Source organism: Streptomyces tauricus (assembly GCF_014650955.1).
Taxonomy (GTDB): Bacteria; Actinomycetota; Actinomycetes; order Streptomycetales; family Streptomycetaceae; genus Streptomyces; species Streptomyces tauricus.
Genome location: NZ_BMVY01000002.1, coordinates 1 through 115,343 on the forward strand (window position 1 = coordinate 1; position 115,343 = coordinate 115,343).

At 71.1% G+C, this 115,343-nt stretch carries 95 protein-coding genes and 1 pseudogene (1 of these 96 running past the window's edge); 34 read left to right on the forward strand and 62 right to left on the reverse strand.

The annotated features are described in order from the left end of the window. Together IE278_RS04720 and IE278_RS04725 are read right to left on the reverse strand one after the other, a co-directional pair. The coding region (locus IE278_RS04720) for a TerD family protein (RefSeq protein WP_189769132.1) at positions 1–589 on the reverse strand (589 nt) is incomplete at its 3' end. Positions 590–739: 150 nt separating this feature from the next. Next, complete coding sequence (locus IE278_RS04725) at positions 740–1,336, reverse strand: M48 metallopeptidase family protein (RefSeq protein WP_189769134.1); 597 nt, start codon at positions 1,334–1,336, stop codon at positions 740–742. A 224-nt stretch (positions 1,337–1,560) separates the two neighbouring features. Here IE278_RS04725 and IE278_RS04730 point away from each other — a divergent pair, with 224 nt between their 5' ends. Continuing rightward, on the forward strand, positions 1,561–2,754 hold the full coding sequence (locus IE278_RS04730) for a TOMM precursor leader peptide-binding protein (RefSeq protein ID WP_189769136.1): 1,194 nt from the start codon (positions 1,561–1,563) through the stop codon (positions 2,752–2,754). Then, positions 2,747–4,150 carry an ABC1 kinase family protein gene (locus IE278_RS04735; protein ID WP_189769138.1) on the forward strand — a complete coding sequence of 468 codons (1,404 nt, stop codon included), beginning with the start codon at positions 2,747–2,749 and terminating at the stop codon, positions 4,148–4,150. The genes IE278_RS04730 and IE278_RS04735 overlap by 8 nt, the downstream gene beginning before the upstream one ends. Before the next feature lie 124 nt (positions 4,151–4,274). Here IE278_RS04735 and IE278_RS04740 read toward each other — a convergent pair whose 3' ends face one another. The 4 genes from IE278_RS04740 to IE278_RS04755 all read right to left on the reverse strand — a co-directional run bounded on the left by IE278_RS04740 (position 4,275) and on the right by IE278_RS04755 (position 7,850). Further along, on the reverse strand, positions 4,275–4,598 hold the full coding sequence (locus tag IE278_RS04740) for a putative WhiB-interacting protein (protein WP_189769140.1): 324 nt from the start codon (positions 4,596–4,598) through the stop codon (positions 4,275–4,277). Then, the gene (locus tag IE278_RS04745; protein ID WP_107020143.1) at positions 4,595–4,963 is read right to left on the reverse strand and encodes a WhiB family transcriptional regulator; all 369 of its coding nucleotides are present in this window, start codon (positions 4,961–4,963) and stop codon (positions 4,595–4,597) included. Before IE278_RS04745 ends, IE278_RS04740 begins: the two co-directional genes overlap by 4 nt. 175 nt (positions 4,964–5,138) lie before the next feature. After that, positions 5,139–5,453: a hypothetical protein gene (locus tag IE278_RS04750; RefSeq protein ID WP_189769143.1), complete on the reverse strand. Its 315-nt coding sequence runs from the start codon at positions 5,451–5,453 to the stop codon at positions 5,139–5,141. A 162-nt stretch (positions 5,454–5,615) separates the two neighbouring features. After that, a complete protein-coding gene (locus tag IE278_RS04755) occupies positions 5,616–7,850 on the reverse strand; it encodes an ATP-dependent DNA helicase UvrD2 (RefSeq protein WP_189769145.1) in 2,235 nt (744 codons plus the stop codon). 175 nt (positions 7,851–8,025) lie between these two features. Between IE278_RS04755 and IE278_RS04760 the strand changes: the two genes are divergently transcribed. Beyond that, positions 8,026–8,268, forward strand: coding sequence for a mycoredoxin (locus IE278_RS04760; RefSeq protein ID WP_107020145.1), 243 nt, complete (start codon positions 8,026–8,028; stop codon positions 8,266–8,268). A gap of 31 nt (positions 8,269–8,299) precedes the next feature. On the opposite strand, the gene nudC is transcribed toward IE278_RS04760, so the two are convergent. The 5 genes from nudC to IE278_RS04785 form a co-directional block, all read right to left on the reverse strand. Then, on the reverse strand, positions 8,300–9,247 hold the full coding sequence (gene nudC / locus IE278_RS04765) for an NAD(+) diphosphatase (protein WP_189769147.1): 948 nt from the start codon (positions 9,245–9,247) through the stop codon (positions 8,300–8,302). 94 nt (positions 9,248–9,341) lie between these two features. Continuing rightward, the gene (locus IE278_RS04770) at positions 9,342–10,745 is read right to left on the reverse strand and encodes a dipeptidase (protein WP_189769149.1); all 1,404 of its coding nucleotides are present in this window, start codon (positions 10,743–10,745) and stop codon (positions 9,342–9,344) included. A gap of 10 nt (positions 10,746–10,755) precedes the next feature. After that, positions 10,756–14,343, reverse strand: coding sequence for an ATP-dependent helicase (locus IE278_RS04775; protein ID WP_189769151.1), 3,588 nt, complete (start codon positions 14,341–14,343; stop codon positions 10,756–10,758). A 197-nt stretch (positions 14,344–14,540) separates the two neighbouring features. Beyond that, positions 14,541–18,068 carry an ATP-dependent helicase gene (locus IE278_RS04780; protein ID WP_189769153.1) on the reverse strand — a complete coding sequence of 1,176 codons (3,528 nt, stop codon included), beginning with the start codon at positions 18,066–18,068 and terminating at the stop codon, positions 14,541–14,543. A gap of 266 nt (positions 18,069–18,334) precedes the next feature. Next, a complete protein-coding gene (locus IE278_RS04785) occupies positions 18,335–18,739 on the reverse strand; it encodes an MGMT family protein (protein ID WP_281403106.1) in 405 nt (134 codons plus the stop codon). Between the two features lie 284 nt (positions 18,740–19,023). Between IE278_RS04785 and IE278_RS04790 the strand changes: the two genes are divergently transcribed. The 3 genes from IE278_RS04790 to IE278_RS04800 all read left to right on the forward strand — a co-directional run bounded on the left by IE278_RS04790 (position 19,024) and on the right by IE278_RS04800 (position 25,148). Next, positions 19,024–21,771, forward strand: a complete 2,748-nt coding sequence (locus IE278_RS04790; RefSeq protein WP_373311900.1) for a lysylphosphatidylglycerol synthase transmembrane domain-containing protein — start codon at positions 19,024–19,026, stop codon at positions 21,769–21,771. A gap of 138 nt (positions 21,772–21,909) precedes the next feature. Further along, positions 21,910–23,460, forward strand: a complete 1,551-nt coding sequence (locus IE278_RS04795) for an alpha/beta hydrolase (RefSeq protein WP_189769159.1) — start codon at positions 21,910–21,912, stop codon at positions 23,458–23,460. Positions 23,461–23,588: 128 nt separating this feature from the next. Further along, positions 23,589–25,148: an alpha/beta hydrolase gene (locus tag IE278_RS04800; protein WP_189769160.1), complete on the forward strand. Its 1,560-nt coding sequence runs from the start codon at positions 23,589–23,591 to the stop codon at positions 25,146–25,148. 89 nt (positions 25,149–25,237) lie between these two features. On the opposite strand, the gene moeZ is transcribed toward IE278_RS04800, so the two are convergent. The 12 genes from moeZ to IE278_RS04855 form a co-directional block, all read right to left on the reverse strand. Then, positions 25,238–26,416 carry an adenylyltransferase/sulfurtransferase MoeZ gene (gene moeZ / locus IE278_RS04805; RefSeq protein WP_189769161.1) on the reverse strand — a complete coding sequence of 393 codons (1,179 nt, stop codon included), beginning with the start codon at positions 26,414–26,416 and terminating at the stop codon, positions 25,238–25,240. 63 nt (positions 26,417–26,479) lie between these two features. Further along, entirely contained in the window at positions 26,480–27,229 is a 750-nt protein-coding gene (locus IE278_RS04810) for a spherulation-specific family 4 protein (protein WP_189769162.1), read from the reverse strand. Continuing rightward, positions 27,217–28,176: an NAD-dependent epimerase/dehydratase family protein gene (locus IE278_RS04815; RefSeq protein ID WP_189769163.1), complete on the reverse strand. Its 960-nt coding sequence runs from the start codon at positions 28,174–28,176 to the stop codon at positions 27,217–27,219. The genes IE278_RS04810 and IE278_RS04815 overlap by 13 nt, the downstream gene beginning before the upstream one ends. 177 nt (positions 28,177–28,353) lie before the next feature. After that, complete coding sequence (locus IE278_RS04820; RefSeq protein WP_246570054.1) at positions 28,354–29,523, reverse strand: hypothetical protein; 1,170 nt, start codon at positions 29,521–29,523, stop codon at positions 28,354–28,356. A gap of 497 nt (positions 29,524–30,020) precedes the next feature. Further along, positions 30,021–31,799, reverse strand: a complete 1,779-nt coding sequence (locus IE278_RS04825) for a DUF3492 domain-containing protein (RefSeq protein WP_246569950.1) — start codon at positions 31,797–31,799, stop codon at positions 30,021–30,023. 190 nt (positions 31,800–31,989) lie between these two features. After that, entirely contained in the window at positions 31,990–33,798 is a 1,809-nt protein-coding gene (locus tag IE278_RS04830; RefSeq protein WP_189769166.1) for a dipeptide ABC transporter ATP-binding protein, read from the reverse strand. Next, positions 33,795–34,823 carry an ABC transporter permease gene (locus IE278_RS04835; RefSeq protein WP_246569954.1) on the reverse strand — a complete coding sequence of 343 codons (1,029 nt, stop codon included), beginning with the start codon at positions 34,821–34,823 and terminating at the stop codon, positions 33,795–33,797. Before IE278_RS04835 ends, IE278_RS04830 begins: the two co-directional genes overlap by 4 nt. Further along, positions 34,820–35,956, reverse strand: a complete 1,137-nt coding sequence (locus IE278_RS04840; RefSeq protein WP_246569957.1) for an ABC transporter permease — start codon at positions 35,954–35,956, stop codon at positions 34,820–34,822. Before IE278_RS04840 ends, IE278_RS04835 begins: the two co-directional genes overlap by 4 nt. A gap of 4 nt (positions 35,957–35,960) precedes the next feature. Next, entirely contained in the window at positions 35,961–37,685 is a 1,725-nt protein-coding gene (locus IE278_RS04845) for an ABC transporter substrate-binding protein (RefSeq protein ID WP_189769168.1), read from the reverse strand. A 206-nt stretch (positions 37,686–37,891) separates the two neighbouring features. After that, complete coding sequence (locus tag IE278_RS43155) at positions 37,892–37,984, reverse strand: Ms4533A family Cys-rich leader peptide (protein ID WP_318658070.1); 93 nt, start codon at positions 37,982–37,984, stop codon at positions 37,892–37,894. A 101-nt stretch (positions 37,985–38,085) separates the two neighbouring features. Continuing rightward, a complete protein-coding gene (locus IE278_RS04850; RefSeq protein ID WP_373311901.1) occupies positions 38,086–39,351 on the reverse strand; it encodes a DUF3152 domain-containing protein in 1,266 nt (421 codons plus the stop codon). 527 nt (positions 39,352–39,878) lie between these two features. Then, positions 39,879–40,868 (reverse strand): alpha/beta fold hydrolase, encoded by a 990-nt coding sequence (locus tag IE278_RS04855; protein WP_189769172.1) that lies wholly within the window; start codon positions 40,866–40,868, stop codon positions 39,879–39,881. 170 nt (positions 40,869–41,038) lie between these two features. Between IE278_RS04855 and IE278_RS04860 the strand changes: the two genes are divergently transcribed. From IE278_RS04860 to IE278_RS04875, 4 genes are all read left to right on the forward strand, one after another. Then, entirely contained in the window at positions 41,039–41,263 is a 225-nt protein-coding gene (locus tag IE278_RS04860) for a hypothetical protein (protein WP_189769174.1), read from the forward strand. A gap of 217 nt (positions 41,264–41,480) precedes the next feature. Next, positions 41,481–42,122, forward strand: a complete 642-nt coding sequence (locus IE278_RS04865) for a TetR/AcrR family transcriptional regulator (RefSeq protein WP_189769176.1) — start codon at positions 41,481–41,483, stop codon at positions 42,120–42,122. 165 nt (positions 42,123–42,287) lie between these two features. Further along, positions 42,288–42,515, forward strand: a complete 228-nt coding sequence (locus IE278_RS04870; protein ID WP_055610545.1) for a DUF3107 domain-containing protein — start codon at positions 42,288–42,290, stop codon at positions 42,513–42,515. Between the two features lie 210 nt (positions 42,516–42,725). Next, positions 42,726–42,998, forward strand: coding sequence for a hypothetical protein (locus IE278_RS04875; protein WP_189769178.1), 273 nt, complete (start codon positions 42,726–42,728; stop codon positions 42,996–42,998). 426 nt (positions 42,999–43,424) lie between these two features. Here IE278_RS04875 and IE278_RS04880 read toward each other — a convergent pair whose 3' ends face one another. Next, positions 43,425–44,162, reverse strand: coding sequence for a ferritin-like fold-containing protein (locus tag IE278_RS04880; RefSeq protein ID WP_189769179.1), 738 nt, complete (start codon positions 44,160–44,162; stop codon positions 43,425–43,427). A 479-nt stretch (positions 44,163–44,641) separates the two neighbouring features. Between IE278_RS04880 and IE278_RS04885 the strand changes: the two genes are divergently transcribed. Beyond that, positions 44,642–47,218 (forward strand): DEAD/DEAH box helicase, encoded by a 2,577-nt coding sequence (locus IE278_RS04885; RefSeq protein WP_246569960.1) that lies wholly within the window; start codon positions 44,642–44,644, stop codon positions 47,216–47,218. 128 nt (positions 47,219–47,346) lie between these two features. After that, complete coding sequence (locus tag IE278_RS04890; RefSeq protein WP_189769181.1) at positions 47,347–48,216, forward strand: alpha/beta fold hydrolase; 870 nt, start codon at positions 47,347–47,349, stop codon at positions 48,214–48,216. A 119-nt stretch (positions 48,217–48,335) separates the two neighbouring features. On the opposite strand, the gene IE278_RS04895 is transcribed toward IE278_RS04890, so the two are convergent. Then, positions 48,336–49,250, reverse strand: a complete 915-nt coding sequence (locus IE278_RS04895) for an NYN domain-containing protein (RefSeq protein ID WP_189769183.1) — start codon at positions 49,248–49,250, stop codon at positions 48,336–48,338. Positions 49,251–49,461: 211 nt separating this feature from the next. Here IE278_RS04895 and IE278_RS04900 point away from each other — a divergent pair, with 211 nt between their 5' ends. Further along, complete coding sequence (locus IE278_RS04900; protein ID WP_007384531.1) at positions 49,462–49,614, forward strand: DUF8834 family protein; 153 nt, start codon at positions 49,462–49,464, stop codon at positions 49,612–49,614. Between the two features lie 99 nt (positions 49,615–49,713). On the opposite strand, the gene IE278_RS04905 is transcribed toward IE278_RS04900, so the two are convergent. From IE278_RS04905 to IE278_RS04915, 3 genes are all read right to left on the reverse strand, one after another. Then, entirely contained in the window at positions 49,714–50,319 is a 606-nt protein-coding gene (locus IE278_RS04905; protein WP_189769185.1) for a MarC family protein, read from the reverse strand. Between the two features lie 287 nt (positions 50,320–50,606). After that, positions 50,607–51,473: a PHP domain-containing protein gene (locus tag IE278_RS04910; protein ID WP_189769187.1), complete on the reverse strand. Its 867-nt coding sequence runs from the start codon at positions 51,471–51,473 to the stop codon at positions 50,607–50,609. Positions 51,474–51,711: 238 nt separating this feature from the next. Further along, entirely contained in the window at positions 51,712–52,353 is a 642-nt protein-coding gene (locus tag IE278_RS04915) for a DUF6758 family protein (protein WP_189769189.1), read from the reverse strand. A 185-nt stretch (positions 52,354–52,538) separates the two neighbouring features. Between IE278_RS04915 and IE278_RS04920 the strand changes: the two genes are divergently transcribed. After that, on the forward strand, positions 52,539–53,792 hold the full coding sequence (locus tag IE278_RS04920; protein WP_189769191.1) for an MFS transporter: 1,254 nt from the start codon (positions 52,539–52,541) through the stop codon (positions 53,790–53,792). Positions 53,793–53,895: 103 nt separating this feature from the next. On the opposite strand, the gene IE278_RS04925 is transcribed toward IE278_RS04920, so the two are convergent. Next, a complete protein-coding gene (locus IE278_RS04925) occupies positions 53,896–54,504 on the reverse strand; it encodes a suppressor of fused domain protein (protein WP_189769193.1) in 609 nt (202 codons plus the stop codon). A 524-nt stretch (positions 54,505–55,028) separates the two neighbouring features. Here IE278_RS04925 and IE278_RS04930 point away from each other — a divergent pair. Then, on the forward strand, positions 55,029–56,138 hold the full coding sequence (locus IE278_RS04930; protein WP_189769195.1) for a magnesium and cobalt transport protein CorA: 1,110 nt from the start codon (positions 55,029–55,031) through the stop codon (positions 56,136–56,138). A gap of 34 nt (positions 56,139–56,172) precedes the next feature. Next, positions 56,173–56,715 carry a hypothetical protein gene (locus tag IE278_RS04935; RefSeq protein ID WP_189769196.1) on the forward strand — a complete coding sequence of 181 codons (543 nt, stop codon included), beginning with the start codon at positions 56,173–56,175 and terminating at the stop codon, positions 56,713–56,715. Between the two features lie 259 nt (positions 56,716–56,974). On the opposite strand, the gene IE278_RS04940 is transcribed toward IE278_RS04935, so the two are convergent. Further along, complete coding sequence (locus tag IE278_RS04940) at positions 56,975–57,733, reverse strand: hypothetical protein (protein ID WP_189769198.1); 759 nt, start codon at positions 57,731–57,733, stop codon at positions 56,975–56,977. 201 nt (positions 57,734–57,934) lie between these two features. Here IE278_RS04940 and IE278_RS04945 point away from each other — a divergent pair, with 201 nt between their 5' ends. Genes IE278_RS04945 through IE278_RS04955 form a run of 3 tightly spaced genes read left to right on the forward strand, consistent with a single transcriptional unit; the run spans position 57,935 to position 61,207 of the window. Beyond that, complete coding sequence (locus tag IE278_RS04945) at positions 57,935–59,407, forward strand: magnesium transporter MgtE N-terminal domain-containing protein (RefSeq protein ID WP_246569963.1); 1,473 nt, start codon at positions 57,935–57,937, stop codon at positions 59,405–59,407. Next, on the forward strand, positions 59,397–60,029 hold the full coding sequence (locus IE278_RS04950; protein ID WP_189769201.1) for a DUF1003 domain-containing protein: 633 nt from the start codon (positions 59,397–59,399) through the stop codon (positions 60,027–60,029). The genes IE278_RS04945 and IE278_RS04950 overlap by 11 nt, the downstream gene beginning before the upstream one ends. Before the next feature lie 44 nt (positions 60,030–60,073). Continuing rightward, the gene (locus IE278_RS04955; protein WP_189769203.1) at positions 60,074–61,207 is read left to right on the forward strand and encodes an Mrp/NBP35 family ATP-binding protein; all 1,134 of its coding nucleotides are present in this window, start codon (positions 60,074–60,076) and stop codon (positions 61,205–61,207) included. 467 nt (positions 61,208–61,674) lie between these two features. Here the strand turns inward: IE278_RS04955 and IE278_RS04960 are convergent, their stop codons facing one another. The 5 genes from IE278_RS04960 to sigE all read right to left on the reverse strand — a co-directional run bounded on the left by IE278_RS04960 (position 61,675) and on the right by sigE (position 67,246). Then, positions 61,675–62,331, reverse strand: a complete 657-nt coding sequence (locus tag IE278_RS04960; protein ID WP_189769205.1) for a hypothetical protein — start codon at positions 62,329–62,331, stop codon at positions 61,675–61,677. Between the two features lie 292 nt (positions 62,332–62,623). Further along, positions 62,624–63,100 carry a sec-independent translocase gene (locus tag IE278_RS04965; RefSeq protein ID WP_189769207.1) on the reverse strand — a complete coding sequence of 159 codons (477 nt, stop codon included), beginning with the start codon at positions 63,098–63,100 and terminating at the stop codon, positions 62,624–62,626. Positions 63,101–63,406: 306 nt separating this feature from the next. Continuing rightward, the gene (locus IE278_RS04970; protein ID WP_189769209.1) at positions 63,407–65,434 is read right to left on the reverse strand and encodes a S1C family serine protease; all 2,028 of its coding nucleotides are present in this window, start codon (positions 65,432–65,434) and stop codon (positions 63,407–63,409) included. Positions 65,435–65,573: 139 nt separating this feature from the next. Continuing rightward, a complete protein-coding gene (locus IE278_RS04975; RefSeq protein ID WP_189769211.1) occupies positions 65,574–66,548 on the reverse strand; it encodes an anti-sigma factor family protein in 975 nt (324 codons plus the stop codon). Further along, the gene (gene sigE, locus IE278_RS04980; RefSeq protein ID WP_373311902.1) at positions 66,545–67,246 is read right to left on the reverse strand and encodes an RNA polymerase sigma factor SigE; all 702 of its coding nucleotides are present in this window, start codon (positions 67,244–67,246) and stop codon (positions 66,545–66,547) included. The genes IE278_RS04975 and sigE overlap by 4 nt, the downstream gene beginning before the upstream one ends. Positions 67,247–67,473: 227 nt before the next feature. Here sigE and IE278_RS04985 point away from each other — a divergent pair, with 227 nt between their 5' ends. Next, a complete protein-coding gene (locus IE278_RS04985) occupies positions 67,474–68,172 on the forward strand; it encodes an O-methyltransferase (RefSeq protein ID WP_281403130.1) in 699 nt (232 codons plus the stop codon). A gap of 156 nt (positions 68,173–68,328) precedes the next feature. Here IE278_RS04985 and IE278_RS04990 read toward each other — a convergent pair whose 3' ends face one another. After that, positions 68,329–68,496, reverse strand: a complete 168-nt coding sequence (locus IE278_RS04990) for a DUF3117 domain-containing protein (RefSeq protein WP_003966491.1) — start codon at positions 68,494–68,496, stop codon at positions 68,329–68,331. Between the two features lie 361 nt (positions 68,497–68,857). On the opposite strand from IE278_RS04990, the gene chcB reads away from it, so the two are divergent. After that, complete coding sequence (gene chcB / locus IE278_RS04995; RefSeq protein ID WP_189769215.1) at positions 68,858–69,664, forward strand: 2-cyclohexenylcarbonyl CoA isomerase; 807 nt, start codon at positions 68,858–68,860, stop codon at positions 69,662–69,664. A 38-nt stretch (positions 69,665–69,702) separates the two neighbouring features. Here the strand turns inward: chcB and IE278_RS05000 are convergent, their stop codons facing one another. Further along, positions 69,703–70,377 carry a DNA-3-methyladenine glycosylase I gene (locus IE278_RS05000; RefSeq protein ID WP_189769217.1) on the reverse strand — a complete coding sequence of 225 codons (675 nt, stop codon included), beginning with the start codon at positions 70,375–70,377 and terminating at the stop codon, positions 69,703–69,705. Continuing rightward, positions 70,374–70,748, reverse strand: a complete 375-nt coding sequence (locus tag IE278_RS05005) for a DivIVA domain-containing protein (protein ID WP_189769818.1) — start codon at positions 70,746–70,748, stop codon at positions 70,374–70,376. Before IE278_RS05005 ends, IE278_RS05000 begins: the two co-directional genes overlap by 4 nt. Before the next feature lie 138 nt (positions 70,749–70,886). Between IE278_RS05005 and folP the strand changes: the two genes are divergently transcribed. Further along, entirely contained in the window at positions 70,887–71,747 is an 861-nt protein-coding gene (gene folP, locus IE278_RS05010; protein ID WP_189769219.1) for a dihydropteroate synthase, read from the forward strand. Between the two features lie 167 nt (positions 71,748–71,914). Here folP and IE278_RS05015 read toward each other — a convergent pair whose 3' ends face one another. Both IE278_RS05015 and dapE read right to left on the reverse strand, forming a co-directional pair. Continuing rightward, the gene (locus IE278_RS05015) at positions 71,915–72,673 is read right to left on the reverse strand and encodes an LOG family protein (RefSeq protein ID WP_189769221.1); all 759 of its coding nucleotides are present in this window, start codon (positions 72,671–72,673) and stop codon (positions 71,915–71,917) included. Between the two features lie 87 nt (positions 72,674–72,760). Further along, on the reverse strand, positions 72,761–73,840 hold the full coding sequence (gene dapE / locus IE278_RS05020) for a succinyl-diaminopimelate desuccinylase (RefSeq protein ID WP_189769223.1): 1,080 nt from the start codon (positions 73,838–73,840) through the stop codon (positions 72,761–72,763). Between the two features lie 114 nt (positions 73,841–73,954). Here dapE and IE278_RS05025 point away from each other — a divergent pair, with 114 nt between their 5' ends. Beyond that, positions 73,955–74,971, forward strand: a complete 1,017-nt coding sequence (locus tag IE278_RS05025) for a VldE C-terminal domain-containing protein (RefSeq protein WP_189769226.1) — start codon at positions 73,955–73,957, stop codon at positions 74,969–74,971. Between the two features lie 361 nt (positions 74,972–75,332). Next, positions 75,333–75,770: an ATP-binding protein gene (locus IE278_RS05030; protein ID WP_189769228.1), complete on the forward strand. Its 438-nt coding sequence runs from the start codon at positions 75,333–75,335 to the stop codon at positions 75,768–75,770. A gap of 438 nt (positions 75,771–76,208) precedes the next feature. Here the strand turns inward: IE278_RS05030 and IE278_RS05035 are convergent, their stop codons facing one another. Next, positions 76,209–77,315: a bifunctional succinyldiaminopimelate transaminase/glutamate-prephenate aminotransferase gene (locus IE278_RS05035; RefSeq protein ID WP_189769230.1), complete on the reverse strand. Its 1,107-nt coding sequence runs from the start codon at positions 77,313–77,315 to the stop codon at positions 76,209–76,211. Between the two features lie 129 nt (positions 77,316–77,444). Further along, entirely contained in the window at positions 77,445–77,765 is a 321-nt protein-coding gene (gene fdxA, locus IE278_RS05040; protein WP_019058397.1) for a ferredoxin, read from the reverse strand. Between the two features lie 141 nt (positions 77,766–77,906). Here fdxA and IE278_RS05045 point away from each other — a divergent pair, with 141 nt between their 5' ends. Together IE278_RS05045 and IE278_RS05050 are read left to right on the forward strand one after the other, a co-directional pair. Further along, on the forward strand, positions 77,907–78,932 hold the full coding sequence (locus tag IE278_RS05045; protein ID WP_189769231.1) for a GNAT family N-acetyltransferase: 1,026 nt from the start codon (positions 77,907–77,909) through the stop codon (positions 78,930–78,932). Between the two features lie 236 nt (positions 78,933–79,168). After that, entirely contained in the window at positions 79,169–80,020 is an 852-nt protein-coding gene (locus tag IE278_RS05050; RefSeq protein ID WP_189769232.1) for a transglutaminase family protein, read from the forward strand. A gap of 14 nt (positions 80,021–80,034) precedes the next feature. Here the strand turns inward: IE278_RS05050 and IE278_RS05055 are convergent, their stop codons facing one another. The 5 genes from IE278_RS05055 to IE278_RS05075 form a co-directional block, all read right to left on the reverse strand. Further along, the gene (locus IE278_RS05055) at positions 80,035–80,886 is read right to left on the reverse strand and encodes a substrate-binding domain-containing protein (RefSeq protein ID WP_189769233.1); all 852 of its coding nucleotides are present in this window, start codon (positions 80,884–80,886) and stop codon (positions 80,035–80,037) included. A 113-nt stretch (positions 80,887–80,999) separates the two neighbouring features. Continuing rightward, entirely contained in the window at positions 81,000–83,420 is a 2,421-nt protein-coding gene (locus tag IE278_RS05060) for a hypothetical protein (RefSeq protein WP_189769234.1), read from the reverse strand. A gap of 166 nt (positions 83,421–83,586) precedes the next feature. Further along, the gene (locus IE278_RS05065) at positions 83,587–83,979 is read right to left on the reverse strand and encodes a DUF6113 family protein (RefSeq protein WP_189769819.1); all 393 of its coding nucleotides are present in this window, start codon (positions 83,977–83,979) and stop codon (positions 83,587–83,589) included. A 59-nt stretch (positions 83,980–84,038) separates the two neighbouring features. Then, positions 84,039–85,001 carry an N-acetyl-1-D-myo-inositol-2-amino-2-deoxy-alpha-D-glucopyranoside deacetylase gene (gene mshB / locus IE278_RS05070; RefSeq protein WP_189769235.1) on the reverse strand — a complete coding sequence of 321 codons (963 nt, stop codon included), beginning with the start codon at positions 84,999–85,001 and terminating at the stop codon, positions 84,039–84,041. Positions 85,002–85,031: 30 nt separating this feature from the next. Beyond that, positions 85,032–85,226 (reverse strand): hypothetical protein, encoded by a 195-nt coding sequence (locus IE278_RS05075; RefSeq protein WP_107020199.1) that lies wholly within the window; start codon positions 85,224–85,226, stop codon positions 85,032–85,034. 183 nt (positions 85,227–85,409) lie between these two features. Between IE278_RS05075 and IE278_RS05080 the strand changes: the two genes are divergently transcribed. Then, positions 85,410–87,566 carry a S9 family peptidase gene (locus IE278_RS05080; RefSeq protein ID WP_189769236.1) on the forward strand — a complete coding sequence of 719 codons (2,157 nt, stop codon included), beginning with the start codon at positions 85,410–85,412 and terminating at the stop codon, positions 87,564–87,566. A gap of 37 nt (positions 87,567–87,603) precedes the next feature. On the opposite strand, the gene IE278_RS05085 is transcribed toward IE278_RS05080, so the two are convergent. Then, positions 87,604–88,209 carry a TetR/AcrR family transcriptional regulator gene (locus IE278_RS05085; protein ID WP_189769238.1) on the reverse strand — a complete coding sequence of 202 codons (606 nt, stop codon included), beginning with the start codon at positions 88,207–88,209 and terminating at the stop codon, positions 87,604–87,606. A gap of 177 nt (positions 88,210–88,386) precedes the next feature. Between IE278_RS05085 and IE278_RS05090 the strand changes: the two genes are divergently transcribed. The 3 genes from IE278_RS05090 (at position 88,387) to IE278_RS05100 (ending at position 92,735) form a co-directional block, all read left to right on the forward strand. Continuing rightward, positions 88,387–89,568, forward strand: coding sequence for a sensor histidine kinase (locus tag IE278_RS05090; protein WP_189769239.1), 1,182 nt, complete (start codon positions 88,387–88,389; stop codon positions 89,566–89,568). Continuing rightward, on the forward strand, positions 89,565–90,248 hold the full coding sequence (locus tag IE278_RS05095) for a response regulator (RefSeq protein WP_189769240.1): 684 nt from the start codon (positions 89,565–89,567) through the stop codon (positions 90,246–90,248). The genes IE278_RS05090 and IE278_RS05095 overlap by 4 nt, the downstream gene beginning before the upstream one ends. A gap of 234 nt (positions 90,249–90,482) precedes the next feature. Then, a complete protein-coding gene (locus IE278_RS05100; protein ID WP_189769241.1) occupies positions 90,483–92,735 on the forward strand; it encodes an MMPL family transporter in 2,253 nt (750 codons plus the stop codon). Positions 92,736–93,098: 363 nt separating this feature from the next. Here the strand turns inward: IE278_RS05100 and IE278_RS05105 are convergent, their stop codons facing one another. From IE278_RS05105 to IE278_RS05135, 7 genes and pseudogenes are all read right to left on the reverse strand, one after another. Beyond that, a complete protein-coding gene (locus IE278_RS05105; RefSeq protein ID WP_189769242.1) occupies positions 93,099–94,241 on the reverse strand; it encodes an ABC transporter ATP-binding protein in 1,143 nt (380 codons plus the stop codon). Next, positions 94,234–95,217: an ABC transporter ATP-binding protein gene (locus IE278_RS05110; RefSeq protein ID WP_189769243.1), complete on the reverse strand. Its 984-nt coding sequence runs from the start codon at positions 95,215–95,217 to the stop codon at positions 94,234–94,236. Before IE278_RS05110 ends, IE278_RS05105 begins: the two co-directional genes overlap by 8 nt. A 5-nt stretch (positions 95,218–95,222) precedes the next feature. Then, positions 95,223–96,224, reverse strand: coding sequence for an ABC transporter permease (locus IE278_RS05115; RefSeq protein ID WP_246570058.1), 1,002 nt, complete (start codon positions 96,222–96,224; stop codon positions 95,223–95,225). A 49-nt stretch (positions 96,225–96,273) separates the two neighbouring features. Next, positions 96,274–97,197, reverse strand: coding sequence for an ABC transporter permease (locus tag IE278_RS05120; protein WP_189769246.1), 924 nt, complete (start codon positions 97,195–97,197; stop codon positions 96,274–96,276). Between the two features lie 54 nt (positions 97,198–97,251). Then, the gene (locus IE278_RS05125; protein ID WP_189769248.1) at positions 97,252–98,892 is read right to left on the reverse strand and encodes a peptide ABC transporter substrate-binding protein; all 1,641 of its coding nucleotides are present in this window, start codon (positions 98,890–98,892) and stop codon (positions 97,252–97,254) included. 713 nt (positions 98,893–99,605) lie between these two features. Next, complete coding sequence (locus tag IE278_RS05130; protein ID WP_189769820.1) at positions 99,606–100,070, reverse strand: GNAT family N-acetyltransferase; 465 nt, start codon at positions 100,068–100,070, stop codon at positions 99,606–99,608. Between the two features lie 60 nt (positions 100,071–100,130). Next, positions 100,131–100,514: pseudogene (locus IE278_RS05135) on the reverse strand (VOC family protein); the annotation flags it as partial. A gap of 310 nt (positions 100,515–100,824) precedes the next feature. Between IE278_RS05135 and IE278_RS05140 the strand changes: the two are divergent. Both IE278_RS05140 and IE278_RS05145 read left to right on the forward strand, forming a co-directional pair. Further along, positions 100,825–102,429, forward strand: coding sequence for a PLL family lectin (locus IE278_RS05140; protein ID WP_189769249.1), 1,605 nt, complete (start codon positions 100,825–100,827; stop codon positions 102,427–102,429). 31 nt (positions 102,430–102,460) lie between these two features. Further along, on the forward strand, positions 102,461–103,009 hold the full coding sequence (locus IE278_RS05145) for a hypothetical protein (protein ID WP_189769250.1): 549 nt from the start codon (positions 102,461–102,463) through the stop codon (positions 103,007–103,009). 98 nt (positions 103,010–103,107) lie between these two features. Here IE278_RS05145 and IE278_RS05150 read toward each other — a convergent pair whose 3' ends face one another. The 7 genes from IE278_RS05150 to IE278_RS05180 form a co-directional block, all read right to left on the reverse strand. Further along, positions 103,108–104,220, reverse strand: coding sequence for an ABC transporter ATP-binding protein (locus IE278_RS05150; RefSeq protein ID WP_189769251.1), 1,113 nt, complete (start codon positions 104,218–104,220; stop codon positions 103,108–103,110). 12 nt (positions 104,221–104,232) lie between these two features. Continuing rightward, on the reverse strand, positions 104,233–105,294 hold the full coding sequence (locus IE278_RS05155) for an ABC transporter ATP-binding protein (protein ID WP_189769252.1): 1,062 nt from the start codon (positions 105,292–105,294) through the stop codon (positions 104,233–104,235). 10 nt (positions 105,295–105,304) lie between these two features. Further along, positions 105,305–106,282, reverse strand: coding sequence for an ABC transporter permease (locus IE278_RS05160; RefSeq protein WP_189769253.1), 978 nt, complete (start codon positions 106,280–106,282; stop codon positions 105,305–105,307). Positions 106,283–106,387: 105 nt separating this feature from the next. Beyond that, positions 106,388–108,190 carry an ABC transporter substrate-binding protein gene (locus IE278_RS05165; RefSeq protein ID WP_189769254.1) on the reverse strand — a complete coding sequence of 601 codons (1,803 nt, stop codon included), beginning with the start codon at positions 108,188–108,190 and terminating at the stop codon, positions 106,388–106,390. A 101-nt stretch (positions 108,191–108,291) separates the two neighbouring features. Continuing rightward, a complete protein-coding gene (locus IE278_RS05170; protein ID WP_189769257.1) occupies positions 108,292–109,329 on the reverse strand; it encodes an ABC transporter permease in 1,038 nt (345 codons plus the stop codon). A gap of 438 nt (positions 109,330–109,767) precedes the next feature. After that, a complete protein-coding gene (typA, locus tag IE278_RS05175) occupies positions 109,768–111,675 on the reverse strand; it encodes a translational GTPase TypA (protein ID WP_189769259.1) in 1,908 nt (635 codons plus the stop codon). A 185-nt stretch (positions 111,676–111,860) separates the two neighbouring features. After that, positions 111,861–114,101, reverse strand: coding sequence for an ABC transporter family substrate-binding protein (locus IE278_RS05180; protein WP_189769261.1), 2,241 nt, complete (start codon positions 114,099–114,101; stop codon positions 111,861–111,863). Positions 114,102–114,443: 342 nt separating this feature from the next. Between IE278_RS05180 and IE278_RS05185 the strand changes: the two genes are divergently transcribed. Together IE278_RS05185 and sdhC are read left to right on the forward strand one after the other, a co-directional pair. Beyond that, positions 114,444–114,734 carry an Rv0250c family protein gene (locus IE278_RS05185; protein WP_189769263.1) on the forward strand — a complete coding sequence of 97 codons (291 nt, stop codon included), beginning with the start codon at positions 114,444–114,446 and terminating at the stop codon, positions 114,732–114,734. 18 nt (positions 114,735–114,752) lie between these two features. Next, on the forward strand, positions 114,753–115,343 hold the 5' portion of the coding sequence (sdhC, locus tag IE278_RS05190) for a succinate dehydrogenase subunit SdhC (RefSeq protein WP_490861543.1). Its footprint extends 231 nt past the window's final position; the window shows 591 of its 822 coding nt (coding positions 1–591); it begins with the start codon at positions 114,753–114,755; the stop codon falls past the right edge of the window.

The window sequence follows — 115,343 nt, forward strand, 5'->3', positions numbered from 1 at the left end:
GGGCCGGCGGCGCGAACGACGGGGCGCCGGCCTGCGGCGCGGGCGCGGCGGCCGGCTCCTCCTCGGCGACCTCGCCGCCGAAGTTCTTCAGCAGCGCATCGAGTCCGCCGTCGAAACCCTGACCGACCGCGGCGAACCGCCAGACGTCCTTCAGGTAGAAGTCACCCAGCATCACGGCACGCTCGGTGGTGAACTCGGCGCCGGTGAACGAGTACCGGGCCACCTCCTCACCGCCCGCCACGATGCGGATGTACCCGGGCGCGACCTGGGACATCTGTCCCACACCGTCGATGGTCGCCGTGAACGACAGTCTCTGGATCTGCGGAGGGATCTTGTCGAGGGTGACGCGGAAGGACTCCGTGTCGCCCGCCTGCGCGCCGAGGAGCTGAAGGGACTCCTCGGGGGACTTCGGCTGGTTGAAGAAGATGAAGTACCGGTCGTCCGAAAGCCGTTCCTCGGCGTCCAGACCGAAGCAGCTGATGTCGAAGGTCAGCCCCGGGCCGGTGATCTGCACACCCACGTACAGATCGGTGCCCGCGGTGAGGTCACTGATCCTGGCCTTGTGGCCGCGTTGGAATTCCCTGGCCATGCGTAACGACCGTCCCCCATCCCGAATACAAGTGCGTCGCGTCAGGCTAACGGCAAATTCCGGCCGTGGCGGAAGCCGGTACAGACCCGGTACACAAACCTGCTTCCGGTGGTCCGGGCAGGGGTTCGGCTCCGGTCCGCCGGACGTGCCTCACTCGCCGCGTGCCGCCGGCAGGTGGGGCAGCCGGTCGGCGGCGACCACTCCTTCGAGGTAGCCACGGGCCCGCTCGGTGCGCGGGTAGGCCTCTAGGAGCCGCCAGAAATCGGCTCCGTGGCCCGGTACGAGCAGATGCGCGAGCTCGTGGACGAGGACGTAGTCGACGACGTACTCGGGCATGCCCTGCAGGCGGTGCGAGAGTCGGATACTGCCCTCGGCAGGGGTGCACGAGCCCCAGCGCGTGTTCTGGTTGGTGACCCAGCGCACCGAGGTGGGCCGGGCCCGGCCGTCGAAGTAGAGCTCCGAGAGGCGCGCGGCACGCTCGGACAGCTCCGTGTCGCCGAGCACCCGCTTGTTCTCCTGGGCGGCCAGCTTGTCGAGCATGAAGGTGACCCAGCGCTGCTCCTCCGCCTCGGACATCCGGGCGGGAATGAGCACGACGGTGCGATCGCCCTCACGGTACGCGGAGACCGTTCTGCGCCGGCGCGCGCTCCTGCGGACCTCGATCGCGCTCGCCCCCGAGCCGCTTGGCGGCTGGCTCGTCGTGCTGCGCTGTGGGTTTCCGGCACGGTGCAGTGGGTCGGCGGGCACGCCCCGACGTTACCGGTTACGCATGGTGGAAGTCCCGTCTCCGGTACGCATCGATGCCGAACCGCACCCCACGCGCTTGATTTGTGTGACGAACATCCACCGCCTGTGGACAACTTTCGGCACGGGCCGGGCAATGCGGGCATCCTGGCATTCGACCGGCGGAGCAGGACGAACTCCGCCGGCGCACCGGGACGACAACGGGGACGTACGGGGGGGGTCGCTGCATGCATCCGATGGTGAAGCCCGCGCTGCGGCGCGGCTGGCGGGATCTGAACACCGTGCAGTTCGGGGTGGCGCCCGCGCACGCGATGGTGCTGGGCCCGCTGGACACGGCGACGGGCTCCCTGCTGACCTTGTTCGACGGAACACGCGGGCTGCCTCTGCTGCGTGACGAGGGGCGTCGGATGGGCCTGCCCGACGGCCATGTGGACGGTCTGGTGGAGCGGCTGTCCCGGGCCGGACTGCTGGACGACGCGACGGGTGGCGGTCCGGCCGCCGACGCCCTGCGCGGAAAACCGGCCGTCCTTGACCGGCTCCGGCCCGACGCCGCCTCGCTCTCCCTCGTCGCCCCCGAGCCCGGCGAGGCCATGCGCCGGCTGGCGGCCCGCCACACACTGCGCGTCCAGGTACGGGGCGCGGGCAGAGTCGGGGCCGTCCTGGCCTCGGCGCTGGCGGGCGCGGGGGTGGGCCGGGTCGATGTACAGGACGGCGGCTGCGTCGAGCCCTGGGACGTGGCGCCGGGCGGGTTGCCCGTGGAGTCCGTCGGCGAACGCAGGGACGAGGCCGCACGGCGCGCGGTACGCAGGGCGGCACCCGGCCGGCCGCCCCGTCGAGGAGGCGCCCGGTCCGCTGCCGGGCAGGACGACCCGGGCCTCTCCCTGGTGATCGTCGCGCCCCGCGACGGCCTCGCCGTCCACGCGCCCGACCCGGCGGCCTTCGAGCCATTGATCGACTCCGGTACGCCTCATCTGTTCGCCGGGGTCGTGGAGGGGACGGGCGTCGTCGGCCCGCTGGTCCTGCCCGGGGACACCGCCTGCGCGGGCTGTCTGGACCTCGGCCGCACCGACCGGGACCCGGCCTGGCCCCGCCTTCTCGCCCAGTGGCGCTCCGGGCGGCCCCGCCAGGTCCCGGCGTGCGATCTGACCCTGGCGGCCGCGGTCGCGGGGCTGGCCGCGGGGCACGCGCTGGCCTTCCTGGACGGGGGGCTACCGTCGAGTGCGGGAACCCGCTGGGAGGTCTCGGTACCCGGTTTCGACTGGCACGCCCGCCCGGTGTGGCAGCATCCCGCATGCCCCTGCGGGCCCGGGGAGAAAGGTAAGGGGGAGCAGACCTCGGAAGACGAAGGGCCGCACGAGACAATGGTCGGGCAACAGCCGCACGCGGCACGGCTGTCCGGTACTTGGAGGGCGCATGTCTGATCTTCCCCGGAAGGCGGTCACCCGGACCGCCAAGCTCGCCGCGCTACCGCTCGGCTTCGCCGGGCGGGCCACCTGGGGACTCGGCAAACGGATCGGCGGCAAGTCCGCGGAACTCGTGGGCCGCGAGCTGCAGCAGCGCACGGCCGAGCAGTTGTTCAAGGTGCTCGGCGAGCTCAAGGGCGGCGCCATGAAGTTCGGGCAGGCCATGTCCGTCTTCGAATCGGCTCTCCCCGAGGACATCGCGGGCCCTTATCGCGCGGCGCTCACGAAGCTCCAGGAAGCGGCCCCGCCGATGCCGACGCGCACGGTGCACACCGTGCTGGCCGAGCGGCTCGGCGAGGACTGGCAGGATCTGTTCCTGGAGTTCGAGGACAAGCCCGCCGCGGCCGCCTCGATCGGGCAGGTGCACCGGGCGGTCTGGCACGACGGCCGGCAGGTCGCGGTCAAGGTCCAGTACCCCGGGGCGGGCGAGGCCCTGCTGTCCGATCTGAACCAGCTCAGCCGTTTCGCCCGGCTGCTGGGACCGCTGATTCCGGGCATGGACATCAAGCCGCTCATCGCGGAACTGCGCGACCGGGTGTCCGAGGAGCTCGACTACGGCCTGGAGGCACAGGCACAGCAGGCACACGCGGAGGAGTTCGCGGACGACCCGGATGTGCTGGTGCCGGCGGTGGTCCATCAGCGCGAGCAGGTGCTGGTGACGGAGTGGATCGACGGGACACCGCTGTCCGAGGTGATAACCGACGGCACACCGGAGGAGCGGGACCGAGCCGGTCAGCTCCTCGCGCGCTTCCTCTTCTCGGGCCCCTCCCGCACCGGCCTGCTGCACGCCGACCCGCACCCGGGGAACTTCCGTCTCGTGCCGGCCGACGGTTCCGACGGCTCCGCCGACAGGAGCGGCTGGCGGCTGGGGGTCCTGGACTTCGGCACGGTGGACCGCCTCCCGGACGGACTGCCGTCGACGATCGGCGCGTCTTTGCGCATGACCCTCGACGGCGAGGCGGAGGCCGTCTACGACCTCCTCCGCGAGGAGGGCTTCGTCAAGGAATCCATAGAACTGGACCCGGACGCCGTCCTCGACTACCTGCTCCCCATCATCGAGCCGGCCCAGGTCGACGAGTTCACCTTCAGCCGGGGCTGGATGCGGAGCCAGGCGGCCCGGGTCGCCGACCCCCGCTCCCCCGCACACCAGTTGGGCAAGCAGCTCAATCTGCCCCCGGCGTATCTGCTGATCCACCGGGTGACTCTGAGCACCATCGGTGTGCTGTGCCAGCTGGGAGCGACGGTCCGGCTGCGGCAGGAGCTCGAGGAATGGCTTCCCGGCTTCCTGCCGGACGCGGAGCCGGAACCGGAGCTGGAGCTGGGCGAGGAGGAGGACTCGGCCGCCGGGGCGTGAGGTCTTCCCGCGCGTTCGCGGGGGCGACGCGACGCGGCGGGTGGCACGACGCACCGCGGGGGCCGGTCCGTTCGGACCGACCCCCGCGATCAGCGGTTGTTCGTGTTGCCTCGGCCAGTGGGCCTTACTGCATGACCGCCATGGCCAGGGCGCGGCGGGCACGCAGCGACGCGCGCTCGGCCCGGCGCTGCATACGGCGGGCGACCACCAGGCGCATGGCCCGGCGTTCCCTCTCCGCCTCCTGGATTCGCTCGTGCATATGCGCACGCGCGAGGGCTTCTGGGATGAGTTGCATCTCTCGGGTCCTGTTCTGACGCGAGTCGTTCGCGCCGGTGGCGGTGAAGTCTGGGATCGCGGAGCCGGTGGGCTCGCCGGTGGACGGCTTCATCGGGGCCTGTTTCTTGGGGTCGTGCGTCAGGGGGCGATCGATCGTTCCGGTGATGTTCATGCCGCAACCGGGTTCTTGCGCGGACGGCCACGCGGCCGCTTCCGGGCGACAACGACACCCTGGACGAAGAGCTCGCCGCCCCAGACGCCCCAGGGCTCACGCCGCTCCTTGGCGCCGGCGAGGCAGGCCTCGATCAGCGGGCAGGTGCGGCAGAGGGACTTGGCGTACTCGACATCGGCCGGCGACTCGGCGAAGAAGACCTCCGGGTCGTACGAACGGCAGGGGACGGGCACGCCGAGGTTCTCGATGGCGTCGTCGAGCGCGGTCAGCGCAGTGAGCGGGGTCAAGGTGGAGTCCTCCGTGGAGCCGGGCGGGGTGATCGTTTCGGAAGGCGGTACGGACGGGGCGTGCGCTTCGAGTTGCACGGCTGGTTTTCCTCGTCTGGTCGTGCCGGCCGGGTTGGCCGGTTGGCGGCTGGTACCGGGGTTTTCTCTTGTCCCGAGGCCCCTTCGCTCCGCCGTCCCCGGTCGGGGACAAACAGAAGGGCCGCGGATCCCGGGTGGGGTTCCGCGGCCCTGAAGGCGCCGGCCTGATCGTCGATCAGGCTGGATCACTCCAGGGGTCAGGCCCACGGAAGGCCCACATCGTGTGATGCGTCTGCTTGTTGGCTCCGGCACCGGCCGCCTCAAAGGCATAGGCCTTCGCCTGTGCCTCTACTGCTTCCAGTGCCTTCATCGGTCGCTCATTGCGCTCGCGGACAGGGAGTGTCGCGAGAGACACGGGGGACGCCGGCCGAATGGCAGCGATGCCGGACAGACCGGTGCCCAGGTTCGAGAAGCCGAGCAGGCAGGTGGAGACGACCGAGCGATCGGTCATTTTGGCGGTGCTGGCGGAGCTGGTGGTGATGCTGATCACTGGAATCGCCTCCTCTCGGCGTCTCTGGGACCGGGCGAGCCGGTCCGTCGGTTGTTAAGTACAGCACGAAACCTGGGCCTTCGAGAAGGCCGCCGTTTCCGTGCTCTAGAACTTATGGGGATTGCTGGGGCATGCGCAAACTATTTTCTCGACGATTTTGAATCATTCCTCGTCTTCACCGGTATCAGGCTCCTGACCTGCACAGATGGCGAGTACGTCGGTTCCGTAGCGGTTGAGCTTGCGGGCGCGGACGCCCGGGATGCGGGCCAGCTCAACCGGAGTGGACGGCACCGCTTCCGCGATGGCCATCAGCGTCTTGTCCGTGAAGACGCAGAAATCCGGCTGCCCGCTCCCCTGCGCCTGGACCGCTCGCCAGTCGCGCAGCCGTTCGTAGAGCCCTTCGTCCATGTCGGAGGGGCAGTCCTCGCAGCGCATCAGCTTCATCTCGCCGGCGTCGTTGAGCGTGCGACCGCAGACCCGGCAGCGGGCGGGGGTACGGGTGGTCCGCCGGGGTGCGTCGCCGAGGGCGCCGCCCGCGGCCCCGCGCTCGATGCCGCCGGGCCCGCCGGGGCCGGTCGCGCCTCTGCGGCCGGCAGTGGTGACGGAGCCGGGTCGCAGGCCGTCGAGGAACCGGCTGGGCCGCCGGTTGGGGCGGCCGCCGGGTGAGCGGGACTGCGACCAGGAGACGCTGAGGTGCTGTCTGGCGCGGGTGACACCGACGTAGAGGAGGCGGCGCTCCTCCTCGATCTGTTCGTCGGTCTTGGCGTAGGAGATCGGCATCATGCCCTCGGCGACACCGACCAGGAAGACGACGTCCCACTCCAGGCCCTTCGCGGAGTGGAGGGAGGCGAGGGTGACGCCCTGGACGGTCGGGGCGTGCTGCGCGCCGGCGCGCTCCTCGAGTTCGGCCACGAGGTCGCCGAGGGTGGCGTCGGCCTTGGCGGCGGCGAAGTCCTGGGCGAGGTTGGCGAGGGCAGCGAGGGATTCCCAGCGCTCTCTGACGGCGCCGGATCCCGCCGGTGGCTGATCGGTCCAGCCGTCCCCGGACAGGACGGCTCGTACCTGCGAGGGCAGGTCGGGGGCGTCGTCGAGGAGTGAGTCGTTGCCTCCGAAGCGGGCCGCGCCGCGCAGGGCGTGGACGGCCCGCTTGACCTCGGGGCGTTCGAAGAAGCGCTCGGCTCCGCGCAGCTGGTAGGGCACGGCGACATCGGCGAGGGCCTGCTCGTAGATCTCGGACTGCGAGTTCGTACGGAAGAGGATCGCGATCTCGCTCGCGGGGGTGCCCGAGGCCATGAGGTCGCGGATGCGGCGGGCGGCTCCCTCGGCCTCGGCGGGCTCGTCGGCGTACTCCGCGTAGCCGGGCTCGGGGCCCGCGGCCCGCTGGGAGATCAGCTCCAGCCGGTGGTCGGCGGCACGGCCGCGGGCCTGGGCGAGCAGGCCGTTGGCGAGGTGGACCACCTGGGGGGTCGAGCGGTAGTCGCGGACGAGTTTGACGACGGTGGCGCCGGGGTGGCGGGTGCGGAAGTCGAGGAGGTGGTCGGGGGTCGCGCCGGTGAACGAGTAGATGGTCTGGCTGGCGTCGCCGACGACGCAGAGGCTGTCGCGCTCGCCGAGCCACAGTTCCAGGAGACGTTGCTGAAGAGGGCTGACGTCCTGGTACTCGTCGACCACGAAGTGCTGGTACTGGGCGCGGACCGCTTCCGCGATGTGGTGCTGGTCCTGAAGGATGCCGACGGTCAGCAGCAGGACGTCCTCGAAGTCGATGACACCTCGGCCGCGCTTGACGTCCTCGTACGCGGCATAGAGCTGGGCGATCTCGGCGCGGTCGCGGGGGGCCTCGCGTCCGGCCTTCACGGCCGCCGCGGCGTAGTCGGCGGGGATGGTCTGGGTGACCTTGGACCATTCGATCTCGGCGGTGACGTCACGCAGTTCGCCGCGGTCGAGACGGATCCGGGAGGCGGCCGCGGCGTCGGCGACGAGCTGGATCTTGCGGTCGATGATGCGGGGCAGGCTGCCACCGACCGCTTTCGGCCAGAAGTACTGGAGCTGGCGCAGGGCGGCGGAGTGGAAGGTGCGGGCCTGGACCCCGGAGGCGCCGAGCTGGCGCAGACGGCCGCGCATCTCGCCCGCGGCCCGTGCGGTGAAGGTGACGGCGAGCACGCTGGAGGGCTGGAGGATCCCTGCCCGCACTCCGTAGGCGATGCGGTGGGTGATGGCACGGGTCTTGCCCGTGCCGGCCCCCGCGAGCACGCAGACCGGGCCGTGCAGGGCCGTGGCGACCTCGCGCTGCTCGGGGTCGAGCCCTTCGAGCACCGCGTCGGCCCCGCTCGGCGGTGCCGAGTACTGAGAGCCGTGGGTGCCCTGCGGGAAAAGGGTGGAATGCGATGCTGCTGTCACCCCGCCATGCTGCCAGGTCGGCCGGGACGGATGCGCCGGTTGTCCACAGGGAGCCGCTTGCAGTCGTACTAATACGGCAGGCGGTGCCGGACCGCGCACGGGAATGGCAGCCCGGTCGCGTACGTTCCCCTCACTGCGAACACGCACCTCCCTGCAGCGAAGGAGCACGAGAGACATGCCGGGCACTGTGACGATGTACAGCACCACGTGGTGCGGCTACTGCCGCCGGCTGAAGAGCCAGATGGACCGTGAGGGCATCACGTACGACGAGATCAACATCGAGCACGACCCGGCGTCCGCGGCGTTCGTGGAGAAGGCGAACGGCGGAAACCAGACAGTTCCCACCGTCCTCTTCCCGGACGGTTCGACGCTGACGAACCCTTCGCTGGCTCAGGTGAAGCAGAAGATCGGCGCCTAGGACCTGTCGCCGGTCCCGGGCGGCGGTCGCCTCAGGTGGCCGTTCCGCGCGTCGGCAGGGGCTTGCCGTACCAGAGCTCGATCAGACGGGCCGCAATCGAGATGCCGTACGGAGGCAGGACCTCCCCGGACTCGAAGGCGGCCCGCAGGTCTTCACGGGAGAACCAGCGCGCTTCCTCGATCTCCTCGCCGTCGACGTTGATCTCCGCCGAGGTCGCGCGGGCCATGAAGCCCAGCATGAGGCTGGAGGGGAACGGCCAGGGCTGGCTGGCGATGTACTCGACCTCGCCGACGGTGATGCCGGCCTCCTCGAACACCTCGCGGCGCACCGACTGCTCGATGGACTCGCCGGGCTCGACGAAGCCCGCGAGGGTGGAGAAGCGGCCCTCGGGCCAGTGCACCTGCCGGCCGAGCAGGATGCGGTCCTCGTTGTCCGTCACGGCCATGATCACGGCCGGGTCGGTACGGGGGTAGTGCTCGGCGCCGCAGGCGGGGCAGCGGCGGATGTGACCGGCCGCGGCGATCACCGTGCGCTCACCGCAGCGCGAGCAGAAGCGGTGCAGGCGCTGCCAGTTCTCCAGGGCGACCGCGTGCACCATGAGGCCCGCGTCGCGGGGCGACAGGAGCAGACCGGCCTCGCGCAGACCCGCCGCCCGCGCGGACTGGTCCATGCGGCCGGGCAGGGTGTCCTTCTGGAGGGCGAAGTAGCTCACGCCGTCGTCGTCGGTACCGAGGAAGTAGCGGTGCGCCTCGGTGAGCGGCGCTTCGAAGGACGGCGTCATGACGAGTTCGGTGGTGCCGTCGGGCGCCTCGTCGATGAGGACCTGACCGCCGGAGACCACGAAGGCGCGGGTGGTGGGGTGGCTCCACGCCGCGGCGAGCCAGGCCTCGTCGAGCCGGTGGTGGGCGGCCCGGTCGATGCCGCTCGGCGCGGTGAGCGAGATGGGACGGTCGGCGGTGTGGTCGGTCCAGGTGGTCACGGGTGCTTCCAACTCCCCCGGTGAAACGGTTGGTTCGGCAGGCTGTTCAGCCGGATGTCCGGATGTACGGCAGGACGTGTGCGGCGGCGCTTCTTCAATGTGCATCTCGCCAGTTCTGGGCCAGATCGCCCCACAGGTGGGCGGAGGTCTCGACGCCTTTGAGGAGGAGGTCCAGTTCGACCTTCTCGTTCGGGGCGTGCCAGCCGTCGGACGGGACCGAGATGCCGAGGAACAGCACCGGGGCGGCGAGGACGTCCTGGAGGTCCGCGGCGGGCCCTGAGCCGCCTTCGCGGGTGAAGCGGATCTCCTTCTCGAAGACCCGGCCCATGGCGCGTACGACGGACTGCAGGGCGGGGTGGTCGAGCGGTGTCAGGCACGGGCGCGTGGCGGCGCCGAAGGTGATCTCGTGGCGGATTCCGGCGGGCAGCTGCTCGGCGGCCCAGGTGCGCACGGCCTTCTCGATGTGGTCGGGGTCCTGTCCGGCGACGAGCCGGAAGGAGAGTTTGACCATCGCCGAGGACGGGACGATCGTCTTGTTGCCGGGGCCCTGGTAGCCGCCGCCGATGCCGTTGACCTCGGCGGTCGGGCGGGCCCAGACACGCTCCAGGGTGGTGTGGCCGCTCTCTCCGTGGGTGGCCGCGGACCGGGCGGTGCGCAGCCAGCGCTCCTCGTCGAAGGGCAGCTCGGCGAAGAGTTCCCGCTCACGGTCGGTGAGTTCGGTGATGCCTTCGTAGAAGCCGGGGATCGCCACGCGCGCGTGCTCGTCGTGCAGGGCGGCCACGAGGCGGGCGACGGCGGTGGCCGGATTGGGCACGGCGCCGCCGAAGGAGCCGGAGTGGATGTCCTGGTCGGGCCCGTACAGTTGGATCTCGCACTCGGCGAGGCCGCGCATGCCGGTGCAGACCGTGGGGGTGTCCTCGGACCACATACCGGTGTCGGAGACGATCACGGCGTCGGCGCTCAGCCGGTCCTTGCGGGCTTCGACGAGGTCGCGGAAGTGCGGGGAGCCGGACTCCTCCTCGCCCTCGATCAGCAGCTTGAGGTGGACCGCGGGAGTGGTGCGGCCCGTGGCGGCGAGGTGGGCTCGGACGCCGAGTGTGTGGAAGAACACCTGCCCCTTGTCGTCGGCGGCCCCGCGCGCGTAGAGGCGGTTACCGCGAATGACGGGCTCGAAGGGGTCGGTGTCCCAGCCGTCCTCGCGGGCGGCGGGCTGTACGTCGTGGTGGCCGTAGACGAGCACCGTGGGTGCCTGCGGGTCGTCGGAGGGCCATTCGGCGAAGACAGCGGGTGCGCCGGGGGTCGCCCAGACCTCGCAGGTCGGGAAGCCCGTCTCCCGCAGTTTCGCGGCGAGCCAGTCGGCGCTGCGCCGTACGTCCGCGGCGTGCTCGGGCTGGGCCGAGACGGACGGGATGCGCAGCCATTCGGCGAGGTCGTCGAGGAAGGCTGCGCGGTGCTGCTCGGTGTACGCGCGGACGGCGCTGTCCGGAGTCTTGCTCATGGTCACGAGCCTATCCGTCCACGCGTGCGTGCTGGTCCGGCGGTTCGTCGGGAACCCCTTCGGGTGGTTCTTCCAGGAGGAGGCGCTCCAGCGCGGCCCGGTCCGGCAGGTTCTCGGGGCGCACGATCTCGCCGCTGCGCACGTACAGGAAGGCAGCTCGTACGGATTCCAGGGGGATGCCGTGCTGCTCGGCCCAGGCCAGCCGGTAGACGGCGAGCTGGAGCGGATCGGCGGTGCGGGTGCGGCTGGTCTTCCAGTCGACGATCTCGTACGTCGGCGTCGCTCGCCCGTCTCCGTGCTCGTCGCCCTCTTCTTTGTAGACCGCGTCGATCCGGCCCCGTACGACGCGGCCGGCGATGGCGAGCTGGAAGGGGGCCTCGACCCGGTAGGGCGTGCGGTGCGCGTAGGGGGTGCGTTCGAAGGCGTTCTTGAGGGCTTCCAGGTCGCGTTCGTCGGCGATCTCGGCCTCGCTGCCGGGCAGGTCCTCCGGCTCCAGCATCGGGAGCCGCAGCTCTTCGAAGCGGGCTTCGACCCAGGCGTGGAAGCGGGTGCCCCGGCGGGCGGCGGGCTGGGGCGGGCGCGGCATGGGGCGGGCCAGTTCCTGGGCGAACCCTTCCGGGTCCGCGGCCAGACGCAGCAGCTGGGAGGCGGTCAGGGAGGCCGGCAGGGGGACGTCCGTGACGCTCTCGCGGGCACGCAGGAGTTCCCCGGTGAGGGCATCCAGGTCGCGGTCCCAGGAGGCGATGGTGCGGGCTTCCTCGGGGGTGAGGCGCGTGCTCTCGTCGGGGTGCGGACGGGCGTCCGGGGCGGGACTGGGGTGCGGGACCGTCGGACGGTCGGGGGCCGTGGGACGGTCGGGGGCCGGCGGACGGTCGGACGTCGCCGGGTGATGGGGAGTCGCCGGACGGTTCGGTGTCCACGAGTCCCAGCCGTCCAAGTCTGCGTCCGCGAAATCGGCCTCTTCGTAAGGAGGCTCGTCCTCCTCCGGCGGCGGCCAGTCCGGATCGTCGTAGGGGCCCGGATCGTCGTAGGAACCCGGGTCCTCGTAGGGGCCCGGGTCGTCGGGCGCCGAGGGGTGGGCCGTCTCGTGGGAGTGGCCGGACTCCAGGTGGGCCAGCACCGTCCGTGCGGCCTCGCGCCGGCGGGCCGTCGCCAGGTCGTCCAGCGGGAGCGGCCAGGCGTGGTCGCCGCCGGCCGCCAGCAGCGCGGGGTTCTCCTCGTCCTCCTCCGGTTCGTCCTCCCATGCCTCGATCTCGCCGTGCCCGGCCGCGCAGTGCTCGTACAGGGCGTGCAGGAAGTCGGAGGGGCCGCGGGGCTTCTTCTGGGAGGGGCCCCACCAGTGGCCTGAGCCGAGCAGCAGGGAGCGGGGGCGGGTGAAGGTGACGTAGCCGAGGCGCAGTTCCTCGGTGTGCTGGTGCTCCTTCATGGCCTCGTGGAAGGCCTTCATGCTGCGGGAGTCCCAGGCGTCGATGTCGGGCAGTGTGTCGGCGTCGCCGCGCAGTTCGTGCGGCAGGACCTTGCCCTGGGCGGTCCATTTCTCCCGGCCCTGCCCGCTGGGGAACGTGCCGGTGACGAGTCCCGGGACCACGACGACGTCCCATTCCAGGCCCTTGGACTTGTGCGCGGTGAGCACCTTGACGGTGTTCTCCCCGCCGGGCAGCGCGTTGTCGAGGCCCTTCTCGTACTGGGCCGCGGTGCGCAGGAAGCCGAGGAAGGCCAGCAGGCTCGCCTCGCCCTCGTTCGCGGCGAAGGAGGCGGCGACGTCCAGGAAGTTGGACAGGGTCTCGCGGCGGCGGGCGGCCAGGGCGTGCGGGGACGCGGAGAGCTCCACCTCAAGACCCGTGGTGGCGAGGACCCGGTGCAGGACGTCCATGAGCGGGTCGGAGAGCGAGCGGCGCAGATCGCGCAGTTCGGTGGCGAGCCGCGCGAACCGTACGCGGGCGTCGGCCGAGAACGGCAGCCCGTCGTCGTCCCCCTCACCGCCGAGGGGTGTCTCCAGGAAGGTGTCCAGCGCGTCAGCGAGGGAGATCACCTCGGCCGGGTCGACGCCTTCGACGGCTGCGGCGAGCCGCAGGTCGGGGTCGTCGTCGGCGCCGACGCGCGTGTGGGACACGAGCAGGCGGGCCCGGCGGCCCAGGAGGGCGAGGTCGCGGGGGCCGATACGCCAGCGCGGTCCGGTCAGCAGACGGACCAGTGAGGCGTTGGCGCCGGGGTCCTGGAGGACCTCGCAGACGGCCACCAGGTCGGCCACCTCGGGCAGGTGCAGCAGCCCGGAGAGCCCGACGACCTCCACCGGGACGTCCCGGGCGACGAGCGCGCCCTGGATCTGGGCGAAGTCGGTCGCGGTGCGGCACAGGACGGCGATCTCGCCGGGGGCCTTGCCGGTGCGTACGAGATGGGCGACGGAGTCGGCGAGCCAGTCCATCTCCTCGGCGTGCGTACGCAGCAGGGCGCAGCGCACCATGCCGTCACGCTCGGCGCCGGGGGCGGGGCGAAGCGCCTCCACGCCCGCGTGCATGGCGCGCAGGGGTTCCGCGAGGCCGTTGGCGAGGTCGAGGAGGCGGCCGCCGCTGCGACGGTTCTCGCTGAGCGACTGGCGGGTCGCCGGGCGGCCGTCGGCGTGCGCGAAGTGCTCGGGGAAGTCGTCGAGGTTGGCCACGGAGGCGCCGCGCCAGCCGTAGATGGCCTGGCAGGGGTCTCCCACGGCGGTCACCGGGTGACCCGTGCCGCCGCCGAACAGACCGGCCAGGAGGATGCGCTGGGCCACGGACGTGTCCTGGTACTCGTCGAGGAGGACCACCCGGAACTCGTCCCGCAGGATGCCGCCGACCTCGGCGCGGGTGCGGGCGAGGGTCGCCGAGAGGGCGATCTGGTCGCCGAAGTCGAGGAGGTCGCGCTCGCGCTTGGCCTTCCTGTAGCGGTCCACCAGCTCGGTCAGTTCACGCCGGGCGGCGGCCGTCTCCGGGACCTTGCGCAGGTCGGCGTTGGTGAGTTTGGCGCCCTCCAGGTCGTGCAGCAACCGGGCGTCGTAGGCGCGCAGTTCCTCGGGGCGTACGAGGTGTTCGGCGAGCTCGGAGTCGAGGGTGAGGAGATCGCTGACCAGGTCGGGGAAGGAGCGGGTCAGCGCGGGATAAGGGCCCGGTGCCTCGCGCAGGACGCGGGCCGCGAGCTGGTAGCGCGTGGCGTCGGCGAGGAGGCGCGCGGTGGGTTCGAGTCCGATGCGCAGCCCGTGATCGGTCAAGAGACGGCCGGCGAAGGCGTGGTAGGTGGAGATCACCGGTTCACCCGGCGGGTTGTCCGGGTCGATCACGTCCGGGTCGGTGACCCCGGCCTTGATCAGCGCCTTCCGTACGCGCTCGGCGAGCTCGCCCGCCGCCTTGTTGGTGAACGTCAGGCCGAGGACCTGCTCGGGGGCCACCTGTCCGGTGCCGACCAGCCACACCACACGCGCGGCCATCACCGTGGTCTTGCCGGAGCCGGCTCCGGCCACGATCACCTGCGGGGCGGGCGGGGCGGTGATGCAGGCCGTCTGCTCCGGGGTGAACGGGATACCGAGGAGCTCCTTGAGCTGCTCGGGATCGGAGATACGGGCTGGCACGTCAGAGAGGCTAGTCGCGCCCACTGACAGTCGGTGCCGATTCGGCGGCAGGGTCGAAGGATGCGCAGGTCAGCACACGTGGTGCCGTATGTCACTTCGCATGACTTCGCATCACTTCATACGCGGCGGACACCATTTGTCCAGTATCGCCGTGTATCCGGCGGGGCCTGCGGACGGCTGCCCGGGGCCGGGCCCCATCACTCGACGACGTGCCGTCCCTCGGGGCGGGCGCTGCACGAGGCCCGGAACGCGCAGTGTGTGCAGTGCTGGCCGGTCGTCGGCGTGAACCGTTCGTCGAGGACCTTGCCCGCGGCGGTGGCGAGGAGGTCGCCGACCCACTCCCCCTCCAGCGGCTCCTGGGCCTGCACCTTGGGCAGGGTCTCGCCGCCGTCCTTCTTCGGGGCTCCCTGGCGGAGCTGGACGAGTTCGGCGCCGCCGGGCTCGGGGCGTGCGCCGTCGAAGGCCTCGTCCACGGCGCCCTCGTTGACCGCGAGCTGGTAGACGGCGAGCTGCGGGTGGTGGGCCACGTCGGCTGCGCTCGGTGCCTGCTTGCCGGTCTTGAAGTCGACCACGTAGGCGCGGCCCTCGGCGTCCCGCTCGACGCGGTCCATGGAGCCGCGGATACGGACTTCGTAGGAGCCCGCTTCGAGGGTGACGTCGAAGTCGTGCTCGCTGGCCACGGGAGTGCGTTCGCCGCGGTCCATGACGTGCCACTTCAGGAAGCGTTCGAGCGCCACGCGCGCGTGCTCCTTCTCCTGGGCCGACTTCCAGGGCGCGTCGAAGGCGAGCGCCTCCCACACGGAGTCGAGGCGTTCCATGAGGACGGCCAGGTCGGCGGGCGTGCGGCCGGAGGCGACCTCGTCCGCCAGGACGTGCACCACGTTGCCGAAGCCCTGGGCGGCGGTCGCGGGGGCGTCGGCCTTCACCTCGCGGCCCAGGAACCACTGCAGGGCGCAGGTGTTGGCGAGCTGGTCGAGGGCGCTGCCGGAGAGCACGACGGGGTGGTCGCGGTCGCGCAGCGGCACCTTGCTCTCGGTGGGTTCGTACATGCCCCACCAGCGGTAGGGGTGCGCGGACGGCACCAGGGGGCGGCCGTCCTCGTCGCCGAGCGCGGCGAGTCTGCCCAGGCGACGGGCGGCCGCCTCCCTGAGGGTGGCCGAGACGCGGGGGTCGACCGTGGTGGCCCGCAGTTCCGCGACGAGCGCGGCGACGGACAGGGGGCGGCGGGGGCGGCCCGTTATGTCCTTGGGCTCCGTGCCGAGTTCGGTGAGGAAACGGGAAGGCTGGTCGCCGTCGTCCGCGGGCGCCTTCACGGCGGTGACGACGAGCCGTTCCCGCGCGCGTGTGGCGGCCACGTAGAACAGACGGCGCTCTTCGGAGAGGAGCGCTCCGGGGGTGAGCGGCTCGGCGAGACCGTCACGTCCGATGCGGTCGGCCTCCAGAAGGGAACCGCGACGGCGCAGGTCGGGCCACAGACCCTCCTGGACGCCCGCGACGACGACCAGGCGCCACTCCAGGCCCTTGGAGCGGTGCGCGGTCATCAGACGTACGGCGTCGGGGCGCACGGCCCTTCGGGTGAGCGTGTCGGCGGCGATGTCCTGGGCGTCGACCTCCTCCAGGAAGTTGAGGGCGCCCCGGCCGCCGGTGCGTTCCTCGGCGCGGGCCGCGGTGGCGAACAGCGCGCACACGGCGTCGAGGTCGCGGTCCGCGTTGCGGCCGGCCGCGCCGCCGCGCCGGGCGGCCCGCTCCAGGCGCTGGGGCCAGGGTGTGCCGTCCCACAGCTCCCAGAGCGCCTCCTCGGCCGTGCCGCCCCCCGCCAGGCGCTCGCGTGCCTTGCGCAGGAGGGCGCCCAGGCGCTGGGCCCCGCGCGCGTACGACGGGTCGTGGGCGACCAGCCGCTCCGGCTCGGCCAGGGCCCGCGCCAGCAACTCGTCGGAGGGCGGCGGCACGTGGTTGCCCGCGGCGCGCTCCTCCTCGCGCAGGGCACGGCCCAGCCGGCGCAGGTCGGCGGCGTCCATACCGGCCAGGGGTGACGCGAGGAGGGTGAGCGCGGTCTCGACGTCGAGCCACGGCCTCTCCGGGACGGCCTGCTCCTCCTGGCCGGACCGCTCCTCCTCGCCGGCTCCCGCCTCCTGGCCGGACCCGTCCTGCGAGTCGGCTCCCTCCTGCGAATCGGGTCCCTCCGAAGTCGCCTCGACCGAAGCGGGCTCCCCGGAGAGGGACCCTTCCGAAGTCGCCTCTCCGGAGTAAACCGTCTCGGCGGGAGTGGTCTCGGCAGGGATCCCGGCGGAAAGGGTCGCGGGAGGGATCTCGGGGGAAGGGGTCTCCCCCAGTTCCGCCACGGCCACTGCCTTGAGCGCCGTCAGCAGGGGCGTCACCGCCGGTTCGTGCCGCAGGGGCAGGTCGTCGCCGTCGATGTCGAGGGGCACCCCGGCCGCGGTGAGCGTGCGGCGGATCGTCGGGATGGTGCGGGAGCCGGCGCGCACCAGGACGGCCATGTCCTTCCACGGAACGCCGTCCTCCAGGTGGGCCCGGCGCAGGATGTCCGCGATGTTGTCCAGCTCCGTACCGGCGGTCGGGTACGTGTAGACCTCCACCTGGCCGCCGTCCCGTACGGGGGCCAGCTCACGGTGGGCGCGTACCTTCTCCGCCGGGAGGCGGGTCAGGGGCATGCGCCGGGTCAGCCGCCGGGTGGCCGCCAGCAGGTCCGCGCCCGACCTGCGGGACGTCCTCAGGACCTCGACCGGCGCCGGTGTGCCGTCCACGCGCGGGAAGACGTCCGGGAACTCCAGGATGCCGTTCACGTCGGCGCCCCGGAACGCGTAGATCGACTGGTCGGGGTCGCCGAAGGCCACCAGGGTGCGGCCGCCGCCCGCGAGCGCGTCCAGGAGCCGCAGCTGTGCCGGGTCGGTGTCCTGGTACTCGTCGACGAAGACCGCGTCGTACCGCTCGGCGAGCCGCTCCGCCACGCCCGGTCGCCGGGCGAGCAGCACCGCGCGGTGCACCAGTTCCGCGTAGTCGAGCACGCCCTGCATGTCGAGCACGTCGAGGTACTCGGCGAGGAAGGCGGAGGCGGCCAGCCAGTCGGGCCGGCCGATGCGCCTGGCGAAGGTCTGGAGGGCGTCGGGGCCGAGGCCCAGCTCACGACTGCGGGCGAGGACCGCGCGGACCTCGTCGGCGAAGCCGCGCGTCGTCAGGCACGCGCGCAGTTCGTCCGGCCAGCGCACATGGGCGAGGCCGAGCCGCTCCAGGCCGGGCTGGCCCGCGAGCAGTTCCCGTACCGCCACGTCCTGTTCGGGACCGGAGAGCAGCCGCATCGGTTCCACGAACAGGTCGGTGTCCTGGTGGGCCCGGACCAGGGCGTAGCAGAAGGAGTGGAAGGTCGTCGCCTGGGGCGCGCGGGCCGCTCCTATGCGCAGCGCCATGCGGTCACGCAGTTCCACGGCGGCCTTGCGGCTGAACGTCAGTACCAGGATGCGCTCGGGGTCCGCGCCGCGGGCGATCCGGGCCGCCACGGACTCGACGAGCGTGGTCGTCTTGCCGGTCCCCGGACCTGCGAGAACGAGCAGCGGGCCCGTCTCGTGGTCAACCACCGCCCGCTGGGCTGCGTCCAGCAGAGGGGGAGCCACCCGTACCGGCGGGGTACGCACCAGCCGGTAAGCGCCACGGGTCCCCTGTCGACCCTGGGGGTACGACAGGCGCCTGGTGGAGAAAGAGGAGCTCACGTGGTTCGCCGGTCCTGGTGGGTGTGCTGGGGATTGTCACTGTCGGCGCGGAACGCCGTCGGTGAGGGATCGTGCTCGGGCGACGGGTGGGAGATCGGTGGCGCGAGGCGGGCGGTGGCCGCGGGATGAACGGGACGCGTGCCGTCGACGCTACGCCGGTGGGTGTCGTGGAAGCGGCGCTTCCTCGTGTTCCCTCCCGGCACCGGTGTCCCCCGCATCACGAACGTACGGCATGTCCCGGGCGTGCCCGCGTTCCCCCGTACGGGTCACCCGTCCCTCTCCTGGCGGTGCCGTGCCGGAACCTGTCGGGTGTGACCCTCCGTGCGTTCACCGCCGTCCCACCTGGCCTGTTTCATGTCGATGCGCGGAAGGTGGGTTCCGGAGGCCCTGCTCGCCTCCCTGAGGGGCGTGCCCTCGGCCCGGTAGTGGTCCAGCGCCTCCAGTTCGTGGCCCGGGAGCAGCGCCCCGTCCGCCCGGACGACCCGCCACCACGGAACGGGTCCTCCGTAGAGGGCCATCACACGTCCGACCTGTCGCGGACCGCCCTCCTCCAGCCATTCCGCCACATCTCCGTACGTCATGACGCGCCCGGGCGGAATCTGGTCGGCGACGTCGAGGACTCGCTCCGCGTACTCCGGCAAGGCGTCCGCCGGGAGGCTCTGCTCGCTCATCCGGTCCATCCTGCACCACGCCTCCGACAACGTGACGCGGCGGCGACTGTGCGTATCCCTCGCCCCGGAACAGCGCTTCGGGCAGACTGTGCGCCCCCGCATTGCACCCTGATGCCCCCCTGTGTCGGCGGGGCATGCCACCATCGTGCGGGCGGTTACTGGTGATACGAGACCAAGAAGAGACGATGAAACAGCAGGGTGTGCACCCCGAAGACGCGGAGGGCACCTCTGAGGTTTCGTCGCGCCCGCATTCCGGCGACGATACGGACGAGAGCCTTCCGGAGATGACAGAGGCGTCCGTGACGTCAGAGACGGACGGTGCGTCCGAGACAGGCGTGACGTCCGGGAGGCCGGACACGTCCCAGAAGAAGGACATGCGCAAGGAGAGCGAAGCCGAGGAGACCGACGGCGCGGCCTGCGACGATGCCCCGGCCGAAGCGGTCGAGGGCGACGAACCGCTGCTCCCCGCGCGCGTGCACCGTCCCTCCGATCTGATGCGCCTGCTGGTGGGCGTTCTCGCGATCGCCGTGCTGCTGTCGATCGCCGCGTTCGCGCACGGCACGACGTCGGGGCTGGCGCAGGACATCAACAAGGGCACCGACGAGGCGCCCGACCTGCTGATCAAGATCGCCGGGCTCGCGTCGAGCATCGCGATCCTCCTGGTGCCGGTCGCCTTCGCCATCGAGCGGCTGATCAAGAGGGACGGGCTGCGGATCGCCGACGGTGTACTGGCCGCGGTCCTCGCCCACGGTGTGACGCTCGCCACTGATCTGTGGGTCGCCCAGGCCGCCCCGGACTCCATCCAGAAGGCGCTCACCCAGCCCTCGCCCGGCGACATCCACGCGCTGACCGACCCGGTGCACGGTTACCTCGCGCCCGTCATCGCCTACATGACGGCCGTCGGGATGTCGCGACGGCCGCGCTGGCGTGCGGTCCTGTGGGTCGTGCTGATGCTCGACGCCTTCTCCATGCTGGTCACCGGCTACACGACCCCCTTCTCGATCATCCTCACGGTGCTGATCGGCTGGAGCGTGGCCTACGGGACGCTGTACGCGGTCGGCTCGCCGAACGTACGGCCCACGGGCCGGACCCTGATGGCCGGTCTGCGGCACGTCGGCTTCCACCCGGTGAGCGCGGCGCGGGACGAGACCCCGGAGGCGGCGGACGGCGACCGTGGCCGCCGGTACTTCGTGACGCTCCAGGACGGCGCCCCACTCGACGTCACGGTGGTGGACCGGGAACAGCAGGCACAGGGCTTCTTCTATCGCGTGTGGCGCCGTCTGACCCTGCGCGGGATCACCACGCGCCGCAGCCTCCAGTCGCTGCGTCAGGCCCTGGAACAGGAGGCGCTCCTCGCGTACGCGGCCATCGCGGCCGGGGCCAACGCGCCGAAGCTGATCGCGACCTCCGAGCTGGGTCCGGACGCCGTGATGCTGGTCTACGAGCACATCGGCGGGCGCACCCTCGACGCGCTGCCGGACGAGGACATCACCGACGATCTGCTGCGCGAGACCTGGCACCAGGTGCAGGCGCTGCAGTCGCGGCGCATCGCGCACCGCAGACTGGCCGGTGACGCGATTCTGGTGGATCGTTCCGGCACGGTCATCCTCACGGACCTGCGCAACGGCGAGATCGCGGCCGGTGAGCTGCTGCTGCGCATGGACGTCGCCCAGCTGGTGACCACACTCGGTCTGCGCGTCGGCGCGGAACGCGCGGTGGCCTCGGCCGTCGGCGTGCTCGGCCCGGACGCGGTCGCCGACTGCCTGCCCATGCTGCAGCCCATCGCGCTCACCCGCTCCCACCGCGCGACCTTGCGCAAACTGGCCCGGGAGCGGTCGGAGCGCGAGCGCGAGGCGGTCCTGGAGGCCTCCCGGCAGGCCAAACTGGCCCGCGCCGAGGAGCACGAGGCCACGCCTTCGGAGACCAGGCCCGTCCTGGAGAAGCCCGACAAGAAAACCGTACGTGCGGAGCAGCGGGCCGAGAAGCGGGCGATCGACGAGGCGCTGGACGAGGCGCGCGAGGAGGATCTGCTCACCCAGATCCGGCACCAGGTGCTGCTGATCAGACCGCAGGCACCGGTCGAGCCGGCCCGTCTCGAGCGCATCCGTCCGCGCACGCTGATCAGCTTCATCGCGGGCGCGTTCGGCGCGTACTTCCTGCTGACGCAGCTCACGCACATCGAGTTCGGCACGCTCTTCGACAGCGCCCAGTGGGGCTGGGTCGCCGCGGCGGCGCTCTTCTCGATGCTGAGCTACTTCGCCGCGGCCATGAGTCTGCTGGGCTTCGTGCCCGAGCGGGTGCCGTTCATGCGGGCCGTGGCCGCGCAGGTCGCCGGGTCCTTCGTGAAGATCGTGGCGCCCGCGGCGGTGGGCGGAGTCGCGCTCAACACACGGTTCCTGCAGCGCGCGGGGGTACGGCCGGGGCTCGCGGTGGCGAGCGTCGGCGCGTCGCAGCTGTTCGGGCTCGGCTGTCACATCCTGATGCTGCTGTCGTTCGGCTATCTGACCGGTACCGAGAAGACGCCCTCCTTGTCGCCGTCCCGGACGGTCATCGCGGGTCTGCTGACCGTCGCGGTCCTCGTCCTCGTCGTGACCTCGGTGCCGTTCCTGCGGAAATTCGTCGTCACGCGCGTGCGGTCGCTCTTCGCGGGTGTCATCCCGCGCATGCTGGACGTCCTCCAACGGCCGCAGAAGCTGATCACCGGCATCGGCGGCATGCTCCTGCTGACGGCCTGCTTCGTGATGTGCCTCGACGCGTCGATCCGGGCGTTCGGCAGCGAGGACATGCCTGCGATCAGCATCGCCAGTGTGGCCGTCGTCTTCCTCGCCGGAAACGCGCTCGGCTCCGCGGCGCCCACCCCGGGCGGGGTGGGCGCGGTCGAGGCCACCCTGACGGTCGGTCTGATCGCCGTCGGACTCCCCAAGGAGGTCGCAGCGCCCGCCGTGCTCCTGTACCGCCTTCTCACGCTGTGGCTGCCCGTGCTGCCGGGATGGCTGTTCTTCAACCACCTGACACGCAAGGGCGCGCTCTAGACCGGCTCCAGGACCCGTCCGGCGGTCCGCTGGGCCGCCGGACGGCCGTCGACGATCCGTGGGGGGGCGGAGGCGACGCCCTCACCCGCACGGCCCGCGCCCCGAGCGGCCCGTCCTGAGCAACCTCAGGATGGGTCTATGCCGAACCCCTCCCCGCCGCGTGCCGCCGCCCTGACCGCCACCGCCCTCCTGCTGCTGGCGGCCCTCGCCGGATGCGGCGACGACGGCGGCTCCACGGACGAGGACCTGTCGGCGCAGAAGCTCAGCTGGAAGGACTGCCCGGAACCTTCCGAGTCCGAGGGCGGCGGGGACGCTCCGTCGCCCCTGCCGGACGGCGACACCTGGAAGTGCGCGACTCTGAAGGCACCCCTGGACTGGGACAAGCCCAAGGGGGACACCATCGATCTCGCGCTGATCCGCGCGCAGGCGAGCGGCGCCGAGGACCGGCGCATCGGTTCGCTGCTCTTCAACTTCGGCGGCCCGGGCGGCTCGGGCGTCACCACACTCCCCGCCTTCGGGAAGGACTACGACGAGCTGCGCGCCCGTTACGACCTGGTCAGTTTCGACCCGCGCGGGGTCGGCCGCAGCGCCGGTGTGAAGTGCGAGGACAACGAACAGCTCGACGAGTACTTCCAGCAGGACGGCACCCCGGACGACGACGCCGAGCAACGGACCCTCCTGGACGGCACGAAGGAGTTCAACAAGGCCTGCGAGAAGAACTCCGGGAAGCTCCTCCCCCACGTACGCACCACCGACGCGGCCCGCGACATGGACCTGATGCGCCAGGTCCTCGGCGACGACGAACTGCACTACTTCGGCATCTCGTACGGCACCGAACTGGGCGGCGTGTACGCGCACCTGTTCCCCGAGAAGGTCGGGCGGGCCGTCTTCGACGCGGTCGTGGACCCGACGCAGAACTCCGAACAGGGGTCCCTCGGGCAGGCAAAGGGCTTCCAGTTGGCGCTGGACAACTTCGCCGAGGACTGCGCCTCGAAGGCGGAGGAGTGCCCGCTCGGCGACAGCGCGCAGGACGTGAAGGACCGGATCGCCAAGCTGCTGGCGGACCTGGACGACAAACCGATCCCGGGCATCTTCCCGCGTCAGCTCACCCAGACCGCCGCCACGAGCGGCATCGCGCAGTCCCTGTACTCCAAGGAGTTCTGGGAGTACCTCACCGAAGGGCTCCAGCAGGCGTACGACGGTGACGGCAAGGTCCTGATGCTGCTGTCCGACTCGATGAACGGGCGCAACCAGGACGGCGAGTACAGCAACATCAGCGCCGCCAACGTCTCGATCAACTGCGCGGACGACAAACCGCGTTACACCGCCGCCGACGTGCGGGCGAAGCTCCCCGAGTTCCGCGAGGCGTCCTCCGTCTTCGGCGACTACCTGGCGTGGGGCATGGTCGGCTGCACCGACTGGGCGGTGGCGGGCGACGCCGACCACCCCGATGTGAGCGCGCCCGGTGCGGCCCCGATCCTCGTGGTCGGGAACACCGGCGACCCGGCGACCCCGTACGAGGGCGCCCGGAAGATGGTGGATGCGCTGGGCAAGGGGGTCGGTGTCGAGCTGACGTACAAGGGTCAGGGGCACGGAGCGTACGACAGTGGCAGCAAGTGCGTGCGCGACGCGGTGAACGGCTATCTGCTGAACGGCAGGGTCCCGGCGGCCGGCACGGTCTGCTCCTGAGGAAGACTCACAAAATGGCAGGTCAGAGGGTTATCCACAGGGCTCCGCGGTGCTTGCGGGGATCTGCCTAATATGGCCTGACTGTCATCCGCGACATCCGGCGGACGACGATGCGAGGGGGGAAGTTCATGGCGCGTATCGCACGATGGACGGCACTGGCCGCCGCCGCGTTGCTGGTGGCCGGCTGCAGCGGCTCGTCCGGGGACGACGGAGGGAACGACAAGAACGACGACGCGGGCAGGACGCCGGGCGCGGCGTCCTCCTCCGACGCCATGCCGGGGCTGCCCGCCTCACTCACCTCGCAGAAGCTCGACTGGGGCAGGTGCAAGGCCACCGAGACCGGCCCCGCGCCGGGCGGGGACTGGCGGTGTACGACGCTCAAGGTGCCGCTGGACTGGGCGAAGCCGGCGGGCGAGACCATCGGACTGGCGCTGATCCGCAGCGAGTCGAGCGGATCCTCCGACGACCGCATCGGCTCACTGCTGTTCAACTTCGGCGGGCCCGGCGGCTCGGGCGTCGACTATCTGCCGCCGTACGGGCCGACGTTCGCGAAGCTCCACGAGCGGTACGACCTGGTCAGTTGGGACCCGCGCGGTGTCGCCGCCAGTGAGGGCGTGCGCTGTCGCAGCGACAAGGAGGTCCAGGCGGCCGAGGCGGTCGACACCACACCGGACACCTCCACCGAGGAGACCGCGTTCCTCAAGGACGCCGCGGACTTCGGCAAGGGCTGCGAGGAGTCCGCGGGCAAGCTCCTGGGACATGTCTCGACGACCGACACGGCCCGGGACATGGACCTGATGCGGCATGTCCTCGGCGACCGGAAGATGCACTACTTCGGCATCTCGTACGGCACCGAACTGGGCGGTGTGTACGCCCACTTGTTCCCCAAGAAGGTGGGACGGCTGGTCCTGGACGCGGTCGTCGACCCGAGCGCCGGCACGGTGGGCCACGCGGAGAACCAGGCCAGGGGTTTCCAGCGCGCTCTGGAGGACTATCTCGAATCCGAGGGCCAGGACCCCGAGCAGGGCTCCCAGAAGATCGCGGCCCTGCTCAAGCGGATCGACTCCGCACCGCTGCCGACCACGAGCGGCCGCGATCTGACACAGCAGCTCGCCCTCACCGGCATCGTCTACCCGCTCTACAGCAAGTCGTCCTGGCCGGCCCTCACCAGTGCGCTCGAAGCGGCCGAGGACGGCGACGGTACGGAACTGCTCGCGCAGGCCGACAGCTACAACGACCGTGACGCCTCGGGCCGCTACGGCACGACCACGCATTCCCAACGGGTCATATCGTGCTTGGACGACAAGGAGCGGCCGACGCCCGAGGAGGCGAAGAAGCGGCTCCCCGAGTTCCGGAAGATCTCGCCCGTGTTCGGGGACTCGATGGGCTGGGACACGGCCGGGTGGTGCCACGACTGGCCGGTGGCCGGGCAGTACGAGAATCCGGAGGTGAGCGCGCCCGGCGCGGACCCCGTCCTGGTGGTGGGCAACACCGGCGACCCGGCGACGCCGTACGAGGGTGCGCGCAAGATGGCGGACGAGCTGGGCAAGGGCGTCGGTGTGCAGCTCACCTGGAAGGGCGAGGGACACGGGGCGTACGGGAGCGGGAGCGACTGCGTCGACAGCACGGTCGACGACTACCTGCTGGACGGATCGGTACCGGACGACGGCAAGGTCTGCGGTTCGTAGCGGCCCCGACCGTCCGGGGGACGGGAAAGGGCCCGGCACACGCGGTGCCGAGCCCTTCTCCGAACAGGGTGTGTCCGTACCGGGTGCCTCTAGTAGATCGGCTTCTCCGGCTCGATCTGGTTGACCCAGCCGATCACGCCGCCGCCCACGTGCACGGCGTCCGAGAATCCGGCCGACTTGAGGACCGCGAGGACCTCCGCGCTGCGGACACCCGTCTTGCAGTGCAGGACGATCTTCTTGTCCTGCGGCAGGGTGGCCAGGGCGGTGCCCATGAGGAACTCGTTCTTGGGGATCAGCTTGGCGCCGGGGATCGAGACGATCTCGTACTCGTTGATCTCGCGGACGTCGATGATCTCGATGTTCTCGCCGTCGTCGATCCACTCCTTGAGCTGCTTGGGAGTGATCGTCGAGCCGGCGGCCGCCTCCTGGGCCTCTTCGGAGACGACGCCGCAGAAGGCCTCGTAGTCGATGAGCTCGGTGACGGTGGGGTTCTCGCCGCAGACCGCGCAGTTCGGGTCCTTGCGGACCTTGACCTGGCGGTACTGCATCTCCAGGGCGTCGTAGATCATCAGGCGGCCGAGGAGCGGCTCACCGATGCCCGCGAGGAGCTTGATGGCCTCGTTGACCTGGATGGAGCCGATGGACGCGCACAGCACGCCCAGGACGCCGCCCTCGGCGCAGGAGGGGACCATGCCGGGGGGCGGGGGCTCCGGGTAGAGGCAGCGGTAGCAGGGTCCGTGCTCGGACCAGAAGACGGAGGCCTGTCCGTCGAAGCGGTAGATCGAGCCCCAGACGTACGGCTTGTTGAGCAGCACGCACGCGTCGTTGACCAGGTAGCGGGTCGCGAAGTTGTCCGTGCCGTCGACGATCAGGTCGTACTGGCTGAAGATGTCCATCACGTTCTCGGCTTCGAGCCGCTCTTCGTGCAGGACCACGTTCACATAAGGGTTGATACCGAGCACGCTGTCGCGGGCCGACGCCGCCTTGGAGCGGCCGATGTCCGCCTGGCTGTGGATGATCTGGCGCTGCAGGTTCGACTCGTCGACCTCGTCGAACTCCACGATGCCGAGCGTGCCCACGCCCGCGGCGGCCAGGTACATCAGCGCCGGCGAGCCCAGGCCGCCGGCGCCCACACAGAGCACCTTGGCGTTCTTCAGCCGCTTCTGCCCGTCCATGCCCACGTCGGGGATGATCAGGTGGCGGGAGTACCTGCGGACCTCGTCTACGGTGAGCTCAGCAGCTGGCTCGACCAGGGGTGGCAGCGACACGGGGACTCCGTTGGTCGGTCAATCACTACAGTTGTTCTCCCCGTAACACTGCCACGCCCTTCTTCATTCCGAGACACCCGTTCCGATCCGCGAGACGAGTTCGTCCCAGTAGCCGGGCAGACTCTCCCAGGGGTCGGCCGAACCTCCGCGGTCCGTACGGTCGGTGAAGTAGATCGTCGAGGCCCCCTGCCAGCGGGCGATGCGCAGAGCCTCGTCGAGATGCCCCCGGGGCATGCCGTGGACGAAGTGGCAGAAACGCTCGGGCGGGTATTCGGCGGTCCACTCCGCCACCTGCGACCAGCGGTAGTCGCTCCAGGGCCCGGAGAAGGTCACCAGTTGGTCGGCGGCCTCGGCGTAGCCGGGATACGGATGGGTGCCGTGGCCGAGGACGAGGTGGCCGTCGCCGGTGAGGGCCCGCAGGGTGTCGGCCGTGCGGCGGATCTCCGGGAGCGCTGTCCGCTCCGTGGGACAGCGGTCCAGGAAGAAGCCGTCGACCTGGTACCAGTCGAGATAGCGGTGTGCCTCGGAGACGAGTTCACCGAAGGCGCGTGCGCCGTAGGTCACGTCCAGGTGGCCGAGGACGCGGACGCCCGCGTTGCGCAGGCGTCCGGCGGCTTCCAGACAGTGGGGGTCGGGGCGGGCGCCGGGGCCGTCGGAGACGTTCAGGACCACCCAGTGCAAGGGGGTCCCGGGGCGGGTGAGCCCGCCCCATTCGACCGGCGCGACCAGGGGGTGCGCATAGCCGGGGACACCGAAGCCGATCCTCAGGTCCGTGCTCGCGGTGCCCGTCGGTTGGCTGGTCAGATACGGCATGCGGCCTCCATCCAGATGTCGGCGAGGGATTCCTCGAGGTTGATCCGGGGCCGCCAGCCGAGCCGGTCGCGTGCGGTGCGCACGTCGGCCTGCTGCCAGCTGCCGCAGCCGTCCGGGTAGGGGTACACGGCCGGGGCCGTGTGCTCTGTTTCGGAGCGGGGGTGCCCGATGGATGGCCTGACGGGGCCGGGACCTCCGTCGAGTTCGTGGAGGGCTCCTCCGTAACCGGCGACGCGCGCGAGGACGGAGGCGGCGTCACGCAGACGTACGGCACGACCGGATCCGATGTTGATGACGCCCTGTGCGGCGGAGAGGGAGGCGGCATGGACGGCACGGGCGACGTCGCGTACGTCGATGAAGTCGCGCTGGACACCGAGGCCGGCGAGTTTGAGTTCGCCGTCGCCGGACTGCATGGCGCGGCGCATCGCTTCGGCGAGGCGCCCTAGCGGGGAGCCCGCCGGGGTGCCGGGTCCGCACGGCGAGAACACCCGCAGGACGACGGCGTCCAGGCCGGAGCCGAGGACCAGTTCGGTGGCGGCGAGCTTGCTCACGCCGTAGGGGCCACCGGGGCGGGGGACCGCGTCCTCGGCCGTGGAGGATCCGGGCTGGCTGGGTCCGTACTCCGCGCCGCAGCCGATCTGTACGAGGCGTGCCCCGCACCCGCTGCGGCGCAGTGCCTCACAGACGGTGGCGACAGCGACGGTGTTGTGCCGGGTCAGCTCGCGGGCGCCGCCGCGGGTGGCACCGGCGCAGTTGACGACGACCCCGGGGTGCACCGCGTCCAGGAAGCGGGTGAGCGCCCCCGGGCTGCCGCTGGCGAGGTCGAAGCGTACGTCCGCGTCGTCACCCCGGCCGAGCGCGGTGAGCTGCACGGCCGGGTCGGCGAGGAGACGGTCGGCGACGAAGCGGCCCAGGTAGCCGTTGGCTCCGATCAGCAGCACCCTCATCGGGCGGCTCCCGGGGTGGACTCTCCGATGCGGAGGGTGATCATCTGGCGTTCTCCTTCAGGGTGGTGCCGTGGTTCGTACGGAAGGCCCGCGGTGTCGGCCCCGCGGGAAGGGGTGGGCTCGGCGCGGCGGCCGAGGGAGGGGTGTCCGGCGCGGGGGCCGGGCGTCGACGGCGGCTCACGGCGCGTCTCCGTGTGCCGCGTGGGCGGAGGCCCGGGTGAGGGTCCTGGTCGCGTGGAGCAGCAGGACGAGCGCCGCGGCCCCGCACACGAGAGCCGGGATCGCACCGGCTCCCCAGGCGTCGACCACGGTCTCGACGGGCACGGCCAGTGCCTCGCAGCCGGGGAGGCGGCTTCCGAAGACGCTCACGAGGGCCGCCGCCTCCGCCACGCCCGCGGCCGCGAGCATGACGGCGGGAGCGTGTCTGAATCCGTGCACGGTGAGGAGGCGGGCGAGCAGGAGGAGCGCGCCGAGGGCGCCGGTCCCGGCGTACGCGACGGGCTCGTCCAGTACCGCTCCGCACAGGGCGAGCAGGCCGCCGAGGACGCAGAGGAACAGCGCGAACACCCCCAGGAGCAGGGGTTTCACGGAGGACGCGAACTCCTCCAGGGCGCGGCTGGTGGCGAGACGGCGGCGGGCGCGTACGGCGAAGAGGTGGGCGCACCAGGCCGCCGGGGCGCAGGCCGCGCTCAGGGCCAGGACGGACGAGAGGGCGATCGGCCACGAGCTGTCGGAGCTGCCGGTGGGCGGCCCGTCGGGGCCGCCTTCGATGGCGGCGGCGATCAGGCCGTCGCCGAGGAGGGCGTAGGCGACGAGCCAGTACGTCCACGCGCGCGTGGACGGTGTCGGGGACCACGGCCGCGTGGCGTGCAGGGGGCCGCGGCTGCGGGCCGCGCGTACGGCGAAGGCGACGGCGAGTACGCCGACGACGGTCACCGCGAGGCGCGGCCGGCCCTCGGTGTACCGAACTCCGGTCACGACCGCCGCGCACAGGGCGCCCGGCAGCAGGGTCAGTACGGCCCAGTCGGCGTGCGCCTTGGGGGTGTCGGGTGTCTCGGGCCGCGGTGCGGTGTCTCCGGCGCGGGGTACCCGCGCGTACATCTCCTCCGCGAGGGAGAAGACGTCCCGGTGCCTGAAGTGGGTGGCGGTCCGGTCGGTCACACCGTGCGCCTCCAGGGCCGCCGCGATCTCCAGCGGGTCCACCGCGCGCTCGCACAGCTCCCGGTGGCGGTGCATCAGGGCCTTCACGGGATCGGCGGCGCCGCGGGAGACCGCGGGCGCGCGGTCGTCGACGACCGGCTCGCCGAGCTGATCGCCGGGCTGTTCACGCAGCTCTTCGGCGGCCATGCCCTGAATCGGTCCGGGGGTGACGGCCGTCTCCACCGGACCGGAGATCTGACGGTCCTCGGCCGGAGGGGGAGCCTCCGCCGGGACCGTCACGGCGTCCCACACCAGTCGGGCGTACGTCGCCGTCGAGGATCCCTGCCGCAGTCCCTGCTCGGACTCCGAAAGCCCCGACCAGGACCCCTGCCGCGATCCCGGCTGGGACTCCTGCCGCGTATGCGCAACGCGGGTGCTCTCGTCCGGCCGGGTGGCCGTGTCCTTGGCCCAACTGGGCCGCAGGCCCGCCGATCGCGGTTCGCCCGGGCGTACGTCCGCGATTCTCGACTCGCCCAGCTGTACGTCGACCACGCGGGTCTCGCCGGGCTGGATGTCCACCACCTTGATCTCGCCCACCTCGGCGTTCATGCCCCGCACGTCCCCGAGGTCGCCCAACTGCCCGGTCTCCGTGCCGTCGGTGGCGCCGCCGGTGGTCCGGTTCGCTTGCCCGTTCCGTCGCGCGCTCACCACGCCCCCTCCCCCGCGGGCACCGGCTCGCCCGGAGCGAGTCCCAGTGGGACGCCCCGTACCGGCGGTCCTGCCGCCCAGCCCGGGCCCGGTCTCCCGGCCACCGGCCGCGTCCCCGGTTCGGGCCACCGGCCCGGCACCTGTGCCTCGACGGGTATGGCGAACGGAAGGGGCTCGCCCGATGCGTCGACCACGACCCGTTGGACCGGACAGCGCGAGACGATGTCGAGGTAAATGCTGTGAAATGCCATGATGTTCTGTTCGACGGTGAAGAGTTCGAGGGCCCGGGCGCGGGCCGCGGCGCCGAGGCGCGAGCGGCGCTCCGGGTCGCGCAGCAGGGCGACGCACGCCTCGGCGAGCGCCCGTGGATTACGCGGCGGGACCACGAGCCCCGTACCGCCGATGACCTCGACGACCGCGCCGACGTCCGTGGACACCGTGGCGCGGCCGCAGAACATCGCTTCGACGAGGCTGATGGGGAAGCCCTCGACGACGCTGGACAGGACGACGAGGGCGCCCGCCGCGTATGCCTCGGGGAGGGTCGGTACGTCCGGTCCGCCGATCTCCTCGAAGGAGACCGGGTTGTCGCCGACGGCGTGCACTCCGCGGGCCTCGTCGGGGAAGAGCTGCGCGGCCAGTGCCTTGCAGTGCGCCAGATGGGTCGCGCCCTCCGGCCCGTCGGCGGGCGCGCCGACGACCCGCAGCCGCGCCTTCGGCTCCTCCTTGCGGATCTCCGCGAAGGCGTGCAACAGCGAGACCAGGTCCTTGGCGGGCTCGATGCGCCCGACCCACACCAAGGTGCAGGGATCGGCGCGTTCGGCGCTCTCGCCCACCTCCGAGAAGCGGGACGCCTCCATGCCTGGATAGACGGTACGGATCCTGGCCCGGTCGGCGCCGCAGCGCTCCTGCCAGCGGCGGGCGTGCGTGTTGCCGGGCGTGATGACCGTGGCCTGCCGGTAGGCCTCCGCGGCGAGCCGGCCGTGGAACGCCGCGAGCAGGGCCCGCGCCGGCGCCGACACGGCGTTCCCCCGAAGGTCCTCACGCGGGCCGAGGTAGTGCGCCCGCAGTTGCACTCCGTACTCCGTGACCAGCAGCGGTACGCCCGAGAAGTGGCGGGCGAGCAGTCCCGGCAGGGCCGCGGCGCCGCCGGACGTGGCGTGGCACAGGTCGACCGAGCCGAGCCCGTCGTCGCCGTACCAGTCGAGGGAGAGGGGGCGCAGCGCGCGTTCGACCTGGGCGGCGACGGTGAGCAGGTCCGGCACGCGGGCGGTGCGCGCGGCGCGCAGTGCGCCGGGCGCGCGGCAGGCGCGTTCGAGGGCGCGCACCGCGGACTCGGAGCGGAGGGCGCCGACCAGGCCGCCCTCGTCCCGGGCCAGTTCGGCGAGCCCGTACAGCGCGCTGCCGAAACGGTCCGCCGCACCGGCCGGGGCGCTCTCGACGCGCTCCTCGTTCTCCACGTTCTCCGCGGCGCCGCCGAGGGCGTCGGCCGCGCACAAGGCCGCCGCCAACTCTCCGTAGTACTCGGCGAATCGGCGTCGGGCCCGTCGTCCGTAGGCGACGCCGTCGTCGTTCGCCGTCCAGAGCGGGGCGGTGCGCACCCGGCTCACCTGGGAGGGGAGCTGGATCCAGCCCTCGTCCTCCTGCTGCTCGCTGCGGCTCAGCGCGTAGATGTCGAACTCGTGCTGCTCGAGCCCGCGCACGAGCCGGTCGCACCAGAGCCTGGCCTCACCGCTCACATACGGATAGCCACCCTCCGTAAGCAGTCCTATGCGCACGACCGCACTCCCGATCTCCCGTGTGGGGAGCCGCCGTTGACCCGGCGGCTCGCAGCGGGACGAACGTATGCGGACATGGCGGTGGTGCGATGGACGGTTGTCCATCGCACCACCAAAAGGGGTGAACGGTCGTAACTTTCCCGTGCGGGTCGCGTTCCGTCGCGCTAAGAGATCAACCGAACACGTTTCGTCATACGGCGGCCAGTTGTTGGCGGGCGGCCCGACGGGTCGCGCGGCGGGCGGCCGCGACCGCCGGATCCAGCGCGGGGACGGCGGCGAGCAGCTGCCGCGTGTACGGGTCGCGGGGCGACTCGTAGACCTCGTCGACGGGTCCGTACTCGACGATCCGGCCGCCGCGCATCACCGCCACCTGGTCGCTGACCTGGCGTACTACGGCGAGATCGTGTGCCACGAAGACCAGGGCGAGGCCGAGTTCGCGCCGCAGTTCGCCGAGCAGGGCGACCACCTGGGCCTGGGTGGTGACGTCCAGCGCGGAGACCGGTTCGTCGCACACGATGACCCGCGGGTCGGCTGCCAGGGCCCGCGCGATGCCGACGCGTTGGCGCTGACCTCCGCTGAACTCGTGCGGGTAGCGGTCGTAGTGCGCCCCTTCGAGCCCCACCCGTTCCAACAGCTCCCGTACGCGCTCCCGTATGCCCCCTTCGTCACGCTCACCCCGCGCCCGGAGAGGGTCGGCGATCGACTCGCCCACGCTGCGGCGGGGGTTGAGGGAGGAGACGGGGTCCTGGAAGACCATCTGCACGTCGGGGCGCACGCCGCCGCCGGGGCTGATGTGCCCCGCCGTCGGTTCCAGCAGGCCGACCAGCATGCGGCCCAGCGTCGTCTTGCCGCTGCCGCTCTCGCCCACGATGCCGAGCGTCTCGCCCCGGCGGACCGTGAGCGACACGTCGTCGACGGCGGCGAACGCGCGCTTCCCGCGCCCGAACTCGCGCCGCAGCCCGACGGCTTCCAGCACGACCGCCGCCGACGGCGCCTCCTCCACCGCCGCGCCGGCCGCCACGCCGGATGCCGTCCCAGGCCGCGTGCCGGACGATGCGCCGGACGCCGTCCCGGCCCCGGTACCAGCCGATGCGCCGGATGCCGCGACCGACGCGCCCCCGCCGGAGGCCGTGACCGACGCCGTCCCGCCGACGGCCGCGGGTGGCCCGTCGACCCGTGGACGGGGCATGCCCGGACCGTCCACCCGTGGACGCGGCCCGCCCGGCCCGTCCACCCGTGGCACCGCGTTCAGCAGTTCGCGGGTGTACGGCTGGGCCGGGGTACCCAGGACCGTGGCGACGGGGCCGTGTTCGACCACCCGTCCGTGCCGCATGACCAGGATCTCGTCGACGCTCCCGGCGGCGACGCCCACGTCGTGCGTGACGAGCAGAAGACCCATCCCCGTCTCCTCCCGCAGCGTGTGCAGCAGATCGAGGATCTGGGCCTGGACGGTCACGTCCAGCGCGGTGGTCGGCTCGTCGGCGATCAGCAGATCCGGCTCGCAGGCCAGCGCCATCGCGATCAGGGCACGCTGCCGCATCCCGCCGCTGAACTCGTGCGGGCGCGCACGGGACCGCCGGCCCGCGTCCGGGATCCCGACACGGTCCAGTACCTCGACCGCACGCGCGCGTGCCGCCCGCCGCGACGCCCGCGTGTGCACGCGGTACACCTCGGCGATCTGGTCCCCGATCGCGTAGTACGGGTCGAGGGACGACAGCGGGTCCTGGAAGACCATCGCGGCCCGCGCACCGCGCAACCGCCGCAACTCGTCGTCCGACGCCCGCTGTACGTCGATGCCGGCGACCTCGACCGCGCCGCCGACGTACGCGCCCGTCCCCCGGTGCAGCCCCAGCAGCGCCGAGGCGACCGTGGACTTGCCCGAGCCGGACTCACCGACCAGCGCGAGCGCGGCGCCCCGCTCCAGCCGGAAGGAGAGGCCGTCCACGGCCCGCAGTTCACCGAATCCGACGGTGAGATCAGTGACTTCGACCAGGCTCATGCCAGTACCACCCGTCGGTCGGCCACCGCGTACAGCACGTCCGCGAGGGCGTTGGCGATGACGACGAAGAAGCCCACGACCAGGACCATCCCGACGACCACGGGGAGGTCGACGACATCGACGGCGTGGACCAGTTCCCGTCCGATGCCGGGCAGCCCGAACAGCGTCTCGGTGAGGACCGCGCCGCCGACGGCGGAGCCGACGTTGTTGGCGTTCAGCGCGATGACCGGTGCGAAGGCTCCGCGCAACGCGTGCCGCCCGATGACCGAGCGCTCGCCGACGCCGTACGCGCGGAAGGTCCTGATGTGGTCCTCGGCCAGCGTCTCCAGCATCGACGACCTGGTCAGCCGGGCGAAGGCGGCGGCCTCGATGAGCGCGAGCGAGAGCCAGGGCAGCAGCAGGTTCCACGCCCACTGTTCGGGGTCGTCGGTGAGATTCACGTACTGCGGGAAGGGCAGCAGTTCCAGTTCGCCGCAGACCACGATCATCAGGACCAGGCCGATGACGAAGACGGGCGTGGCCACGCCCACGAGCGTGACGCCGGTCAGCACCCGCTCGGAGAGCCGCCCCCGCCGCCACGCCGAGAGCACACCGGTGCCGACGCCGAGGATCAGCCACATCACCATCGACCCGAACACGAGCGACAGGCTGACCGGCAGCTTGGTGAGGATCAGCTCGGTGACCTGCTGGTCGCTCTGGTACGACAGCCCGAGGCAGGGCGCCGGGCAGTGCTGCACCGCGGTGCCGGTCGAGTAGTCCTGGCCGGCGACGAGCCCTTCAAGGAAGTGCCAGTAGCGCACGTACAGCGGGTCGTCGAGGCGCAGTTGGTCGGCGACCTGCTGGACCTGGGCGGGCGAGCAGCGCGGGCCGCAGGTGATCTGGGCGACGTTGCCGGGGGTGACGTAGAAGACGACGTAGATGATCACCGAGATGGCGAGCAGGGTGACCAGGACGCCGACGGCCCGGCGCAGGACGAACCCCGCGAACCCGTTCCCCGTGGACCCGTTCCCCATGAACCCACTCATGAGGCACCTCCCTGCGCCGCCCCACCGGACTCCCCGGACTCCCCGGACGCTCCGGACGCTCCAGTCACCGAAGCCACAGACGTAGCCGAAACCGCCGACGTAGCCGTAGTAACCGAAGCCGCCGCAGTAACCGAAGCCACCTTCGCCTCCCGCCTCCTCCCCGTCCCCACCCGCAGCCGTGAGGCCGCTCGCGGGTCGAGGGCCGTCCGCACCCCGTCGCCGAGGACGGTCAGCGCGAGGACGGTCACGAAGAGGGCGCCCGCCGGCAGCAGTAGGTACTGCGGTGCGGCCTGGTACCAGACGTCGGCGGCGGTGAGCATCTGCCCCCACGAAGGCGTCGGCGGCTTCATGCCGACGCCGAGGAAGGACAGGGCCGCCTCGACGGTGATGTTCTGCGGGATGAGGATCGCGGCGTACGTGATCACGGGCGCGGCGAGTCCCGGCAGCAGCTCGCGCCGGGCGATCCGCCAGGTGCCCCAGCCGCTGAGCCGCGCGGCGGACACGTAGTCCAGCCCTTTCAGGGTGAGCGTCTGCGCGCGGACGATCTTCGCGATGTTGCCCCAGGCGATCAGCCCGATGACGCCCGCGACCAGGACGGGCCGCGGGAAACTCGACGGCACGATCGCGAGCAGTGCCAACGACATGATCATCAGCGGCATGGCGACGATGATGTCGGTGAACCGGCTCAGCAACTGGTCGACCCAGCGCGTCCCGAGCGCGGCAGCGACACCGACCACCACACCGATGACGATCTGTACGACGGTCGCGGCCAGCGCGACACCCAGCGAGACGCGGGCCCCGTACACGAGGCGGGCGAACAGGTCGCGGCCGGTCTGCGGCTCGACGCCGAGCCAGTGCTCGCCGCTGATGCCTCCGAACGATCCGATGGGCACACCGCCGCGCGCGGAATCGATCAGATCCGGGTGGTACGTGGTCGGATCCTGACCCTCGATCGCGGTGAGCAGTGGTGCTGCGAGGGCGACAAGGACGAGCAGCGCGACGACGCCCGCCGCGACGAGGGCGGCGCGCTGCGCACGCAGCCGCCGCCAGAACTGACGAGCCCCCGAGGCCCCCGGAGGAACGGAGAGGTCCGTTCCTCCGGGGGCCTGGGAGGCGATGAGTACATCGCTCACGGCGCTACTTCACCGAGACCTGCGAGATGTCCAGCACCCCGGTCCAGTCGCTGATCACGATGTTCTTGACGTCCTTGCCGTACAGGCGCTTGTAGACCGGGTGGAACAGCGGCACGGTCAGCGCCTGCTCGCCGATCTTCTTGTCGAGCGCGCCCCAGCGGGTGGCGGCCTCGTCGAGGTCGGTCAGCTTGTTGATCGCGTCGATCTCGGCGTTGACCGACTTGTCGTCGAGGAAGCCGGTGTTGAAGTTGGCGCCGTCCTTCACGATCTGCCGGCCGTCGAAGATCGGGGCGAGGAAGGGACCGCCCGAGGGCCAGTCGGCACCCCAGTGCGCGAGGAAGAAGCCGGGCTCCGTCCTGGCGTTGTGGATCTTGTCGCTGTAGTCGTTGTCCTCCAGGCCCTGGAGCTTGACGGTGATGCCGGCCTTCTTCAGGGCGTCCTGGATGGCGGTGGCTATCTCCGGGCTGGTCTCGAAGTCCTTGGCGTTGGAATGGGTGAGCGTGACGGTCAGGCCCTTGGCGTGCCCGGCCTCCTTCAGCAGTTCCTTCGCCTTGGCCGCGTTGCCGGACTTGCCCGCCGGGAAGTGGTCGTACGGCGTGTAGCCGAAGGACTTCTGGTTCGGCAGGTACGTCGTCGCGGCCTCGGCCAGCGAGGACCCGCCCGCCGCGTTGATCACGGAGGAGCGGTCGACGGCGTACGAGATCGCCTGGCGCACCTTCGGGTCGTCGAACGGCTTCACCTTCGGGTTGAAGGCGATGTAGTTCGTGTAGCCGAAGTGCCCGGTGCCGACCCGCGCGGCCAGCTCCTTGTCACCGCTGACCTTGGCGAGTTCGGCGGGTCCGAGGTTCGTGTCGGTGGTGACGGCGGCGGCGTCCGTGCCCTGGGACGAGGACAGCCGCTGGTTGATGACGGACGAGTCGAGCCCGGAGCGTACGTCGATCTTGTCGGGGTACGCCTTGCGCTCGGCGTCCGTCGACGCGGACCAGTGCGTATTGCGCTCCAGGGTCAGCCGCTCGCCGTCGTTCTCGTTCTCGACGACCTTGTACGGGCCGGACGAGACCGGGTGCTCCTCGTACTTCGTACCGGTGTCCTTGGCCTTCGGGACGGGCGCGAACTGCGTCTGCGTGGCGAGGTACGGGAACTCGCCCTCGGGCTTGTTCAGGCGGAAGACGATGGTCCGCTCGTCGGGCGTCTCGATGGATTCGAGGCCCTTCTTGTCCTTGTAGGGCCCCTGGTAGTCGGCCCCGCCGATCAGCCAGTCCCGCAGGTAGGGCGCGCCGCCGGACAGTTCGGCCGCGAAGGACCGCTCGATGCCGTACTTGATGTCGGCCGAGGTGATCGCGCTGCCGTCCTCGTACGTGAGGCCCTTCTTCAGCGTGTACGTCCACACGGTCGCGTTCTCGCTGGGTCTGCCGGTGTCCGTGGCGAGGTCGGGGACGACCTTGGAACCCTCCGCCCCGTCCTCGCGGTTGCGCGTGGTGAGCGTACGGAAGACGAGCGACGGGACGTTGCCGCCGCCGGAGGTGTAGAGCCGGGCGGGGTCGAAGTCCTGCTGCGGGTTGGAGTTCAGGACCGTGAGGGTGCCGCCCTTGGCCGGCTTCGCGTCGGCGCCGCCGGACGAGGCCTTGGCATCGTTGTCCTCCGGCCCGCAGGCGACGGCACCCGCTGCCACGGCGAGGCTGACGGATACGGCGGCCAGACGGCGCGCTCTGACGGACGAATGACGCATGGGAGGAAACCCCTCGGAGAATTCGGCGAATACCGCACGCGAACAGAGCGCGGTGTGAGGAAGAAATCGCGGAAATCGCCCCGAGGGCACGCCGGCACGAGAGCACGAAGGCACTCCGGAAAGCATCCGGGCACCGTAATTACGGTGCCGGTGCCGGGGGTGCCGGTGAAAAACGAGAGAACGCCGACGCGCGCCGGGGGCGGAGGTCAGCGACAGTGAATGTCGGCCACGCAGAGCGCGGTCACGCCGAACAGCGCCAGCTCAAGGGCTGCGCGTGCGGAGATGTGACGAGGCGACATGCGAGAAAATATGAAGGAACTTTCCCCGCCTGTCAATGTGGGCCGTCCGTCTCCCGGCCGGCCCCGGGCCGCCGTCCCGACCGCCCCCGCGGCGCTCCCGCTCAACTCGACGGGAAGGGCCAGGGGTTGGGCCGGCACTTGATCCCGTCGTGGTCCAGGAACTTGGTCTGCTGCTGCATGACGGGGGCGAGCCCGCCGTCGACACTGCAGCTCACATGCCCGTACCCGAGCCGGTGCCCCACCTCGTGATTGATCAGCATCTGCCGGTACGAGTACATCTTGTCCCCGTACGTCTCGGAGCCCTGGGCCCAGCGATACGCGTTGATCATCACGCGGTCGGTGGCGGCCGAGTCGCAGGAGACGTTGTCCTGGGTGGTGTCGAGACCCGACTTGGCGCACCAGAAAGCGGTGGTGCCGGGACTGGCGAGCGTGATGACGAAGTCGGGCTTTCCGGAGGAAATCCGCTCGAAGGTACGGCCGCCGTCGTGCGCCCAACTCCGCTTGTCGTTCAGGGTTTTCTGCACGGCCTGCGCGAAGAGCTTTCCGTCGAGGCCGAGGGATTTCTCCACGTCGACGCGGTAGGTGAATTTCTGTCCGGCTCCCGGCGCCTTGTCGAAGCCGGGGATCGCGTCGAATTTCCCGCCGCCCTCGAGTGTGGGTGCCAGGGGGTAATTCGCCGCCATCTGCTGGGCGTACGAGAGCGTCACCGCGCGCGGTTTCGTGGAGGGCGCGGGTCGCTTGTCGGTGCGCGACGCGGAGTCCTTGGCCTCCCGGTCGGCGCCGCCGGCCGCCTGTGAGCGCGCGGAGTCGTCCGTGTCACCGCCGGCGACCTGGCCCGCCACGACGACGGCCAGCACGGTGGTGACGGCCGCGGCCGCGATGCCGGTGAAGGTTCGCCCCTTGCCGCCCTTGGTCTTCTCCGGCCGGGTGTCCTCGGTCTCCGGGGTCTCCGGCTCCTGGGACGGCTTCTTGTGCTCGACTTCCTCGTCCCAGTCGGTGACCGGGGCGAAGGGGTCCGCGCGCAGCGCCGCCGCCGCGGGTGTGGCAGCCCGCGGTGCGAACTGGTCGTCGCTGCCGCCGCCCTGGCCGTTCGCCCCGTCCGCGCCGAACGCGTCCACGTAGGCCTGGCGCGGGCCGCCGGCTCCCGCCGCGCCCGGCGCGTACCGCTGCCCGGGGATCGACATTCCTGGCCGGTCGCGCGGCGCTCCCTGGCCCGGCCCGCGCGGCGGCCCTTGCGGGGACGCCTGCGGTACGCCCGCTCCGGCTCCGGAGCCGACTGCGGCCCCGTACCCGGTGGCCGTCCTCGCCGCGCCCCAGCCGCCGCCCGCCTCACGCTGCTCGGGGTGCCCGCCGCGGACACGGGGCATGCCGTGGGCCGGGGTGCCGTCGGCGTTTCGCGGCGCGCCCTGCGCCGGATCACCACCGGCCAACCGCGGAAAGCCATGAGCCGGGGTGCCGTCCGGGAGTCGCGGGAACCCGTGCGCCGGGGTGCCGTCCGGCAGCCGGGGGAATCCATGGGCGGGGGTCCCGTCCTGAAGACGGGGGAACCCGTGAGCGGGCGTCCCGTCGGGAAGCCGCGGGAATCCGTGCCCGGGCGCGCCTCCCTGCCCCTGGCCTGGCATGCCTCCGGGGCCTTGCGGAACCCATCCGTCCGGCAGACGGGGCACCCCCCGAGCGGGTGCCCCGTCCATCGGCGTCATCGGTCCCGCCTGCGAGGTCGGCGAGGTCGGTGTCATCGGCGGTGGCGCGGATCGCGGACCGCCCGGGGGCCGTCGGCGGCCCGCCGCCGCTGCCGTGGTCCCTGTCTCCGGCCGGGCAGCCGGAACGGCGGGAGGGTCGGCGGTATCGCCCTTGGGGGCGGGCCCGCGCCGGCTGTGACGTCCCACGTCCCGCTTCAGCTCCTCGCGCCGGTAGCACCGGTGTCGGTCAACTTGCCTGTGTCCGCGAGGAGTTCGCGGAAGGCCGTGGCCATGGTCTCCGGATACTCCATCATCGCCACATGCCCCGCGTCAGGCAATGTCAGCAACCGCGAGTCCCTGAACGCACGCGCCGCGCGCTGGGCCATACGGTACGAGACGAGCTGATCGCGGCCTCCGTAGACCAGAAGTGTAGGCGCGAGCACCCGCTCGGCCTGGCGCCACAGTCCGTGCTGGCCACCCAGGGTGTACGCGTTCACGATGCCGCGCGCCGAGCGCGCCATGACGTCCCAGAAGTAGGGAAGGGCGAGCCGCCGCTCCATCTCCTCGACCGCGTTGCGGAGCCCTTCGTCCGTCACCATGCCGGGATCCCCGTAACAGAGCGCGGTGACGCCCCGTACGCGCTGCTCGGCGGTCCAGCCCTTGGTGAAACGGGTGAACAGGGCCGCCACACCGGGCAGGGCGAGGAGCGCCGTCGGTACCGCGCTGCGCTGCACCCGCAGTTCCGGGAGCGCCGGTGAGACGAGGGTGAGCGTGCGGACGAGATCAGGCCGTACCGCGGCCACGCGCGTCGAAATGGCGCCGCCCAGCGAGTTCCCGAAGAGGTGCACGGGTCCGCGCTCGGCCGCGTCGAGATAGCGGATGACCGCGCGGGCGTGTCCGGTCACCGAGTAGTCGCCGTCGTCCGGCGGCGGCGAGTCGCCGAAGCCCGGCAGATCGAGGGCCTCGCTGTCCACCAGTCCGTCGAGGAGCGGCATCAGCGCCGACCAGTTCTGCGAGGAACCGCCCAGGCCGTGCACGTACAGGGCGGGCGGCAGTCCCTCCCGGGCCGGCGGCCTCGAACGGACCGTCAGCGTGATCCCGGGGAGCCCGACCGTGCGCAGCCGCTCCCCCGCCGCCACCCGGACGGAACTGACCTTCGGCGCGACGGAGGTGGCCAGCACTGACGGCAGTTCGGTCGAAGACATGCAGCAATGTTACGAGACGATCACGCGCTGGATCGTGTGTTCGCCGTCACAGGAACAGGCCACGGCCCAGCTGATCGCGTAGCGCCCCCCTCCCAGGTCTCATAGGCTTCGTGAACGAGGGCACTCGTACCAGCGCAAGAGCGCACTCGCACCGCTCGGGAAGAGGACATATGACTGTCGACCCCACCGACCCCGAGGCATTTGAGGACACGGACGACACCGGCGCGACCGAGATCGGCGTGGAGGCCCCCGAGGCCGACGCCGCCGAGCAGCAGGCGGACCTCGCCCCCCGGCGGGACGATCCGCTGACCGACGCGGACCCGGACAGCGCCAGCGAGGGAGACCTCGCCGAACAGGCCAGAGTCGTGGAACTCGACGAGGACGACTATCGGTGAACCGGCCCCGGGCGGTCCCGACGACCGCCCGGACCGCCGTTCCCGGGCACGTACCGGGAACCCCATGGGCCCGCCATGACCCCCTATGGCGCGATCTGCACGGTTTCACCGGCGTCCGGTCAGTGAAATTCTCCGCTCGCACCGCGCACACCACGGTTACCGAAAAGTACGATGGCCGCGCGGCGCTCACCGCATGTGGACGATTTTGGGAGGCGGCGTGACAGCCATCGAGCAGACAGAGGCGGCACGCCCGCGGGGCACACGCCTGCCGCGCCGTGCCCGACGCAACCAGCTCCTCGGCGCCGCCCAGGAAGTGTTCGTTGCTCAGGGATATCACTCGGCCGCGATGGACGACATCGCCGAACGCGCGGGCGTCAGCAAGCCGGTGCTCTACCAGCACTTCCCCGGCAAGCTCGACCTCTACCTTGCCCTGCTTGACCAGCACTGCGAGTCACTGCTGCACGCCGTACGGACCGCGCTGGCGTCCACCTCGGACAACAGCCTGCGCGTCCGGGCCACCATGGACGCCTATTTCGCGTACGTGGAGGACGAGGGCGGCGCCTTCCGGCTGGTCTTCGAGTCGGACCTGACGAACGAGCCCGCGGTGCGCGAGCGGGTCGACAAGGTCACGTTCGAGTGCGCCGAGGCGATCTGCGAGGTCATCGCGGAGGACACCGGTCTGTCGAAGGCCGAGTCCATGCTGCTCGCCTCGGGCCTGGGCGGACTCGCCCAGGTGGTGGCCCGCTCCTGGCTGCACAGCGACCGCAGCGTGCCGCGCGAGCAGGCGGTGCAGCTGCTGACCTCGCTGGCGTGGCGGGGCATCGCGGGTTTCCCCCTGCACGGCAGCGAGCACCACTGACCGCGGCCGGCCTCGGCGCGTCGGCGCCGACCGCCACTTTGTTCCCACCAGGTGTTCGCTCCTGGCGTTCTCGGGCGGAGCGTGTACGTCCCCTCACCGGGCTAATGTGTGCTGCGTACGGCGCGGAGACACGCGCACATCAGTGACCGTCGGAGGGACATAGCCGTGGAGGTCAAGATCGGCGTGCAGCACGCGCCCCGCGAGATCGTTCTGGAGAGCGGTCAGACCCCGGAAGAGGTCGAGCGCGCGGTGTCCGAGGCGCTGGCAGGCAAGTCGCAGCTGCTCAGCCTCGTGGACGACCACGGCCGCAAGGTCCTGGTACCGGCGGACCGCCTCGCCTACGTGGAGCTCGGCGAGCCGACGACCCGCAAGGTGGGCTTCAGCGCCCTTTAGGGCGTAGGACGCTGTAGAGAAAACGGAAGAGGGGTCCGGAGGCCGATGGCCTCCGGGCCCCTTTTCCATGCCGTGTTCCGGTCCGCGCGCGATGTCCGCGCTTCACAGACGGAGCACAACTCATCCACACGGGAGGGTTGCATTCCGCAGGTCACGGGTAAGACGGGCTACGACCGAAGTGCACACAGCCGTGCGGAAGGGACCCCCCTCATGTTCTTGGAAGCGCTCGGCTCGGCCATCCTCGGTCTGGCACTGGCCTGGGCGGCGGCTCATCGCCTGCCGCACCGCCTGCCGGTCCGCAGGCTCGTCCTCCCGACGGGCGCCGCGGGCGGCCTCTTCGGAGCCTTTCTGACCCACACCGCGCTGGGCGCCGTCGGCTTCCTGCCGGTGATGCTGGGCGCGGCAGCCGTGGCCGCGGCCTCCATCTCGCTCCTCCTACGCCCCGCGGGAAGACTCCACCGCCACCACTCGGCAACGGTATGACCCCAGACGACTGACCCCCGAAAAGGCCCCGTACGGGGCCTTTTCGGGGTCGCGAGAAACGCCACACCAAGCCCCCACAGCCGACGGGCGGCTTCTAGGGGCGCGGGGAACGGCGCACCCAGCCCCCACGGCCCGCAGCCGAACAACAGGGCGCTTTCAGGGCAGCCCCGACGGCCCCGAAGCCGAACACCGGCGGGCTTTCAGGGGCGCGGGGAACGGCGCAATCCCCCCACCCAACCGGCAGCCAAACACCAAGGGCCAGCGGGCCCCTGAGGGGGGCGGGGAACGGCGCACCCAGCCCCAGCGACCCCGCAGCCGAACACCGCAAGCCCAACCGACTTTCAGGGGCGCGGGGAACTGCGCAACAGCCCCACCGCCCCGCAGACCGCAGCCAACCCTCACGGCAGCGAACCGAAGCCCAAACGCTCAGGCGGCCAGCCCCAGCGCGGCCATCCTCTTCGTGTGCGCCTCCGTGATCCGCGAGAACATCCGCCCCACCTCCGCGAGGTCGAACCCGTCCGCGACCCCGCCGACGAGCATCGTCGACAGCGCGTCCCGGTCGGCGACCACCCGCTGGGACTGCGACAACGCCTCCCCCATCAACCGCCGCGCCCACAGCGCGAGCCGCCCACCCACCCGCGGATCCGCGTCGATGGCGGCCCGCACCTTCTCGATGGCGAACGACGCGTGCCCCGTGTCGTCGAGAACGGCCAGCACGAGCTGGCGCGTGTCGGCGTCGAGCCGCGCCGCGACCTCCCGGTAGAAGTCACTGGCGATCGAGTCGCCGACGTACGCCTTCACGAGCCCTTCCAGCCAGTCGGACGGCGCGGTCTGCTTGTGGAAGCCGTCGAGCGCGGCGACGAACGGCTCCATCGCCTGCGTCGGCTCCGCGCCGATCTCGGTCAGCCGGGCCCGCAACTGCTCGAAGTGGTGGAACTCGGCCGAGGCCATCTTCGCCAGTTCCGCCTTGTCCCCGAGCGTCGGCGCCAGCTTGGCGTCCTCCGCGAGCCGCTCGAACGCCGCCAGCTCCCCGTACGCGAGCGCGCCGATCAGATCCACGACCGCGGCACGGTACTGGGGGTCCACGGAGGCCTGGGCCCAGTCCTGGGCGGCGACTCCGGTGGGTTCGGCGGGTGCGTCGGAAGATTTGGCAGGCGTCGTCATGAAGCGCACAATAGCCCGCTCGCCGCACGGCGGAAGGCCCTGGTCAATCAGTGTGACGACGACTACGTGACCAAATCGGCCATCGCATATGCGCGGATCCGGGGTATGGTGGTAATGCGCCCGCTGAGTTGATCTACGTAACCCGGCGGATCCGCACGAATGAGGATGCCCGGTCGGTGGCCCGATCGGCTCCGACCCGACAGCCCTCTCGGCCCGTACGGCTCCATGCGTACGGCATGCGGAGGGACCCTCAGCGGTACGAACGCTTGAGCGTCGGCAGTGGTCCCATGCCACCCGGCTGCTGGTCAATAGCAGCCGACGTCCCCGGCACGGTCCCCGACACGACCCCCGCGCTCGCCTCGCACCGCGTACACAGAAGAGGCAGCACCCTGACTACTTTCCGAGACCTCGGGATCCTTCCCGAGACTGCCGAGGCCCTTGAGGCCGTCGGCATCACGAGTCCCTTTCCCATCCAGGAGATGACGCTCCCCGTCGCCCTCGCGGGCAACGACGTCATCGGCCAGGCCAAGACGGGCACCGGCAAGACGCTGGGCTTCGGCCTGCCGCTCCTCGAGCGCGTGACCGTCCCCGCGGACGTCGAGGCGGGCCGGGCGCAGCCCGAGCAGCTGACCGACGCCCCGCAGGCCCTCGTCGTCGTCCCGACGCGCGAGCTGTGCACCCAGGTCACGAACGACCTGCTGACGGCCGGCAAGGTCCGTAACGTCCGCGTGCTCGCCATCTACGGCGGCCGGGCGTACGAGCCGCAGGTCGAGGCCCTCAAGAAGGGCATCGACGTCGTCGTCGGCACCCCGGGCCGGCTGCTGGACCTCGCGGGCCAGAAGAAGCTGAACCTCAAGCACGTGCGCGCCCTCGTCCTCGACGAGGCCGACGAGATGCTCGACCTGGGCTTCCTGCCCGACGTCGAGAAGATCATGAACATGCTGCCGGTCCGCCGTCAGACGATGCTGTTCTCGGCGACCATGCCGGGCGCGGTCATCGGTCTCGCGCGCCGCTACATGTCGCAGCCCACGCACATCCGCGCCTCGGAGCCGGACGACGCGGGCGCGACCGTCGCGAACACCGCGCAGTTCATCTACCGCGCGCACAACATGGACAAGCCCGAGCTGGTCTCGCGGATACTGCAGGCCGACGGCCGCGGTCTCGCGATGGTCTTCTGCCGTACGAAGCGCACGGCGGCCGACCTCGCCGACCAGCTGCAGCAGCGCGGCTTCGCCTCCGGCGCGGTCCACGGCGACCTCGGCCAGGGCGCCCGTGAGCAGGCGCTGCGGGCGTTCCGCAACGGCAAGGTCGACGTGCTCGTCTGCACCGACGTGGCCGCGCGCGGCATCGACGTCGAGGGCGTCACGCACGTCATCAACTACCAGTCCCCCGAAGAAGAGAAGACGTACCTGCACCGCATCGGCCGTACGGGCCGCGCGGGCGCCAAGGGCATCGCCGTCACGCTCGTCGACTGGGACGACATCCCGCGCTGGCAGCTCATCAACAAGGCGCTGGACCTCGGCTTCCCGAACCCGCCGGAGACGTACTCCACGTCCCCGCACCTCTTCGAGGAACTGAACATTCCGGTCGGCACCAAGGGTGTCCTGCCGCGTGCCGAGCGCACCCGTGCCGGTCTGTCGGCCGAGGTCGTCGAGGACCTCGGCGAGACCGGTGGGCGTGGCGCGCGCGGTGGCCGCGGTGGCCGTTCCGCCGGTCCGGCCCCGGTCGCCGAGCGCGACCGTGACCGCGAGCGTCCGGCGCGCACCCCGCGCCGCCGCCGTCGTACGCGCAACGGCACGGCGCTGGACGCGGTAGAGCCGCAGAACACGCAGGGCCAGAGCACGCAAGGCACGCAGTCGGCAGCGCAGTCCGCGCCGGAGAGCGCCGAGCCGGGGCAGGCGACGGAGTCGCGCAGCGCGCGCCGGCGTCGTCGTACACGTTCCGCGGGCGGATCGGAGGCAGCCGCGACCGCGGTCGCCACGGCCGAGGGCACGGCCGTCGAGGTTCCCGAGCAGGCAGTCGTACCGGCTGCCGTACCGGCCGTCGTGCCCGTCGCCGAGCCGGTGGCGGACGCCGAGGCCAAGCCGCGCCGCCGTCGCACACGCCGTACGGCGGAGGCGGTACAGCCGGAGGTCGCCGTCGTCGAGGAGGCCCCCAAGGCCGAGCCGACCGTCACGACCGAGATCGCTGAGGCTGCCGAGACCGCCGAGGCCGTGGTGACCAAGCCGCGCCGTCGCACCCGTAAGGCAGCGGTCGCCGAGGCGGCCGTGGCCGAGGTGGAAGCCGTCGCCGACCCGGTCGAGGCCGTCGAGGCCAAGCCGCGCCGCACCCGTAAGGCGACGGCCCCGGCCGCCGCCGAGACGGCCCTGGACACCGCCGAGGCCACTGAGGCCAAGCCGCGCCGCCGGACCCGTAAGGCGGCGGTGGCCACCGAGAGCGCCGAGGTCACCGCGGTCGCCGAGGCCGCTATCCCGGCGCAGTCGACCGAGGAGCCCGAGGCCAAGCCGCGCCGCCGCACCCGCAAGGCCGCCGCGACCGCAGAGACGGCTCCCGTCGCCGAGGTGGCTCCGGTCACTCCGGTCGCTCCGGCGGAGGAGGCGCCCGTCGCGGAGGCCAAGCCGCGTCGGCGTACGCGCAAGGCCGCCGCGGCCGCCGAGACCGCGGTGGACACCGCCGAGGGCACGACGGTCGAGGCACCGGCGGCCGCGGTGACCAAGCCGCGCCGCACCCGCAAGGCCGCCGCCGCACCCGTGGAGGCCGCGGAGAGCGCCGTGGACACGGCCGAGGCGACCGAGACGAAGCCCCGCCGCCGCACCCGTAAGGCCGCGGTCGCCGAGGCCGACATCCCGGCCCAGGCCACCGAGGCCGCGGCGGACACCGCCGAGGCTCCGGTCAAGCCGCGCCGCACCCGCAAGACGGCCGCCAAGACCGCGGACAAGGCGACCGCCACGGACGCGGTCGCGGACGCTGTCACGGAGTCGGCCGAGGCCGCCGAGGCCAAGCCGCGTCGGCGTACGCGCAAGGCCGCCGCGACCGCCGAGCCCACGGAGGGCTGAGTTCACCACCCGACGGCCCGGTTCCCCTCGTGGGGGCCGGGCCGTCGGCGTTCCACGGCACGGCCACGGAAACTCCGGGCCACCGCCCGGTATGCCGCCCGTCGGGTTGCCCGGCTAGCCTCGGTCTCATGAGCAGGCCCTTCACCTTCGTCCCGCCCTCCGGGGCCCGCGCGTACCGTCTCGGCACCGCGCGCGGGGAGTTCGCCGTGATCGACGCGGGCAGCCCCGCGAAGGGAACGGTGCTGCTGCTGCCAGGGTTCACCGGCAGCAAGGAGGACTTCATCTCGCTGCACGAGCCGCTGGCGGCGGCCGGCTACCGGACCGTCGCGGTGGACGGCCGGGGCCAGTACGAGTCACCGGGCCCACGCGACGACGAAACGCCTTACGCGCAGGGCGAGTTGGCGCAGGACGTGCTCGCGCAGCTCGACGCACTCGCCGACGGACCCGCCGACCGGTTCCACCTCGTAGGCCATTCGTTCGGCGGACAGGTCGCCCGCGCGGCCGTCCTGCTGGCACCGGCCCGCTTCCGGTCCCTCACCCTGGTGTCCTCGGGACCCGCGGAGATCTCTCCCAGCCAGCAGCAGCGGGTGAAGCTGCTGCGGGACGCGCTGACCGTGATGGACATGGCCCAGGTGTGGGAGGCGATCCGGGCGCTGGACCCGCCGGAGGACGCCGAGGGCGAGCTGGACGCCGGTCTCGACGACCAGCGGGACCTCAGGCGGCGCTGGCTCGGCAACAGCCCGGCTCAGCTCGTCGCCGCGGGGCGGCAGCTGTGCGAGGAGCCCGACCGTGTGGTCGAGCTGGCGGCCCTGCGCCTGCCCGTGCACGTCCTGTCGGGCGAGAGCGACGACACCTGGCCGGTCCCCCTCCTCGACGACATGGCCGTACGCCTGAAGGCGCACCGCACGATCGTCCACGGGGCCGAGCACTCCCCCAACACGGACCGCCCCTCGGAGACGGCCGAGGCCCTGGCCACGTTCTGGAACGGGCTGGCCTAAGCGGAGGTCAGGGCCCCTTGACCCGTTGGCCCCTTGACCCCCTTAAGGGGCGCGGGGAACTGCGCGCCCGGCCCCCACCGGCCCGCGGGCAGGCCGTCCCCGCGGCAGCGGAGTGGGCTTCAGTACTGCCCCTGCAAGTGCTCCCAGAACCCGTCCCGCAGCGCCCGCCGCAGATCGGCCTGCCCGCGCAGCGAGTACTGCAGCAGCCCCTCGGACTCCACGAGCAGCTCCTGATCGACAGGACCGGGCAGATACGGATGGCCGGGCAGCAGTTCCGCCAACGATTCCCGCCCCCGTTCGGACAGCCACTTCGCGGCGATCTGCGCCCCCACGAACCGCACGTCCTCCCGGGCCGGCCGGGCCACCGCCGACGTCTCGTACGAGGTGCCGGTGCGCCGGGCCAGGTACGGCTTGAAGAAGTCCAGGTCGAAGGTGCGCTGGCTGTCGACCTCCCAGAGCAGAGGCTCCGCCTGGTTGCGGCCCTCCGGGGCCTCGATGCCCCAGAGGTGGACCCGGGCCCCGTATCCCTGCGCCGCCTCGACGGCCGAGACCAGGTCCTCGTCGCCGCCGATGAGCGCCGCGTCGCTGATGGCACGGTGCCGGGCCAGCGACTCCAGATCGGAACGGATCAGGGAGTCGACGCCCTTCTGCTGGTTGTTGGCGTTGAGGTTGCCGAGCCGGACCTTGACGTCGGGAAGCTCGGCGATGGACTGCTGCTCGGCCGTGTGAATGCGGCGCCGCGCCCCGTCGTACCAGTAGACGCGCAGCAGCCTGCTGTCCGCGAAGATCGTGCGGGCCCGGTCGATGAGCGCGTCGATGAGCCCCTCGGCGTCCAGCTCGAAGGCGCGTCGGTCCTCCGTGCCCGCCACGAGCCGGCCCGCAGCGGCGTAGAGGTACCCGGCGTCGACGAAGATCGCGTGGGTGGACGGCGTCTTGGCCACCTCGGCCAGCATGCGCTGGAGCAGCTCGTTCGAGCGGTCGATGCGCGCGCCGAGGGCGGCCAGGTCGTCGGCTGCCGCGAAGTCGTCATTCATATGCGCCTCATTGTCGCAGGCCGTCACTGTGTGTACACAGGCGGTCCCGATACTCACAAGTAATTAGACGTTCGAAAGTTTTCTTTAGCGTAGGGAATGTTCGTAACAAACATCCCGTTGACTCCTATGGGAACGCGGGACACAGATGACTCGCCCACCCACCCACCAGTAGTTCTCCTTCAGGAGGATGACCAGACGAAGGGAGAAGCCCTTGCGCTTCGAAATCATGCGACTCGACGACGTCGACGGCACGCCCGTCGACAGCACCGTCGTGGACGCCGCCTCCGTCAACCGGATCGTTCAGCAGGCCGCCGCCATCGGGCAGCGCCTCTGGATCCGGCCGGCCGACACCTCGGCCTCATAACAGCGGTTGTTCGACAGTCTTCGCAGACAGTCTTCGAAACCCCCGTCCGGCACGATGCCGGGCGGGGGTTTCGCGTTCCGCGCGTACTACAGCCCCGTTTCAACTGCCCTGGACCACCTGGGTGACACCGTTGATGATCTGCTGCACGGCGATCGCGGAGAGCATCATGCCCGCGAGGCGCGTCACGAGGACGACACCGCCGTCCTTGATCACCCGGATGATCAGCAGCGAGTACCGCATCACGATCCACAGCACGACATGGATGGCGAGGATCGCCGTCCACACCGACACCTGGGTCACCACGCTGTCGGCCTTCTGCACGGCGAGGATGACGGACACGATCGCGCCGGGGCCGGCGAGCAGCGGCATGCCCAGCGGTACGAGGGCGACGTTGACGTCCTTCGTCTGCTTGGGCTCGTCGGTCTTGCCCGTGAGCAGGTCGAGCGCGATGAGCAGGAGCAGGAGGCCGCCGGCGATCATCAGGGCGGGGACCGACACGTGCAGGTAGTTCAGGATCTGGTGCCCGAGCAGGCCGAAGACGGTGATCACGCCGCCGGCGACGCAGACGGCCTGGAAGGCCATGCGCTTCTGCACCTTGGCGGGGCGGCCGGAGGTGAGCGCGAGGAAGATCGGGGTGATCCCCGGGGGATCCATGATGACGAAGAGGGTGAGGAAGAGGGAGCCGAAGATGGCGAGGTCGAACATGTGCGGTTCTGCCTTGCTGTGCGGGGGTGTTGAACGTGGGTGGGTTGCTGCGGGTGCGTCGTGGCTGGTCGCGCCGTTCCCCGCGCCCCTTTGACGTGGCTGGGCGTCGGGTGTCGCGCGCCTCACGACGAAAGATTGCGCCGTTCCCCGCGCCCCTTTGACGTGGCTGGGCTCGGAGATCCGCGCGGGCCTCAAGACGAAGGACTGCGCCGTTCCCCGCGCCCCCGAAAGACGAAAGACTGCGCCGTTCCCCGCGGCCCTTTCGTGGTGGGGGCGGTGTGGTGGCGTTACGCCGTTGCTTGGCCGCCTGCGCCCGGGACGGGGAACGCGCCTGTTGCCCGGCGGGTGATCTCGGCGTAGATCTCCGGGTCCGTCGTGTACTCGCCGAGTTCGCACGCCTTGCGGTGGCCGTGGTAGTCACTCGAACCGGTCGTCAGCAGCCCCAGTTCGCCCGCGAGTCCGCGCAGCCGGGCCCGGGTGGCCCGGTCGTGGTCCATGTGGTCGACCTCGATGCCGTCGAGCCCGGCCGCGGCCAGTTCGGCGATCGCGGACTCCGGTACGGTCCTGCCCCGCTTGGCGGCGGCGGGATGGGCGAAGACGGTCACGCCGCCCGCGGCCTTGACCAGCCGGATCATCTCGAAGGGGTCGGACTCGTGCTTCTGGATGTGCGCCCGCCCGCCGTCCGCCAGCCACTCGCTCGTGAACGCGTCCGAGACGGTCGGCACCACACCCAGCTCGACCAGCGCGGTGGCGATGTGCGGCCGGCCCACGGACCCGCCGGCGGCGATCCGCTCCACGTGCTCCCAGGTGATGGGCACGCCCAGTTCGCGCAGGCTGCCGATCATCGCCTGGGCCCGGGGCACCCGGTCGTCGCGTACGAGCTCACGCTCGCGCAGCAGGTCCGGCTCCTCGGGGTCGAAGAGGTACGCCAGCATGTGCAGGCCGACGCCGTCGAGGCGGCAGGACAGCTCGGCGCCGGTCACCAGCGTCAGCCCGGCGGGTACGGCCGCGATGGCCTCGGCGTATCCGCGGGTGGTGTCGTGGTCGGTCAGCGCGACGACGTCGAGACCGGCCGCGGCGGCGTTCCGTACGAGCTCGGCCGGAGTGTCCGTACCGTCGGAGGCCGTGGAGTGGCAGTGCAGATCGATGCGCACGAGCGGACTCCAGACAGGGACACGACGGGGGGACCGCTCAAGGATAACGGCCCCAGGACCGCCCCCCGTCACACCCACACCCCGGGGTCACCCCCTACATCCCTACATCAAATCCCCACCGCCCCCCAGGGGCGTGGGGAACTGCGCACCCAGCCCCACTTGGCCCCGCCCAGGCCCCGGCCCCCGGCAGCCCCACGCGGCACCCCAGAAACCGCGCAACCCGCAAAACCCGCGGAGCCTACGGCTCCAGGATCCGGGGCGACAACGCCCCGCACGGCAGCAGATCCGCCTCCGCACCCGCGTCCCGCAGATCCGTCAGCACCAGCTCGTCGTACATCATCATTCCGGACTGCTCGGGCCACACCACCGCCCACAGCCACAGGCCGAGCGCCTCGCCGGCGAAGACGGCCCGGTCGCCGGGCACGCCCGGGACGTGCCAGAGCGGCGTCGGCCGCCCCGCGGCCAGCACCTTCACCTGAGGGGGCTTGTCGACGTTCATGTACGGGCCCGGGTCGAGCCCCTCGATACCCGCGTACCGCGCACCCAGACCCACACCCAGTTCCTCGGCGACGAGCATCAGCTCACCGAATCCGCCGAGCGGTCCGGGCCCCGAGCAGGCGACAGCCGTCGCGCGACCGCCGCTGCGGTCGTCACCGGCGAACGCCGCGCCCGTGAAGAGCCAACCGACGGGCAGCGGCCACGGCATCCACACCGGTACGCGCGCACGGTGCACGACCACACCGAGGGCTTCCACGCTGGGCGGGATCACGGGCTGCAGCGGATGCACGATGCCGTGCACATCACACTGCCAGGAGTCGGCAAAGAGGCCGGGAGCCCTGACCCGGCCACCACACTTCGGGCAACTGGGTTCGCCCCTCATAAGGCACAACGGTCCTCCCCGTCTTTCGCCGCGTCAAGGACGATCACCCGTCCGGCGCGCGCCTGTCACCTCCTCGCCACGGGCCTCCACCGGGAAAAACTAGATGTAACTTGCATTCATTAGCCGATCTAACTTATTATGTGTATACGCCAACCATCTCTCCGCAGGCCAGTGAAGGAGCGGGCATGAACAGCAGCACGGGAGGCCCCACCGAAGGGGACACCTTCGACGCGGGGGCCACGAGCCTCCTGCGTCAGCCGAAGGCGGTCTGGGCGACCGCCGGGGCATCCGTCGTCGCCTTCATGGGCATCGGCCTCGTCGACCCGATCCTGCCGTCCATCGCCAAGGGCCTGGACGCCACCGCCGGCCAGGTCTCCCTGCTCTTCACCTCGTACTTCCTGATCACCGCCCTCGCGATGCTGGTCACGGGCTTCGTCTCCAGCCGGATCGGCGGCCGTCGCACCCTGCTGCTGGGCCTCGCGCTGGTCGTGGTCTTCGCCGGCCTCTCCGGCACCTCCGGCTCGGTCGGCGAACTCGTCGGCTTCCGGGCCGGCTGGGGGCTCGGCAACGCCCTCTTCGTCTCCACCGCCCTCGCCGTCATCGTCGGCGCGGCGGCCGGCGGCAGCGCCGCGGCGATCCTGCTGTACGAGTCGGCCCTGGGCCTCGGCATGGCCTGCGGCCCCCTGCTGGGCGCGCTGCTCGGTGACGCCAGCTGGCGCTACCCGTTCTTCGGCACCGCGTTCCTGATGGCGATCGGGTTCCTGTGCATCACGGCGTTCCTGAAGGAGCAGCCGAAACCCGCGCGCAGGACGGGCCTGCTCGACCCGATCAAGGCACTGGGCCACGGAGGCCTCGCCTCGGTGGCGGGCTCGGCGTTCTTCTACAACTACACGTTCTTCACCGTGCTGGCCTTCACGCCGTTCGTACTGGACATGACCCCGTACAAGTCGGGCGCGGTCTTCTTCGCCTGGGGTGTGCTGCTCGCGGTGTTCTCGGTGCTGGTGGCCCCGCGCATACAGGCCCGGTTCGGCTCGCTGAAGGTGCTCGGCGGCTCACTGGTGCTGCTCGCGGCCGACGTACTCGTCCTCGGCTACGGCAGCCACACCACGGCCGTGGTGTGCACGATCCTCTCCGGTGCCTTCATCGGCGTGAACAACACCGTCTACACGGAGCTGGCCCTCGGCGTGTCGGACGCGCCGCGCCCGGTGGCGAGCGCCGGCTACAACTTCGTCCGCTGGTTCGCCGCCGCGGCGGCGCCCTTCTTCGCGCCGCGGATCGAGGAATGGACCGACATCCACATCCCGTTCGTGGTCGCGGCCGTCACGGCGGCGCTGGGCGCGCTCGTGGTCCTCGTACGCCGGGACGCCCTGACGCACGAGGCACAGGAGCTGGAGGAGCGGCACGCGGCGGAGGACGGGGTCACCGTCTTCGCGAACTGAGGACGGCCCGCCGGAGTGTGACTTTCCCAACTCGGCCACTCCGGCAGACCGTTGGCCGCATACCGGCCGATCGCCGGCCGACTGCCGAAGATCGGTCCGGGGATCAGTCCAGGGACACGGACTTGCGTGCGGGATCGCGCAGGTCCGTTCCGCTTGCCAGCCAGCGCTCCTGGAGCGCCCCCGCGCCGTGCACCCGCTTCCACGCGGCCTCGTTCGGCGTCATGGGCAGCAGCGGCAGGAAACGTACGGGATCCAGCGGTGCGTCGAGTTCGAGATCCTCGACCAGGCCGCCCGGCTCGGCGACCAGTACGGAGGTGAAGGGCGCTCCTGGCCACAGCGGATCGCCCACGTCGAGCGAGGCGCCGGGGGCCACGACCAGGCCCTCGACCTGCGGGGACGCGGCCAGTACGGCGAGCGGGCGGAGCACCTTGTCGGTGTCGGCGTCACCGGCCCGTACCGACAGGACCAGTTCGGCGCGCGGGCCCGCGACCGGGTCCGCGACGACCGCCGTGGGGTCCGCCATCGGCTGGGCGGACATGCCGAGCGTCGCGTAGCGGACGACCCCGGTGGGGGCCGTTCCGGAGGTGTCCAGGTCAGTGAAACGGAGCACCTCGATGCGGTCGGTGCCGAGGAAGGTCACCGCGGCGCGCGCGTCCGGTTCGCCCAGCGCGGTACGCAAACGGGCTTCCACCAGAGCAAGAACATCAACCATGCGCCGAGCATAGAACTCGTCAGTAGCGGGCAAAGCGACGGCTTGACACTTCAGTCGGCTGATAGTCTTGGCCGCTGGCCGGGGCAGCACGCAGAAGCGTCGCTCTCAAGTCCCGGCCCACGTCTCGACGCATGAGACTCCCCTACGGGGGATGGACCTCCCCTACGGGGGACCGGCCGGAGGAGGTGGGGCTCCATGGATCGAAGTCGACCAGGCAGTACCACCCGCTCTTCCGGCTGCTGAGTTCCTCTCAGCTTCCCGAGCTCACGCTCTGCCGGCTGCCACCTCTCGCGCTCGTGTCGTTTCCCGCACTCGCGTCATGGCCGGTCCGGTACACAACGGAAGAGCACTTCGTTTTCCCTGATCTGTCTGAATTTTTCTGATCTGTATCAGTAGCGAAGCCGCCACCGTGACGGTGCGGTGCTCCCCGCTTTGTGGACGTGCCAAACATCCGCAGTCAGGACGTCCCCATTCCGGGCAGTTCCAGCCGTCGTCGGCGGCCTTCGTTCGCGAAGGAGCCACCCATGTCGATGATCCACAACCTGCGTGCCGCGGTCCGCCCCTCCCTCCGCAAGGACGGCGGGGCGTACGACACCACCCGGTCGGCCGCGGAGAGTTCGGCCGTCGTGGACTGCGCGGTCTACCGCGACGGCGTCCGCCTCCCCTCCGACGACAGCCTCACGCCGCGTACGGCGATCCGTCAGGTGCGGCGCGACGGCGGGTTCGCGTGGATCGGCCTGCACGAGCCCACCGAGGACGAATTCGCCGGCGTGGCAGCGGAGTTCGGTCTGCACCCGCTCGCCGTCGAGGACGCCGTCCACGCCCACCAGCGGCCCAAGCTGGAGCGGTACGACGACACCCTGTTCGCCGTCTTCAAGACCATCCACTACGTCGAGCACGACGAACTCACCGCCACCAGCGAGGTCGTGGAGACCGGCGAGGTGATGTGCTTCACCGGGCGGGACTTCTTCATCACCGTGCGGCACGGCGGGCAGGGCTCGCTGCGGGCGCTGCGGCACCGGCTGCAGGACGACCCGGAACTGCTCGCCAAGGGCCCCTCCGCCGTACTGCACTCCATCGCCGACCACGTCGTCGACGGCTACATCGCGGTCGCCGACGCCATGCAGGACGACATCGACGACGTCGAGACCGAGGTGTTCTCGCCCGGCCGCCGGGGCGGGGTGTCGCGCGGTGTGGACTCGGCGCGGATCTACCAACTCAAGCGTGAGGTGCTGGAGTTCAAGCGTGCCGTGTCGCCGCTGCTGCGGCCCATGCAGCTGCTGAGCGAGCGGCCGATGCGGCTGGTCGACCCCGACATCCAGAAGTACTTCCGGGATGTCGCCGACCACCTGGCGCGGGTGCACGAGCAGGTCGTCGCCTTCGACGAGCTGCTCAACTCCATCCTCCAGGCCAACCTCGCGCAGGCGTCCGTCGCGCAGAACGAGGACATGCGCAAGATCACGTCCTGGGCGGCGATCATCGCCGTACCGACGATGGTGTGCGGGGTGTACGGCATGAACTTCGAGCACATGCCGGAGCTTCACTGGCGGTACGGGTACCCCACGATCATGGGCATCACGGTGGTGCTCTGCCTGGGGATCCACCGGACGCTGAAGCGCAACGGCTGGCTCTGAGGGGGCGTACGGGGCCACCGCTAGGGTGGCCCCCATGACGGATCAGGCTCTTGCCGAACAGGCCCTCGTCGAGGAGGCCACCAAGAAGTCCGGGCTCATCTGGGTACGGGGCGCCTCTGTCCCGACGCTGGATCCCCAGGACGTCGGCGCGCCGACCCGCCCGCTGTGGCACGTGTGGCACGACGGGGCGGTGTACGTGGTCGGGGACGGCCCCGGTGAGCAGCCGCTGCCCGGGCTCGTGGACGGGCGCGAGGCGGTCGTCACGGTCCGCAGCAAGGACAAGGGCGGGCGGTTGGTGTCCTGGACGGCCGCGGTGGTGGAGCTGGCTCCGGGGTCCGAGGAGTTCGGGGTCGCCGTCGGCGAGCTGAAGGGGAAGCGGCTGAACGCGCCGGACGGGGAGGCGATGACGGAGCGGTGGGCTCGGCAGTGCCGGGTCGTTCGGCTGACGCCGACGGGTTCTGTCGCGGCGCTGCCCGACGGGTCGCTGGCTGCCGCGCCTGTGCCTACGTCGGCGACTACGCGGTTGCCTGTGCCGGCGGGGTTGCCGCGCCTGCTTTTCAAGAAGCGTCGACGCTGAGCGTGGGCGCTGGCGCTTCGCGGGGTGGGGGTCGGCTGCCGGCCGGTGGGGGCTGGCCGCGCCGTTCCCCGCGCCCCTGAAAAACGCGCCCGCGGGCGGTTCGTGGGGTGCGGGTCCGCGGGGGTTGCCCGCGCCGTTCCCCGCGCCCCTACGGGGCGCCCATAAGGGGCGCGGGGAACGGCGCAATCTTTTCGCCTTCAGGGGCGCGGGGAACGGCGCAGGCTTTTCGTCTTCAGGGGTGCGGGGAACTGCGCAGGGGTTAGGACGACGGGAGTTGCTGGCCGTAGTCGACCGTGTCGGCCTTGTCCGGGGCCTTCAGCGTGAAGTCCCGGCCCCAGTCTGTCAGACGGATCGTCCCCGCGTCCCCGGCCCGGACCAGGAGCAACGGATACGGCTTGCCCTCCAGGGACACGTCGATCCGACCGCCGGCCCCCTTGTCACTGGTGAGCCGGATCGTCCGCACCCCGTTCAGCTTGTGATGGCCGTCGGTCGCGAGCTCCCCCTGCAGGGAGAGCAGCCCGTCCAGCAGCACATCCTTGTCGGTGAAGACGCTGAGCTGCTGATACGCGGGGTCCCCCTTCGGGACCTTCACGTACATGCCCTCCAGCTTCCCCGCCGCGGCCGTGTCGGACGTACTGTCGTCGCTCTTGCCGTCCTGGTGGTTCCAGAAGTCCGCGTCGGCGTTGATGAAGAGGTGCTCGTCGACCCGCAGCAGGCGGAACGTCACACCGTCCGAGGTGACCGACCCCGTACCGCCGTCCTTCTTGAGCTGCATGTCCAGCTTGTAGGTGCGTTTGTTGCTGACGACGGCCCCGGACAGCCGTACCGCCCCGGCGGCCTCCGCGGCCGACTGCGTTCTGCTCTGGATCTTCGCGGGGGGAAGTTTCCCGACGCCGTTCGTCCCCGCGTCCGGATCCTCACCGCCGCACCCCGTCACCCCTGCCCCCGCCACGAAGAGCGCGCACACGGCCCTCGCCAACGCGGCCTTACGGGTTCGTCCCCGGGGAATCGCAGTCACAGGTGGTGCTGCCTCTCGTGCGGCTGTCCTCAACGGCGTACCGCAGCGTACCGGGGCCCGCCACGTCACTCGGAGTCAGTCCGTCCGGACCGCTCACCAGGGCGTATCCGACCGGGACGGGCTAGCCTGAAGCCCACCCGAGCGGACATGACACTCCATAACGCCCGAACCGAAGCCCGTAAGAAGAAGGAGGCGCCCGGGATGGCCGCAGGCGCCCCCAGGATCTTTGTCTCGCACCTCTCCGGCATCGCCGTCTTCGACCCCAACGGCGACCAGGTGGGACGCGTGCGCGACCTCGTCGCCATGCTGCGCGTAGGACGGCGGCCCCCACGACTGCTCGGCCTCGTCGTCGAACTGTCCACCCGGCGCCGTATCTTCCTGCCCATGACCCGGGTGACGGGCATCGAGTCGGGCCAGGTCATCACGACCGGCGTGCTGAACGTCCGCCGTTTCGAGCAGCGCCCCACCGAACGGCTCGTCCTCGGCGAACTCCTCGACCGGCGCGTCACCCTCGCGGAGCCCGGCGAACCGCCCGAGACGGTCACCGTCCTGGACATCGCCATCCAGCAGCTGCCCGCGCGCCGCGACTGGGAGATCGACCGGGTCTTCGTACGGAAGGGGCGAGCGGGCGGCGCGTTCCGGCGGGCCAAGGGCGAGACCCTGACCGTCGAGTGGTCGGCCGTCACCGGGTTCTCGCTGGAGGAGCACGGGCAGGGCGCCGAGAACCTGCTCGCCACCTTCGAACAGCTGCGCCCCGCCGACCTCGCGAACGTCCTGCACCACCTGTCCGCGAAACGGCGCGCCGAGGTCGCCGCGGCCCTGGACGACGACCGGCTCGCCGACGTCCTGGAGGAGCTCCCGGAGGACGACCAGATCGAGATCCTCGGCAAGCTCAAGGAGGAGCGCGCCGCGGACGTCCTGGAGGCCATGGACCCCGACGACGCGGCCGACCTGCTCGGCGAGCTGCCCGAGGAGGACAAGGAGCGGCTGCTGGCGCTGATGCGCCCGGACGACGCGGCGGACGTACGGCGGCTGATGGCGTACGAGGAGCGCACCGCGGGCGGGCTGATGACGACCGAGCCGATCGTGCTGCGGCCCGACGCGACCGTCGCGGACGCGCTCGCCCGGGTGCGCAACGCCGACCTCTCCCCCGCGCTGGCCGCCCAGGTGTACGTGTGCCGGCCCCCGGACGAGACGCCGACCGGCAAGTACCTCGGCACGGTCCACTTCCAGCGGCTGCTGCGCGATCCGCCCTACACGCTGGTGGGCTCGATGATCGACGACGACCTGCGGCCGCTGGACCCGGAGGCCGTGCTGCCGGTCGTGGCCGGTTTCTTCGCCACGTACGACATGGTCGCGGCGCCCGTCGTCGACGAGAGCGGTTCGCTGCTCGGCGCGGTCACCGTGGACGACGTCCTCGACCACATGCTGCCCGAGGACTGGCGGGAGAAGGAGTTCCACCTGGACGAGGAAGCGGTCGCCGACCACGACAACGGCCACGGCACGGACGACGGCGCCGACGGTCGTGGCGCCGAGGACCGCGGTCCGGACGGCCGCGGTGCCGACGGCCGCGGTGCCGACGGCCGCGGTGTGGACGACCGCAGACCCGACGACGACCACGACCTCGGTCGCGGCGACCGCGGTGCCGCCGAGGAGGCCCCTGATGGCTCCTGAGCGCGAGTCCCGCGACCGGGGCGCCACCGGGGCCGGTACCCCCGCGCGGCCCCGGCTGCGGCTCGACCAGCCGCAGCCGCCGCGGCGCAGATTCCTGCCCGAGTACGACCCGGAGGCCTTCGGACGGCTCTCCGAGCGGATCGCGCGGTTCCTGGGCACGGGCCGGTTCATCGTCTGGATGACGTTCGTCATCATCCTGTGGGTGGTGTGGAACGTGTCCGCGCCCCGCGACCTGCGCTTCGACAACTACCCGTTCATCTTCCTCACCCTGATGCTCTCGCTCCAGGCCTCGTACGCCGCCCCGCTGATCCTCCTCGCGCAGAACCGGCAGGACGACCGCGACAAGGTCAACCTCGAACAGGACCGCAAACAGAACGAGCGGTCGATCGCGGACACCGAATACCTGACCCGGGAGATCGCCGCGCTGCGCGTGGGCCTCGGCGAGGTCGCCACCCGGGACTGGATCCGCTCCGAGCTGGAGGACCTGGTCAAGGAGCTGGAGGAGCGGCGCCGCGACGGGCACGGGGACGGCCCGGGTGACCGGCCGAGTGACCGGTTCGGCGACCGGCGTGGCGTATTCCCGGCAGAACACCCCCGGGGACGTGACGTAGACGACCGGTGACGGGGCTTTCCGGCCCCCGGGCCGGGCGCCGTACCATCGACCCCATGGCTACGGAAGACGCGGTGCGTGAAGCACTGTCGACGGTGAACGACCCCGAGATCCAGCGACCCATCACCGAGCTGGGGATGGTCAAATCGGTGGAGCTCGGTGCGGACGGTTCGGTCGCGGTCGCGGTGTACCTGACTGTCTCCGGGTGCCCGATGCGCGAGACGATCACCAACAACGTGACCGAGGCGGTCTCGCGTGTCGAGGGCGTCACGCGCGTCGACGTCACGCTGGACGTGATGAGCGACGAGCAGCGCAAGGACCTGGCGTCCGCGCTGCGCGGCGGGCAGGCCGAGCGCGAGGTCCCCTTCGCGAAACCGGGCTCGCTCACGCGCGTGTACGCGGTCGCCTCCGGCAAGGGCGGCGTCGGCAAGTCGTCCGTGACGGTCAACCTCGCGGCGGCGATGGCCGCGGACGGGCTGAAGGTGGGCGTCGTGGACGCCGACATCTACGGCCACTCCGTGCCGCGCATGCTCGGTGCGGACGGCCACCCCACCCAGGTCGAGAACATGATCATGCCGCCGTCGGCGAACGGCGTGAAGGTCATCTCGATCGGCATGTTCACCCCCGGCAACGCGCCGGTCGTGTGGCGCGGTCCGATGCTCCACCGCGCGCTGCAGCAGTTCCTCGCGGACGTGTACTGGGGTGACCTGGACGTGCTGCTCCTGGACCTGCCGCCGGGTACGGGCGACATCGCGATCTCGGTCGCGCAGCTCGTCCCGAACGCGGAGATCCTCGTCGTGACGACTCCTCAGCAGGCGGCGGCCGAGGTCGCCGAGCGGGCCGGGTCGATCGCCGTGCAGACCCACCAGAAGATCGTCGGTGTGGTCGAGAACATGGCGGGCATGCCGTGCCCGCACTGCGACGAGATGGTCGACATCTTCGGTACGGGCGGGGGGCAGTCGGTGGCCGACGGGCTGACCCGCACCACGGGGGCGACGGTGCCGGTGCTCGGCTCGATCCCGATCGACGTGCGTCTGCGCGAGGGGGGCGACGACGGCAGGCCCGTCGTCCTGACGGACCCCGACTCGCCGGCGGGCTCGGCGCTGCGGGCGATCGCGGGCAAGCTGGGTGGGCGACAGCGGGGTCTGTCGGGCATGTCACTGGGCATCACCCCAAGAAACAAGTTCTAGACCCCCCGCACCCCTCCGAAGCGGCCGCCCTCCGGAGGGGTCACGGGTACGGCCGGATGAGGCTCACCCGCGCCATTCCCCGCGCCCCTTCGCGGCGGAACCCTCGGGCAGGATGGCAGGTGCAGCCCAGTGGAGGTTGCCCGCGCAGTTCCCCGCGCCCCTGAGGCGGACGGGCCTCCAGGCGGGATGCCAGGTGCGGCCCAGTAGGGGTTACCCGCGCCGTTCCCCGCGCCCCTGAAAGGCGGGGCTGCGCCCCGGCCTTTCATCCTCAGCCGCCCTGACACCCCACCAGTTCCCCGCGGCCCCATAGGGGCGCGGGGAACTGCGCAGCCAGCCATTACGGACCCGCAGCCAACATCCCGCCCAAGGCCCGCCCACCTCAGGGGCGCGGGGAACTGCGCGGACGGACCGCAGCGAAGAGGGCGCCGTCGGGTGACGGTGCCCTCTTCCCCGGGGCCGGGCGTCGGCTACGCGTACGTGCTGATGTCCTTGATCATGGCGAAAGCCACCCCGTACGCGCTCATCCCCCGCCCGTACGCCCCCACATGAACCCCTTCCTGCGTCGAGCCCGCAAGGACCCAGCCGAACTCGGATTCTCTGTAGTGGAACGGCGTCGGCACCCCGTCCACGGGAAGGGACAGCGTCGACCAGTCGGACCCGTTCAGATCGTCCGCGAGGACCCACGCCGTCTCGGTCTGCTGGTCCAGCCAGTCGTCGCGCAGGGTGTGGTCCATCTGCCCGGGCCACGTGAAGGACAGCAGCCCCACTCCGGCGAGCCAGGCCGCGGAGGACACCGAGGTGGCCTCCAGCAGCCCCGTGCCGTCGGCGCTGCGCCGCACGGGGTTGCCCGCGACGGTCACCACGACCGCGAATCGCTCCTTGTCCTCGGTGGACTCACTGCGCACCGACGGCTCGTCACCGTGTCCGATCGAGCCGTGTTCGATGGCTCCGTCGGCCGCGGCGCCGACCTGCATCAGCCAGCGCGGCCCCGTGAACGCCTCGTCGAGGCCGTACCACGGGAAGGGCGCCAGCAGGTAGCCGTCGACCGTGCGCCGGGCGGAGGGGAGCTGTTGTCCACCCTCCGCAGCCGGCGCCTGCGCGCCTACCCGACTTGTCGTCTCCATCTGCCCGGACGCCTCCTCGCTCTCGTCGAACCGGATGGCCCGCCCCCCTTCGGGCGTCCGTCCGGTCCGCACAACAACTAGGCAGGATAGCCACAGCTCCGCCGCGGGCCGGAAAACCGGTCGGCACATGGCTCACATACGCACCTGATCCGGCGCATCCCGAACGGATGGAACCCCAAGCGGAGTACGGGGAGACGGACGGCGTTCGACTGAAAGTGAAGCGCGTTCGGACGGCGGGCGCGCCGCCGGGACTTGTTCGCCCCAGGTCACGTCAGGTCACGTCAAGGTGGCGTCAGGTGGCGTCCGCGTCGAACGGAGGGCGCTCGTCCGGCGCCGGCTTCTCGCGCTTCTTCGTCATGTCCACCGTGCCGCCGGTGGAGCCCGCGGACGGGGACGAGGACGAGGAGCCCGAGGACGAGGACGAGGACGAGGACGACGTCTCGGACTCGCGGCCGTGCACGGCGTCCGTGACCTCGGCCATCTCCTTCTTCAGGTCGAAGCCGTTACGGATCTCCTTGAGCCCCAGCTCGTCGTTGTCCAGCTGCTTGCGGATGAACGTCTTGGGGTTGAGGTCCTCGAACTCGAAGTCCTTGAACTCCGGGCCCAGCTCCTCGCGGATGTCCGCCTTGGCGCTCTCCGAGAACTCACGGATCTTGCGAATCGTCCGCGTGACGTCCTGGATCACCTTCGGGAGCTTCTCCGGGCCGAAGACGAGCACGGCAAGGACAACGAGCGTGACCAGCTCAAGCGGTCCTATGTCATTGAACACCTTGCAGCTCCTTGCGATGTCCTCGGCGCTCGGTAGTTCGTCCGTGGTCCGGGCCGGGTCCACGGTACCCGGCGTTCCTGTCCGACCGGTACTGTCCCGGGGCCCCGGACCGCGTGTACACGGCGGGTTTTCCCGGTTGTTTGCCTTGTGGCACAGGGGGCCGGGCCGTTTCCTGTGAACTTCCTGTCGGATTCGTGATCAGCCGTCCGCCCCCGCTTCCGACCCGGTTCATCCCCACGTACGCATCGGCCTTGTACACATCGCTCTCGTACGCATCGGTCTCGTACGCCTCGGTCGTCCGCCGTGTCAGTTCCCGTCGGCCGAACCGAGGACGAGGGTCACCTTCCGCTCCTTGCCGTCCCGCTCCAGCGTCAGCTCCAACCGGTCGCCCGGCCGGTGGGACCGCGTCTTGACGATCAGCTCCTCACCGGAGCGCACCCGCTGCCCGTCGACCTCGGTGATGACGTCACCGGCCTTGATGCCGGCCCGGGCGCCGGGGCCACCGCTGGTGACGGCCGAGCCGCCGTCGTTGCCCTTGGCGCCGACGCGGGCGCCGTCGCCGGAGTACTCCATGTCCAGCGTCACGCCGATCACGGGATGGGTCGCCTTGCCCGTGTTGATGAGTTCCTCGGCGACGCGCCTGCCCTGATTGATGGGTATGGCGAAACCGAGGCCGATCGAACCGGACTGGCCGCTCTCCAGGTCGGAGCCGCTGTCCGCGGAGCGGATGGCGCTGTTGATGCCGATAACACGGGCCTTGGAGTCGACCAGGGGGCCGCCGGAGTTGCCGGGGTTTATCGGGGCGTCCGTCTGCAGCGCGTCCACGTACGAGATGTCGCTGCCGTCGCCCTCCTCGCCGCCCGCCGTGATGGGGCGCTCCTTGGCGCTGATGATGCCCGCGGTGACGGTGTTCTCCAGGTCGAAGGGCGCTCCGATGGCCACCACCGGGTCGCCGACCTGGACGTTGTCCGAGTTGCCGAGCGAGAGGGGCTTGAGCCCGCTGACATGGGCGACCTTGACCACGGCGAGGTCGTAACCGCTGTCGTGGCCCACGACCTCGGCCTTGGCGGTCTCACCGCCGCTGAACGTCACGGTGATCTCACCGCTGCCGTCCGCCGGTTCCACCACGTGGTTGTTGGTGAGGATGTGGCCGCGCCGGTCGAGGACGAACCCCGTGCCGGTGCCCTGCGCGTCCGAACCGCTCACGTGCAGGGTCACCACGCTGGGCAGGGCGCTGGCCGCGATACCGGCCACACTGTCCGGTGCCCGCCCCTTGGCCTCCACTCCGGCCTGCGGCAGCTCGACGTCGTCGATCCCCCCGGTCCGCTCCAGATAGGCGCCCACGGCCCCGCCCACGCCTCCTGAGACGAGCGCGAGCAGCGCGGCACCAAGAACCAGCGCCCGCCCGGTCCGCCCACGGCGCCCACCCGACGCCTCGGCGGCACTCCCGTGGTGCTGGAGGGGCGCGGCGGCCCAGGGGTCATAGTTCTGCCAGGGACCAATGGACGCGGGCGCGGGCGGAACGGGGGCACCGTTCTCGCCGGCCTGCTGGGCAGCCCCGCCCACCTGATGCCCACCGACCACCTCCGGACCGAGAGCGCCGTGCGCCTGCGCGGCGGGCGTCTGGGGTACGTGCGTCTGCGAGGCAGGCGCCTCTGAGAAGGGTGCGCCGTGCGTCTGCGTGGCAGGCGTCCCCGACGCAGCTGCCTCCGGGCCAGGAGGCCGCGGCGCAGGCACGTGCGAGGCGGACGCCTGCGGCGAGGAGGTGTGCGAGACGGACGCATGCGGAGCGTGCGTATGCGGGGCATGCGCCCCCGAAACGGCCTCCCCCGGCGCGTCCTGGTGGGCCGGAGCAGCCGCCTCCGCCGTCGTCCCGTGCGCAGGCGTAGTCCCCGGGTGCTGCACCGGCGGTGCGGGTGCCCACGGCCCCGGTCCGCCGTACGGCGGTGTGCTGTAGGGGTCCGGATCGTGCAGAGGCCTGGTCCGCTCACGGGAAACGGCCGCGCCCACCTCACCTGCGGCCCGTGCGGCAATCGGCCCCGCGCCGGCGTCGGTGCCGGTCCCGGCGTCGGTGCCGGTCCCGGCGTCGGTGGCTGTCCCCGCGCCGGCGCCCGCGTCCCCGACAGCGGTCACCCCCGCGCCGGTACGCGCACCCGTACCCGCACCCGCACTCCCACCCGCAGGCTTCTCCAGCTCGAAGTCGCCGTCCATGTCTCCCCCGTGCAGCCCGCCCGCGCCGTCCCCCGTGGAAACCGAGTCCGCCGGAGCGGAGTCCGGCACCTGGGTCCGTGGCCGGCTCCACCACTTCGGCTTCGTGGGCTTCCCCTCGTCCATGCTCTCCCCACACCTGACCCGCGGCACGGCATGTCGGCGCTCGCCGCGTTGTCTCGACCTCCGCGCCCGGATACCAGCGGCGGGCGCGGCCCATCCCTGGATTCAACCAGGTTCGCGGGCCGCCGCGCAGAGGGCCGGTTCAGCCCGAGGAGGAAGGCGCGGGTGAGGCGGACGGGGCGAACGACGGCACGGCCGACAGTACGGACGCCTCGAACTCCGGGCCCGTCGACCACGCGGTCAGCGTGACCCGTGGGGCCGGCGCGAACGGATGTATCAGTGGGGACATCGCCGCAGCTCCCGCCACCACGGGGGTGGTCAGCGCGTGCACCGGGCCCGAACCCGCGTTCTGCTCGCCGGTCGCGGACAGTCCGGGTCCGGGTGCGGGCGCCGGCACCCCGGGGAGCAGCGGCGCGGACATCTCGGTCTGCGCGCCCCCTTCGCCGCCGAAGGAACGCTGTCCCTGGGCGAGCAGCGGTGCGAGGGACCGGCGGCGCTGCGAGTCGGAGCCCGTGGCGCCGGTCGTGCTCGATGTGCGCATGGGGGTCACATTGCTCCCGCTGCCCGAACCGCCGCGTGCGTCCGCGGTGTCGGACGGGACGCCGGTCGAGACCCCGCCGAGCGCGATCGCGGCGAGCGAGACGGCACCGGCCGCGGCGGCCGCGAAGCGCAGCCCACGGGAGGCGGAGCGCTCGGCCTCACGCCGGCTGATGTCATGGATGCGGAAGCCGCGCTGTTCCGAGGGCAGCGTGGTCGCGTGGGGGCCGGAGGGCAGGTAACCGAAGGAGTCCGGCGTCATGTCGAAGACTCCGGACGCTCCGAACGCTCCCCGGCCCAGTCGCGGGCTGTCGCCGTCCGGGTCACCTCCTGCGGGGAGCCCCTGCAGTCTGGCCAGGAAACTCTCGGAAGGGGGCGGCGGGGCGACCTCCGCGAACACGTTCTTCAGTCGTCGCTGCTCGTCGGCCTCCGACTTGCACTTCGCACAGGTGGCGAGGTGGGCCAGGACACGCTCGCGCGCCTCATGGCCGAGCTCACCGTCCACCAGGGCGGAAAGTCGGTCGCCGAGGTGCTGCTCGGCAAGGGGTCCGTCGGCAGGATTCAGCCGTGATCCACTCACGCGCTCGTGCCCCCTCCTCCCAGAGCGGGCACACCGGTGACCGCGAAACCGCGGCGCTCGGCACGGGCCTCGGGAGAACGGTGGGCGAGCGCCTTCCGGAGCTGGGAGCGGCCGCGGTGGATCCGGCTGCGGACCGTGCCGAGCTTGACGCCCAGGGTCGCGGCGATCTCCTCGTACGAAAGTCCTTCGATGTCGCACAGGACGACCGCGGCGCGGAACTCCGGCGCCAGGGTGTCGAGAGCCTGCTGGACGTCCGCGTCGAAGTGCGTGTCGTTGAAGACCTGCTGCGGGGAGGGCTCGCGGCTGGGCAGGCGCTCGGCCGCGTCGTCGCCGAGGGCGTCGAAACGGATGCGCTGCTTGCGGCGGACCATGTCCAGGAAGAGGTTGGTGGTGATGCGGTGGAGCCAGCCCTCGAAGGTGCCGGGCGTGTAGGTCGACAAGGAGCGGAAGACCCGGACGAAGACTTCCTGGGTCAGGTCCTCGGCGTCGTGCTGGTTGCCCGTCAGGCGGTAGGCGAGCCGGTACACCCGGCCGCTGTGCGTGCTGACGATCTCCTCCCACGTGGGGGGAGTCCACGCCTGCGAGTCCGCTTCGGACGTGAAGGTCGCGGTCTGAGCGGAGTCAGCGATGCGGGATCGGTCAGCAGTGTTGTTCACGGATTTCGGCTCCCCCGACGATCTGAGCAGGCGCCGGAGCACCCCTCCTCGATCCACAGGTTCAGCCGCACCTCCCCTGTCGGCTCTGGTGGTGTCCAGTGGAGCCCCTACCATAGCCACCTCGCCCGTTAGCTCCGGATAAGCGGTTTTACGAGAAATTGATACGCGCTCATATGGCTGCGTGAGCACTTGCCGGCCGCCCTGCTCCATCCGCCACCCCCGTGCAGTTCCCGACCCTTGTTCCCCACCCTCTCTAAACGCCTGGTCCCATCTGCGGGTTCCCGGCGGCAACGGATACAGTCACGCCCAGGCAACCACGGGGACAGGAGAGGGCCATTACCGGCAACCGGCTGACGAGCTGGGCGTTCGCCGACGCCTTTGTCGCCGAGGACGAGGCACTGCACTGGGCCCGGGACCGGGCCCGGGAAGCAGGCCTGCGCTCGGTGTCGCCCGGCACGGGCGCCGCGCTGCGACTGCTCGCCGCCACCGTGGACGCCAAGGCGGTCGCGGAGATCGGCACCGGAACCGGAGTCTCCGGTATCCATCTGTTGCACGGCATGCGGCCGGACGGCGTACTGACGACCGTGGATCCCGAGCCCGAGCACCAGCAGTTCGCCCGCCAGGCCTTCCGCGCGTCGGGCTTCGCGAGCAACCGGGCCCGCTTCATCCCGGGCCGCGCGCTGGACGTTCTGCCGCGGCTCGCGGACGCGGGGTATGACCTCGTCTTCTGCGACGGTGACCGGCTGGAGTGCCTCGACTACCTCGCTGAATCGTTGCGCCTGCTGCGGGTGGGCGGCCTCGTCGTCTTCGAGGGCGTGTTCGCGAACGGGCGCACGGTGGAGTCCGGCCCGCAGCCCACGGAGGTGCTGCGGCTGCGCGAACTGCTGCGCGCGATCCGCGAGAGCCAGGAGCTGGTCCCCTCACTGCTGCCGGTCGGCGACGGCCTGCTGTGCGCGGTCAAACGCTGACCCCGGCCCGCACCCCCTGGAACTCCGAAAACCCCGGGAACCCCCGGCCACATGGCCCCTGTGGAACCTTTGAAATTCAGTAAATCCCCTGGAAATACCACTGCCCCGGCATCGCGTTGATGCCGGGGCAGTGGAAGGGTATGGTCGCGTTCCGCGTCAGCCGACGACCTTCTTGAGGGCGTCGCCGAGCGCGTCAGCCTCGTCGGGGGTCAGCTCTACGACGAGCCGTCCGCCGCCTTCGAGCGGAACGCGCATGACGATGCCCCGCCCCTCCTTTGTCACCTCGAGCGGGCCATCGCCCGTCCGCGGCTTCATGGCCGCCATGCTCGTTCCCCTTCCTGAAACCAGCTCATCGTCGCCGACGGCCCCATTGAAGGGCACGCGTCCTCTCGTCGGACACGCGTCACCGGCATCGAACACATTGCTTCCAAGCCATTATCCCGCATCTCAGGACCCGATGACCAACATCAGTCGGCATCGCTTGCGCAACGCGCTCGATCAAAACCACCCATTTCGGCGGTGTGACTGCGATACTGCGCCACTGCATGGACTTTCGGACACCGGAATTCTTTGACGCAGGTCACATGTACGAACCCCGCCGCCCACCATGATCTCCGCCATGCTGTCCTCGGAAGCAGTGCGTACCGACCGGTACGACCGATCCGCGACACCTGAGGGGACCATCATGGCCGACACCGTGCTCTACGAGGTGAGCGACGGACTCGCGACGATCACGCTGAACCGCCCCGAGGCGATGAACGCGATGAACACCGAGACCAAGGTGGCCTTCCGTGAGGCGGCGCAGGCGGCCGCGGCGGACGAGTCCGTACGGGCGATACTCCTCACCGCCGCCGGTGACCGGGCGTTCTGTGTGGGCCAGGACCTCAAGGAGCATGTCGGCGGACTGCTGGCGGCGCGCGAGTCGGGCGCGGACGAGGCCGTCATGAGCACGGTCAAGGAGCATTACAACCCGATCGTGCGGGCCCTGACGGGCGCGGCGAAGCCGGTGGTGGCGGCCGTCAACGGCGTCGCGGCCGGCGCGGGCTTCGGATTCGCGCTCGCCGCGGACTATCGCATCGTCGCCGACACGGCCGCCTTCAACACCTCGTTCGCCGGGGTCGCGCTCACCGCCGACTCCGGGATCTCCTGGACGCTGCCCCGGGTCGTCGGGCCCTCCCGCGCCGCCGACCTGCTGCTCTTCCCGCGCAGCGTCACGGCGCAGGAGGCGTACGAGCTGGGGATCGCGAATCGGATCGTGCCCTCCGCGGAGCTGGCCGCCGAGGCCGTGAAGGTCGCCCGCGCGCTGGCCGAGGGGCCGACGCTGGCGTACGCCGCGCTCAAGGAGTCCCTCGCGTTCGGGCTCACGCACTCGCTGGACGAGACCTTGGAGAAGGAGGACGAGCTGCAGTCGCGGGCGGGGGACTCCGAGGATCACCTGATCGCCGTGCAGGCGTTCGTCAACAAGGAGAAGCCGAAGTACCTGGGCCGGTAGCAGAGGGGGTGGGTTGCTTCAGGTTGCTTCAGGTCGGGTCAGCTTGCTTCAGGTGGTTCGGATGGTGACCGCCGGTGAGGGCTGGGCGCGCGGTTCCCCGCGCCCCTGGAGAGCGCCCCTTCGGGGCGGCTCTGTCTCGTACCTCTGGACGCGCAGTCCGCCAAGTGGTCGTCGACCAGGCCGCATGCCTGCATCAGGGCGTACGCCGTCGTGGGGCCCACGAAGCGGATGCCTCGCTTCTTGAGGGTCTTGGAGAGGGCCGTCGACTCGTCGGTCACCGCCGGGACGTCGGACAGCGACTTCGGGGCCGGGCGCGTGGCCGGGTCGGGGGCGAAGGACCAGATCAGCTCGTCCAGTTCGCCCGGCGCCCAGTCGACGAGCACGCGCGCGTTGGCGACCGTCGCCTCGATCTTGGCGCGGTTGCGGATGATCCCCGTGTCGGCGAGGAGGCGCTCCTTGTCGACGTCCGTGAAGGCCGCCACATCGGCGATCTTGAAAGCCGCGAAAGCCGCCCTGAAGCCCTCACGGCGACGCAGGATCGTGATCCAGGACAGCCCCGACTGGAAGGCCTCCAGGCACAGCCGCTCGTACAGGGCGTCGTCACCGTGGACCGGGCGGCCCCACTCCTCGTCGTGGTACGCCACGTAGTCGTCGGTGGACAGCGCCCAGGGGCAGCGCAGAGCCCCGTCGGCGCCCTTCAGGGCGTCGCTCACCGGTGGTCCTCCTCCGCGGGCTTCTCCAGGGAGGTGACCGGGGAAGGAGCCGTGGAGGGGGTCGTAGCCGAGCGGGCGCCGGACAGCGCGGCCTCCAGGTCGGCGATACGGGCGTCCCGCTCGGCCAGTTCGGCGCCGAGGCGGTTCAGGGCGTCGTCCACGTCCGTCATGCGGTAGCCGCGCAGGGTCAACGGGAAACGCAGTGCCTCCACGTCGCCGCGGTGCACGGGGCGGTCCAGGGGAAGCGGGTCCCGCAGACGCTCCGGCGGCGCGTCGGGGAGGGCGCCGCTGTCACCGCCTCCCACGACGGAGAGGGTCACCGCGCCGACCACGACGACGAGGGCGACGACCAGGAACAGGAACATGAACATCTCTGAGGTCCCCACGCTCTGATGCCGACGCGGGCGCGTCGGCACGGAAAGTGTCAGGCACCGATCGTGCCATGCGACTCTGACCGTTAGGGTCGCAGGCGGCCCAACGGCGACAACTACTGGGAGAGGTCACAGGGGATGCTCAGGCTGGGCAGGCGCGAGTTCGACGCGCACGAGCCGGTGATCATGGCGATCGTGAACCGGACCCCGGACTCCTTCTACGACCAGGGAGCCACCTTCCGCGACGAGCCGGCGCTCGCACGCGTGGAGCAGGCGGTGTCCGAGGGAGCCGCCATCATCGACATCGGCGGGGTCAAGGCCGGGCCGGGCGAGGAAGTCACCGCCGAGGAGGAGGCGCGGCGGACCGTCGGGTTCGTCGCCGAGGTGCGGCGCCGCTTCCCCGACGTGATCATCAGCGTCGACACCTGGCGGCACGAGGTCGGCGAGGCCGTGTGCGAGGCCGGCGCGGACCTGCTGAACGACGCGTGGGGCGGGGTCGATCCGCGGCTCGCGGAGGTCGCCGGGCGGTACGGGGCGGGGATCGTGTGTACGCACGCGGGCGGTACGCAGCCTCGTACGCGGCCGCATCGCATCGCCTACGACGACGTCATGGCCGACATCCTCGAGGTGACGGTGGGGCTCGCCGAGCGGGCGGTGGCCCTGGGGGTGCCCCGTGAGTCCGTGCTGATCGATCCCGGGCACGACTTCGGGAAGAACACGCGGCACAGTCTGGAGGCGACGCGGCGGCTCGGGGAGATGGTGTCCACGGGGTGGCCGGTGCTGGTGTCGTTGTCCAACAAGGACTTCGTGGGGGAGACGCTCGACCGGCCGGTCAAGGAGCGGGTGGTGGGGACGCTCGCGACCACTGCCGTGTCGGCTTGGCTGGGGGCTCAGGTGTATCGGGTGCACGAGGTCGCCGAGACGCGGCAGGTCCTGGACATGGTGGCGTCGATCGCGGGCCACCGCCCACCGGCGGTCGCCCGCCGGGGTCTGGCGTAGGCGTTTCGTCGCCCCCGCCGCCCCTACCCGGTCCCATCCCGCATGGGGGCTGCGCCCCCTCGCCCCCGTTGTCCTCAAACGCCGGACGGGCTGAAGGATCAGCCCCTCCGGCGTTTGAGGAGCGGGGGTTCGGGGGCCGGCCCCCGAGGCAGGGGCGGAAGCCCCTCCTACCTGCCCGCCTCCTTCGAGACCAAAGCCACCGCCTCGTCCACGTCGTCCGTGAGGTGGAACAGGAGCAGGTCCTTTTCCGAGGCCTTGCCCTGGGCGATCAGGGTGTTCTTGAGCCAGTCGACCAGCCCGCCCCAGTACTCCGTACCGAAGAGCACGATCGGGAAGCGCGTGACCTTCTGGGTCTGCACGAGCGTGAGGGCCTCGAAGAGCTCGTCCAGCGTGCCGAGACCGCCCGGCAGCACCACGAACCCCTGCGCGTACTTCACGAACATCATTTTCCGTACGAAGAAGTACCGGAAGTTCAGCCCGATGTCGACGTACTCGTTGAGCCCCTGCTCGAAGGGCAGCTCGATGCCGAGGCCGACAGAGATGCCCTTCGCCTCGCAGGCACCCTTGTTGGCGGCCTCCATGGCCCCCGGACCACCGCCGGTGATCACCGCGAAGCCCGCCTCGACCAGGCCACGGCCGAGCGCGACGCCCGCCTCGTACTCGGCCGATCCCGCCGGTGTGCGCGCCGACCCGAACACGCTGATGGCGGCCGGGAGTTCGGCCAGCGTGCCGAAGCCCTCGATGAACTCCGACTGGATGCGCAGCACGCGCCAGGGATCGGTGTGCACCCAGTCCGACGGCCCGCCGGCGTCCAGCAGCCGCTGGTCCGTCGTACTCGCCTGCACCTGCCCCCGCCTGCGCAGCACGGGGCCCAGCTGCTGCTCCTCCGGTGGCTGCTTGCTGCCCTCGGGGTTGCCGGTAGCCATGTCCGCTCCCTCCGCTTGCCGATCGTTCCTCCTCAGCGTAGATCTACGCGGGTTAAGGAAGGGGGACGCCGGCATGTCCGCCGCGGATCAGGCGGTCAGCCAGGCCCTCAGCCGCTCCTCGCCCGCCAGGATTTTGGCGGTTTCGACCCGTTCGTCACGCTTGTGCGCCAAGTGCGGGTTGCCGGGCCCGTAGTTGACCGCCGGGACGCCCAGCGCGCTGAAGCGGGAGACGTCCGTCCAGCCGTACTTGGGCTGCGGGGTGCCTCCGACGGCCTCGATGAAGGCCGCCGCGGCCGGATGCGAGAGGCCCGGCAGCGCCGCCCCGCTGTGGTCGTCGACCACGAACTCGTCCACGCCGCAGTCGGCGAAGACCTCGCGGACATGGGCGAGTGCCTCCTCCTCGCTGCGGTCGGGCGCGTAACGGAAGTTGACGCTCACCACGCACTCGTCGGGGATGACGTTGCCCGCCACCCCGCCCGAGATGCCGACGGCGTTCAGGCCCTCGCGGTATTCGAGGCCGTCGATGACCGGGTAACGCGGCTCGTAGGAGGCGAGGCGGGCGAGGATCGGGGAGGCGGCGTGGATGGCGTTGGAGCCCATCCAGCTGCGCGCCGAGTGCGCCCGCTCCCCCGTGGTCTTCAGGAGCACCCTGAGGGTCCCCTGACAGCCGCCCTCGACCTGTCCGTCGGAGGGCTCCAGGAGGACCGCGAAGTCGCCCTCCAGCCACTCGGGGTGCGCCTCGGCCACGTGCTTGAGGCCGTTCAGGTCGGCGGCGACCTCTTCGTTGTCGTAGAAGATGAAGGTGAGGTCGCGGTTGGGGGCCGGCACCGTGGCCGCGATCCGCAGCTGGACCGCGACGCCCGACTTCATGTCGCAGGTGCCGCAGCCCCAGAGCACGCCGTCCTCGTCCAGGCGTGAGGGCACGTTGTCCGCGATGGGCACCGTGTCGATGTGCCCGGCCAGGATGACGCGCTCGGCCCGGCCCAGGTTCGTGCGCGCGACGACGTTGTTGCCGTACCGGTCGACCGTGAGGTGCGGCAGGGCGCGCAGGGCGGTCTCGACGGCGTCCGCGAGGGGCTTCTCGGTGCCGCTCTCCGACGGGAAGTCGACGAGCCGCGCGGTGAGCCGGGCGGCGTCCAGTGTGAGGTCAAGTGGGGTGTCGGCCATGCCGTCGACCCTAACGCGCCCGCTCCGGCGGGCTACCCCAGAGACTTGTCCACGAGCCCGCGGATCTCGGGAACCTCACACGGCCCCGACAGTACTCTCCAGTACCTTGTACGCGTGCCTGAGCCGTCCCCCACTTCCGTCGCTCCCGTACGCCGTGGCCGCTTCCTCCGTTTCGGAGCGGCGCTCGTCGTACTGCTCGGCGTCGCGGCCTACCTCGCCGTGCAGTACCTGACCGGCGGGACCGGAGTGCCCAAGTGCACGGTCGTCTCCGCCGACGGCGACGGCACGTCGTACGAGTTCACGGCGGAGCAGGCGGTGAACGCGGCGACGATCACCGCGGTCGGCACCAACCGCGGCATGCCCGAGCGGGCCGTCACCATCGCTCTCGCGACGGCCCTCCAGGAGTCGGCCCTGCGCAACCTCGGCCATGGCGACCGGGACTCACTGGGACTCTTCCAGCAGCGGCCCTCGCAGGGCTGGGGCACGGAGCAGGAGATCCTGGATCCGGCGTACGCGGCGGGCGAGTTCTACGAGCATCTGGACAAGGTGCCCGACTACGCGGACCTGCCGCTCACCGTCGCCGCGCAGCGCGTCCAGCGCAGCGGCTTCCCGGAGGCGTACGCGAAGCACGAGCCGGACGCGACGCTCCTCGCGGCGGCCCTCACCGGTCGCGCCGCCGCCACCCTCACCTGCGAGGGCCGCCCGGACCCGCGGCCCGGCGGCCCGGAGTCCGTACGCACGGCGCTCGTACGGGACTTCGGGCGCGGGGCCTTCCAGGAGGCGGGCGCCGCGGTGGCCGCGAGCCCCTCGGCCGACCCGTCGGCCGGCCCCTCGTCCACGTCGTCGTCGCCGTCCACTCCTTCCGTGCCGTCCGCCTCGGTGAGCGCCTCCGACGGCAAGCGCACGGTGATCGTGCCCGTGCCGGAGAAGGCGGCCACCGGGGGCGGGCAGCGGCAGCGCGGCTGGGCCCTCGCACACTGGGCCGTCGCCAACTCGTCCGCACTGCACGTCGAACGGGTCTCCTACGCGGGCCGGGTGTGGACCGCCGGCAGCACCCGCAGCGAGTGGCGCGACGACGAGTCGGGCGCGCGGAACGCCGCGGGCGAGGTTCGAATCGTCACCGGGCAGTAGTACGGGCCCTCACCCGTTGGTGGCACTCCCGGCGTGCCATGTCGACACACCGCCGCACTTTTCCGCGGCCCTTTCCCGCACTTGCCCCGCGCCTGTCCCATGGGCGTCAAATCCCTTGCCAGCAAAGGGCTGTAGGGATTCGGCGAACTTTCCGGCCGGGCCTTCTTTGCCCGGGTTTCTCCGCAGCCGATAATGCGACGCATTACCAACTCTTTACTTCGGGCCACCGCAACCTTCGCGGGCTTCGAGCGGTAGTCACTGCGTCCGAGCCCGGAACGATCAACAGCCGGTCGACAGCCAGTCGGTCAACTGCCGGGCACGGTGGAAGATTTCATCGTTCTCTCCCCGTCAAAGGAGCACCATGTCCCTCCCCCTGACCCGTCGGATCGCCCGTGTCGCGCTGCTCATCGCAGCGGGAGCGGCACCCGTGGTCGGTGCGGCCGGCTCCGCGAGCGCGGCCGAACTGCCGGCCACCCCCGACCTCGGCGGCCTGAGCGCGCTGGACAACGCGGGCACCACGGTCGACGGTGCCGCGCAGAACGCCACCGGGATGGCCGGCGAAACGGGCAGCAAGGCCGTGAAGAAGGCCGTGCCGACCGCGGGCAAGACGAGCGGCAAGGCCGTCAAGACCGCGACGCCCGCCGCGCAGAAGACCGCCGGGGACGTTGCCGGGACCACGGGTGACGTGCTCGGTGACACCGCGGGGTCGGCGACCGGTGGTGGGCTGCCGACCGACGCGGTCTCGAAGGGTGGGCTGCCGACCGAGGGGCTGCCGCTGCAGGGGCTGCCGCTCGGCTGATCGGCTTGCCGCCGGGGCGGCTTGTGCGGTGAAGGGGTTCAGGGGGTTTCCCCCTGGGCCCCTTCGCCTTTTCGCGTGCGCGGGCCTGCGGCGCTGCGGCGGGGGTTGGTAGTGAGGTGCGGGTCCGTCGTTGCTGGGCGCGCAGTTCCCCGCGCCCCTGGACGGCGGCCCTTCGGGCGCCGATGGATGCTGGGCGCCGGCAGACGGTGTACGCCGTCAGGCAGGGGCGTCGGCAGAAGGTGTACGCCGTCAGGCCGGGGGTCGGCAGACCGTTGCGCCGTCAGGGCAGGGGGCCGGCAGACCGTTGCGCCGTCAGGGCAGGGGTCGGCAGACCGTTGCGCCGTCAGGGCAGGGGTCGGCAGACCGTTGCGCCGTCAGGGCAGGGGTCGGCAGATGGTGGATGCCCTCAAGGGGTGGGTGGCCGGGCCGTGTGTGGTCTCAGGTTGCGGGGTGTGTCAGGCGGGATGTTGCCGCCCGGACCCTTTCGTCTGTTGCTGTGAGGGCCACTCGGATGAAGTGGGCGCCTGCTGGGCCGTAGAAGTCGCCCGGGGCCACCAGGATGCCGAGCGTGGCCAGGTGGGCCACCGTGTCCCAGCAGGACTCGTCCCGGGTCGCCCAGAGGTACAGGCTCGCCTCGCTGTGCTCGATGCGGAAGCCGTGGCCGACCAGGGCTTCGCGCAGGGCCTTGCGGCGGGCCGCGTACCGCTCGCGCTGCTCCTGGACGTGGGTGTCGTCCGAGAGGGCGGCCACCGTGGCGGCCTGGGTGGGCGCGGACGTCATCATGCCGCCGTGCTTGCGGATCTGGAGCAGGTCGCCCAGGACCGCCGGGTCACCGGCGAGGAACGCCGACCGGTAGCCCGCGAGGTTCGACCGCTTCGACAGCGAGTGGACCGCGAGGATCCCCTCGTACGAGCCGCCGCACACCTCGGGGTGCAGGACCGAGACCGGGTCGGCCTCCCAGCCCAGTTCGATGTAGCACTCGTCGGCGAGGACGAGGACGCCGTGCTCGCGCGCCCAGGCGACGATCCGGGTGAGTTCCCGCTGGGAGAGCACCCGGCCCGTGGGGTTGGACGGGGAGTTCAGCCACAGCAGCTTCAGGCCCGCGGGGTCCAGCTCCGTGGGGTCGTCGTACGCCACGTGGTCCGCGCGGGCGAGGCGGGCGCCGACCTCGTACGTCGGGTACGCCAGGCGCGGGTAGGCCACCCTGTCCCCCGGGCCGAGGCCCAGCTGGGTCGGCAGCCAGGCCACCAGTTCCTTGGAGCCGACCACCGGGAGGACGTTGCGGTGGGTGAGGTCCCGCGCGCCCAGCCGTCGTCCGCACCAGCCGACCAGCGCGTCCCGCAGCTCCGGAGTGCCCCACACCGTCGGATAGCCGGGCGAGTCGGCGGCCGCGACCAGAGCTTTCTGGATCAGCTCGGGCACCGGGTCGACCGGGGTGCCGACGGAGAGGTCGACGATGCCGTCCGGGTGCGCGGCGGCCTTCGTCTTGAAGGGCTCCAGCTTGTCCCAGGGAAAGGCGGGAAGCCGGTCGGAGACTGCGGACACGGGTTCTGGCTCACTTTCTGCACGGCGAGAACGGCGGCAAAAACAGCGGTCCCGCACGGCGGCGGGCCGTACGGGACCGAGGCGGCGCCCACGGCTGTCGCCGGAGGGGGCCGCCGACGCACGGGCCGCTTACTGGTTCTGCGGCGGCAGCGCTGCGACGAAGGGGTGGTCGCGCTCGATGAGTCCCAGCTTGCTGGCGCCACCGGGCGAGCCGAGCTCGTCGAAGAACTCGACGTTCGCCTTGTAGTAGTCCTTCCACTCCTCCGGAGTGTCGTCCTCGTAGAAGATCGCCTCGACCGGGCAGACCGGCTCACAGGCACCACAGTCGACGCATTCGTCCGGGTGGATGTACAAGGACCGGGAGCCCTCGTAGATGCAGTCGACCGGGCACTCCTCGATGCACGCCTTGTCCTTGACGTCGACACAAGGCTGCGCGATGACGTAGGTCACGCTGTCGTTCCTCCTCGATAGGGCGCTGGCGAGCCGTCTTCAGGCTCCGCCACCTGGCGCGCGGGAGCGCGGCGTCGTCGATGCCCGCACCTAGTATCTCCGTTCTTGGGCATGATCCGAACAGGAGGGTTGGACTGAGCTGTGGATTTCTCACCACACTTCCGGCTTGAGGTCCGTGTCACCCCCGCTGACGTGGGCAAACGCATCTCGGTGCGACGGTTGCGCGAAGGGGCCCCCGAGGGTGAGAAGTTCACCGACACGGTCGGTGTTCTCACATCATGGGACGACGGTGTGCTGCTGATCACACGCCGGTCCGGCGAAAGTGTCCGCATTCCGGAATCGACGCTGGTGGCGGGCAAGGTCGTCCCCTCCGCGCCGGCCCGCAGACGGGGCCCCGCGGCCTCGTACGAGGAACTGGCGCGGGTCTCCGCACGGGCCTGGCAGCCGGTGGAGCGGGAACGGCTCGGTGAGTGGGAGCTGCGGGCCGCGTCCGGTTTCACGCGGCGCGCCAACTCGGTACTGCCCCTCGGCGACCCGGGCGTGCCGCTGGACGAGGCGCTGTCACTCGTACGGAAGTGGTACGCGGCTCGCGGGCTGCCCGCCTACACGCAGACCGCCACGGGCGCCCAGGGCACGCAGGAGCCGCTGTGCGCGGAGCTGGAGGCGCGGGGGTGGGTGCGTGAGGTGTCCGCGGAGCTGTGGACGGGCGCGCTGGCGCCGTTGGCGGACCTCCCGGACTCCGGCCCCGGTCCCGGTCCCGGTCCCGAGCGGACGGTCGTGCTGTCGCGCGAGGCCGACGAGGGGTGGCTGGGGCGTTACCAGCGCAAGGGCGTGAGCGAGGTGGCGCTGAAGGTGCTGGGCAGCGGCCCCTCGGTGTGGTTCGCGACCGTGCCCGGCGGCGAGCCGGGTGTGCCCGCGGCGATCGGGCGCTGTGTGGTCGACGGCCGCTGGGCCGGGTTCGCCGCGGTGGAGGTGGACCCCGCGCTGCGCCGCCAGGGTCTCGCCACCACGGTCATGACGGCCCTCGCCCGCCGGGCCCTGACCGAGGGCGCCTCGGCCGCCTGGCTCCAGGTGGAGACGGACAACGAGGGAGCACGGTCCCTCTACACCCGCCTGGACTTCACCCCCCACCACACCTACCACCACTACCGAGCGCCGACTCCGTAAGGGGCCGCCATGTCAGCCGCGGACACACCTTCCCCCGACAACAGGCCCGCACCACCACCCACCAGGGGCGCGGGGAACTGCGCAACCAGCACCCACACCCCCTCACCCGACAACATCCCGCACCCGGACCCCGAAAGGGGCGCGGGGAACGGCGCAACCAGCATTCGCACCGCCGCACCCGCCCCCGCCCACCCCACGGACAGGTATCGATCGGCGTGAAAGGGCACGAAGCAGCTATGCGTCCACTCCAACCCCCCGAACCGGCGCGAAGCGCCGAATGGCGGCGGCGGTTCGGCGAAGAGGCACGAGCCGAGCGCCCCGACCTGTCGGCCCTGTGCCTGCTGGTGGGCGCCCAGGCGGACGGGGAACTGACCGAGGCCGGCATGGACGCGGCCCAGATCGAGCTGGACCGGCTGGCCGGAGAGCTGCCGTTCCGCCCCGGCGGCCCCCGGTCCTGGGCCACGGCGCTCTCCGAGCACCTCGGCGGCGGCCTCGGGTTCCGCGGTACGCCCGGCGACTACCAGCGTCTGGAGTCCTCGCTCCTGGACAAGGTGCTGAGAAGGCGCCGCGGACTGCCCATCCTGCTGTCGGTGGTGTGGATGGAGGTCGCGAGAAGGGCCGGGGCGCCCGTCTACGGGGTCGCCCTGCCCGGTCACTTCGTCGTCGGCTTCGGACCGCCCGAGCAGCAGGTCCTCGTCGACCCCTTCGTCGGCGGCCGGGTACTGACCGGCACCGACACGGAACTGCTGGTGGCCGGTGCCACCGGCTCCCCCCTCGATCCGTCCATGCTCACGCCCGCCGATCCGCTCGACGTCGTCCTGCGCATCCTCAACAACATCCGCGCCTGGTCCGCCGCCCGCCCCGAACGCTCCGACGTGGCCCTCTGGGCGGTCGATCTCGCCCTCCTGCTGCCCTCGCACCCGGCCCGTCTGCGCTACGAGCGCGCCCAGCTCCTCGTGCAGCGCGGCGACTTCCTCACTGGCGCCACCGAACTCGACGCGTACGCGGAGATCGTGGCCGCCGTCGACGAACCGGCGGCGGCCCGCGTACGCAGCCAGGCCCACGCGGCCCGCGCGATGCTCAACTGACCCCGGCGGGCCGTTCAGGACTCCGTGGCGGCCAGTTCCGCGAGCGTCTGAGCCACGGACCTGAAGAAGGCGGCGTACGCCCGCGCGCTGCACGGCAGTTCCGGGTTCCAGGACGCCACGGTCGCGGCGGAGGCCAGGGCGCGCCAGGCCGGTACGGACTCCAGCTCCGCGACCGGGACGGCGTTCCCGCGGACGTCCGCGAGGACCAGGTCGGGGGCCAGTTGAACGGCCCGGTCCCAGGTGGTCGTGGACCAGTTCGCGCCGCCCTCGCCCGGGTCGGTCAACTCCACTCCCAGGTCGGCCAGATGCCGCAGTTCGGGCCAGGCCCGGGGGCGGGCGAGGTGCACCTGTCCGGGCCCGGCGGCCGACAGCGCGAGGACCTTGAGCGGCACCGGGGCCACCGCCCGTACGGCGTCCTGCGCGGCGGCCAACTCGTGCTCGCGCCCGGCCGGTTCACCGCCGAGGGCGCCGGCGAGTTCGGCGAAGCGCGCCAGGACGCGGGGCAGCGAGGTGTCGGCGCCGACCGCGAGGGCGAGTACCGGCGCGCCCGCCCGTTCGGCCGCCGGCTCCGTGACCGCGTACGGCTTCTTTCCGTCGTAGGTGACGTCGACGACCAGGTCGGGCCGCACGGAACCCACCGTCGCGTGGTCGAGGCTTCTGCCCGCACCCAGGTACGGGACGTCCGCGAGGGAGCCGGACTTGGCGCGGTCGGGCTCGTCGCCGTCGTGTCCGGATCCGTACACCGCGACGGGCCGCACCCCCAGGTCCCACAGGCCCGCGCCCGCACGGACGTACGCGGCGACGCGCTCGGGTCGTGCGGCGAGCCGCACCGTGATTCCCCGGTCGTCCGTGAAGTCCCAGCCCATACGGCACCTGTTCCCCTTCGGCGCCCGCCCGGCGCGGCCACTCGGGCAACGATGGGGCGGGCATTCGAACGGGACAAGAGGGCACCCGGCCATCACCGGGTGCCCCGCAGCCGCTATGTGGGGTTGGTCTCGATCACTCCGACGCGGTCCGTCGCCGTCTTGCCGAGGAGTGCCTGGCGCAGTGCGCCGACCACGTCCTGCGGGGTCACGGCGGTCTTCTTGCCGTTGCCCCGGGCGATCGTCACGCCGTCGAACGCGCCGCCGTACAGCTCCTTCAGCACGGGCAGGTCGTAGTAGTCGACCAGCTTGCCGTCGGGAGTGGCCTTCACGCCGAGGAACTTCCACAGGGAGTTCTCGGGGCTGAACTGGACCACCGCGGTGCCCGCCTTGACGGTCACGAGCCCGGACATCGCGGGCTGCGCGAACTCCTTCATCATGCGGTCCACCTCGGCCTTGGAGACCTTGGGCTCCTTCGCCGTGGTGGGCACCTTCACGGGAGCCGACTTCCCGGTCTCCACCTGGGTGCGGTACGCGTCCTCGACGGCCTCCGTGGACCGGCCGATGTCGATGCCCTTGCCCGCCTTGCCGTAGACGGCGACGGCCTTGCCCGACTGGAACTTGATCGTGCCCTCGGTCGCCGAACCGGAACCGCCCGCGGCGCCTTCCAGGGCGGCGGCCAGCTTCTCCTCGTCGACGGGCATGACGGGGGCGACGACCCGCTGGTTGCCGAACAGCGAGCCGACCACCGAGACGGGGTTGTAGTCGCTGCCCGCGGCGGCCCGCACCGTGGCCTGGGTGTCGAGCTGGAGCCCGGCCTGGTCCGGCTTGAGCGCGACGGTGTCGCCCTCGACCGAGAGCTGCAGCGGCTTGGCGGCCGACGCCTTGAAGGCGTCGTCGAGCTTCTGGACGGCCTCGTCGCGCGTACCGCCGCCGATGTCCACTCCGAGCACGCTGGTGCCCTTGGGGACGTCGGAGTGGTTCATGAGCAGTCCGGCGCCGTACGCGATCCCGCCGAGGGTCACCACGCCGGTGACCAGGAGAACCAGCTTGTTGCGGCCCTTTTTCTTCTTGGGGCGCGCGGCGGCGGGCGCGGCCGGTGAGACCGGTTCCGGCAGCTTCGGGGGCTGGTGCGGGAGCGGTCCGTCGGTGTGCGCGCCCGGTCCGAACGGCGAGTTCGGGGCGGGGGGCACGACGGGGATGCCGCTGGTGAGGGTGTGCCCGGAGACGTTCTCACCGGCGCCGCCGTAGCCCGGCGCGCCCGGTTCGGGCGCGGGGACCTGCGGGGTGAGGATCGCGGTGTCGTCGCTCAGCCCGCCGCCGGGACGGCCGGCCCCCGCGGGGGCACCGGAGAAGGCGGACCCGCTCTGGGCCCCCTTGCCGCCGGGGAAGCCCGTGTCCGGGGCGCCGGGAGTACCCGGGCCACCGGGGGCGCGGTGACTGCCGGGGCCGCCGATCCCCGCGGGCGCGCCGGGGTTGCCGACATTCCCGGGTGCGCCCTGACCGCCGGGAGCACGGTGGCCGCCGGAGCCGGCGGGAGCGCCGGGACCGCCGGGGGCACGGTGACCACCGGGGCCGCCCTGGCCGCCGGGAGCACCGGGGCCGCCGGGGAAGCCCTGGCCGCCGGGGGCCGCCAGGGGCGTGTCGCCGCTGGCCGGGCCGCCGGTCGGGCCCGAGGGCCCACGCTGGGCGCCCTGGCCGTTCTGGCCGCCCTGACCACCCTGGCTGCCGTCGGCGAAGTACGGGAGTCCGTCGTGGCGCGGTTCGGCCCCGCCGTTGTCGCCCGCCGGGGAGCCCGTCGGATACGGCGATCCGCCCGGCCCGGTGCCCAGCGGCCCCGCCGCCAGCGCCCGGGAGACGTCGAAGGAGCCGGTACCGCCGCCGTGGCCGGGGGCCACCGGTCCGGTGCCGCCCGCGCCGGGCAGCCCCGCGCCGTTGGTACCGCCGCCGGGCCGGGCCGCGGGTGTGCCGGGACCGCCGGGCCGGGCCGCGGGTGTGCCGGAGGGGCCAACTCCCCCACCGGCACCCGCTGCCGGGCCCTGGGCGTTCGAACCGGCGGCCATACCCGCGCCGTTGGCGTTGCCGGCGGCCGGGCCGCCCTTCGGCGCACCGGCCTTGCGCGGGGCGAACCAGTCGCTCCGCTTCTCCTCGGCGCCACCACCGCCACCGGCACCACCGGCGCCGGGCATGGGGTGGGACCCCGTGTCGGAGTCCACTGGCCCGCCCGGACCGGTGGCCGGGTGGGCGTCAGGGGCGGCGGACCGGGACGCACCTGTGGCGTCGGAGGACTCCCCGTTGGCCACGGGTGTGCGCACGACGACCGGCGGGATCGGCCGGGATCCGGGGATGTTGATGCGGATCCGCGTCGTCAGCGTGGTCTCGGTCTTGGGCTGTTCCGGCCGGTCACCGGCACTGCGCCCCGCGTCGGCGGCGCCGTCGGAAGCCATCGGCGTTCCGTACGGCGGAGTCCCCGACGGGTATGCGGTTCCCCCGCGCCCGTTGGGCCCGGAGGACGAACTGTCAGTTTCACGACTCAAGGCAGGTTCTCCTGGTTGGCTCCACCGCCCGGTTACTCGACCTCGACCTCGATTCGGGCGGCTCGGCGGCGCGCTCCACCATACTGGCCACTTGTCTCCCCCATTTTGCGGCCGTCGGGGAAACCCACACCGGACGTGCACCTGCGCGCAGTGGCGAAGTGGTACGTCACTTCCCAAGTCGGGCGGCGGCGCCGCCCGGTTGCCGTCCCTGGCCAAGGGTGGCGCACATCACAGCCACGGCCATACCGCCGAGCAGGAAGAGGTAGGAGCCCGCTCCCGCGGCGAAGAGGAAGTCGCCCTCGGGGCGGCTGGCGGTGAGCAGGACGACGGCGATCATCCAGCCGGCCGCGGGTGCGACCGCCCCCGCCCGGCCGCCGGTCGCGCGCGATCCGCCCAGGAACAGCCCCGCCGCGCCGGCCAGCGCGAGCAGCAGCCCGCCCGGGAACCAGCCCGACTGGACCAGCGCCCCGGCCACCGCGACCACGGCGCCGAGTACGAACAGGCCCAGGTGGACGACGATCCGGAGGGCCGAGGGCGGGCGCAGGGGCTGGGCGAGCATGGCGCCCGCGTTCGACCTGTCCGCGTTCGGCCGGTCCGCGTACGACCTGTTCGCCGCGTTCATCGCGTACCGCCCTCGGTGGTTGCTTCTGTGATGTCTGCGAACGGATCCGTGATTCCCGCGAACAGATCGGTCTCCCGGCCCGGCCCTGCGCGTTCGCCGCGCACCAACTCGTAGTACTCCACGAGGAAGAGGGGCTGCGCGAGCCCGTTGGAGAGGGCGAACCACGGTTCGGCGACCTCGATCTGGGTGGCGTGCGCCCGCATCGCGGCGGCCTTGGCCGCGGCCTGGGCGGTGCCGTCGATCTCCGTGGTGACCACCGGGTCGTCCACCACGCCGGGCACGTCGTCGACCGTGGCGGAGGCGGGGAACGGCAGTTCGTCGAGGACGTCCTTCAGACGGGCGAAGCCCTCGTCGGCGACGGAACGCGGCACGCGGTTCCAGTAGATCTTCGAGATCGTCCACGGTGCGCCGAGGTCGGCCCGGAAGTCCGGCTCCGCCGCCAGGTCGGCGGCCCGCATCGCGACGCGGTGGGCCTGGATGTGGTCCGGGTGGCCGTATCCGCCGTCCGGGTCGTAGGTGACGAGCACATGAGGGCGTACCTCGCGGATCACCTCGACCAGGTGCGCGGCGGCCTCGTCGACGTCCGCCCGCCAGAAGCAGCGCGGGTTGTCGTTCTCGGGGAGGCCCATCATCCCGGAGTCCTCGTAGCGGCCGGGGCCGCCGAGCGAGCGGGTGTCCCGCACGCCCAGCTCGCGCATCGCCTCGGCCAGCTCCGCCAGGCGGTGCTCGCCGAGGTGTTCTCCCGACAGATGCGCGAGCCCGGGCGGGATGACCTCGCCGAGTTCGCCCCGTGTGCAGGTCACGAGGGTGACCTGGGCGCCCGTGGCCGCGTATCCGGCCATGGTGGCGCCGTTGTTGATCGCCTCGTCGTCCGGGTGCGCGTGCACCAGGAGCAGACGCCCGGCGAAGGGGGAGGGTGGTCCCCCGGGCCGGCGGCCGGAAGAGGGCAGTTCCGTCATGGACCCCACCCTACGAGGCGGGTGGTCCGGTCAGAACTTGATGTCCCCGATCATGCCGGCGATGTTCGTGGTCAGCTCGTTGATCGTCGGGGCGATCGTCGAGCTCGCCAGGTAGAAGCCGAGCAGGACACAGACGATGGCGTGAGGCGCCTTCAGCCCTGATTTCTTGACCAGGATGAAGACGATGATCGCCAGTAGCACCACCGCCGAAATCGAAAGTGCCACGGCGGCTCACCTCCAAAGATCCCAGGGACAACGGGGGGTGGGGTCGAACATTGGGGGGCAGCAAATGCGTACAGCAGCCAGCAGGTTGATACCCACACAGCGCTAGTGATCATAACTATTCGTGCGTGCGCATTGATCGGCGCACGGCCGCACAAGGGGGCGCATGGCCAATATGGTCGGAGCATGACGACCGAGCCTCTCTCCTTTCCGCGCCGGCAGGCGCGCACCCTGCGTTTCACGCTGGGCGCGCCCCGTGCGTTCACCGTGGCGCCCGACGGTTCACGGGTGGTGTTCCTGCGGTCCTCGTCCGGCACGGACCGGGCGAACCAGCTGTGGGTTCTCGACGTGACGAGCGGCAAGGAGCGCCCCGCAGCCGATCCGGGGGCGCTCCTCGGGGGGTCCTCCGAGCGGCTGTCGGCGGCCGAACGGGCCCGGCGCGAGCGCAGCCGCGAAGGGGGCGCGGGCATCGTCGGCTACGCCACGGACGCCGCGGTGGAGTTGGCGTCCTTCGCCCTGTCGGGTCGGCTGTTCACCGCCGAGCTGAGGGCCGGCACGGCACGTGAACTGCGGGTTCGCGGACCGGTGATCGACCCCCGCCCGTCCCCCGACGGACGGCTCGTCGCGTACGTCGCCGGGGGCGCCCTGCGGGTCGTCGGCGCCGAGGGCGAGGACGACAGGGCGCTCGCGGAGCCCGAGGCGGACACGGTCACCTACGGGCTCGCCGAGTTCGTCGCGGCCGAGGAGATGGGCCGCACGCGGGGGTTCTGGTGGTCCCCGGAGTCGGACCGTCTGCTGGTGGCGCGGGCCGACGACGCCCCCGTACGCCGCTGGTGGATCTCGGATCCCGCGCATCCCGAGCGGGAGCCGCAGCAGGTCGCGTACCCGGCCGCGGGCACCGACAACGCGGAGGTGCGGCTTTTCGTACTGGGGCTCGACGGGGCACGTACGGAGGTTCGGTGGGACCGGGCCCGCTACCCGTATCTGGCGCGTGTGCACTGGTCGGCGGCCGGGGCCCCGCTGCTGCTCGTACAGGCGCGCGACCAGGCGAGTCAGCTCTATCTGGCGGTCGATCCGGACAGCGGGACGACCCGGATGGTGCACGCGGACGAAGATCCGATTTGGCTTGATCTTTTCCCTGGTGTGCCGAGCTGGAGCCCGAGCGGACAGCTCGTACGGATCGCCGACGAGGGAGGGGCGCGTGTGCTGGCCGTCGGCGAACGCCCCCTCACGGGGCCGCAGTTGCATGTGCGCGCCGTGCTCGACGTGTCGGACGACGACGTGCTCGTGTCCGCGTCGGCCGGCCCGGACGCGGCCGACCCCGAGATCGGGGAGGTGCACGTGTACCGGGTCAACGACCTCGGCGTGGAGCGGGTCTCCCAGGAGCCCGGCGTGCACTCGGCGGTGCGGGCGGGCGGTGTGACCGTACTCGTGTCGGCCGTGCCCGACCGGCCTGGAGCCCAGGTCGGGGTGGTGCGCGACGGGGGCCGCACGGCGACGGGGAACGGCCGGGCCGGGGGCCGCACGGAGGCGCTGACGGTGGCCTCGTACGCCGAGCATCCCGGAATGAGCCCGCGCGTGCACCTCACGGAAGCCGGTGAGCGCCGGGTACCGTGCGCCGTCGTGCTCCCCACGGGCTACACCGACGGTCCGCTGCCGGTGCTCATGGATCCCTACGGTGGGCCGCACGGGCAGCGGGTGCTGGCGGCGCACAACGCGTACCTCGCGCCCCAGTGGTTCGCCGATCAGGGTTTCGCCGTGGTCGTGGCGGACGGGCGGGGTATGCCGGGCCGCTCTCCGGCCTGGGAGAAGGCGATCAAGGACGATCTGGCGGCGGTCGTCCTCGACGACCAGATCCACGCGCTCCAGGCCCTCGCCGAGGACTTCCCGCTGGACCTGACCCGGGTGGCGATCCGCGGCTGGTCGTTCGGCGGCTATCTCGCGGGGCTCGCGGCGCTGCGCCGCCCGGACGTCTTCCACGCGGCCGTGGTGGGCGCGCCGGTCACCGACCAGCGGCTGTACGACACCCACTACACGGAGCGGTATCTGGGCGATCCGAACCGGCAGCCCGAGGTGTACGCGGCGAACTCGCTGATCGACGACGACGGCCTGGTGGGGGCCGTGGAACCGGCGCGGCCCATGATGATCGTGCACGGTCTCGCCGACGACAACGTGGTGGTCGCGCACTCCCTGCGGCTGTCCTCCGCGCTGCTGGCCGCGGGCCGCCCGCACGAGGTGCTGCCGCTGTCCGGGGTCACGCACATGACCCCGCAGGAACAGGTGGCGGAGAACCTGCTCCTGCTCCAGGTGGACTTCCTGAAGCGATCGCTCGGACTCCGGTAGGGCCACCGCGCCCGGCGGACCGGGGCGGGCGCGGCCGCTACCGCAGGGCGCGGACGAGCAGGTCGATCAGGCGTCGGTAGGTGTCCTGCGAGCCGGACACCTGCCCGATGCCGCCCAGTTCCAGATGGACCGCGCCGTGCAGGGCCGTCCAGACCACCTGGGCGGCCTCCCCCGCGTCGGCGAACCCCTCGGGTGTGCGGCGGCCGACGAGGTCCTGGACCAGCTCGATCAGGACCTCGAACACCGCGTGGCCGTACACCGACGCCTCGGAGCCCGTCCGGGCGACCGGCCCGCCGCCGCCGAAGATGAGCGCGTAACGCCGCGGATGCGCGAGCGCGAAGTGCCGGTACCCGTCGCAGGCCTGGCGGAAGCGCCGCTCGGGGTCCGACGAGCGGTCCACGTCGACCGCGAGCCAGAGATCGTTCAGCGCCCGGACGGCCAGCGCGACGAGCAGTCCCTCCTTGCTGCCGAACCGGTTGTACACACCCATGGGCGCGACCTCGGCCTCGCGGGCGACCGCGCGCACGGTGACACCGCACAGGCCCTCGCGGTCGAGCACGTCCTGCGCGGCGTCCAGCAGGACCGCGTGCAGCCGGTCGCTCGCCGTACGGCGCCTGGACGGCGGACCCGCTCCGGCACTCATCCGTCCCACTCCTCCTGCTCCCTCCACTCCTCCTGCTCCTCCTGCTCCTCCCCCCTCCTGCTCCTCCTGCTCCGCCGTTCGGGCCACCCGGCGGGCGCCCCTGTATAACATCGTTCTATAAGGGTGCCCCGATCGTGCCCGCTCGTGCCCGCTTTGCAGCGACCGGAGTGATCACTGGTGCGATCCGATGCCTGGATACGATCCGATCCATGGGCGGCCGGCGGCACGCTCGCCGTGGCGGTCGCACTGACCGTGGGCGCGGTGTCCGCGCTCGTCGGCGACCATGCCGGCGCGACGACGCTGTGGGTCGTCCTCGCCCTGGGAGCGGCCGGTCTCGCGGCGGCCGTGCGGGCGTCGGCCTACGCCGTCGCCGTCGCCGCCCTGCTGGCCGCCCTGGAGGTACGCGATCCTGCGCCGTGGGGCACCTGGGCGGTCGCCGGAGGGCTGCTGTTCCTGTTCGCCCTGCGCCGCCCCCGGTTCGACGCGATCGCCGCGGGCGCGGTGGTCGCGGGCGGCACGCTCCTCGCGCGGTACAACCCGTACACCCAGTGGCAGGACAGCGGCAGCGTCGGAACGTTCGGGCTCGTCACGCTTGTGGCCGCCGTGGTCGGGGTGGGCCAGTGGGTGCAGGCCCAACGGCGTTACGTGATCGCGGAGGTGGGGCGGCGCCGCCAGGAGGCCGAACGCAGGAGGGAGGAGGTGGCCCGCCACGTGGCGGAGGAACGGCTGCGGATCGCCCGCGAACTCCACGACAGCGTGGCCCATCACCTCGCCGTGGTCAGCGTCCACACCAATGTCGCCAAGGCCCATCTCGACCCCTCGCAGCAGGCGTCCAGGCGCGCCCTCGACGAGGTGCAGGCCGCCACCCGGTCGGTGCTGGAGGAACTGGGAGTCGTCCTGGGCGTCCTGCGCGCGTCCGCGTCCGAGTCCGAGATCGCCCCGGCCGCTCCCGTGGACGCCGCCGTGGTCGACGAACTCCTGGAGAGCTTCGAGGGCATCGGGCTGAAGGTCGAGACCGAGGGGCTGGACCAGTTGCTCGCCCTCGCGCCGGTCGCCAGGACCGCCGCCCGGCGCCTCCTCCAGGAAGCCCTCACCAACGCCCAGCGGTACGGCGACGGCGGCGCCACCGTGACCGTCGACCCGCCGGCCGGCGGATACCTCACCCTGTCGGTCCGCAACCCCTGGACGCCGCGCGAGACGGAGTCCGCCGGAAGCGGGCTGGGGCTGGTCGGCATGGAGGAGCGGGTCCACGCCCTCGGCGGCACCTTCCACGCGGGCCCGGACCCGGAGGGTTTCCTCGTGACCGCACAACTCCCGGCCGCCGCGCCGCGAAGAACAACGAAGGAGACGTCCGGATGAGCGCCGTACGCGTACTCGTCGTCGACGACCAGGTCATGATCCGCTCCGGCATCCGCGCACTGCTGGAGACCGGTACCGAAGTGGAGGTCGTCGGCGAGGCGGCCGACGGACGCCGGGCCGTCGACATGGCACGGGCCCTGATACCCGACGTGATCCTCATGGACCTGCGGATGCCGGTCCTCGACGGGGTGGAGGCGATCACCCGGCTCCGCGCCGACGCCACCACCGCGGACATCGGGATCCTGGTGCTGACCACCTTCGACACCGACCAGGACATCCTGGCCGCCCTCCAGGCCGGGGCCAACGGCTTCCTGGGTAAGTCGGCGGACCACGAGGAACTCCTGCGGGCGGTCGAGCGGGTCGCCGCCGGCGGCTCCTCCCTGTCCGCCGTCGCGACGGACACCGTCGTCGGGCACCTCACCCGCACGGCACGCCGGCAGCGGCCGCGGGAAGCGGTCTCCCCCGAGGAGCTGCGCAAGGCCGAGTCCCTGACCGCCCGCGAACGGGAGGTCACCGTGCTGGTCGCCCAGGGCCTGAACAACGACGCCATCGCGGAGCGCCTGTTCATCTCGCCGCTGACGGTGAAGACCCATGTGAACCGGGCCATGAGCAAGATGCACGTACGGGACCGGGCACAGCTCGTGGTCGCGGCCCTGCGGGCGGGCCTGCGCGAGGACTGACCACTCCGGACGGCGGACCACTCCGGGCGGGCCTGCGCGAGGACTGACCACTCCGGACGGCGAACCACTCCGGACGGCGGACCACTGCGGGCGGAGGAGAAGCACGGGGCCGGAAGTACACCAGCGGCGGTAGATCCACTACCGCCGCTGTGCGACGACCACCGGGCACCTCCCGGCGGAGGCTGGGCACCGGCCGCACGAGCGGCCCGCGCACCGCTTTCCGCAGGAGTCCTGATGTCCCGATTGTTGTCCAGGATCGGCGCGTTCAGCGCCGGTCACCGGCTCGTCGTCGCCGGCGCATGGTTCGTGCTGACCGTGGCCCTCACCGTCGTGACGATCAGCGGCGCGAAATTCTCCGACGCCCCGTTCAGCATCTCGGGCGCCGAGTCGACCACCGCGCTCGCCACGATGGAGGAGGCGTTCCCCGCGGCGGACCCCGAGGCCGGCGAGCTGATGCTGGTCGTCGAGGCGCCCGGCGGCACCTCCCTGACGCGGCCGGCCGGCCGGGACCTGGTCACGGACCTCGTCGCGCGCGCCTCCGGCGTCCCCGACGTGAAGTCCGCCGCGGACCCGTACGCGGAGGACCGTCCCTATGTGTCGAAGGACGGTTCGGTCGCCGTCTCGACGCTCACCGTCGACCTGGAGGCCGACCAGTCCGTCGTCGAGGCCGACCTCCGGGAGGCCGCGACACCGCTGACGGACAAGGGATACCGCGTCGAACTCGGCGGGACCCTCGACGACGGGCCGCCCGAGATCGCAGGCGTCACCGAGATCGTCGGTGTCGTGGTCGCCTTCGTCGTACTGCTGCTGACCTTCGGCTCGCTGGCCGCCGCGGGCGCGAACATGCTGACCGCCCTGAGCGGTGTCGTCGTCGGCGTCCTGGGCATTCTCGCCTGGTCGTCCGCGGGCGAGGGCATCCAGTCCACCACGCTGATCATCGCGGTGATGCTCGGGCTGGCCGTCGGCATCGACTACGCCCTGCTGATCCTCTCCCGGTTCCGTGACGAGCTGCGCCGCGGCGCCGACGTCGACTCCGCCGTGGCCCGCGCCGCCGGCACGGCCGGCACCTCCGTGGTGGTGGCCGGGACCACCGTGGTCATCGCCCTGACGGGGCTGGCGATCGTACGGATCGCGTTCATCACCGAGATGGGGATCGGCGCGGCCCTCGCCGTGGTCGTCGCCGTGGCCGCCTCGCTCACCGTCGTACCGGCCGTGCTGAAGACCCTCGGCCACAAGGCACTGCCGCGCAAGGAGCGCCCGGCACGGGGTGCGGTGTACGAGGCACCCGTGGCCGCGGCGGCCGAAGCACCGGCAGCAGAAGTGGCGGGGAGCCGCCGTGGGCCTGGGCTGCTGGGCCGCTGGGCCCAGTTGGTGGTCGACCGGCCCGTCCTCACGATGCTGGGCAGCACCGTCGTCGTCGCCCTGCTCGCCGTCCCGGCTCTCTCCCTCAAGACCGAACTCGATCCCCCGGGCGGCCCCGACCCGGCCAGCTCCCAGCGCGCGGCCTACACCACCGTCAGCGACGCGTTCGGCGCCGGCGAACAGAACCCCCTCGTGGTGCTCTTCGAAGGCCCGGACGCGGCGGACACCGCGGCCGGTACGGCGAAGCGGATCACCGCGCTGAACGGGGTGGCCGACGTCAGCCCCGTCCAGCGCGCCGAGGACACGGGCATCGCCTTCCTCGCGGTCACGTCCGACCACGGCCCGACCGACGCGCGTACGAACGACCTGGTGAACTCGTTGCGCACGGCGATGGACGAGGTGTCCGGCGCCGAGGTCTCGGTGACCGGTCAGACCGCGGTCGACGTGGACGTCAACGAGGCGCTCTCGTCGGGCCTGATCATCTATCTGATCGCCGTGGTCGGGCTCTCGCTGCTCCTGCTCACCCTCGTGTTCCGCTCCGTCATGGTGCCGCTGCTGGCCACCGCCGGGTTCCTGATGTCCCTGGCCGCGAGCCTCGGCGTGACGGTGGCGGTGTTCCAGTGGGGCTGGGCCGGCCCGCTGGTCAGTCTGAACGAGGCCAGGCCGCTGGCCAGTCTCACGCCGCTGATCGTGGTGGGCGTGCTGTTCGGCCTCGCCATGGACTACCAGGTGTTCCTGGTGGCCCGTATGCACGAGGCGCACCGGAACGGGCTCCCCACCCGGGCCGCCATCGTGCGGGGCTTCGGGCAGGCCTCGCCCGTCGTCGTCGCGGCGGCCGCGATCATGGCGTCCGTCTTCGCCGGCTTCGCCTTTAGCGGCGGCGATCAGATGGTCGCGTCCATCGGGCTGGCGCTGACGGTCGGGGTGCTGGTCGACGCGCTCGTCGTACGCATGCTTCTCGTGCCGGCGGCTCTGCGGCTGCTCGGGGAGGCGAGCTGGTGGATACCGCGTGGGCTGGACCGGGTGCTGCCGGACCTCGACACGGAGGGCGCGTCCCTGGACCGGGAGGTGCCACCGGCGGGCGACGGCCCCCACCAGGAACTGGCCGACCCGGCCCGGGTCTAAAGAAACAGCCCTCGCCCCCGCCGCCCCTACCCGTTCCCGTCCACGTCTCGGGGGCCAGCCCCCGAACCCCCTGCGCCTCAAACGCCGGAGGGGCTGATCCTTCAGCCCGTCCGGCGTTTGAGGACAACGGGGGCGAGGGGGCGCAGCCCCCATGCGGGACGGGAACGGGTAGGGGCGGCGGGGGCGAAACCCTCGGGCCCAAGAAATGTGTGGGAATGGCGACCGGCCGGGGAGACATGGCGCTCCCCGGCCGGTCTACGGCACCCGCACGGCCGTACGCTGTTCAGAGTGCCGCGTCCGTATATCGGTGCCGGGTCGGCCAAGTTGCCTGCGTGTTAACGCAGTTGCTCCCCGTTTGTCGGCCTATGCGGACCCGTCCGTCGGTTCGACCGGCGGCTCCACCGACTCCACCGGTGCCACCGGTCCCGGCTCCTCCTGTGGCACGACCTGCTTCTCCTCCGCGAAGTGGCAGGCCGAGTCGTGGGCGGCGGGACCGGCCTCGTACCGGAACTCCGCGGGGACCGCGAGCAGCGGGACCTCCATCGCGCAGCGCTCCGCGGCCTTCCAGCAGCGGGTGCGGAAGCGGCAGCCGGAGGGGATGTTCGCGGGCGAGGGCACGTCGCCGAAGAGGATGATCCGCTCCCGGTGCTCACGGGCCTCCGGGTCGGGGACGGGCACGGCGGACAGCAGGGCCTGGGTGTACGGGTGCGTCGGGTGGTCGTAGATCTCGGCGTCCCGGCCGGTCTCGACGATCCGGCCGAGGTACATCACCCCGACCCGGTCGGAGATGTGCCGCACGATCGACAGGTCGTGCGCGATGAAGACGTAACTGAGGTTGAACTCGGTCTGGAGGCGGTCCATCAGGTTGATCACCTGTGCCTGGACCGACACGTCGAGGGCCGACACCGGTTCGTCCGCGACGATGATCTCGGGGCGCAGGGCGAGGCCGCGCGCGATGCCGATGCGCTGGCGCTGCCCGCCGGAGAACTGGTGCGGATAGCGGTTGATGTACTCCGGGTTGAGCCCGACCACGTCCAGCAGGTCCTGGACCTGCCGGCGCCGGTCGCCCTTCGGCGCGACCTCGGGATGGATCTCGTACGGCTCCCCGATGATGTCGCCGACGGTCATGCGGGGGTTGAGCGAGGTGTACGGGTCCTGGAAGACCATCTGGATGTTGCGGCGGACCGCCTTGAGGGCGCGGCCGGACAGCTTGGTGATGTCGTCGCCCTTGTACCGGATCTCGCCCGCGGTCGGCCGCTCCAGGTTGACCAGCATCTTGGCGACCGTCGACTTGCCGCAGCCGGACTCGCCGACGATGCCGAGGGTCTCCCCGGCGACGAGGTCGAAGTCGACGCCGTCGACCGCCTTGACCGCGCCCACCTGTTTGCGGAACACGATGCCCCGGGTGAGCGGGTAGTGCTTGACGAGGCCGCGGACCTGGAGGATCGGCTCGCCCAGCGGGGCGTTCAGGTGCTCGGCGACCGCGCCGTTCTTCCGCTCAGCCATTGAGGCACTCCCTCCAGAAGTGGCAGGCGCTCACCCGGTCGGTGCCCGCCTCGGTCACCTCGTACAGGGGCGGTACGTCGGTGCGGCAGACGTCCTGGGCCATCGGGCAGCGGGGGTTGAAGGCGCAGCCGGGCGGGATGTGCATCAGGTTCGGGGGCAGGCCCTTGATCGCGTAGAGCTCGCGGCCCTTCTGGTCGAGCCGTGGGATCGACTCCAGCAGGCCCTTCGTGTACGGGTGCGCCGGGGCCTTGTAGATGTCGTGGACCGGGGCGGACTCGACGATGCGGCCCGCGTACATCACGGCGATGCGGTCGGCGACGTCCGCGACCACGCCGAGGTCGTGGGTGATGAGGATGAGGCCCATGTGCAGCTCGCGCTGCAGTTCGGCGAGCAGGTCCATGACCTGGGCCTGGACGGTGACGTCGAGGGCGGTGGTCGGCTCGTCGGCGATGATCAGGGCCGGTTCGAGGGCCAGCGCCATCGCGATCATGATGCGCTGGCGCATTCCGCCGGAGAACTGGTGGGGGTAGTCGCCGACGCGGGAGGCCGCGCCCGGGATGCGTACCCGGTCCATCAGTTCGATCGCCTTCGCCTTGGCCTCCTTGCGGGACGCGCCCCGGTGGACGGTGAACATCTCGCCGAGCTGGGCGCCGACGCTGAGCACCGGGTTCAGGGACGACAGCGCGTCCTGGAAGATCATCGCCATCTGGGCGCCGCGGACCTTGCGCCGCTCCTCCTCCTTGAACTTCAGGAGGTCCTGGCCCTTGAAGAGGATCTCGCCCGCGGTGATCTTCCCGGGCGGGGTGTCGAGGATGCCCATGACGGCCTGCGCGGTCACGGACTTGCCGGAGCCCGACTCACCGAGCACGGCGAGCGTCTCGCCCTCGTCCACGCTGTAGGTGACGCCGTTGACTGCCTTGGCGACGCCGTCCCGGGTCCTGAACTCCACGTGCAGGTCGCGCACTTCGAGCAGCACGGCACTCACCTCAGCTTCGGGTCGAGGGCGTCGCGCACCGCGTCGCCGAGCATGATGAACGCGAGGACGGTGACGGCCAGCGCCCCGGCCGGCCAGAGCAGCGCGTGCGGGGCGGTGCGGATGTACTGGGACGCCGAGGAGATGTCGATGCCCCAGCTCACCGTGGGCGGTTTCAGGCCCACGCCGAGGAACGAGAGGGTCGCCTCCAGCGAGATGTACGTCCCCAGCGCGATGGTCGCCACGACGATGACCGGGGCGATAGCGTTGGGCGTGATGTGCCGCAGCAGCATCCGGGAGTTGGAGGCGCCGAGCGCGCGGGCGGCCTGGACGTAGTCGTTCTGCTTGGTGGTGATGACCGAGCCGCGGGCGATGCGGGAGATCTGCGGCCAGCCGAGCAGCACCATGAAGCCGATCACCGGCCAGATCGTGGAGCTGGTGACGACGGACAGCAGCACCAGACCGCCGAGGACGACGGGGATCGCGAAGAAGATGTCGGTGATCCGGGAGAGGACCGCGTCCCAGGCCCCGCCGAAGAACCCGGCGAGACCGCCGAGCACCGAGCCGAGGATCGCCACCCCGAGCGTGGCGCAGACGCCGACGGTGACGGAGACCCGGGCCCCGTACACCGTGCGGGTGTAGACGTCGCAGCCCTGGCCGTTGTAGCCGAAGGGGTGGCCGGGCTGGGAGCCCTCCTGGGACTTGGCGAGGTCGCACTTGAGGGGGTTGCCGGAGGCGATCAGCGAGGGCCACAGGGAGATGACGACCAGGAAGAGGATGACGAGCCCCGAGATGATGAAGACGGGGTTGCGCCGCAGGTCGCGCCAGGCGTCGGACCACAGGGAACGGGGCCGGTCCTGCGGGCCGGTGCCGTCGGGTCCGCCGGGCACCTTCTGCAGGGAGGCGCCCTCCTCGGTGGCGAGGTCCATCGCGCCGCCCATGCCGGTCGCGGCGATGGCCCCGTCCTCGGGGGCGCGTCCGCCGCCGGACAGGTGCGGCCCGGGCGGCATGGAGGGCAGGGGCCGGTCCGGCCGCGGCTGCTCGGGCGGCGTCGGCTGCTCAGGCATAGCGGATCCTCGGGTCGAGTACGGCGTACAGGAGGTCGACCAGCAGGTTGGCCACCAGGAAGACGAGGACGAGGACGGTCACGAAGCCGACGACGGTCTGGGTGTTCTGGCGCAGGATGCCCTGGTAGAGCTGGAAGCCGACGCCGTGGATGTTGAAGATCCGCTCGGTGACGATCGCGCCGCCCATCAGCGCGCCGATGTCGGTGCCGATGAAGGTGACCACCGGGATGAGGGAGTTGCGCAGCAGGTGCCGGGTGATGACCCGGCGCCGGGGCAGGCCCTTGGCGATGGCCGTGCGGACGTAGTCGGCGCGCCGGTTCTCCGCGATGGACGTGCGGGTCAGCCGGGTCACATAGGCCAGGGAGACGGACGCGAGGACGAGGCCGGGCACGATCAGCTCGTCGAAGGGTGCCTCCGAGGAGACGGACGGGCTGATCCAGCCCCACTTGACGCCGAGCAGCAGCTGCAGCAGCAGACCGGTGACGAAGGTGGGCACCGAGATGACGACGAGGGTGATCAGCAGGACGCCGGTGTCGACGGGCCGGCCGCGGCGCAGTCCGGTGACCACGCCCAGCGCGATGCCGATGACGACCTCGAAGACGATAGCGACGATCGTGAGCCGGATGGTGACCGGGAAGGCGGTCGACATCAGCTCGGTGACCTCCTGCCCGTTGAACGCGGTGCCGAAGTCGCCGGTGAAGACGTTGCCCATGTAGGTCGCGTACTGCTGCCACACGGGCTTGTCCAAGCCGAACTCCTTGCGGAGCTGGGTCGCCGTGGCGGGGTCGCACTGCCGGTCGCCGCACAGGCCCGCGATGGGGTCGCCCATCACGTTCACCATCAGGAAGATCAACAGGGTGGCGCCGATGAAGACCGGGATCATCTGCAGCAGACGCCGGATCACATACCGTCCCATGAGGGCTCCGGAGGTAGGCGGGGGCGCCCGTGTGTCGACGGGCGCCCCCGCGGCTCAGCTGACCTTGATCTCGTTGTAGACGGGCAGGCTGAACGGGTTCAGTGCCACGTTCGAGATCCGGTCCGAGTAGCCGGCGCTGCCGTTCTGGTACCAGAGCGGAATGGCGCCCATGTCGTCCCGCAGGACCTTCTCGGCGTCCTGGAAGAGGCCGACGGCCTTGGCCTGGTCGGTCTCCGCGTTGGCCTTGTCGACGAGGTCGTCGAACTTCTCGCTGGTCCACTTGCCGTCGTTGGACGAGGCGTTGGTGTAGTACAGCGGCTGCAGGAAGTTCTGGATGAGGGGGTAGTCCATCTGCCAGCCCGCGCGGAAGGGGCCCGACATCTTGGACTGGGTGATCTGGTTGCGGAAGTCGGCGAAGGTGCCGACCGGGTTGCCGACGCAGGCCTTGTCGTTGTCGAGCGCGTTGTTGACGGAGTTGCAGACGGCGTCCACCCACTCCTTGTGGGAGCCGGTGTCCGCGTTGTAGGAGATCTTGACCTGCCCACCGGGCAGCCCGCCGCCGTCCTCGATCATCTCCTTGGCCTTCTTCGGGTCGTACTCGCAGGCGTCACCGCACAGCCCCTCCTTGAAGCCGCCGGCCTCGCCGAGGACGGGCGAGGTCCAGTCGCTGGCGGGGGTGCGGGTCTTCTGGAAGATGGTCTCGGTGATCTGCTCGCGGTTGATGGCCATGGAGAGCCCGGTACGGACCTTCTCCATGCCGTCCTTGCCCCAGTTCTTGTCGTAGAACGGGAAGGCGAGGGTCTGGATGATGCCGGCGGGGGTGTTGATGTACCGGTCGCCGAGGTCGCTCTTGGCGTTCTTGAGCTGGGCGGCGGGCACGTCGTCGACGAGGTCGAGGTTGCCGGCCATCAGGTCCGTGTACGCGGTGTTGTTGTCGGTGTAGACCTTCAGGTCCACCCCGCCGTTCTCGGCCTTGTCCTCCCCCGGGTACTTGTCCCACTTGCGCATCTTCATCACGGAGCCCTTGGCGTACGAGTCGATCGTGTACGGGCCGTTGCCGACCGGCTTCTTCAGCCAGGCGGCGTGGTCGTCGAAGAACGCCTGGGGCAGCGGCGCGAAGGCGGCGTAGCCGAGGGTGTCGGGGAAGGTCGAGAACTTCTGGTTGAGCTTGATCGTGAAGGTGTTGTCGCCGGTGACCTTGAGGCCGCTCAGGGTCTGGGCCGTCTGCTTGCCGCCGTCCTCCGGGTGGACCTTGTCGTAGCCGTCGATGTACCCGAAGAAGTACGCGTTCTTCTGGTTGTTCTTGAGGCTGGCGCCGTAGTTCCAGGCGTCCACGAACGACTTGGCGGAGACTGCCTCGCCGTTGCTGAACGTCCAGCCGCTCTTGACGGTGACGGTGAAGTTCTGCGAGTCCGAGGTCTCGATCTTCTCGGCCAGCATGTCGTTGGCCTCGCCGCTCTTGGCGTCGTAGCGCTTGAGACCGCGGAAGAGCATGTCGAGGACCTTGCCGCCCTGCACCTCGTTGGTGTTGGCCGGCTCCAGGGGGTTCTGCGGGTCGCCCCACGAGGAGCTGAGGACCCCGGAGCCGTCGCCACCGCCGCCGCCGCTGTCGTCCCCGCCTCCCCCACAGGCCGTCGCCGCGAGGGCTGCTGCCGTCGCGCATACGGCCCATCTGGCGTGTGTGGCTCCACGCATGGAGTGCCTCCTCATCGGTGCGCTGCGGCTCCGGCGCCGGAGCCAGTACCTTTGCGCCCAATATCGGTGCAGAACTCACTTAGCGCACATTTGCCGACCCACATGGGTGCATGCGTCGTCCGACGGGGGCGGGCGGGTGGGCGTGAGTGGACCCACATCTCGGCTACCGGCCGGCGGGGGCGGGGGTTGCGCCGTTCCCCGCGCCCCTGAGCGGGAGGGCTGGGCCCGGGTTTTGCCTGCGGGCCCAGTGAGCGCGGGGGATGCGCAGTTCCCCGCGCCCCTGAGGGGGTGGGCTGGAGCCGGGTTTTGCCTGCGGGCCCAGTGAGCGCGGGGGATGCGCAGTTCCCCGCGCCCCTGAGGGGGTGGGCTGGAGCCGGGTTTTGCCTGCGGGCCCGGTGGGGGCGGGGGTTGCGCCGTTCCCCGCGCCCCCGAACAGGTGCGTCTTTCTGCGCGCCGGTTTTTCGGCTGCGGGCGGTGGGGGTTGATCGCGCAGTTCCCCGCGCCCCTGGCGGGGAACGGCGCGGCCCACCCCCACCGGCCGATAGCCAAGATGCGGGCCCGCACCCACCCACCCAGGGGCGCGGGGAACTGCGCAACGCCCGCCCTCACTGGGCCGCGGACGAAACAGGGTCCAGCCCGCTCAGGGGCGCGGGGAACTGCGCAACCTTCACCCCAACCGGCCCGCAGGCGTAACACACCTGTGCAGCGGGGTGTTACGCGTCCAGGGGTAGCTCCCCCACGACCTGGTCGCCGCTTGTTTCGCCCGTGCGGTGGAAGCCGAGCCCCAGGTAGAACCGCTCCGGGCCGCCCTCCCCCTCCGCCCACGTGACCGTGACCACCCGGCACCGCCCCCGCCGCCGCACCTCCTCGCAGACCGCCCGCACCGCGAAGGTCCCGTACCCCCGCCCCTGCCGGCCCTCCGCGATGTTCAGCCGCCACAGGCCGGAGCGGAGCCGGTCCTCGGGGTTGTCCGGGTCGAAGCGGACATCGAAGAAGGCCATCACGAAGCCGACCAGCTCGTCACCGTCGTAGACCAGCCGCGGCCAGGCGGTCCGCGGATTCGCGTACGCCTCGGCCAGCGACTTCGCGACCGTCGAGACGAACCGCTCCTGGTCGGGCCGGACCTTCAGCGCGAGCGCAGCCTCGACGTTGTCGGGAGTGACCTCCTCCAGGCGTATGGAGGAGGCCTTCGCGGCCGCCGGCTCGGCGCCGGGCAACCCCGCCCCCACCCGCTCCGCCTCCCCCCGTTCCACACAGAACTCGTTCCCCTCCGGGTCCGCCAGTAGGAACCACCCGCCGCCGTCCGGACGCGTCCGGTCCGCGATCAGGGTCGCGCCGAGCGCGAGCGCCCGCTCGGTCTCCGCCGCCCGCGTGCGCCCCGTCGGCCGCAGGTCGAAGTGGATGCGGTTCTTGGCCGTCTTGCCCTCCGGTACGCGCACGAAGAGCAGCCTCGGACCTCCGTCGGGGTCCTCGATCAGTGCCTCCGGGTCACCCGGCTTGTCGTCGTCGGCCAGCGGCCGGCCCAGCAACTCGCTCCAGAACAGGCCGAGATCGTAGGGATCGCCCGTGCAGTCGAAGGTGATGCTGTGGATGGCGGGGTTCCGGACGGAGACGGAAGGCATGGGGGTTCGAGTCATGGCGGGGAGCCTCCCGGACGCCCCGGCCGATGTCGAACGGTTATCGCCCCCCACCACCGGCCCCGCGTCACACGCACGTCCACCGCGCGTCGTGAACGTTAACCCCTCGGCGCCGTTCATCCGTTGGGGCGGAAGTGACCCGAGACCGACCGGGACCGCCGCGCGGCCCGCCAGGGTGGGACGGGAAGCCGAGGCGATGCGAACCGCCCACGGCACCCGGCCATGTCATGCCCCGCCAGGCCATGTCATGCCCCGCGTCATGACGTCACGTCACTCCTCGCAAGGAGGCCACCGCATGCCCCCCACCACCCCTGACTTCGGTCCCCTCATCGACGACTACGCCCCCCACGAAGGGCAACGCGGCTGCGACCCGGCGCCGAAGCCGGGCCTCCTCGCATTCCGCGACCTGGTGCTCGGCGCCTACCCCGCCACCCGGAGCCTGGGCATCGGCAGGGAGTGCGGCAGGCAGGGCGTCAGCGAGCACAAGGAGGGCCGGGCCTGGGACTGGGGGATCGCCGACGGCCAGGCCGCCCTCGCCGAGGAGCTCATCGGCTGGCTGCTCGCCACCGACCGGCACGGCAACCGCCACGCCCTCGTACGCCGCCTCGGAATCATGTACATGATCTGGAACCGGCGGATCTGGCAGGCCGCACGCGCGGACGCGGGCTGGACCCCGTACACCGGCGACAGCCCGCACACCGACCACGTCCACTTCAGTTTCGGCTGGGCGGGAGCGCGCCGGGAGACCACGTGGTGGACCGGGCGCGGGACGGCCGCGCCGCAGGTCGGCATCGGGATCCCGTCCGTGGTGGACCACGGCTCGGGCATGGTCGTGTCCGGGGTCGACGGGACGGGGGACGTGGCGCACCGCTGGCAGAACCAGGCGGGCGGCGCGTGGTCGGCGTGGACGCCGCTGGGCCGTCCGTCCTCCGGAGCGGTGGGCCGGCCGTGGGCGCTGGTCGGCCGCTACGGCAAGCTCGCGGTGTTCGTCCGGGGCGCCGACGGGGCGCTGTGGCACACCTGGCAGTCGGAAGCGGGCGCGTGGGCGCCGGAGTGGGTGTCCCTGGGCGGCCGGCCGGCGAGCGACCCGTCGGTGGTGCTCAGCCCGAACGGCGCGCTGTCGGTGTTCGCCCGGGACCCCGAGGGGCGTATCACCCACACCTGGCAGCGCGGCCCGGAGCACGGCCACGCCTGGCACGGCAGCTGGGTCGACATGGGCGGCTCCACACAAGGACGACCCACCGTCCTCGTCGGCCGCGACGGAGGCATGGTCCTCTTCGCACGCGGCACCGACAACGCACTCCACCACCGCTGGCAGACCGGCACCGGCGGCCCCTGGTCCGACTGGAGCCCCCTCGGCGGCCACCTCACATCCGACCCGGCGGTGGTTCTGAGCCCCAACCGCTCCCTGTCGGTCTTCGCCCGCGGCCCCGAAGGACGTATCACCCACACCTGGCAGCGCGGCCCCGAACTCGGCCACGCCTGGCACGACACCTGGGTCGACATGGGCGGCTCCACACAAGGACGACCCACCGTCCTCGTCGGCCGCGACGGAGGCATGGTCCTCTTCGCACGCGGCACCGACAACGCACTCCACCACCGCTGGCAGACCGGCACCGGCGGCCCCTGGTCCGACTGGAGCCCCCTCGGCGGCCACCTCACATCCGACCCGGCGGTCGTCCTCAACCCCAGCGGCGACCTCTCCGTCTTCGGACGTGACCCGCACGGCCGGGTCACCCACACCTGGCAGCGCGGCCCCGAACTCGGCCACGCCTGGCACGACACCTGGGTCGACATGGAGGGCAGCCTCGCCACCGACCCCGACGCGCCCGTGGCCACCGGCGTACTCGCCCCACCCCGTACCCCGGCCTCGGCGGCCGATCACGCGGGCCGCGCGTGACGCCCCTCCCCCACCCCGTAAGGAGCCCGGCATGGCCGCGTGTCACATCCCGCCCGACCACGATCCCGAAGTCATCAGGGCCGTCCACCTCGTCGGCGTCGAACTCGCCGTCTCGGACAAGGTGATGCTCGCCGGTTTCGAGGCCGGCTGGGTCGAGTCGCGTATGAACAACCTCGACTGCGGCGACCGCGACTCCCTCGGCGTCTTCCAGCAACGCCCCAGCCAGGGCTGGGGAACCCCGGAGCAGATCCGCCACGTGCCGTACGCGGCCCGGCAGTTCTTCGTCCGCGCCGTCCGGGTCGAGGAGCAGTCACCGCACCTCACCGCCGGGCAGACGGCCCAGAAGGTGCAGCGTTCGGCCTTCCCCGACCGCTACGACCAGGCCGAGGCGAAGGCCCGCGCCCTCCTCGCCGAGGCGCGGGAGGCCACGGGCACGCCCGCGCTGCCCGCGCCGCGTGTCAGCACCGGGGTTCCGTCGGTCGTGGACCACGGCTCGGGGATGGCCGTCTTCGGCGTCGACGACACGGGCCAGGTGGTCCACCGCTGGCAGAACGAGCCGGGCGGCCCCTGGTCCACCTGAACGACAGTGTCCTCAAACGCCGGACGGGCTGAAAGATGTCATCTCTCAGCCCGTCCGGCGTTTGAGGACCGGGGGCCCGGGGGCAGAGCCCCGAACGACTACTCCCCTTCCTTCTCCAGCGCCGCCAGCGCCGGGTCAAGGACGATGTCCTCGGCCCGCGCCTCCGTCGTCGGATCCTCCGGGAAGTGGCAGGCCGTCAGATGGTTGGCGGAGTTTCCGGAGATCTGCACGAGCGGCGGCTCGGTCGTCGCGCACTTGTCCTGCGCCTTCCAGCAGCGTGTACGGAAGCGGCAGCCGGACGGCGGGTGGATCGGCGAGGGGACGTCGCCGGAGAGCCGGATCCGCTCCCGGTCCTCGGTCTCGTCGTCGAGCGTCACCTCGGGTACGGCCGACAGCAGGGCGTGCGTGTACGGGTGGCGGGGCCGGTTGTAGATGGAGTCGCGGTCGCCGACCTCCACCACCTTGCCCAGGTACATCACCGCGAGGCGCTGCGAGAAGTGCCGGACGATCGCCAGGTCGTGGGCGATGAAGAGGAAGGCGATGCCCATCTCTTCCTGGACCTTCTGGAGCAGGTTGACGACCTGCGCCTGGATCGACACGTCCAGGGCCGACACCGGCTCGTCCGCGACGATCAGCTTCGGGTTCAGGGACAGGGCGCGGGCGACCCCGATGCGCTGGCGCTGACCGCCGGAGAACTCGTGCGGGAAGCGGTTGTAGTGCTCGGGGTTGAGCCCGACGAGCTCCAGCAGCTCCCGTACGCGCTTCTCGATGCCGCCCTTCGGGTTGATCCCGTTGACCTCCATCGGCGACTTGATGATGGTGCCGACGGTCTGCCGGGGGTTCAGCGAGGAGTACGGGTCCTGGAAGATCATCTGGATCTCGGACCGTACGGGCGCCAGCTGCCGGCGCGAGGCGTGCGAGATGTCCTGGCCCGCGTAGGTGATCTTGCCCGCCGTGGGCTCCAGGAGCCGGGTGATGAGCCGGCCGGTCGTCGACTTGCCGCAGCCGGACTCGCCGACCAGGCCGACGCTCTCGCCGACTCCGACGCTCAGGTCGACCCCGTCGACGGCCTGCACCGCTCCGACCTTGCGCTTGATCGGGAAGCCGCCGTAGATCGGGAAGTGCTTCGTCAGGCCCTCGACGGAGAGCAGCGTCTCGGCGGCTCCGTCCACCGGGCCCTGCGGCTTCGGCAGGGTGAGTTTGTCGCTCATGAGTCGTTCTCCCTAGCCCAGCCGGGGCTTGATCTGCTCGATGAAAAAGGTGGACTTCTGTTCGTCGTCCAGGTGACAGGCGGCCCCGCGGCCCGCGGGCAGTTCCGGCCGCTCGCCGGAGCAGCGGTTGCCGCCGACCTCGGCGGTGAAGCCGCACCGCGGGTGGAACGGGCAGCCCGACGGCGGGTTCAGCAGGCTGGGCGGTGTCCCCGGAATCGGGGTGAGCGCCTGCGCCGTGTCACCGCCGAGTCGCGGCATGGAGCTCAGCAGACCCCAGGTGTACGGGTGCTGGGGCGCGCGCAGCACCTCGCGGACGCTGCCGCGTTCCACGGCCCGGCCCGAGTACATCACCAGCAGGTCGTCGGCCATCTTGGAGATGACGCCGAGGTCGTGGGTGATGAAAATGATCGCCGAGCCGAACTCCTGCTGGAGGTCCTTGAGCAGGTCGAGGATCTGGGCCTGGACGGTCACGTCCAGGGCCGTGGTGGGCTCGTCCGCGATGAGCAGGTCCGGGTTGCAGATCAGCGACATCGCGATCATCGCGCGCTGGCGCATACCGCCCGAGAACTGGTGCGGGTAGTCCTCGAAGCGCATCGCGGGCTGCGGGATGCCGACCTTGTCGAGCATCTCGATGGCGCGCAGCTTCGCCTCCTTCTTGGAGGCGCCGGTGTGCTTCATGAAGGGCTCCGCGATCTGCCGGCCCACCGTGTAGTACGGCGAGAGCGCGGTCAGCGGGTCCTGGAAGATCATCGCGACCTTGTTGCCGCGAAGCTTCTCCATCTCCTTCTCGGTCGCGGTGACCAGTTCCTTGCCGTCGAGGACGATCTCGCCCTCGACGGTGGCGGTCTTGGGGTTGTGCAGTCCGAGGACGGTCAGGTTGGTGACGGACTTGCCCGATCCCGACTCCCCCACGATGCCGAGCGTCTTGCCGCGCTCGACGTCGAAGGAGAGCCCGTCGACGGCCTTCACGATGCCGTCCTCTGTGGAGAACCGCACCCGCAGGTCGCGGACCGAGAGGAAGGCCTCCGGCCCACCCGGGGCCTTCTCGCCTTCGGTCTTGGTCAGTGTGGTCACGGTAGTTCTCCTAGGCGAGGCGCACGCGCGGGTCGATGTAGGCGTAGGCGAGGTCCACGACGATGTTCAGGATCAGGATGAAGAAGGCCCCGAACAGCATGACGCCCATCGTCAGCGGCAGGTCCTTGGACAGCGATCCCTCGACCGCGAGACGCCCGATGCCGGCGAGGTCGAAGGTGAACTCCGTGACCACCGCGCCCGACAGGAGCGCGCTGAGGTCCATGCCGATGATCGTGACGATCGGGATGAGCGAACCGCGCCAGGCGTAGCGGAAGAAGACGTAACGCTGCCGCATGCCCTTGGCGCGCGCGGTGCGGACGTGTTCCTCCTGGAGCTGCTCGATCATCGTCGAGCGTGCCATACGCGTGTACTGGGCGGTGAAGATGGTGGCCATCACGGCCCACGGGATCAGCATGCCCATGAACCACTCGCCCGGGCTGTCCAGGAACGGGACGGCCTTGGGGCTGTCCAGCCAGCCGGTGTTGTAGACGAGGAGGCTGAGGACGATGGGGCCCAGGAAGTAGATCTGGAACGAGCTGAGCACCATCGAGGCACCGCTGACCAGCTTGTCGAGGACGGTACCGCGCTTCCACGCCGCCATCAGACCCGTACCGAGGCCGAACAGCAGGAAGATCACCAGGCCGCCGACGGTCAGCGAGAGCGTCACCGGGAAGCGGTCCTTGATGGAGTCCCACACGAAGTCGCCGCTGTCGAACGAGACGCCCAGGCACGGGGCGGAGCAGTGTCCCTGCGGGAAGTCCCGGCCGGACACGATGCCCGTCATGAACTCCCAGAACTGGGTGGTGATGGGCTTGTCCAGGCCGAGGTTCTCGCGGATGACCGCGATGTTCTCGGGGGAGCAGTTCTTGCCGCAGGACAGCTGCGCGAAGTCCTGGGGGATCGTATAGAACAGGAAGAACGTGAAGGCGCCGATCAGGAACATGATCACGACGGCGCCGCTCAGCCTGCGGATGAGGAACTGAAGCATGGCGGGTGGGTGCTCTCTTCGAAACGCGGCGGCAGGAGGGGGATACCGACCGCGGGGGTGCGCTCCGCCTGGCGCACACCCCCGCGGATCAGCCGTGCATGGGTGTTACGGCTGCTTCAGGAACAGGTCGTTGATGTCGATGTAGCTCGACTCCGTGCTGAACCGGGCACCGCCGATGTTCGAACCGAAGAGCTGCATCTGCTTCGAGTAGTAGACCGGGGCGCTGGGGTTGGTGTCCTCCACGATCGCGTGGTGGGCCTCTTCCCAGGTCTTGGCGGCCTCCTCGGGCTCCTGCGTCACGGCCTTCTTGATGAGGGCGTTGACCTTCGGGTCGTCGATGTGCGAGTAGTTCGGCGCGCCGTCGGCGACCAGGTCACCGTCGTAGACGGGCGTGATGACCGTGGACGGCGACGGCCAGTCCTGGCCCCAGCCGGTCATGTACAGGTCGTACGGGTTCTTGAGCTTGCCGACCTGCTCGTAGAACGTGGCGCGGTCGATCTCCTTGGCCTGGACATCGAAGCCGAGCTTGTTCAGCGCGTCCTTGATGATGACCATCTGCGCCTGGCCGCGCGGGGTGTTGGAGTAGGCGTAGCTGAGCTTGGTGCCCTCCTTGAAGCCCGCCTCCTTCAGCAGCTCCTTGGCCTTCGCCGGGTCGCCGTTGGGCTTCTTCAGCTTGCCGAACGGGTCGTACTTCGGGTCGAAGCCGGGCAGGGTCGGGGCCAGCAGACCACCCGCGACCTCACCGCCGTACCGGCCGCCGTCCGCCTGCACCATGGACTGGTTCGGGATCGCGTAGGTGATCGCGTCCCGGATCTTCTTGTCCTTCATCTTGGCGCTGTCGAGGTTGAACGTCAGGGCCCAGACGTAGACCTGGTAGCCCTGGATGGTGCGCTTCTTCGCGTCGGCGTCACCGATGACCGTCGAGAGCTGCGCCGGGTCCACCGAGTCGGTGAACTGGATGGCGTTCTTGGCCTCGCCCTTGTCCGCGATCAGACGCTTGGTCTGGCTGGACTGGTCGATGGTGTTGGTGAAGGTGTAGCCGTCGACGTACTGGTGGCGCACCGAGTCCGTCTTCTCGTCCCACTGGTCGTTCTTGACGAGCTTGAGGGACTTGCCGGCCTTGTACTCGGCGATCTTGTACGGGCCGAGCGAGGCGGGAGCCTTGTCGTACTTCTCCTTCGTGTCCTGCTTCTCGGGCACGATGGCGTAACCGGCCATGGCCAGGGCCTGCGGGAGGTCCGGCTGGGCGGTCTTGAAGTGGAAGACGACCGTCTTGTCGTCCGGGGTCTCGAGTACCGAGTCCGGCAGGTGCTTGCCCTTGTACGGGCCGTCGGGCAGCGCCTTGCGGTAGTCGGAGCCGGAGAGCCAGGTCTGGACGTACGTCGGACCGTCGAAGATCACCTTCGAGTACTGCCGCTCGATGGTGTGCCGGACGTCGGCGGACGTGATGACGTTGCCGTCCTCGTCCTTGATGTTGTCCTTGAGGGTGTACGTCCAGGTCTTGCCGCCCTCGGACGACTTGCCGGAGTCGGTGGCGATGTCGCCGACGACGGTCAGGTTGCCCTTGTCGTCCTCCTGGAAGTTCGTCAGACCGCGGTGGATCAGGTTGGCGAACTGGCCGGCGTCGCTGACGTAGATCTGGCCCGGGTCCATGTGGGACAGGTCGGACTGCTGGTAGACGTTGATCGTGCCACCGGTCTTGGCCCCGGTCACCGCTTCGGCCGGACCGTTCGAGGCCTGCGCGTCACCGTAGGCGACGGGCTTCGACTGCGCCTTGGCGTCCTCCTTGGACTTGGAGTCGTCCTTGCCGCTGTCCTTGCTGCTGTCACTGCAGCCGGTCAGTGCCAGCGATCCCGCCGCGATCGCGACGGTTATGGCGCGGAGGGTGCGCATTCTGATCGGGTTCATGATGCCGATGACCTACCTGTCGATAGTTGTCCACGAGTGCTGCCTGACGGTCCGGACGAGCCGGAACGGGGGTGGCAGCCCCCCCCACCACCAATGGACGTTTAGCGTCCGGTCTTGGGGTCGAATGCGTCCCGGACGGAGTCGCCGAGAAGATTGAAGGCGAGCACGAAGACCACCATCGCGATGCCCGGGAAGAACATGAACATCGGGTCCTGCTCGTAGATCTCGGAGCCGATGGCGAACATCCGCCCCCAGTCGGGCGTCGGCTCGACGAAGCCCACACCCACGTAGCTGAGGAACGCGATCGAGAGGATCGCGCTGGGCAGCATGTACGTGCCCTGCACCAGGATCGGTGTGACGATGTTCGGCAGGATCTCCTTGCGCACGATACGCGCCGGAGAGGCACCCGAGACCTTCGCCGCCTCCACGAACTCCCGCTCGCGCAGGGAGAGTACGGAGCTGCGCACCAGACGGGCCATGCCCATCCAGCCGAGGAACCACATCACCAGGATGATCGCCACCGCACGCAGATAGGTGGGGGTCTCGTCCGTCGGGGAGACGAACATCGCGGTGACCACCGGCATGAAGGCGATGAAGAACAGCTGCTGCGGGAAGGCCAGGAAGAAGTCGGTGACCCGGCCCAGCCAGTAGTCGACCTTGCCGCCGAAGTAGCCGCTGATCATGCCGAGGACGACGCCCGTCACCACGCTGAACACCGTGACGAGCACGGCCATGTAGAGCGAGGTGCGCATGCCGTACAGCAGCATGGTGAACACGTCGCGACCCAGCTTCGGCTCGACACCGAACCAGAAGTCGGAGGAGATCCCCCCGAAGGAACCGGTGGGCATGGCGAAGTCGTCGAGCAGGAAGGGGTAGTCGGGCTCCTGCGCGTACAGCGTGTAGGGGTCCTTGCCGTACAGGGACGAGATGACCGGGGCGAGGGCGGCGACCGCGAAGAAAAAAATCACCACGCACGCGGAGACGACTCCGGTACGGTCTCGCTTGAAGCGATGCCACATCAACTGCCCGGGGGAACGGCCTTCGAGCTGCTCGGCCTCGGCGGGCTCGGCGTTCGGCGCGAGCTCGGGGTCCAAGGCCGCCGACGGCCCGGAGCCCTCGGCCTTGGTTGGACTGGTCATCTTTGTTCTTCCCCCGGGGGATGGAGAGTTGAGCGCAGCACAGATACCGGCAGGTTCTGTGGTTTCAGGGAACTTTCACCAAGTGGGTCAACGCGCGTCAAGGGCGGAAGACATAGGGATCTCCCTACCGTCGAAATTTTGAGCAAAAATTGCAGAGAATGACACCTACGCGCGCTTGACAGGTGAGACGAGATTCCGGCAAATCGGCCATCTGACAAGAAAATTTCGTTTACGTGTCCGAAACTTGATTGGGCATTGACCGATATGCGAACGCCGCCGCACCCTTTCCGCCGTTGTCCGAACTGAGCCATTTTTTCGGCCTGCGGATACGCCGAAGACCCGGCCCCCCGCCGTGCGGGGGGCCGGGTGCTTCAAAGGTGCTTCAGAAGACCCTCACGGGCCCCCGGGAGCACGCTCCAGGGGGCCGACGGGGAAGGGTCAGTTGTGCTTGGCGCGGCTCGCGGCGCGGCCACGCTCACGGGCGTCCAGGTTGACCTTGCGGATGCGCACGGCCTCCGGGGTCACCTCGACGCACTCGTCGTCGCGGCAGAACTCCAGCGACTGCTCCAGCGAGAGCTTGCGCGGCGGGACGATCGCCTCGAACGAGTCGGCCGCGGCCGACCGCATGTTGGTGAGCTTCTTCTCCTTGGTGATGTTCACGTCCATGTCGTCGGCGCGCGAGTTCTCACCGACGATCATGCCCTCGTACACCTCGGTGCCGGGCTCGGTGAAGAGCACACCGCGCTCCTGGAGGTTCGTCATCGCGAACGCGGTGACGGCACCCGAGCGGTCGGCGACCAGCGAACCGTTGTTACGGGTCGTCAGCGTGCCGAACCACGGCTCGTGGCCCTCGTGGATCGAGTGGGCGATGCCCGTGCCGCGCGTACCGGTCAGGAACTCCGTACGGAAGCCGATGAGGCCGCGGGACGGCACGACGAACTCCAGCCGGACCCAGCCCGAGCCGTGGTTCGACATGTTGTCCATCCGGCCCTTGCGGACGCCCATGAGCTGCGTGACCGCACCCATGTGCTCCTCGGGCACGTCGATCGTCATGCGCTCGACCGGCTCGTGCACCTTGCCGTCGATGACCTGCGTGACCACCTGCGGCTTGCCGATGGTCAGCTCGAAGCCCTCACGGCGCATCTGCTCGACCAGGATGGCCAGCGCCAGCTCACCGCGGCCCTGCACCTCCCAGGCGTCGGGGCGCTCGGTGTCCAGGACACGCAGCGAGACGTTACCGATCAGCTCGCGGTCGAGGCGGTCCTTGACCTGGCGGGCGGTGACCTTGCGGTCCTTGACCACGGCCTTGTTGTCCGCGCCCTTGCCGGTCGCGCCGCGGCCGACCATCGGGGAGGTGTTGGTGCCGATGGTCATCGAGATGGCCGGCTCGTCCACCGTGATGAGCGGCAGCGCGATCGGGTTCTCGGGGTCGGCCAGGGTCTCGCCGATCATGATGTCCGGGATACCGGCGACGGCACAGATGTCACCCGGTCCCGCCTTCTCGGCGGGCTTGCGGGTGAGCGCCTCGGTCATCAGCAGCTCGGTGATGCGGACGTTCGACATGGTGCCGTCACGCTTGATCCACGTGACCGTCTGGCCCTTGCGCAGCTCGCCCTGCTCGACGCGGAGCAGCGCGATACGGCCGAGGAAGTTGTCCGCGTCCAGGTTGGTGACGTGCGCCTGGAGCGGGGCCTCCTCGTCGTAGGACGGGGCCGGGACGTGCGACAGGATCGTGGAGAAGAAGGGCTCCAGGCTGTCGCTGTCGGCCGGGACCGTGCCGTTCTCCGGCTTGGTCAGCGACGCGACGCCGTCACGGGCGCACGCGTAGACGATCGGGAACTCGATCTGCTCCTCGTCGGCGTCCAGATCGAGGAAGAGGTCGTACGCCTCGTTCACGACCTCGTCGATACGCGAGTCGGGGCGGTCCGTCTTGTTGATGCACAGGATGACGGGCAGGCGGGCCTGCAGCGCCTTGCGCAGCACGAAGCGGGTCTGCGGCAGCGGACCCTCGGAGGCGTCGACCAGGAGGACGACCGCGTCCACCATCGACAGACCGCGCTCGACCTCACCACCGAAGTCGGCGTGGCCGGGGGTGTCGATGATGTTGATGGTGATGACGTCGCCGCCATCCTTCGGGTGGTACTTCACCGCCGTGTTCTTGGCCAGGATCGTGATGCCCTTCTCACGTTCCAGGTCGTTCGAGTCCATCATGCGGTCGTCGAGCGACTCGGCGGCGTGCGCGGCGAAGGCACCGGCCTGCTTGAGCATGGCGTCGACCAGGGTGGTCTTGCCGTGGTCGACGTGGGCGACGATGGCGACGTTGCGGATGTCGTGGCGCGTGGCCATATTGAGGCGCTTCTCCCGGAGTGAGGTGACGGCCATCCGCTGCTGCGCGGGGCCCTGCCGGGCTGAAACGTGCCACGGCCTTACCCCATGGTACGGGTGCGCCGCCGCTAGGGCTCGACAGGGCTTCGGCCGGGACCCACAGCGCGGGCCGTGCGCGGTTCTCCGCGCCCCTTACAGGGCGCGTCTCACCTGGTCTTCTTCAGATAGCCCATGTCCTCGTAGACCGGGGTCTGGAAACCGAACGCTCCCGCGTTGGCCAGACCGTTACGGGATGCTGTCAGCTGGGGGCGCTGGTAGAGGGGGATCGAGCCCGCGGCGGCCCAGATGCGGGCGTCCGCCTTGCGGACCAGGGAGCGGGACTCGTCCGCGTCCAGTTCGGCGATGGCCTGGTCGAAGAGCTGGTCCACCTGGTCGGTGCCGACCCGGGTGAAGTTCTGTTCGACGTTCAGGGAGCCGTCCGCCGCCGGGACCGGCTTGGCGTAGATCGGGCGAGCGTCGGTCGCGGGGAACGCGGACGCGGGCCAGGAGTAGAGCGCCAGGTCGTACTGGCCCGAGGCGATGTGGTCCTTGAAGTAGCTGTCGTCGGCGACCTTGGAGATCTCCGTACGGATGCCGACGCGGTCCAGCATCCGGGCGATCCGGTCCCCCACCGCCCGCAGCGACTGGGATCCGGGGCCCGAGGGGAGTACGAAGCGCAGCGACAGCGGCTTGCCGTTCCTGGCGAGCGGTCCCACGGCGGCGGGGCCCGGGGCGCGGGTGCCCCTCGGCGCGTACGCTCCCGGGGCGCCGCCGGGCGCGAGCTGCTGCTTTCCGTCCTGGGCGAGGTGCCGCTCCACCCCGACCGCCCCGCCCGCCCCGTCCCGCTTCCTGGGCGCGAGCACGGTGGGGCTCTCGTCGTCCGCGGGCTTGTCGTCCGACCCGCCGACGATGTACGTGCCGTCGTCCCCGGAGCCGTCGGCGTCGTCCGCGTCCTTGGAGCCCTTGGAGCCCTTGGGGCTCCTGGATGCCTTGGCCTCCTTGGACGCCTCGGCGCCCGCCTTCCCGGACTTCTTCCCCTCCTTGACGGAGCCGCCCGCCACCCATCCCGCGTCGGAGAGCAGTGCCTGCGCCTCCCGGGTGTCCTGGTCGCCGAGCGCTCCGCTGCCGTCCGCGTACGCGTGCTGCCCGGCGAGCGCGAGGTGGCTGCCGACCGGCTCGGCGGGCAGGCCGAGCGGCTCCAGGACGGCCTTGGCGAGCTCCTCGCGGTCGAGGGCGCGGGCTACGGCCCGGCGGACCCGTTCGTCGGCGAGGGGGCCCTGGGAGCCGTTCAACGCGAGCTGGGTGAAGGCCGGTTCGAGGGACTTGCGGACCACGAAACCACGCAGGGCGGACTGCTGGCCGGCGTACTTCGCCACGGCCTTGGCGCGCTTCTTGCGGGCCGTGGTCTCCCTGTCGGCCGCCTCCTCGTCGGAGCCGTGCGCGACCGCCCAGGACCGCAGCGCCCTGCCCGGGGTGAGGGCGGCGGCGGGGCCGTGGGTGAGCGGGGCGCCCTTGCCGCCCTTCGCCTCGCGGTCGGCGGACGTGATGCGGTGGGCCTCGGACGCGTCGATCTCGGCCAGGTCGAGCCGGCCGGCGGCGAGCGCGGCGGCGCGCTTCTCCCGGGGCACGGCCCGCAGGACCAGCTCGGAGAGCTTGGCGGGCCGGCCCCACCAGCGGGGGTTGCGCTTGAGGGTGACGTCACCGGACCCGCGGTCGACCGTGTCGACGGCGAAGGGTCCCGCGGTGACCTTGAGCCTGCGCCGGGCGCTGTCGTTGAAGGTGTCCGGGGTGCCCATGACGTCCTTCGGGTACAGCGGTGAGAACAGCGACTGCCAGTCCGCGTACGGCTTCTTGAAGGTGACCCGCACCTCCAGGTCGTTCGCGCCACGCTCGATCTTCTCGATGCGGTCGTAGCCGGCGTTGCGAGCGGTCCAGTACGCGCTGTCCTTGCCCGACAGGGCGCGCCACTGGGCGGAGAAGTCCGCCGCGCCGATCTCGCGGCCGTCGCTCCAGACGGCCTGCTGGTTGAGCTTGTAGAGCACGACCTGCCGGGGCTCGCGCTCAACGACCTTCGCCGCCTCCAGGTAGTCGGGGTTGCGCTGGGGGCGGCCGCTCGCGTCGAGCCGGTACAGGGAGGGCAGTACGGCGCCGGCGACCCGGGAGGTGGCGGCGTCCGCGTCCGCCTGGAAGGTGTTGAGGGTCTCGGGGACGCTGTCCACGGCCCAGTGCAGGGTGCCGCCGTCGGCGACCTGGTCGCGCTTCGCGGACGCGATGTCCTGGCCGGCGGCGGGCTTGCCGGCCTCGTCCTGCTCACTGCACCCGGCGAGAGCGGGCACCGCGAGGACGCCCGCCGTGAGGAACGCTACCGAGCGCGTCACCGCGCGCAGTCCGACGCCGTCGTGGGACATGACTGGTACCTCCGGGGGGCCGCTCCACGGGTGAACACGGATGGTCTGATCACGTTTGGCGGTATTTGGAGCTGATCAGATCTATGCGGCCACTGAAGAGGAAAGGTTCCGGCACCGGACGGCGACACGGCGACGGGCGCGGGCAAGCCCACCCGTGCGGCGCAATGCCCCGGGCCCGCACGCCGGAGCGGACGCCGCACCCGCACGCCCCCCGGAGGGCTTCTGCCGGATCTTCCCAATCCATGCACGTCCCTTCCCACCAGCCGGTGTGACGCGCGACACTCGCAGGCGCATGAACGTTGCCGCCTTGGGCCGCTGGGTCCGCGGAAGTGAGGGCAAGTCATGTCCGTGCACGACGAACTGACGTCAGTCCAGCGCTGCCTCGACGACCTAGTGAGGTCGGTGAAGCGACTGGAACAGCAGTTGGACGGGGGCGGTCTGGAGATGCGCAGGGTGCGCACCGACGCCGATCACCTGCGCGAGAGCGTGGCGCTGCTGCGCGAGGCCGCACCCGGTCTCGCCCGGCCCAAGCGCCCCGACCTCGTGTCCATCCCCGACACCCCGTACGACACGACCCTGTGGACGGACTCCGACGACGAGGGTCTCGGCGCCCGCGACCGCCACGCACCCTGATCCCGACCGGAGCTCTCCTTGGCCACTGGTACGGAACCCCAAATGAAGAGCGGCGGCGTACGAAGCGGTACGCGCGCCGCGATCACCGCCGCACATCTGCGGACCGACCGCTGGTGGCTGGCACCCGCCGCGACCGCGGCCGGGCTGCTGGCCTTCGTCGTGTACTCGACCTGGCGGGCCTTCTCGAACAGCGACTACTACGCCGCCCCGTACGTCTCGCCGTTCTACTCGCCGTGTCTGGCGGAGAACTGCGAGCCGATGAGGAACGGGCCCAACTGGGAGATCTTCGGCAGCTGGTGGGGTCTGTCCCCCGCCCTGCTGGTGCTGATCTTCCCGCTCGGCTTCCGGCTGACCTGCTACTACTACCGCAAGGCCTACTACCGGGGCTTCTGGGCCTCGCCCCCGGCCTGCGCGGTCGCCGAGCCGCACAAGAAGTACTCCGGTGAGACGCGCTTCCCGCTGATCCTGCAGAACATCCACCGCTATTTCTTCTACGCGGCGGTGCCGGTCGCCGGGATCCTCACGTACGACACGGTCCTCGCCTTCCGGAACGAGGACTACGAGTGGGGCCACATGGGGCTCGGCACGCTCGTGTTCCTCGTGAACATC

What these genes read in the sequence shown, in the direction of transcription:
- IE278_RS04785 (WP_281403106.1), bottom strand. Translation starts at nt 18,739, where the DNA reads ATGAGCGAGCAGAGCCTCCCGGCGGACGCCTTGCCGGAGTACGCGGAG.
- IE278_RS04930 (WP_189769195.1), top strand. Translation starts at nt 55,029, where the DNA reads ATGTCGATGATCCACAACCTGCGTGCCGCGGTCCGCCCCTCCCTCCGC.
- IE278_RS04920 (WP_189769191.1), top strand. Translation starts at nt 52,539, where the DNA reads ATGAACAGCAGCACGGGAGGCCCCACCGAAGGGGACACCTTCGACGCG.
- IE278_RS05065 (WP_189769819.1), bottom strand. Translation starts at nt 83,979, where the DNA reads ATGCTCGCCCAGCCCCTGCGCCCGCCCTCGGCCCTCCGGATCGTCGTC.
- IE278_RS05165 (WP_189769254.1), bottom strand. Translation starts at nt 108,190, where the DNA reads ATGAACCCGATCAGAATGCGCACCCTCCGCGCCATAACCGTCGCGATC.
- IE278_RS04795 (WP_189769159.1), top strand. Translation starts at nt 21,910, where the DNA reads ATGCCGAACCCCTCCCCGCCGCGTGCCGCCGCCCTGACCGCCACCGCC.
- IE278_RS04950 (WP_189769201.1), top strand. Translation starts at nt 59,397, where the DNA reads ATGGCTCCTGAGCGCGAGTCCCGCGACCGGGGCGCCACCGGGGCCGGT.
- IE278_RS04990 (WP_003966491.1), bottom strand. Translation starts at nt 68,496, where the DNA reads ATGGCGGCCATGAAGCCGCGGACGGGCGATGGCCCGCTCGAGGTGACA.
- IE278_RS05105 (WP_189769242.1), bottom strand. Translation starts at nt 94,241, where the DNA reads ATGGCTGAGCGGAAGAACGGCGCGGTCGCCGAGCACCTGAACGCCCCG.
- IE278_RS05085 (WP_189769238.1), bottom strand. Translation starts at nt 88,209, where the DNA reads ATGAGTGCCGGAGCGGGTCCGCCGTCCAGGCGCCGTACGGCGAGCGAC.
- IE278_RS05015 (WP_189769221.1), bottom strand. Translation starts at nt 72,673, where the DNA reads ATGGCTACCGGCAACCCCGAGGGCAGCAAGCAGCCACCGGAGGAGCAG.
- chcB (WP_189769215.1), top strand. Translation starts at nt 68,858, where the DNA reads ATGGCCGACACCGTGCTCTACGAGGTGAGCGACGGACTCGCGACGATC.
- IE278_RS05160 (WP_189769253.1), bottom strand. Translation starts at nt 106,282, where the DNA reads ATGCTTCAGTTCCTCATCCGCAGGCTGAGCGGCGCCGTCGTGATCATG.
- IE278_RS04935 (WP_189769196.1), top strand. Translation starts at nt 56,173, where the DNA reads ATGACGGATCAGGCTCTTGCCGAACAGGCCCTCGTCGAGGAGGCCACC.
- IE278_RS05100 (WP_189769241.1), top strand. Translation starts at nt 90,483, where the DNA reads ATGTCCCGATTGTTGTCCAGGATCGGCGCGTTCAGCGCCGGTCACCGG.
- IE278_RS05140 (WP_189769249.1), top strand. Translation starts at nt 100,825, where the DNA reads ATGCCCCCCACCACCCCTGACTTCGGTCCCCTCATCGACGACTACGCC.
- IE278_RS04820 (WP_246570054.1), bottom strand. Translation starts at nt 29,523, where the DNA reads ATGGCCGCCGAAGAGCTGCGTGAACAGCCCGGCGATCAGCTCGGCGAG.
- IE278_RS05095 (WP_189769240.1), top strand. Translation starts at nt 89,565, where the DNA reads ATGAGCGCCGTACGCGTACTCGTCGTCGACGACCAGGTCATGATCCGC.
- IE278_RS04925 (WP_189769193.1), bottom strand. Translation starts at nt 54,504, where the DNA reads ATGGTTGATGTTCTTGCTCTGGTGGAAGCCCGTTTGCGTACCGCGCTG.
- IE278_RS04945 (WP_246569963.1), top strand. Translation starts at nt 57,935, where the DNA reads ATGGCCGCAGGCGCCCCCAGGATCTTTGTCTCGCACCTCTCCGGCATC.
- IE278_RS04960 (WP_189769205.1), bottom strand. Translation starts at nt 62,331, where the DNA reads ATGGAGACGACAAGTCGGGTAGGCGCGCAGGCGCCGGCTGCGGAGGGT.
- IE278_RS05050 (WP_189769232.1), top strand. Translation starts at nt 79,169, where the DNA reads ATGCGTCCACTCCAACCCCCCGAACCGGCGCGAAGCGCCGAATGGCGG.
- dapE (WP_189769223.1), bottom strand. Translation starts at nt 73,840, where the DNA reads ATGGCCGACACCCCACTTGACCTCACACTGGACGCCGCCCGGCTCACC.
- IE278_RS04845 (WP_189769168.1), bottom strand. Translation starts at nt 37,685, where the DNA reads ATGCGTCATTCGTCCGTCAGAGCGCGCCGTCTGGCCGCCGTATCCGTC.
- IE278_RS04760 (WP_107020145.1), top strand. Translation starts at nt 8,026, where the DNA reads ATGCCGGGCACTGTGACGATGTACAGCACCACGTGGTGCGGCTACTGC.
- IE278_RS04790 (WP_373311900.1), top strand. Translation starts at nt 19,024, where the DNA reads ATGACAGAGGCGTCCGTGACGTCAGAGACGGACGGTGCGTCCGAGACA.
- IE278_RS04875 (WP_189769178.1), top strand. Translation starts at nt 42,726, where the DNA reads ATGTTCTTGGAAGCGCTCGGCTCGGCCATCCTCGGTCTGGCACTGGCC.
- IE278_RS04810 (WP_189769162.1), bottom strand. Translation starts at nt 27,229, where the DNA reads ATGCCGTATCTGACCAGCCAACCGACGGGCACCGCGAGCACGGACCTG.
- IE278_RS43155 (WP_318658070.1), bottom strand. Translation starts at nt 37,984, where the DNA reads ATGTCGCCTCGTCACATCTCCGCACGCGCAGCCCTTGAGCTGGCGCTG.
- IE278_RS04800 (WP_189769160.1), top strand. Translation starts at nt 23,589, where the DNA reads ATGGCGCGTATCGCACGATGGACGGCACTGGCCGCCGCCGCGTTGCTG.
- IE278_RS04815 (WP_189769163.1), bottom strand. Translation starts at nt 28,176, where the DNA reads ATGAGGGTGCTGCTGATCGGAGCCAACGGCTACCTGGGCCGCTTCGTC.
- IE278_RS05120 (WP_189769246.1), bottom strand. Translation starts at nt 97,197, where the DNA reads ATGGGACGGTATGTGATCCGGCGTCTGCTGCAGATGATCCCGGTCTTC.
- IE278_RS04915 (WP_189769189.1), bottom strand. Translation starts at nt 52,353, where the DNA reads ATGAGGGGCGAACCCAGTTGCCCGAAGTGTGGTGGCCGGGTCAGGGCT.
- IE278_RS05055 (WP_189769233.1), bottom strand. Translation starts at nt 80,886, where the DNA reads ATGGGCTGGGACTTCACGGACGACCGGGGAATCACGGTGCGGCTCGCC.
- IE278_RS04735 (WP_189769138.1), top strand. Translation starts at nt 2,747, where the DNA reads ATGTCTGATCTTCCCCGGAAGGCGGTCACCCGGACCGCCAAGCTCGCC.
- IE278_RS05180 (WP_189769261.1), bottom strand. Translation starts at nt 114,101, where the DNA reads ATGTCCCACGACGGCGTCGGACTGCGCGCGGTGACGCGCTCGGTAGCG.
- typA (WP_189769259.1), bottom strand. Translation starts at nt 111,675, where the DNA reads ATGGCCACGCGCCACGACATCCGCAACGTCGCCATCGTCGCCCACGTC.
- IE278_RS04890 (WP_189769181.1), top strand. Translation starts at nt 47,347, where the DNA reads ATGAGCAGGCCCTTCACCTTCGTCCCGCCCTCCGGGGCCCGCGCGTAC.
- IE278_RS04855 (WP_189769172.1), bottom strand. Translation starts at nt 40,868, where the DNA reads ATGTCTTCGACCGAACTGCCGTCAGTGCTGGCCACCTCCGTCGCGCCG.
- IE278_RS04895 (WP_189769183.1), bottom strand. Translation starts at nt 49,250, where the DNA reads ATGAATGACGACTTCGCGGCAGCCGACGACCTGGCCGCCCTCGGCGCG.
- IE278_RS04860 (WP_189769174.1), top strand. Translation starts at nt 41,039, where the DNA reads ATGACTGTCGACCCCACCGACCCCGAGGCATTTGAGGACACGGACGAC.
- IE278_RS04730 (WP_189769136.1), top strand. Translation starts at nt 1,561, where the DNA reads ATGCATCCGATGGTGAAGCCCGCGCTGCGGCGCGGCTGGCGGGATCTG.
- IE278_RS04970 (WP_189769209.1), bottom strand. Translation starts at nt 65,434, where the DNA reads ATGGACGAGGGGAAGCCCACGAAGCCGAAGTGGTGGAGCCGGCCACGG.
- IE278_RS04905 (WP_189769185.1), bottom strand. Translation starts at nt 50,319, where the DNA reads ATGTTCGACCTCGCCATCTTCGGCTCCCTCTTCCTCACCCTCTTCGTC.
- IE278_RS04770 (WP_189769149.1), bottom strand. Translation starts at nt 10,745, where the DNA reads ATGAGCAAGACTCCGGACAGCGCCGTCCGCGCGTACACCGAGCAGCAC.
- IE278_RS04850 (WP_373311901.1), bottom strand. Translation starts at nt 39,351, where the DNA reads ATGCCCCGTGTCCGCGGCGGGCACCCCGAGCAGCGTGAGGCGGGCGGC.
- folP (WP_189769219.1), top strand. Translation starts at nt 70,887, where the DNA reads ATGCTCAGGCTGGGCAGGCGCGAGTTCGACGCGCACGAGCCGGTGATC.
- IE278_RS04740 (WP_189769140.1), bottom strand. Translation starts at nt 4,598, where the DNA reads ATGAACATCACCGGAACGATCGATCGCCCCCTGACGCACGACCCCAAG.
- IE278_RS05150 (WP_189769251.1), bottom strand. Translation starts at nt 104,220, where the DNA reads ATGAGCGACAAACTCACCCTGCCGAAGCCGCAGGGCCCGGTGGACGGA.
- IE278_RS04830 (WP_189769166.1), bottom strand. Translation starts at nt 33,798, where the DNA reads ATGAGCCTGGTCGAAGTCACTGATCTCACCGTCGGATTCGGTGAACTG.
- IE278_RS05080 (WP_189769236.1), top strand. Translation starts at nt 85,410, where the DNA reads ATGACGACCGAGCCTCTCTCCTTTCCGCGCCGGCAGGCGCGCACCCTG.
- IE278_RS05185 (WP_189769263.1), top strand. Translation starts at nt 114,444, where the DNA reads ATGTCCGTGCACGACGAACTGACGTCAGTCCAGCGCTGCCTCGACGAC.
- IE278_RS05030 (WP_189769228.1), top strand. Translation starts at nt 75,333, where the DNA reads ATGTCCCTCCCCCTGACCCGTCGGATCGCCCGTGTCGCGCTGCTCATC.
- mshB (WP_189769235.1), bottom strand. Translation starts at nt 85,001, where the DNA reads ATGACGGAACTGCCCTCTTCCGGCCGCCGGCCCGGGGGACCACCCTCC.
- IE278_RS04955 (WP_189769203.1), top strand. Translation starts at nt 60,074, where the DNA reads ATGGCTACGGAAGACGCGGTGCGTGAAGCACTGTCGACGGTGAACGAC.
- IE278_RS04885 (WP_246569960.1), top strand. Translation starts at nt 44,642, where the DNA reads ATGACGCTCCCCGTCGCCCTCGCGGGCAACGACGTCATCGGCCAGGCC.
- IE278_RS05145 (WP_189769250.1), top strand. Translation starts at nt 102,461, where the DNA reads ATGGCCGCGTGTCACATCCCGCCCGACCACGATCCCGAAGTCATCAGG.
- IE278_RS04835 (WP_246569954.1), bottom strand. Translation starts at nt 34,823, where the DNA reads ATGAGTGGGTTCATGGGGAACGGGTCCACGGGGAACGGGTTCGCGGGG.
- IE278_RS05170 (WP_189769257.1), bottom strand. Translation starts at nt 109,329, where the DNA reads ATGACCAGTCCAACCAAGGCCGAGGGCTCCGGGCCGTCGGCGGCCTTG.
- IE278_RS05115 (WP_246570058.1), bottom strand. Translation starts at nt 96,224, where the DNA reads ATGCCGCCCGGGCCGCACCTGTCCGGCGGCGGACGCGCCCCCGAGGAC.
- IE278_RS05125 (WP_189769248.1), bottom strand. Translation starts at nt 98,892, where the DNA reads ATGCGTGGAGCCACACACGCCAGATGGGCCGTATGCGCGACGGCAGCA.
- IE278_RS04880 (WP_189769179.1), bottom strand. Translation starts at nt 44,162, where the DNA reads ATGACGACGCCTGCCAAATCTTCCGACGCACCCGCCGAACCCACCGGA.
- IE278_RS05005 (WP_189769818.1), bottom strand. Translation starts at nt 70,748, where the DNA reads ATGTTCATGTTCCTGTTCCTGGTCGTCGCCCTCGTCGTCGTGGTCGGC.